Annotated in this window: 100 protein-coding genes and 1 pseudogene (2 of these 101 running past the window's edge); 74 read left to right on the forward strand and 27 right to left on the reverse strand. The window is 57.5% G+C overall.

Features of this window, described 5'->3' with window-relative positions; all coding sequences use genetic code 11:
- On the forward strand, nucleotides 1–2 hold a 2-nt sliver of the coding sequence (gene sixA / locus QZQ97_RS00560; protein WP_065506402.1) for a phosphohistidine phosphatase SixA. It extends 481 nt beyond the left edge of the window; a 2-nt sliver of its 483-nt coding sequence is all that appears in the window; its start codon lies off the left edge, out of view; the stop codon is cut by the window's left edge — 2 of its three bases fall inside, at nucleotides 1–2.
- A 67-nt stretch (nucleotides 3–69) separates the two neighbouring features.
- Here the strand turns inward: sixA and smrB are convergent, their stop codons facing one another.
- A complete protein-coding gene (smrB, locus tag QZQ97_RS00565) occupies nucleotides 70–600 on the reverse strand; it encodes an endonuclease SmrB (protein ID WP_065506401.1) in 531 nt (176 codons plus the stop codon).
- A gap of 183 nt (nucleotides 601–783) precedes the next feature.
- Between smrB and prmB the strand changes: the two genes are divergently transcribed.
- The 6 genes from prmB (at nucleotide 784) to QZQ97_RS00595 (ending at nucleotide 5438) form a co-directional block, all read left to right on the forward strand.
- On the forward strand, nucleotides 784–1716 hold the full coding sequence (gene prmB, locus QZQ97_RS00570) for a 50S ribosomal protein L3 N(5)-glutamine methyltransferase (protein ID WP_311991792.1): 933 nt from the start codon (nucleotides 784–786) through the stop codon (nucleotides 1714–1716).
- A 61-nt stretch (nucleotides 1717–1777) separates the two neighbouring features.
- Nucleotides 1778–2863 carry a chorismate synthase gene (gene aroC, locus QZQ97_RS00575; protein ID WP_013813941.1) on the forward strand — a complete coding sequence of 362 codons (1086 nt, stop codon included), beginning with the start codon at nucleotides 1778–1780 and terminating at the stop codon, nucleotides 2861–2863.
- Nucleotides 2864–2868: 5 nt separating this feature from the next.
- Nucleotides 2869–3696: a penicillin-insensitive murein endopeptidase gene (gene mepA / locus QZQ97_RS00580; protein ID WP_311991793.1), complete on the forward strand. Its 828-nt coding sequence runs from the start codon at nucleotides 2869–2871 to the stop codon at nucleotides 3694–3696.
- 3 nt (nucleotides 3697–3699) lie between these two features.
- Nucleotides 3700–4500 (forward strand): sulfite exporter TauE/SafE family protein, encoded by an 801-nt coding sequence (locus tag QZQ97_RS00585; RefSeq protein ID WP_311991794.1) that lies wholly within the window; start codon nucleotides 3700–3702, stop codon nucleotides 4498–4500.
- 66 nt (nucleotides 4501–4566) lie between these two features.
- Complete coding sequence (locus QZQ97_RS00590; protein WP_311991795.1) at nucleotides 4567–5124, forward strand: elongation factor P hydroxylase; 558 nt, start codon at nucleotides 4567–4569, stop codon at nucleotides 5122–5124.
- Between the two features lie 32 nt (nucleotides 5125–5156).
- Nucleotides 5157–5438 carry a YfcL family protein gene (locus QZQ97_RS00595; RefSeq protein WP_065506397.1) on the forward strand — a complete coding sequence of 94 codons (282 nt, stop codon included), beginning with the start codon at nucleotides 5157–5159 and terminating at the stop codon, nucleotides 5436–5438.
- Nucleotides 5439–5480: 42 nt separating this feature from the next.
- Here the strand turns inward: QZQ97_RS00595 and mnmC are convergent, their stop codons facing one another.
- Nucleotides 5481–7502 carry a bifunctional tRNA (5-methylaminomethyl-2-thiouridine)(34)-methyltransferase MnmD/FAD-dependent 5-carboxymethylaminomethyl-2-thiouridine(34) oxidoreductase MnmC gene (mnmC, locus tag QZQ97_RS00600; RefSeq protein ID WP_311991796.1) on the reverse strand — a complete coding sequence of 674 codons (2022 nt, stop codon included), beginning with the start codon at nucleotides 7500–7502 and terminating at the stop codon, nucleotides 5481–5483.
- A gap of 170 nt (nucleotides 7503–7672) precedes the next feature.
- Here mnmC and fabB point away from each other — a divergent pair, with 170 nt between their 5' ends.
- Both fabB and QZQ97_RS00610 read left to right on the forward strand, forming a co-directional pair.
- A complete protein-coding gene (gene fabB, locus QZQ97_RS00605) occupies nucleotides 7673–8887 on the forward strand; it encodes a beta-ketoacyl-ACP synthase I (RefSeq protein ID WP_062868132.1) in 1215 nt (404 codons plus the stop codon).
- A 205-nt stretch (nucleotides 8888–9092) separates the two neighbouring features.
- A complete protein-coding gene (locus tag QZQ97_RS00610) occupies nucleotides 9093–9314 on the forward strand; it encodes a hypothetical protein (protein ID WP_004947462.1) in 222 nt (73 codons plus the stop codon).
- Nucleotides 9315–9378: 64 nt separating this feature from the next.
- Here QZQ97_RS00610 and apbE read toward each other — a convergent pair whose 3' ends face one another.
- Nucleotides 9379–10410, reverse strand: coding sequence for an FAD:protein FMN transferase ApbE (gene apbE, locus QZQ97_RS00615; protein ID WP_311991797.1), 1032 nt, complete (start codon nucleotides 10408–10410; stop codon nucleotides 9379–9381).
- Between the two features lie 155 nt (nucleotides 10411–10565).
- Here apbE and QZQ97_RS00620 point away from each other — a divergent pair, with 155 nt between their 5' ends.
- Nucleotides 10566–11678, forward strand: a complete 1113-nt coding sequence (locus tag QZQ97_RS00620) for an SLC13 family permease (protein ID WP_311991798.1) — start codon at nucleotides 10566–10568, stop codon at nucleotides 11676–11678.
- Nucleotides 11679–11713: 35 nt separating this feature from the next.
- On the opposite strand, the gene pepT is transcribed toward QZQ97_RS00620, so the two are convergent.
- Complete coding sequence (gene pepT, locus QZQ97_RS00625; RefSeq protein WP_311991799.1) at nucleotides 11714–12946, reverse strand: peptidase T; 1233 nt, start codon at nucleotides 12944–12946, stop codon at nucleotides 11714–11716.
- A 216-nt stretch (nucleotides 12947–13162) separates the two neighbouring features.
- Here pepT and QZQ97_RS00630 point away from each other — a divergent pair, with 216 nt between their 5' ends.
- Both QZQ97_RS00630 and QZQ97_RS00635 read left to right on the forward strand, forming a co-directional pair.
- Nucleotides 13163–14059 carry an endonuclease/exonuclease/phosphatase family protein gene (locus QZQ97_RS00630; protein WP_311991800.1) on the forward strand — a complete coding sequence of 299 codons (897 nt, stop codon included), beginning with the start codon at nucleotides 13163–13165 and terminating at the stop codon, nucleotides 14057–14059.
- A 195-nt stretch (nucleotides 14060–14254) separates the two neighbouring features.
- Nucleotides 14255–15442 carry an MFS transporter gene (locus QZQ97_RS00635; RefSeq protein ID WP_311991801.1) on the forward strand — a complete coding sequence of 396 codons (1188 nt, stop codon included), beginning with the start codon at nucleotides 14255–14257 and terminating at the stop codon, nucleotides 15440–15442.
- On the opposite strand, the gene pdxR (QZQ97_RS00640) is transcribed toward QZQ97_RS00635, so the two are convergent.
- Nucleotides 15429–16862 (reverse strand): MocR-like pyridoxine biosynthesis transcription factor PdxR, encoded by a 1434-nt coding sequence (pdxR, locus tag QZQ97_RS00640; protein WP_442994723.1) that lies wholly within the window; start codon nucleotides 16860–16862, stop codon nucleotides 15429–15431. The two genes, QZQ97_RS00635 and pdxR (QZQ97_RS00640), sit on opposite strands and share 14 nt — an antisense overlap.
- Nucleotides 16863–16954: 92 nt before the next feature.
- Between pdxR (QZQ97_RS00640) and QZQ97_RS00645 the strand changes: the two genes are divergently transcribed.
- The gene (locus tag QZQ97_RS00645) at nucleotides 16955–17410 is read left to right on the forward strand and encodes a rhodanese-like domain-containing protein (RefSeq protein WP_311991803.1); all 456 of its coding nucleotides are present in this window, start codon (nucleotides 16955–16957) and stop codon (nucleotides 17408–17410) included.
- A gap of 4 nt (nucleotides 17411–17414) precedes the next feature.
- On the opposite strand, the gene flk is transcribed toward QZQ97_RS00645, so the two are convergent.
- Entirely contained in the window at nucleotides 17415–18446 is a 1032-nt protein-coding gene (gene flk / locus QZQ97_RS00650) for a flagella biosynthesis regulator Flk (protein ID WP_311991804.1), read from the reverse strand.
- Nucleotides 18447–18751: 305 nt separating this feature from the next.
- Here flk and QZQ97_RS00655 point away from each other — a divergent pair, with 305 nt between their 5' ends.
- Genes QZQ97_RS00655 through QZQ97_RS00670 form a run of 4 tightly spaced genes read left to right on the forward strand, consistent with a single transcriptional unit; the run spans nucleotide 18752 to nucleotide 22409 of the window.
- A complete protein-coding gene (locus QZQ97_RS00655) occupies nucleotides 18752–19117 on the forward strand; it encodes a copper resistance protein (protein WP_311991805.1) in 366 nt (121 codons plus the stop codon).
- Between the two features lie 49 nt (nucleotides 19118–19166).
- Entirely contained in the window at nucleotides 19167–21203 is a 2037-nt protein-coding gene (locus tag QZQ97_RS00660; protein ID WP_311991806.1) for a protein-disulfide reductase DsbD family protein, read from the forward strand.
- Entirely contained in the window at nucleotides 21200–21916 is a 717-nt protein-coding gene (locus tag QZQ97_RS00665) for a DsbA family protein (RefSeq protein ID WP_311991807.1), read from the forward strand. Before QZQ97_RS00660 ends, QZQ97_RS00665 begins: the two co-directional genes overlap by 4 nt.
- Nucleotides 21909–22409, forward strand: a complete 501-nt coding sequence (locus tag QZQ97_RS00670) for a protein disulfide oxidoreductase (protein WP_311991808.1) — start codon at nucleotides 21909–21911, stop codon at nucleotides 22407–22409. The genes QZQ97_RS00665 and QZQ97_RS00670 overlap by 8 nt, the downstream gene beginning before the upstream one ends.
- A gap of 8 nt (nucleotides 22410–22417) precedes the next feature.
- On the opposite strand, the gene pdxR (QZQ97_RS00675) is transcribed toward QZQ97_RS00670, so the two are convergent.
- A complete protein-coding gene (gene pdxR, locus QZQ97_RS00675) occupies nucleotides 22418–23875 on the reverse strand; it encodes a MocR-like pyridoxine biosynthesis transcription factor PdxR (protein WP_311991809.1) in 1458 nt (485 codons plus the stop codon).
- Between the two features lie 171 nt (nucleotides 23876–24046).
- Here pdxR (QZQ97_RS00675) and QZQ97_RS00680 point away from each other — a divergent pair, with 171 nt between their 5' ends.
- Nucleotides 24047–25042, forward strand: coding sequence for a DMT family transporter (locus QZQ97_RS00680; RefSeq protein ID WP_311991810.1), 996 nt, complete (start codon nucleotides 24047–24049; stop codon nucleotides 25040–25042).
- Between the two features lie 155 nt (nucleotides 25043–25197).
- On the forward strand, nucleotides 25198–25827 hold the full coding sequence (locus QZQ97_RS00685; RefSeq protein ID WP_311991811.1) for a CatB-related O-acetyltransferase: 630 nt from the start codon (nucleotides 25198–25200) through the stop codon (nucleotides 25825–25827).
- 36 nt (nucleotides 25828–25863) lie between these two features.
- On the opposite strand, the gene QZQ97_RS00690 is transcribed toward QZQ97_RS00685, so the two are convergent.
- From QZQ97_RS00690 to QZQ97_RS00700, 3 genes are read right to left on the reverse strand one after another with little or no spacing between them, the layout of a single operon-like run.
- Nucleotides 25864–27381: a tripartite tricarboxylate transporter permease gene (locus QZQ97_RS00690; protein WP_311993850.1), complete on the reverse strand. Its 1518-nt coding sequence runs from the start codon at nucleotides 27379–27381 to the stop codon at nucleotides 25864–25866.
- An 11-nt stretch (nucleotides 27382–27392) separates the two neighbouring features.
- Complete coding sequence (locus QZQ97_RS00695; protein ID WP_311991812.1) at nucleotides 27393–27824, reverse strand: tripartite tricarboxylate transporter TctB family protein; 432 nt, start codon at nucleotides 27822–27824, stop codon at nucleotides 27393–27395.
- Between the two features lie 14 nt (nucleotides 27825–27838).
- The gene (locus QZQ97_RS00700) at nucleotides 27839–28819 is read right to left on the reverse strand and encodes a Bug family tripartite tricarboxylate transporter substrate binding protein (RefSeq protein WP_311991813.1); all 981 of its coding nucleotides are present in this window, start codon (nucleotides 28817–28819) and stop codon (nucleotides 27839–27841) included.
- A 273-nt stretch (nucleotides 28820–29092) separates the two neighbouring features.
- Here QZQ97_RS00700 and QZQ97_RS00705 point away from each other — a divergent pair, with 273 nt between their 5' ends.
- The 3 genes from QZQ97_RS00705 (at nucleotide 29093) to QZQ97_RS00715 (ending at nucleotide 31690) form a co-directional block, all read left to right on the forward strand.
- Nucleotides 29093–29407, forward strand: a complete 315-nt coding sequence (locus QZQ97_RS00705; protein ID WP_311991814.1) for a hypothetical protein — start codon at nucleotides 29093–29095, stop codon at nucleotides 29405–29407.
- A gap of 203 nt (nucleotides 29408–29610) precedes the next feature.
- On the forward strand, nucleotides 29611–30285 hold the full coding sequence (gene tctD, locus QZQ97_RS00710) for a transcriptional regulator TctD (protein WP_311991815.1): 675 nt from the start codon (nucleotides 29611–29613) through the stop codon (nucleotides 30283–30285).
- A complete protein-coding gene (locus QZQ97_RS00715; RefSeq protein WP_311991816.1) occupies nucleotides 30272–31690 on the forward strand; it encodes a sensor histidine kinase in 1419 nt (472 codons plus the stop codon). Before tctD ends, QZQ97_RS00715 begins: the two co-directional genes overlap by 14 nt.
- On the opposite strand, the gene QZQ97_RS00720 is transcribed toward QZQ97_RS00715, so the two are convergent.
- The gene (locus tag QZQ97_RS00720; protein WP_311993851.1) at nucleotides 31687–32586 is read right to left on the reverse strand and encodes a DMT family transporter; all 900 of its coding nucleotides are present in this window, start codon (nucleotides 32584–32586) and stop codon (nucleotides 31687–31689) included. The genes QZQ97_RS00715 and QZQ97_RS00720 overlap by 4 nt on opposite strands.
- A 123-nt stretch (nucleotides 32587–32709) precedes the next feature.
- Here QZQ97_RS00720 and QZQ97_RS00725 point away from each other — a divergent pair, with 123 nt between their 5' ends.
- From QZQ97_RS00725 to hisP, 15 genes are all read left to right on the forward strand, one after another.
- Nucleotides 32710–33483, forward strand: coding sequence for an AraC family transcriptional regulator (locus QZQ97_RS00725; RefSeq protein ID WP_311991817.1), 774 nt, complete (start codon nucleotides 32710–32712; stop codon nucleotides 33481–33483).
- A 177-nt stretch (nucleotides 33484–33660) separates the two neighbouring features.
- Nucleotides 33661–34782 carry a 4-phosphoerythronate dehydrogenase PdxB gene (gene pdxB, locus QZQ97_RS00730; RefSeq protein WP_311991818.1) on the forward strand — a complete coding sequence of 374 codons (1122 nt, stop codon included), beginning with the start codon at nucleotides 33661–33663 and terminating at the stop codon, nucleotides 34780–34782.
- A gap of 151 nt (nucleotides 34783–34933) precedes the next feature.
- Nucleotides 34934–35944 carry an aspartate-semialdehyde dehydrogenase gene (locus QZQ97_RS00735; RefSeq protein ID WP_311991819.1) on the forward strand — a complete coding sequence of 337 codons (1011 nt, stop codon included), beginning with the start codon at nucleotides 34934–34936 and terminating at the stop codon, nucleotides 35942–35944.
- The gene (gene truA, locus QZQ97_RS00740; RefSeq protein ID WP_311991820.1) at nucleotides 35944–36765 is read left to right on the forward strand and encodes a tRNA pseudouridine(38-40) synthase TruA; all 822 of its coding nucleotides are present in this window, start codon (nucleotides 35944–35946) and stop codon (nucleotides 36763–36765) included. The genes QZQ97_RS00735 and truA overlap by 1 nt, the downstream gene beginning before the upstream one ends.
- A gap of 93 nt (nucleotides 36766–36858) precedes the next feature.
- On the forward strand, nucleotides 36859–37521 hold the full coding sequence (locus QZQ97_RS00745) for a DedA family protein (RefSeq protein WP_006317062.1): 663 nt from the start codon (nucleotides 36859–36861) through the stop codon (nucleotides 37519–37521).
- Between the two features lie 234 nt (nucleotides 37522–37755).
- Entirely contained in the window at nucleotides 37756–38664 is a 909-nt protein-coding gene (gene accD, locus QZQ97_RS00750) for an acetyl-CoA carboxylase, carboxyltransferase subunit beta (RefSeq protein WP_004947349.1), read from the forward strand.
- A 208-nt stretch (nucleotides 38665–38872) separates the two neighbouring features.
- Nucleotides 38873–40138 (forward strand): bifunctional tetrahydrofolate synthase/dihydrofolate synthase, encoded by a 1266-nt coding sequence (gene folC, locus QZQ97_RS00755; protein ID WP_311991821.1) that lies wholly within the window; start codon nucleotides 38873–38875, stop codon nucleotides 40136–40138.
- A complete protein-coding gene (gene dedD, locus QZQ97_RS00760) occupies nucleotides 40139–40924 on the forward strand; it encodes a cell division protein DedD (RefSeq protein WP_311991822.1) in 786 nt (261 codons plus the stop codon). It abuts the gene before it with no gap.
- 233 nt (nucleotides 40925–41157) lie between these two features.
- On the forward strand, nucleotides 41158–41658 hold the full coding sequence (cvpA, locus tag QZQ97_RS00765) for a colicin V production protein (RefSeq protein WP_006317057.1): 501 nt from the start codon (nucleotides 41158–41160) through the stop codon (nucleotides 41656–41658).
- A gap of 21 nt (nucleotides 41659–41679) precedes the next feature.
- Nucleotides 41680–43197: an amidophosphoribosyltransferase gene (purF, locus tag QZQ97_RS00770; RefSeq protein ID WP_311991823.1), complete on the forward strand. Its 1518-nt coding sequence runs from the start codon at nucleotides 41680–41682 to the stop codon at nucleotides 43195–43197.
- 132 nt (nucleotides 43198–43329) lie between these two features.
- Nucleotides 43330–43902 carry a UbiX family flavin prenyltransferase gene (locus QZQ97_RS00775; protein WP_013813906.1) on the forward strand — a complete coding sequence of 191 codons (573 nt, stop codon included), beginning with the start codon at nucleotides 43330–43332 and terminating at the stop codon, nucleotides 43900–43902.
- A gap of 302 nt (nucleotides 43903–44204) precedes the next feature.
- Entirely contained in the window at nucleotides 44205–44987 is a 783-nt protein-coding gene (hisJ, locus tag QZQ97_RS00780; RefSeq protein WP_006317052.1) for a histidine ABC transporter substrate-binding protein HisJ, read from the forward strand.
- 85 nt (nucleotides 44988–45072) lie between these two features.
- Nucleotides 45073–45759, forward strand: a complete 687-nt coding sequence (locus QZQ97_RS00785) for a histidine ABC transporter permease HisQ (RefSeq protein WP_004947330.1) — start codon at nucleotides 45073–45075, stop codon at nucleotides 45757–45759.
- A complete protein-coding gene (locus QZQ97_RS00790; RefSeq protein WP_311991824.1) occupies nucleotides 45756–46460 on the forward strand; it encodes an ABC transporter permease in 705 nt (234 codons plus the stop codon). Before QZQ97_RS00785 ends, QZQ97_RS00790 begins: the two co-directional genes overlap by 4 nt.
- Before the next feature lie 17 nt (nucleotides 46461–46477).
- Nucleotides 46478–47251 carry a histidine ABC transporter ATP-binding protein HisP gene (gene hisP, locus QZQ97_RS00795; protein ID WP_006317049.1) on the forward strand — a complete coding sequence of 258 codons (774 nt, stop codon included), beginning with the start codon at nucleotides 46478–46480 and terminating at the stop codon, nucleotides 47249–47251.
- A gap of 42 nt (nucleotides 47252–47293) precedes the next feature.
- On the opposite strand, the gene QZQ97_RS00800 is transcribed toward hisP, so the two are convergent.
- From QZQ97_RS00800 to QZQ97_RS00815, 4 genes and pseudogenes are all read right to left on the reverse strand, one after another.
- A complete protein-coding gene (locus tag QZQ97_RS00800) occupies nucleotides 47294–48208 on the reverse strand; it encodes a TIGR01777 family oxidoreductase (protein WP_311991825.1) in 915 nt (304 codons plus the stop codon).
- A gap of 27 nt (nucleotides 48209–48235) precedes the next feature.
- Nucleotides 48236–48607, reverse strand: coding sequence for a dihydroneopterin triphosphate 2'-epimerase (gene folX, locus QZQ97_RS00805; protein WP_006317046.1), 372 nt, complete (start codon nucleotides 48605–48607; stop codon nucleotides 48236–48238).
- 104 nt (nucleotides 48608–48711) lie between these two features.
- Nucleotides 48712–49341, reverse strand: a complete 630-nt coding sequence (yfcG, locus tag QZQ97_RS00810) for a GSH-dependent disulfide bond oxidoreductase (protein WP_311991826.1) — start codon at nucleotides 49339–49341, stop codon at nucleotides 48712–48714.
- A gap of 273 nt (nucleotides 49342–49614) precedes the next feature.
- Nucleotides 49615–49692 (reverse strand): annotated as a pseudogene (locus tag QZQ97_RS00815) (cupin domain-containing protein); the annotation flags it as partial.
- Nucleotides 49693–49765: 73 nt separating this feature from the next.
- On the opposite strand from QZQ97_RS00815, the gene yfcE reads away from it, so the two are divergent.
- Both yfcE and yfcD read left to right on the forward strand, forming a co-directional pair.
- Complete coding sequence (gene yfcE / locus QZQ97_RS00820) at nucleotides 49766–50317, forward strand: phosphodiesterase (RefSeq protein ID WP_311991827.1); 552 nt, start codon at nucleotides 49766–49768, stop codon at nucleotides 50315–50317.
- A 90-nt stretch (nucleotides 50318–50407) separates the two neighbouring features.
- A complete protein-coding gene (gene yfcD / locus QZQ97_RS00825) occupies nucleotides 50408–50965 on the forward strand; it encodes an NUDIX hydrolase YfcD (protein WP_311991828.1) in 558 nt (185 codons plus the stop codon).
- A 77-nt stretch (nucleotides 50966–51042) separates the two neighbouring features.
- Here the strand turns inward: yfcD and pta are convergent, their stop codons facing one another.
- Nucleotides 51043–53199 (reverse strand): phosphate acetyltransferase, encoded by a 2157-nt coding sequence (gene pta, locus QZQ97_RS00830; RefSeq protein ID WP_311991829.1) that lies wholly within the window; start codon nucleotides 53197–53199, stop codon nucleotides 51043–51045.
- 73 nt (nucleotides 53200–53272) lie between these two features.
- Nucleotides 53273–54475 carry an acetate kinase gene (gene ackA / locus QZQ97_RS00835; RefSeq protein ID WP_006317030.1) on the reverse strand — a complete coding sequence of 401 codons (1203 nt, stop codon included), beginning with the start codon at nucleotides 54473–54475 and terminating at the stop codon, nucleotides 53273–53275.
- A 358-nt stretch (nucleotides 54476–54833) separates the two neighbouring features.
- On the opposite strand from ackA, the gene yfbV reads away from it, so the two are divergent.
- The 4 genes from yfbV (at nucleotide 54834) to QZQ97_RS00855 (ending at nucleotide 58534) form a co-directional block, all read left to right on the forward strand.
- The gene (gene yfbV, locus QZQ97_RS00840; RefSeq protein ID WP_311991830.1) at nucleotides 54834–55289 is read left to right on the forward strand and encodes a terminus macrodomain insulation protein YfbV; all 456 of its coding nucleotides are present in this window, start codon (nucleotides 54834–54836) and stop codon (nucleotides 55287–55289) included.
- Between the two features lie 145 nt (nucleotides 55290–55434).
- Nucleotides 55435–55929, forward strand: coding sequence for a YfbU family protein (locus tag QZQ97_RS00845; protein WP_311993852.1), 495 nt, complete (start codon nucleotides 55435–55437; stop codon nucleotides 55927–55929).
- Nucleotides 55930–55945: 16 nt separating this feature from the next.
- The gene (locus QZQ97_RS00850) at nucleotides 55946–56602 is read left to right on the forward strand and encodes a sugar phosphatase (protein ID WP_311991831.1); all 657 of its coding nucleotides are present in this window, start codon (nucleotides 55946–55948) and stop codon (nucleotides 56600–56602) included.
- A 99-nt stretch (nucleotides 56603–56701) separates the two neighbouring features.
- Nucleotides 56702–58534, forward strand: a complete 1833-nt coding sequence (locus tag QZQ97_RS00855) for an SLC13 family permease (protein ID WP_311991832.1) — start codon at nucleotides 56702–56704, stop codon at nucleotides 58532–58534.
- 26 nt (nucleotides 58535–58560) lie between these two features.
- Here the strand turns inward: QZQ97_RS00855 and yfbR are convergent, their stop codons facing one another.
- Complete coding sequence (gene yfbR, locus QZQ97_RS00860; RefSeq protein WP_006317020.1) at nucleotides 58561–59160, reverse strand: 5'-deoxynucleotidase; 600 nt, start codon at nucleotides 59158–59160, stop codon at nucleotides 58561–58563.
- Between the two features lie 111 nt (nucleotides 59161–59271).
- Complete coding sequence (locus tag QZQ97_RS00865) at nucleotides 59272–60486, reverse strand: pyridoxal phosphate-dependent aminotransferase (protein ID WP_311991833.1); 1215 nt, start codon at nucleotides 60484–60486, stop codon at nucleotides 59272–59274.
- A gap of 864 nt (nucleotides 60487–61350) precedes the next feature.
- Between QZQ97_RS00865 and lrhA the strand changes: the two genes are divergently transcribed.
- From lrhA to nuoN, 14 genes are all read left to right on the forward strand, one after another.
- Nucleotides 61351–62286, forward strand: a complete 936-nt coding sequence (lrhA, locus tag QZQ97_RS00870) for a transcriptional regulator LrhA (RefSeq protein WP_311991834.1) — start codon at nucleotides 61351–61353, stop codon at nucleotides 62284–62286.
- A gap of 712 nt (nucleotides 62287–62998) precedes the next feature.
- Complete coding sequence (locus QZQ97_RS00875; RefSeq protein WP_006318006.1) at nucleotides 62999–63436, forward strand: NADH-quinone oxidoreductase subunit A; 438 nt, start codon at nucleotides 62999–63001, stop codon at nucleotides 63434–63436.
- A gap of 29 nt (nucleotides 63437–63465) precedes the next feature.
- The gene (locus QZQ97_RS00880) at nucleotides 63466–64140 is read left to right on the forward strand and encodes a NuoB/complex I 20 kDa subunit family protein (protein ID WP_311991835.1); all 675 of its coding nucleotides are present in this window, start codon (nucleotides 63466–63468) and stop codon (nucleotides 64138–64140) included.
- A gap of 96 nt (nucleotides 64141–64236) precedes the next feature.
- A complete protein-coding gene (gene nuoC / locus QZQ97_RS00885) occupies nucleotides 64237–66033 on the forward strand; it encodes an NADH-quinone oxidoreductase subunit C/D (RefSeq protein WP_006318001.1) in 1797 nt (598 codons plus the stop codon).
- A 2-nt stretch (nucleotides 66034–66035) separates the two neighbouring features.
- Nucleotides 66036–66587 (forward strand): NADH-quinone oxidoreductase subunit NuoE, encoded by a 552-nt coding sequence (nuoE, locus tag QZQ97_RS00890; protein ID WP_004947273.1) that lies wholly within the window; start codon nucleotides 66036–66038, stop codon nucleotides 66585–66587.
- Nucleotides 66584–67936 (forward strand): NADH-quinone oxidoreductase subunit NuoF, encoded by a 1353-nt coding sequence (nuoF, locus tag QZQ97_RS00895; protein WP_006317998.1) that lies wholly within the window; start codon nucleotides 66584–66586, stop codon nucleotides 67934–67936. Before nuoE ends, nuoF begins: the two co-directional genes overlap by 4 nt.
- A gap of 79 nt (nucleotides 67937–68015) precedes the next feature.
- Nucleotides 68016–70754, forward strand: coding sequence for an NADH-quinone oxidoreductase subunit NuoG (gene nuoG, locus QZQ97_RS00900; protein ID WP_311991836.1), 2739 nt, complete (start codon nucleotides 68016–68018; stop codon nucleotides 70752–70754).
- Nucleotides 70751–71728, forward strand: a complete 978-nt coding sequence (gene nuoH / locus QZQ97_RS00905; protein ID WP_311991837.1) for an NADH-quinone oxidoreductase subunit NuoH — start codon at nucleotides 70751–70753, stop codon at nucleotides 71726–71728. The genes nuoG and nuoH overlap by 4 nt, the downstream gene beginning before the upstream one ends.
- Nucleotides 71729–71742: 14 nt before the next feature.
- Nucleotides 71743–72285 carry an NADH-quinone oxidoreductase subunit NuoI gene (nuoI, locus tag QZQ97_RS00910; protein ID WP_006317994.1) on the forward strand — a complete coding sequence of 181 codons (543 nt, stop codon included), beginning with the start codon at nucleotides 71743–71745 and terminating at the stop codon, nucleotides 72283–72285.
- A gap of 13 nt (nucleotides 72286–72298) precedes the next feature.
- Entirely contained in the window at nucleotides 72299–72859 is a 561-nt protein-coding gene (gene nuoJ, locus QZQ97_RS00915) for an NADH-quinone oxidoreductase subunit J (RefSeq protein WP_311991838.1), read from the forward strand.
- Complete coding sequence (nuoK, locus tag QZQ97_RS00920; protein WP_004936014.1) at nucleotides 72856–73158, forward strand: NADH-quinone oxidoreductase subunit NuoK; 303 nt, start codon at nucleotides 72856–72858, stop codon at nucleotides 73156–73158. The genes nuoJ and nuoK overlap by 4 nt, the downstream gene beginning before the upstream one ends.
- Entirely contained in the window at nucleotides 73155–75002 is a 1848-nt protein-coding gene (gene nuoL / locus QZQ97_RS00925) for an NADH-quinone oxidoreductase subunit L (RefSeq protein ID WP_311991839.1), read from the forward strand. Before nuoK ends, nuoL begins: the two co-directional genes overlap by 4 nt.
- A gap of 185 nt (nucleotides 75003–75187) precedes the next feature.
- Entirely contained in the window at nucleotides 75188–76717 is a 1530-nt protein-coding gene (gene nuoM / locus QZQ97_RS00930) for an NADH-quinone oxidoreductase subunit M (protein ID WP_004947242.1), read from the forward strand.
- A gap of 6 nt (nucleotides 76718–76723) precedes the next feature.
- Nucleotides 76724–78181: an NADH-quinone oxidoreductase subunit NuoN gene (gene nuoN / locus QZQ97_RS00935; protein WP_311991840.1), complete on the forward strand. Its 1458-nt coding sequence runs from the start codon at nucleotides 76724–76726 to the stop codon at nucleotides 78179–78181.
- A gap of 188 nt (nucleotides 78182–78369) precedes the next feature.
- On the opposite strand, the gene QZQ97_RS00940 is transcribed toward nuoN, so the two are convergent.
- On the reverse strand, nucleotides 78370–79245 hold the full coding sequence (locus QZQ97_RS00940; RefSeq protein ID WP_311991841.1) for a LysR family transcriptional regulator: 876 nt from the start codon (nucleotides 79243–79245) through the stop codon (nucleotides 78370–78372).
- A 337-nt stretch (nucleotides 79246–79582) separates the two neighbouring features.
- Here QZQ97_RS00940 and QZQ97_RS00945 point away from each other — a divergent pair, with 337 nt between their 5' ends.
- From QZQ97_RS00945 to QZQ97_RS00970, 6 genes are all read left to right on the forward strand, one after another.
- Nucleotides 79583–81412 carry a thiamine pyrophosphate-binding protein gene (locus QZQ97_RS00945; RefSeq protein ID WP_311991842.1) on the forward strand — a complete coding sequence of 610 codons (1830 nt, stop codon included), beginning with the start codon at nucleotides 79583–79585 and terminating at the stop codon, nucleotides 81410–81412.
- A gap of 86 nt (nucleotides 81413–81498) precedes the next feature.
- A complete protein-coding gene (locus QZQ97_RS00950; RefSeq protein ID WP_311991843.1) occupies nucleotides 81499–81924 on the forward strand; it encodes a cupin domain-containing protein in 426 nt (141 codons plus the stop codon).
- 153 nt (nucleotides 81925–82077) lie between these two features.
- Nucleotides 82078–82941: a DMT family transporter gene (locus QZQ97_RS00955; protein ID WP_311991844.1), complete on the forward strand. Its 864-nt coding sequence runs from the start codon at nucleotides 82078–82080 to the stop codon at nucleotides 82939–82941.
- A gap of 18 nt (nucleotides 82942–82959) precedes the next feature.
- Complete coding sequence (locus QZQ97_RS00960) at nucleotides 82960–83475, forward strand: DUF6789 family protein (protein WP_311991845.1); 516 nt, start codon at nucleotides 82960–82962, stop codon at nucleotides 83473–83475.
- Between the two features lie 156 nt (nucleotides 83476–83631).
- Nucleotides 83632–84873 carry an MFS transporter gene (locus tag QZQ97_RS00965; RefSeq protein WP_311991846.1) on the forward strand — a complete coding sequence of 414 codons (1242 nt, stop codon included), beginning with the start codon at nucleotides 83632–83634 and terminating at the stop codon, nucleotides 84871–84873.
- Between the two features lie 272 nt (nucleotides 84874–85145).
- Complete coding sequence (locus tag QZQ97_RS00970; RefSeq protein ID WP_006317966.1) at nucleotides 85146–85649, forward strand: DUF1097 domain-containing protein; 504 nt, start codon at nucleotides 85146–85148, stop codon at nucleotides 85647–85649.
- On the opposite strand, the gene QZQ97_RS00975 is transcribed toward QZQ97_RS00970, so the two are convergent.
- Nucleotides 85629–86612, reverse strand: coding sequence for a substrate-binding domain-containing protein (locus QZQ97_RS00975; protein WP_311991847.1), 984 nt, complete (start codon nucleotides 86610–86612; stop codon nucleotides 85629–85631). The genes QZQ97_RS00970 and QZQ97_RS00975 overlap by 21 nt on opposite strands.
- Before the next feature lie 271 nt (nucleotides 86613–86883).
- Here QZQ97_RS00975 and idnO point away from each other — a divergent pair, with 271 nt between their 5' ends.
- The 3 genes from idnO (at nucleotide 86884) to elaB (ending at nucleotide 89102) form a co-directional block, all read left to right on the forward strand.
- A complete protein-coding gene (idnO, locus tag QZQ97_RS00980) occupies nucleotides 86884–87648 on the forward strand; it encodes a gluconate 5-dehydrogenase (protein ID WP_311991848.1) in 765 nt (254 codons plus the stop codon).
- Between the two features lie 24 nt (nucleotides 87649–87672).
- The gene (gene idnD / locus QZQ97_RS00985) at nucleotides 87673–88704 is read left to right on the forward strand and encodes an L-idonate 5-dehydrogenase (protein ID WP_311993853.1); all 1032 of its coding nucleotides are present in this window, start codon (nucleotides 87673–87675) and stop codon (nucleotides 88702–88704) included.
- 86 nt (nucleotides 88705–88790) lie between these two features.
- Complete coding sequence (elaB, locus tag QZQ97_RS00990; RefSeq protein ID WP_311991849.1) at nucleotides 88791–89102, forward strand: stress response protein ElaB; 312 nt, start codon at nucleotides 88791–88793, stop codon at nucleotides 89100–89102.
- Between the two features lie 43 nt (nucleotides 89103–89145).
- Here elaB and QZQ97_RS00995 read toward each other — a convergent pair whose 3' ends face one another.
- The gene (locus QZQ97_RS00995) at nucleotides 89146–97788 is read right to left on the reverse strand and encodes a GH36-type glycosyl hydrolase domain-containing protein (protein ID WP_311991850.1); all 8643 of its coding nucleotides are present in this window, start codon (nucleotides 97786–97788) and stop codon (nucleotides 89146–89148) included.
- Between the two features lie 287 nt (nucleotides 97789–98075).
- On the opposite strand from QZQ97_RS00995, the gene menF reads away from it, so the two are divergent.
- From menF to menE, 6 genes are all read left to right on the forward strand, one after another.
- Complete coding sequence (gene menF, locus QZQ97_RS01000) at nucleotides 98076–99368, forward strand: isochorismate synthase MenF (RefSeq protein ID WP_311991851.1); 1293 nt, start codon at nucleotides 98076–98078, stop codon at nucleotides 99366–99368.
- Between the two features lie 252 nt (nucleotides 99369–99620).
- Nucleotides 99621–101294 carry a 2-succinyl-5-enolpyruvyl-6-hydroxy-3-cyclohexene-1-carboxylic-acid synthase gene (gene menD, locus QZQ97_RS01005; protein WP_311991852.1) on the forward strand — a complete coding sequence of 558 codons (1674 nt, stop codon included), beginning with the start codon at nucleotides 99621–99623 and terminating at the stop codon, nucleotides 101292–101294.
- Nucleotides 101291–102061, forward strand: a complete 771-nt coding sequence (menH, locus tag QZQ97_RS01010) for a 2-succinyl-6-hydroxy-2,4-cyclohexadiene-1-carboxylate synthase (protein ID WP_311991853.1) — start codon at nucleotides 101291–101293, stop codon at nucleotides 102059–102061. Before menD ends, menH begins: the two co-directional genes overlap by 4 nt.
- 11 nt (nucleotides 102062–102072) lie before the next feature.
- Complete coding sequence (gene menB / locus QZQ97_RS01015) at nucleotides 102073–102930, forward strand: 1,4-dihydroxy-2-naphthoyl-CoA synthase (protein WP_311991854.1); 858 nt, start codon at nucleotides 102073–102075, stop codon at nucleotides 102928–102930.
- Nucleotides 102930–103913, forward strand: a complete 984-nt coding sequence (menC, locus tag QZQ97_RS01020) for an o-succinylbenzoate synthase (protein ID WP_311991855.1) — start codon at nucleotides 102930–102932, stop codon at nucleotides 103911–103913. Before menB ends, menC begins: the two co-directional genes overlap by 1 nt.
- The gene (gene menE / locus QZQ97_RS01025; protein ID WP_311991856.1) at nucleotides 103901–105286 is read left to right on the forward strand and encodes an o-succinylbenzoate--CoA ligase; all 1386 of its coding nucleotides are present in this window, start codon (nucleotides 103901–103903) and stop codon (nucleotides 105284–105286) included. The genes menC and menE overlap by 13 nt, the downstream gene beginning before the upstream one ends.
- A 41-nt stretch (nucleotides 105287–105327) precedes the next feature.
- Here menE and katA read toward each other — a convergent pair whose 3' ends face one another.
- On the reverse strand, nucleotides 105328–106764 hold the full coding sequence (katA, locus tag QZQ97_RS01030) for a catalase KatA (RefSeq protein WP_311991857.1): 1437 nt from the start codon (nucleotides 106762–106764) through the stop codon (nucleotides 105328–105330).
- Between the two features lie 334 nt (nucleotides 106765–107098).
- Between katA and QZQ97_RS01035 the strand changes: the two genes are divergently transcribed.
- On the forward strand, nucleotides 107099–107641 hold the full coding sequence (locus tag QZQ97_RS01035; RefSeq protein ID WP_311993854.1) for a YfaZ family outer membrane protein: 543 nt from the start codon (nucleotides 107099–107101) through the stop codon (nucleotides 107639–107641).
- A 50-nt stretch (nucleotides 107642–107691) separates the two neighbouring features.
- Here the strand turns inward: QZQ97_RS01035 and tyrP are convergent, their stop codons facing one another.
- Nucleotides 107692–108900, reverse strand: coding sequence for a tyrosine transporter TyrP (tyrP, locus tag QZQ97_RS01040; protein WP_442994749.1), 1209 nt, complete (start codon nucleotides 108898–108900; stop codon nucleotides 107692–107694).
- Between the two features lie 241 nt (nucleotides 108901–109141).
- On the opposite strand from tyrP, the gene QZQ97_RS01045 reads away from it, so the two are divergent.
- Nucleotides 109142–110338, forward strand: a complete 1197-nt coding sequence (locus tag QZQ97_RS01045) for a nicotinamide mononucleotide deamidase-related protein YfaY (protein ID WP_311991859.1) — start codon at nucleotides 109142–109144, stop codon at nucleotides 110336–110338.
- Between the two features lie 443 nt (nucleotides 110339–110781).
- Here QZQ97_RS01045 and yfaE read toward each other — a convergent pair whose 3' ends face one another.
- From yfaE to nrdA, 3 genes are all read right to left on the reverse strand, one after another.
- On the reverse strand, nucleotides 110782–111042 hold the full coding sequence (gene yfaE / locus QZQ97_RS01050; RefSeq protein WP_311991860.1) for a class I ribonucleotide reductase maintenance protein YfaE: 261 nt from the start codon (nucleotides 111040–111042) through the stop codon (nucleotides 110782–110784).
- 3 nt (nucleotides 111043–111045) lie between these two features.
- Entirely contained in the window at nucleotides 111046–112176 is a 1131-nt protein-coding gene (nrdB, locus tag QZQ97_RS01055; protein WP_311991861.1) for a class Ia ribonucleoside-diphosphate reductase subunit beta, read from the reverse strand.
- Nucleotides 112177–112244: 68 nt separating this feature from the next.
- Nucleotides 112245–114512: the 3' portion of a class 1a ribonucleoside-diphosphate reductase subunit alpha gene (nrdA, locus tag QZQ97_RS01060; RefSeq protein ID WP_311991862.1), read on the reverse strand. Its footprint extends 21 nt past the window's final position; only the last 2268 of its 2289 coding nucleotides appear in the window; its start codon lies off the right edge, out of view; its stop codon occupies nucleotides 112245–112247.

Below are 114512 nucleotides of genomic sequence, written 5' to 3' on the forward strand. Positions count from 1 at the left end.
AGGGCACCGGATAGCGGAGCCAACCAGGAAAGGGCGATGTTTAACATCGCCCTTTGTCATATCTGCGGTTTACTCGGCCAGTTCGACCAGCAACAGAATTGCCGCGTTGCCGCCCCATTCTTTGGGGGCCTGGTGGAACGCCAGTACGTCGGGGTGTTGCGCCAGCCACAGCGGCGTCTGCTGTTTGAGGATGTGCTTGCCGTGGCCATGCATGACGCAGGCGCAGTGCACGTGTTCACGCTTGCAGGCGGCAATCAGCGCGCCCAACTCTTGTTTAGCCTGCATCTGGGTCAGGCCGTGCAGATCGAGAAACAGGTCCGGTGAATAATCGCCGCGTCGCAGCTTCTTCAACTCATACGCGCTGTAGCCGGGGCGTACATAGCGGGTCGGCCCTTCCTCTTCCAACTGCGGTTGATATTCGTCCGAGAAATAATAGCTGGCGTCCACCTGCTCCTGCAGCAGGCGCTGCGGTGCCATTTGCCGGGTTTTTGGCTTGGGTTTGGGGTGGACAACGGTATCCTGGCGCAGCTTTTTTGCGCCTGCTATCGACTCTCTGAATAGCTGCAATTCATCTTTGCTCAGAGGGTGCTTGTTCTTCATTTTTTATTCACCGGAAATCATTTATCACGACAGTTTACCGTGTCGCGGGTATCTGTCGACGCAAAACTCCCGTCAGAATGAAAATGAGAATGTCTTAACGCGACTATTGCTGCTGATTTGTCGCGGGCTTCATGGCAAACTATGCGGCTAAATCATGAATCACAGTGCCTGCCGGAGGGCAAATTGGACAAAATTTTCGTCGACGAAGCAGTGAATGAACTGCACACCATTCAGGATATGCTGCGCTGGGCGGTGAGCCGCTTCAACGCCGCCAATATCTACTATGGTCACGGAACTGATAATCCGTGGGACGAAGCGGTGCAATTGGTACTGCCAAGCCTGTTCCTGCCGCTGGATATTCCAGAGGACATGCACACCGCACGTTTGACCTCCAGCGAGCGCCATCGCATCGTTGAACGCGTGATTCGCCGCGTCAATGAGCGCATTCCGGTGGCTTATCTGACCAACAAAGCCTGGTTCTGCGGCATGGAGTTTTATGTCGATGAGCGCGTGCTGGTACCGCGTTCGCCGATTGGCGAACTGATCAACGATCGCTTCAGCGCACTGATCCCGCACCCGCCGCGCCACATTCTGGACATGTGCACCGGCAGCGGCTGTATCGCCATCGCCTGCGGCTACGCTTTCCCGGAAGCGGAAGTGGACGCGGTGGATATCTCCAGCGACGTGCTGGCGGTGACCGAGCGCAACATTCAGGCGCATGGCGTCGAGCACCAGGTTATCCCGATCCGCTCCGATCTGTTCCGCGACGTTCCCGCGATCCAGTACGATCTTATCGTCACCAACCCGCCGTATGTGGATGCGGAAGACATGTCCGATCTGCCGCAGGAGTTCCGCTTTGAGCCGGAACTGGGCCTGGCGGCGGGCAGCGACGGCTTGAAGCTGGTGCGCCGCATTCTGGCCTGCGCGCCGGATTACCTGAGCGACGACGGCGTGCTGATTTGTGAAGTGGGCAACAGCATGGTACATCTGATGGAACAATATCCGGATATTCCGTTCACCTGGCTGGAGTTTGAAAACGGCGGTGACGGCGTGTTCATGCTGACCAAACAGCAACTGGTCGATTGCAAAGAGCACTTCAGCCTCTACCGCAGCTAAGCCTTCTTCGGGTCTGCTCCGGCGGGCCCACAAAGATAATCATTAACGGTAAGGAGCCGTGATGGCAGGAAACAGTATTGGGCAGATTTTCCGCGTCACCACATTTGGTGAATCTCACGGTGTGGCGCTGGGATGTATCGTAGACGGTGTACCGCCGGGTATCCCGCTTACCGAAGCCGATTTGCAGCACGATCTGGACCGACGCCGTCCGGGGACTTCGCGCTATACCACTCAACGCCGCGAGCCGGATCAGGTACGGATTCTTTCCGGCGTGTTCGAAGGCGTGACGACCGGCACCAGCATTGGGCTGATGATTGAAAACACCGATCAGCGTTCGCAGGATTACGGTGCCATCAAAGACGTGTTCCGTCCGGGCCACGCAGATTATACCTACGAGCAAAAATACGGCGTACGCGATTACCGTGGCGGCGGCCGTTCTTCGGCGCGTGAAACCGCGATGCGCGTAGCGGCGGGGGCGATAGCCAAGAAATACCTGCAGCAGAAATTCGGCGTACAGGTGCGCGGCTATCTGGCGCAAATCGGCGACGTGGTGTGTGAACTGAAAGATTGGGATCAAGTCGAACAGAACCCGTTCTTCTGCCCGGACCCGGACAAGCTGGAAGCGCTGGACGAACTGATGCGCGCGCTGAAAAAAGAGGGCGACTCGATCGGCGCCAAAGTCAGCGTGATTGCCGAAAATGTGCCGGTGGGCCTCGGTGAGCCGGTGTTTGACCGTCTGGATGCCGATCTGGCGCATGCGTTAATGAGCATCAACGCGGTAAAAGGCGTGGAAATCGGCGACGGTTTTGCCGTGGTGACCAAGCGCGGCAGCGAAAACCGCGACGAAATCACGCCGGAAGGTTTCCAGAGCAACCATGCGGGCGGCATTCTCGGCGGCATCAGCAGCGGCCAACCGGTGGTAGCTCATCTGGCGTTGAAACCGACCTCCAGCATTATGGTGCCGGGCCGCACCATCAATCGCCAGGGCGAAGCGGTAGAAATGGTTACCCGCGGCCGTCACGATCCCTGCGTAGGCATTCGAGCGGTTCCGATCGCCGAAGCGATGATGGCGATTGTGCTGATGGATCACCTGCTGCGCCAGCGTGCGCAAAACGGTGATGTGGTTTCTAACGTTCCGCGCTGGTAATTGCGATGAAAAACTGGATGTTAGGCATCGTTGCCCTGATGGCTTCAGGTTCCGCGATGGCGTTGACGCCGTGGCAGAAAATCGGGAGCCCGGTGGCCGGCGCGCCACAGGCGATTGGCGGTTTTGCCAATGGGTGTATCGTCGGTGCCCAGCCGTTGCCGCTGAACTCAGCGGATTATCAGGTGATGCGCCCCGATCAGCGCCGCTATTTCGGCCACCCCGATCTGCTGGCGTTCATTCAGCGCCTGAGCAGCAAAGCCAACCAAAAAGCGCTGGGTACGGTGCTGATCGGCGATATGGCGATGCCGGCCGGCGGGCGCTTTAGCAGCGGTCACGCCAGCCATCAGTCCGGGCTTGATGTCGACATCTGGCTGCAGCTGCCGCGCCAGCGTTGGAGCGCGCAGCAGCTGCTAAAACCGCAGCCGATCGATCTGGTTTCCGGCGACGGTAAACAGGTAGTGGCGCGTCAATGGCAACCGCAGATTGAATCGCTGATCAAAATGGCGGCGCAGGACGCAGAAGTGACGCGCATCTTCGTCAACCCGGCGATCAAGCAACGCCTGTGTCTGGATGCCGGCGCCGATCGCGATTGGTTGCACAAGGTCCGCCCGTGGTTCGGCCACCGCGCGCACATGCACGTGCGCTTGCGTTGTCCGGCAGGCAGCCTGGAGTGTAAAGAGCAGGATACCCCGCCACCGGGCGATGGCTGTGGGGCGGAGCTGGCGAGCTGGTTCGTGCCGCATCAACCAAGCGCCAAGCCGGGTAAACCGGTACCCCCGCCATTGCCGCCTTCCTGTCAGGCTTTGCTGGATAACCATTTCGCTGCGGAATAATAAATGGATTGGTTCGTCGTAGGCCCCGAGATGCTCGGGGTTTTGTTTGTGGTGGCGTTGCTGGCGGGGTTTATCGATTCCATTGCCGGTGGCGGCGGCCTGCTGACCGTGCCGGCGCTGCTGGCGGTGGGCGTTTCCCCGGCACAGGCGCTGGCAACCAACAAGCTGCAGTCGGTGGGGGGGTCGTTTTCCGCCAGCCTTTACTTTATCCGCCGGCGGGCGGTGGATCTTAACGATCAGAAACTGACGATCCTGTTGGCGCTGATCGGCTCCATCGCCGGGGCGATTCTGGTGCAGCATATGCGCGCCGATCTGCTGCGACAAATGCTGCCGCTGCTGGTGATTGGCATCGGTCTGTACTTTCTGCTGACCCCGCGTCTGGGGGAAAACGATCGGCAGCGTCGCCTGAGCGCTTTGCCGTTCGGGCTGGTGGCCGGCGGCTGCGTCGGTTTTTACGACGGTTTCTTTGGCCCTGGCGCCGGTTCGTTCTATGCGCTGGCCTACGTGACGTTGTGCGGCTTCAATCTGGCCAAATCCACCGCGCACGCCAAGGTGCTGAATTTCACCTCCAACGTTGGCGGCCTGACGTTTTTTATCATCGGCGGCAAAGTGGTGTGGGGCATTGGCCTGGTGATGCTGGTAGGGCAGGTGCTCGGCGCTCGCCTGGGCGCACATATGGTGATGACCCGTGGGCAGAAGCTGATTCGGCCGATGATCGTCATCGTCTCGCTGGTGATGAGCTGCAAGCTGCTGTACGACAACCACGGCGCAGAAATTCAGCAGTGGCTGGCGCTGCATATTTAGCATGCCAGGAGAGCATTAAAGTGGAATAATTGCCACTTTATTTTTGTGGTTATAGAGTTTTTATTTATGTCAGACACACAGACTATCCATCAATACGAGCAGCTGATTGATATATTTAATCAATGCTTTAGCGAAGACTACAATACGCGGTTGGTCAAGGGCGATGATGAGCCGATTTATCTGCCGGCCGACGATGAACTGCCGTATCACCGCATCGTTTTTGCCCATGGCTATTACGCCAGCGGCCTGCATGAGATCTCGCACTGGTGCATTGCCGGCGAAGAACGCCGCAAATTGGTGGATTTCGGTTACTGGTACTGCCCGGACGGGCGCGATGCGCAAACACAAAGCGAATTCGAAGCGGTAGAAATCAAACCGCAGGCGCTGGAGTGGATGTTCTGCGTGGCCGCCGGTTTCCCGTTTAACGTCAGTTGCGACAACCTGAACGGTGATTGCGAGCCGGATCGCATCGCCTTCCAGCGCAAGGTACGCGACCGAGTGTTATCGCTGCTGGAACGGGGAATACCCACAAGGCCCGCACGCTTTATTCAGGCATTACAATCGTTCTACAATACGCCACCGCTGGCAGCCGGGCATTTTCCCTATCCGGAAGATTTCTGTTAACGCCACAGCTTGCTATTTAATGAGGAAATTTGATGATCGCAGAATTCGAAGCGCGCATTTTGGCGCTGATTGATGACATGGTAGAGCACGCCAGCGATGATGAACTGTTTGCCGGTGGCTACCTGCGCGGTCATCTGACGCTGGCGGTGGCCGAAGCGGAAGAGCACGGTGAGCACACCGCCGAAGCGCTGAAAGCACGGGTGGAAAACAGCCTGCACAAAGCCATTACCGCCGGTGAGTTATCGCCGCCGGACCAGGTGCTGGTGCGCGGCATGTGGGAAAACCTGTACCAGACCGCACTGCCGATTACCTGATCGCCATAACGGGGCACTTCAAAGCGCCCCGTTATCTCTGCATTAGACCGCACGCCCCTTCAGCAATTTTCTCACCCACATCCGGTTCGGGTTCAACGCTGCCAGCATCTCTGCGTCGCCCGGCAAGGGTTCGCCAAACAGCTGTGCCGCCAGGATCTCTGCCGCCAGCGGTGCCGAACACAGCCCGCGCGAACCCAGTGCGCCAAGAACAAACAGATTGGGATAAAACGGGGCGTCCGCCACGGTTTCGCCAAGCTGGTGGCGGCGTTGCAAATCCTGATACTGCACCAGCGTGGCCTGATAGTCCGGCACTGAGCCAATCATCGGCAGGTGGTCGCGGGTGGCGCTGCGTACGCCGCAACGGGCATGGTGAGCGCTGACGTTTACCTCCCGCGGCCACGCCTGTTCCGGCAGACAGCGCAACAGTCGTGCACGGTTCTCCTGCTGCTCTTCCTCGCGGTATTCAATGGCGGTATCGCCGCGCTGATAGCTGGCGCCGATGCAGTGCTGTTGATTATGGGCATTGACCGGCGTCAGATAGCCGTCGTAACACAGTACCTGCTTCAATTCACTCAGCGCCGGCGTGGTGGGTATATGGGAGACCTGGCCGCGTACTGCGTACACCGGTAACGCTTCACTTTGCGGCAGCTCGGAAAGGCGATGGCCATTGGCCAGAATCACCGTGGCATGCCGACGGGGTGTTGCATTGCTGAAGCCGAGCTGCCAATTGCCGTCTGTGTGCATGAGGCTGTTTACGTCGCACTCATAATGGCAACTCATTCCCTGGCGCTGCGCCAATGCAATTGCACCCCGCGTCAGCTCTGCCGGGCACAGCCAACCGCCTTGCGGGTAGCTGACGCCGCCAAAACCGCTGTCTACGCCGCACAGTGCGCTGAGCGTGGCGCGATCGGCCGGTGCTGCCAACGACGAAGGCCAATCAGCCGCCACTATTTTGGCAATTTTCCCGGCACTCTTCTCATCAAAGGCCAACTGGCTGACGCCGCACCATTGATGATCGAACGCCACACCCTGTTGCAACAGCGCATCGTACTGGCGGCGGGCAAACGGGAAAGCGGCGCTGAAAAAAGTTTCCAGCGCGTCACCGCGACCGTTCAGCAACGGATAGAGCGCGCCCTGACGGTTGCCTGACGCGCCTTCGGCCGGTTGCGGATCGGCGCAGTACAGCGTGACTTTCGCGCCGCGCCGCAACAGAGCGAGGGCGATAAGCGCGCTGGCGACGCCACCGCCGATGATGGCGATATCGTCAGTATTTTCCGCCGCCGGGCGCAGGAACCAGGGGGCGGGATGCGGGGCCGCCGCTGCATCAGCCGGCAACTCGCCGATCAGCATTTCACGTTTTTGACCGAAACCTTTGCTTTTCGTGACGTCAAAACCGGCCTGCTGCAATCCGCGCCGTACAAAACCTGCGGCGGTAAAGGTGGCGAGGGTGCCTCCGGGCCGGGCGAAGCGCGCCATGGCAGCGAACAGTTGCTCAGTCCACATATCCGGGTTTTTCGCCGGCGCAAAGCCATCGAGGAACCAGGCGTCGACCTGGTTATTCATGCTGGGATCAAAGTGAGGCAGCAGCGCATTGACGTCGCCGAACCACAGATCCAGCGTAATGCGGCCCTGCGCCAGCAGCAGTCGGTGGCAGCCCGGTAACGGCAGCGGCCACTGGGCGCGAAGCTCATCGGCATAGGGGGCCAGTTCCGGCCAGCGTGCATGCGCGGCCGCCAGATCGTCGTGCAACAGCGGGAATTTTTCAAAACTGATGAAATGCAGCCGCTGCAGCGGGGCGTCAGGCATCGCCGTACGAAAACCGGCAAACGCCTGCCACAGGGTTAAAAAGTTGAGGCCGGTACCGAAGCCGGTTTCCGCCACGATAAACAGTGGGTGAGGGTGCTCGCTAAAACGCGGCGGTAGCCGGTTGCCCTTGAGAAACACGTAACGGGTTTCTTCCAGCCCATCCTGATTGGAAAAGTAGACGTCATCAAACTGTTTCGAAACAGGTGTACCCTGTTCGTTCCAGGATAACGCTGCGGTTTGGATCGGGGCGTGGCTCACGGTTAGTTGCTCGTAACTCAAGGGGTGACGGGATTCTAACGGGGCTGGCGAAATGGCGCAAACTGGATAAGAATAAAGCTGAAAAACGCTGATCGGACTTGTTCGGCGTACATCTGTACGCTAAAGTGCGATGCAAAATCCCGAATGTAAAATTGTGGAAGAGGTACTGAATGAAACGTGCAGTGATTACTGGCCTGGGAATCGTCTCCAGCATTGGTAACAACCAGCAGGAGGTCCTGGCGAGCCTGCAGGAAGGACGTTCTGGGATCACTTTCTCCCAGGAGCTGAAAGATTCCGGCATGCGTAGTCACGTATGGGGCGATGTTAAACTGGACACTACCGGTCTGATCGACCGTAAAGTGATGCGCTTTATGAGCGACGCGTCCGTTTATGCCTATCTTTCCATGGAAGAAGCCATCAAGGATTCCGGCCTGGCGGCCGATCAGGTTTCCAACGATCGCACCGGTCTGGTGGTCGGCTCCGGTGGCGGTTCTCCGCGCAACCAGGTTGCAGGTTCCGACGGCATGCGCGCCAAAGGCCTGCGCGGCGTTGGTCCTTACATGGTGACCAAGGCCATGGCTTCGGGCGTTTCCGCATGCCTGGCAACCCCGTTCAAAATTCGCGGCGTTAACTACTCCATCAGCTCTGCCTGCGCAACCTCTGCACACTGCATTGGTCACGCGGTAGAACTGATCCAACTGGGCAAGCAGGACGTGGTATTTGCCGGCGGTGGTGAAGAACTGTGCTGGGAAATGGCCTGCGAGTTCGATGCGATGGGCGCACTGTCCACCAGCTATAATGAAACCCCTGAAAAAGCTTCCCGTACCTATGACTCTGCGCGTGACGGTTTCGTCATCGCCGGTGGCGGCGGCATGGTGGTGGTTGAAGAGCTGGAGCATGCTCTGGCGCGCGGTGCGCACATCTATGCTGAAATCATCGGTTACGGTGCGACCTCCGATGGTGCCGACATGGTGGCTCCTTCGGGCGAAGGCGCAGTGCGTTGCATGAAGATGGCGCTGCAGGGCGTTGATACCCCAATCGACTACATGAACGTGCACGGGACTTCCACGCCGGTTGGCGACGTGAAAGAACTGGGCGCAATCCGTGAAGTGTTTGGCGACAACACCCCGGCGATCTCGTCCACCAAGGCAATGACCGGTCACTCACTGGGTGCCGCCGGCGTACAGGAAGCGATCTACAGCCTGCTGATGGTTGAGCACGGCTTTATCGCGCCGAGCATCAACATCGACAACCTGGATGAGAAAGCCGCAGGCATGAACATCGTGACTCAGCCGACCAAACGCGAACTGACTACCGTGATGTCCAACAGCTTCGGTTTCGGCGGCACCAACGCCACGTTGGTGATGCGCAAGCTGCAAAAGTAATTTAGCCACAATCCGCGCCAGTTGAACAAGCCCGCTTCGCAGCGGGCTTTTTACTGCCTGCCGCTGCCCGTTCAGAGTTATCCCAAATTACATCTTTTGACGGATCATTAACGCCTCGTTCAGCCTTTTACGCATACAATAGCCCGATAACGCGATTATCACTCGGCGTAGCGTTTTCAGAGTGATCGAACCTTGAGGCATGAGTATGAAAAAGTTAATTGCGGTTGGGTTGCTGTCAGTGTTTCTGGCGGGGTGCGCGACTGAGTCACCTTGTGTCCCGGTTTATGACGATCAGGGGCGTTTGGTGCACACCAACACCTGCATGAAGGGCACGACGCAGGATAACTGGGAAACTGCGGGCGCTATCGCCGGTGGGGCGGCTGCGGTTGCCGGTCTGACGCTGGGTATCATCGCACTGACGAAATAACCTTCGCGCCAAATCCGATAGTGATAGAAAAGCCCGGCAATTTGCATTGTCGGGCTTTTTCACATCACTGCACCAGAAAAGCTTTGAACTGAGGTGTCATCACGGCACTGAAACCGTCATCGGTTTTGCTGATCAGGTACACCGCCAATCCTTTCTCTTCGGCCAGTTTCAGCGCTTTTTCCGTTCCGAGCACCATCAGCCCGGTATCCCAGCCGTCGGCTTCCAGCGCCGTTGGCGCGATCACCGTGGCGGAAACCAGCCGGTGGGTAATGGGCCGGCCGGTAACAGGATCGATAACGTGCGAATAGCGCTGGCCATTCTGTTCGAAATAGTTGCGATAACTGCCGGCGGTACTGATGCCGTAACCTTGCAGATCCACCAGCGCCTGCACCGCATTTTCCCTGTCGGTCGGTTTTTGGATCGCTACCCGCCACGGCTTGCCCTGACCGTTGACCCCGCGTGAGGACACCGCACCGCCAACCGACACCAGATAGTTGGTGATGCCGTTACGCGCCATCAGTTTAACCAGCTGGTCAACGCCGTAGCCTTCACCCAGGGTCGAGAGATCGACATACATGTTCGGCAGATCTTTTTGCAGCCACTCGCCGCGGCTATCGCTGAGCAATTTGAGATGCTGCAGGCCACTATTTTTTTGCGCGGCTTCAATCTGCTGCTGATCCGGCACCTTGACGGCGCGTTTGTCCGGGCCGAAACCCCACAGATTCACCAGTGGGCCGACGGTAATATCCATCGCACCCTGCGTATCGCGGCCGATGCGCTGGGCCGTCAGGATAATATCCGCCATCCCGCGCGGGATGGATTGCAGGTCTGTACTGTGCGACTGGTTAAAGCGCGACAGTACCGAACCGGAGCGGTAGGTGGAAATATCATCGTTGGCCTGTTCGAGCAAGGCGTCGACCTGCTGTTGCAGCAACGGTTTGCTGATCCTGACGTCACCGCTGATTTTGACGCTGTAGAAGGTGCCCATGGTTTTGCCTTCGAGGTCGATCTGCGGGCGGGTTTCCCGATCGTTACAGGCGGCAAGCAGACTGAGCGCTGCGCTCAGCAGTAGCCCTTTGGCGATAGCGTTGACCATGAAAAGTCCTTTGAAACGTAGAAAGGCGCTACAAATAAAGTAAAGCGCGGCAAATGAAAAGTGCAGAAAGGTAAAATAGCATTTTGCTGGCGTTGACGTCGCGCTTCGGCTAACGTCTGGCTCCTGATTCCAGATTGATTTTTGAAGCGATGACCATGAGTTCAAACGCTGCTGTCCGGCTGCTCCAGCCGTTCCTGAAAGATCGTTTCCTGCACATCCTGCTGTTGGCCGGTGTGGTGATGGCCGCCCTTAACCCGCAACAATTGCCTGCGCTATCCGGTTTTATCGACTGGCGCACCATTATTACCCTGCTGGGGCTGATGTTGTTGACCAAGGGCGTTGAGGTCAGCGGTTATTTTGATTTTGTTGGCCGTAAAATCATCAACACGTTGCACAGTGAACGGTGGCTGGCGATGTTTTTGGTGTTTTCCGCCGCGCTGTTGTCTTCGTTCCTGACCAATGACGTCGCGCTGTTTATCGTCATTCCGTTGACCATTACGCTAAAAAAACTTTCTTCGCTGCCGATCAGTCGGCTGATTATCTTCCAGGCGCTGGCGGTCAACGCCGGCTCGCTGTTAACGCCGATAGGCAATCCGCAAAACATTCTGCTGTGGAGCAAGTCGTCGCTCTCTTTCCTGGGGTTCATCATTCAGATGGCCCCCTTTGGTGCGGCGATGATGGTCAGTCTGCTGGCCATGACCTGGTTCAGCTTCCCGGCGCGGGATATCGTAAAGGCACCGCATACCGAGGGCTATCCCTATCAGCGGCCGCTGTTGCTGAGCTGCGTGGCGCTGTACGCGATTTTTCTGCTGTGCCTGGATGTCGGTTTGCCGCTGTACGGCCTGTTGGCGGTGTTTGCCGGTTTCTTGTTGCTGGCACGCCGGGTGCTGCTGCAGATCGACTGGAGCCTGATTTTTGTCTTCATCGCCATGTTTATCGACGTCGGCTTGTTTACCCAATTGCAGGCGATTCAGCCCTGGTTCGCCGATATCGCCCGGCTGGGTGACGGCGGCATTTACGCATTGGGGATTGGGTTGTCGCAGATCATCAGCAATGTGCCGGCGACCATTTTGCTGCTCAATTACGTGCCCTCCAGCCAGTTGGTGGCCTATGCGGTGAACGCCGGGGGCTTTGGGCTGGCGATTGGTTCGCTGGCGAACCTGATTGCGCTGCGTATGGCGGGAGAGCGCAAGATCTGGCTGAAGTTTCATTACTACTCTCTGCCATTGCTGGCCTGGGGAGCGCTGCTCGGCTGGATATTGGCCTGACACCGGCCGTGCTGTGCTGCACGGCCGACTGCCCCCTAGCCGCGTGCCGCCAGCAAACAAATGCTGCGGGTCACCTGATAAGATTTCACAAACGAACTGACCGGCAGAAACTCAAAACGCGAATGGAAATTGTGCGCGCCGGTGAAGTAGTTTGGCGTCACCACGCCACGGCTGGAAAGCGCTGCGCCGTCGGTGCCACCGCGCATCGGGATCACCTTCGGCGGAATGCCGTGCGCGGCCAGGGCGCCGAAAATCAGCTCGATGGCGCGCTTGTCTTCACCGATCGAGTTACTGATATTGCTGTAGATATCCGTAACGCTGCAGCTCACCCTGGCGCGCGGGTAGTTCGCCGCCACCTGCCGCACTACCTCCTGAATATGCTCCTTACGCGCATTGAACGCCGCCAGATCGAAATCGCGAATCGACACTTTCAGTGTGGCGAGGTTGGCATTGGCGGTGATGTCGTTGAACCAGAAATAACCTTCGCGCCCCTCGGTATGCTCCGGCGTATCCAGAATATCGAACTGATTGATGATGTCGTTGGCGATGCGAATCGGGTTGATCAGCACATTCTTCGCCGACATTGGATGTGCAGTCACGCCCTCGATACGGATCTCCGCCGCCGCCGCATTGAAGTTTTCATAAACCACTTCGCCCAGTTCGCAGCAGTCGATGGTGTAGGCGAAATCCACGTCAAAGCGCGCCAAATCCAGCGCCTTGGCGCCGCGCAGGCCGATCTCCTCATCCGGCACAAACGCTACCAGGATATCGCCGTGGCGGTCTGCGGCACTGAGGTTTGCCAGCAGGGTCATCACGACCGTAACCGCCGCTTTGTTATCGGCGCCGAGCACGCTGGTACCGTCGCTGAAAATAATGTCTTCGTTCGGATAGGCCCGGATCTCCGGATGTTCGGCGGTGCGCAGCCAAATGTCGTGCTCCGCGTTCAGGCAGAGATCTTCGCCGCTAAAGCGCAGGCGCTGCGGATGAATATGCGCCGACAGGCCGACGTCGACGGTATCTATATGGGTAATGAAACCGATACGCGGCGCACCGGGTTGGGTGCCGGGTTTGCGGGCGGTGACGGTGGCGTGCTCGTCGATTTGCACATCCTTCAGCCCCAGTTGGCGCAACTCGGCTGCCAGCAGCTTTGCCATATCATGTTGGCCAGCCGTGCTGGGCAGGGCGCTGGCGGCGGCATCGCTCTGGCTGGTGACCGCCAGATAACGAAAGAAGCGTTCGGTAAGCTGTTCTGCAATGGCGCTGGTCATGCGGGTTCCTCTCGATAAGCTGTCTATCGGTTTTAATGCTAAATCAGCCGGTTGTCCATCGCTGCAATGCTTTCGCTGTCGGAATGCGAGACGCCGCGCAGAATAAAAAAATAGCGGCGCAACTAGGAAATAGTCGCGGGTATCTGCGGCAAAATCGTTGTTAGCTGTGGGGGAAAGGGTGCCCCAACAAAAAATCTGATCGTTCAAGGAGAACCTATGCGCTCACGTAATGCCTTGCTTATTACTCTGTTATCCCTGGGAATGTCTCACGCCGCCTGGTCATCCACCGCTGCCGGCAATGCCAACAGCAACGCCAACAGCCGCGAAGTGGCCAGCGCACTCGGTGGCCTGAAGAACAAAACCTATGACCTGGAGCAGGCGCCGAAAATCCGCGTCGCCAGCTTCAATATCGCCGCCGGTAAAGTCAGCGACATGACCGCCATCGCCAAGGCGATCAAGGCGATGAACGTTGACGTGGTGGCGCTGCAGGAAGTGGACAAGCTTACCGGCCGCAGCGGGAAACTCGATCAGGCGGCGGAGTTGGCCAAGCTGACCGGCATGTACGTAGCCTTTGGCCGGGCGATAGACTTTGACGGCGGTGAATATGGCCTGGCGTTTCTGTCAAAATACCCATTGCATGACGGCAAGATTTATCCGCTGCCCTCCGGCCAGCGCGAACAGCGCATTGCCTTTAGCGCCCAGACCGACGTGCCCGAGTTCCCGGCGCCGATCACTCTGATCAATACTCATCTGGATACCAAGGAAGATCCGGCCATGCGCCTGGATCAGGTGCGTGAATTAAACGATCGCACCATTGAAATGCGCGGCATCAAGCTGCTGTTCGGCGACATGAACGACGTGCCAGGCAGCGTTACCTGGACCGAACTGAGCCGTTATTGGAACGACATCATGCCCGCGACGCAAGATGGCCGCAGTTGGCCGGCGGAAAATACTGAAATCAAAGTCGATTATATCTTTAGCGGCAATGCCCAACGCTGGCATCTCGACAGCCTGACGGTGCCTAACGCCAGCGGCGACTGGAATGGGATTCACTGGCCGGCGGTCAGCGATCACCTGCCGGTGGTTGCCGAGCTGCGGCTGACCGAGCAGTAAAGGGCCTGAGTAACCACGGGCGATTGACAGCCGCAGAGCCCGCTGGTTACTATCTGGCGATACAACCCAGGGTTCTGGGTTGCGTAAGCGTTCACGTAATCCAACGCGCTCGTTCTTGTTGCCTTTGGCAATGAGAGAAGAGAGCGTTGGAGTCATCTGGCTCTCTCTGTATTTCCCCTTTTGAGTGAGCAATCTATGTCATCTACGATTTCACATGCGGAGCCTTCCGCTAACAAAGCGCTGCTTTCGCTGACCTGCGCGATCTTTCTCACCTATCTGACCGTAGCCTTGCCGTTGCCGGTGATCCCGCTATATGTGCATTTTGAACTGGGCATGAGCAACCTGATGGTGGGGATCGCGGTGGGCATTCAGTTCCTGGCAACGGTCCTGACCCGCGGTTACGCCGGCCGGTTGGCCGACCGCTTTGGCGGCAAACGCTCGGCGCGGCAGGGGATGATTGCCTGCGCGCTGGCCGGCGTCGCCTATCTGGCGTCAGCGTTGCTGCCGGCGGCACCAGAGATCAAATTTGCCCTGCTTATCCTCGGGCGCCTGATTTTAGGTTACGGCGAAAGTCTGCTGCTGACCGGTACCCTGACCTGGGGTTTTGGTTTGGTGGGGGCTGCCCGCTCCGGCAAGGTCATGTCCTGGACCGGCATGGCGATCTATGGCTCGCTGGCGGTCGGCGCGCCGATAGGCCTGATATTGCATCAGCACTGGGGTTTTGCGGCGCTTGGCGTTTCTACCTTGCTGCTGCCGTTGATCGCCATGCTATTGAATATGCGTGTCGCGGCGGTAGCGCCAACGCACGGTGAACGTCCTTCATTGTGGAAAATGGTGGGCAGCATTTGGCAGCCGGGCGTAGCGCTGGCATTACAGGGCGTGGGCTTTGCGGTGATTGGCACTTTTGTTTCTCTGTATTTCACCGCGAATGGCTGGGGGCATGCCGGCCTGGCGTTAACGATGTTCGGTGTGGCATTTGTGGTGATGCGCCTGCTGTTTGGCCATTATCCCGACAAATTCGGCGGCATCCGCGTGGCGCTGATTTCATTGCTGATTGAGGCCTTTGGCCTGCTGCTGCTGTTCTCGGCCGACACGCCACTGATGGCGTTGATTGGGGCGGCTTTCACCGGTTTAGGTTGCTCATTGATCTTCCCCGCGTTGGGCGTGGAGGTGGTGAAACGCGTGCCGCCGCAGGTGCGCGGCACGGCTGTCGGCGGTTACTCGGCGTTTCAGGATGTCTCTTACGCCATTACCGGTCCATTGACCGGGCTGTTGGCCACATCGTTGGGCTATTCGTCGGTGTTTATGGCCGGAGTGGTGTGCGCCTTGACCGGCGTGGGTTTCACGCTGCTGTTTGCGCGCAGCAACGCTAAACGGGAATAATACGCGCCAGCCTTTCGACGCCGGCGCGGATCTCCCCCGGCGTCAGGGCGGCGAAACCCAACAGCCAGCCGTCGCGTCGTGCCTGCGCCCTTTGATACTGTGCCGCCAGCCCGGGCGTGACCACACCCCGCTGCTGCGCCTGGCGGGTGAGGGCCGTTTCCTGGCCCGGCGGCAACCAGACGCTGAGTTGCAACCCGCCTCCTGCCTGCTGTGGGGTGGCATAATGTCCAAGTTTTTCCTGTACTTCCTGCAGCAAGTGGTCACGGCGGCTGCGGTACAGCTGGCGCATGTAGCGGATGTGGGCGGCAAAATGCCCCTGATGGATAAATTCGGCGGTGACCGCCTGCATCAGTTGGGCGCTGTGGCCGTCGTAAACCGTACGTGCGAGGGTAAAAGGCTCCACCAGCGCGGGCGGCACCACCAGATAGGCCAGCCGCAGAGAGGGGAAAAGCGCTTTGGAAAAGGTCCCTGAATACAGCACGTTCCCCTGACGATCCAGCCCCTGCATCGCTGGCATCGGCTGGCCGTCATAATGAAATTCACTGTCGTAGTCGTCTTCAATAATCCATGCCTGCTGCCGCTGGGCCAACGCCAACAGTTCGAGCCGCCGTGCCAGGTTAAGCGCCACGCCGGTGGGGTAGTGGTGTGAGGGTGTCAGATAAATCAGCTGCGGCATGGGTAACTGTTCGTGTGGCCGCATACCGGCTTCGTCCACACCGACGGGTACCAGCTCGGCACCTGCGCTGGTAAAGGCGTTTCTGGCGCCGGCATAACCGGGATCTTCCATCCATACCTTGTCGCCGCTGTTCAATAGCAGGGTGGCGATCAGCTGTAGTGCCTGTTGCGAACTGGTCAGCACAATAACCTGTTGCGCGTCGCAATTGACCCCGCGTGCCTGGCCAATGTAACCGGCAATGGCTTCGCGCAACGGCAAATAGCCTTGGGGGTCGCCATAGCGCATCAGGGTTTCTCCCCGCAGGCGCAATTGTTGAGCGGTGAGCTGTTTCCACAGCTTTAGCGGGAAGGCGCGGAGGTCCGGCGAGCCGGCGGCAAACGGCAGCGGTTGCTGCGGATCGCGGCAGCCTCCGGTTTGCACGATAAGCCTGCCGCGTGATGACAGGCGCGGCTCGCCGGTGGCTTTGGTGCCTGGAGGGGATTTAACGATGCTTATCGCCACAAAGGTGCCCTGACCCACCCGCCGCTGCAGATACCCCTCAGCCTCCAGTTGGCTGTACGCCGCCTCGGCGGTCACCCGCGAGACGCCCAAATCCTCTGCCAGAACCCGGGATGAGGGCAACCGTTGCCCACGGCTCAGCGTCCCGCTATGAATAGCGCGGCGTAGCGTGCCGCAAACGCGTTCACGCAAGGTACCTTCGCCGTGTTCCGGCCGTTGGAAAAGCGAGATGAGCGCACTGTTCATGATGGGTCTTGTCTTATGGCGATAATGGGTCTCAATCATAAGACCAAAATCAGGCAAGATTGTCATCAATCTCATCAACAGGAGTTAATTTTATGGCGGCATCTTCATTGGTTTTGGCATTTCCCCCTGGGCCGGCGGCGCAAAGCCTGGATTATCTGGCGGCGAAATTGAGTTATTACGCGGACGCATGGGACGTGGCGGAAGATCTGCGCAACGGCGTCAGAGAGATCCTGGTGATAGATACTCGCGCGCAGGTTTTGTATGCGGCCGGGCATATTCCCGGCGCTATCAATTTACCGCATCGGCTGATGGATGAGGCCGGCACGGCGCATCTGGCGCACGACAAAGTCTATGTCACCTATTGCGACGGCATCGGCTGCAACGGTTCAACCAAGGGGGCGTACAAGCTGGCGCAACTGGGATTCAGGGTGAAGGAGCTGATTGGCGGGCTGGATTTCTGGAAACGCGATGGCCATCCGTTGGCCAGCGGTGAACAACCGGGTTCGTTGCAGGGCAGTGCGGCAGAGGAAGACTGCGGTTGCGCCTGAAGGTTTAAAACACCAGTGCCAATACCACGGCCAGCACCAGAATCAGCAGGATAAACGCCCCCGCCGGCTTGCTCAGCGCATTTTTCAGCGGTTGGGGCAATGCGGCAATCAGCGGATTAAGCACCGGCTGCGGCTCGGCATAGCTCTCGGTTATGGGCTGAGCAGGGCCGGTTTTTTCCAGACGACGGGCGAACAGTTGGTTGACGGCATCGCTCATCTGCGGGTGGGTCAGCGGCGCGCTGGCATTGCAGTTGAAACGCGACTGGCAGTAGTCATTCAACTGTTGCTGTTCCTGCGGGTCGGCCGGTTGTTTTAGTGCGGCCAACAGGTTGTTCAGCGTCGGTGCGGTCTGCGGACTAAGCGCGACTTTGACCTGCAAAAACTGGTTGAGCAGTTGGAAGTGGCGAGCCGGCAGCGGGTCATTGGTTTTTACCCCGGCCAGATCAAACAGCTTCTGCCAGATCTTGATCGGTGACTCGCCGGTAGCGGCACTGAGCTTGGTCACCTGCTGTTGCAGGCTTTGATGCTCGGCAGGCAGCAGTGGGCGATCGCTGGTGGCGGTTTGCTGCGGATGCGGAATGGCCAGGCCCCCGGTCTGCAACAGGTTCAATACCTGTTGCAATTGCGGGTGACTCAATTGGCTCAGTACCGTGTGACCAAACTGCTGGCGAATAAAATCGCTGACGGCCTGGCGATTATTGCCTTGCGGCAACAGTTCGGTGAGCTGCTGCAGCAACTGGCGGTTGGCATGGCTTTGCTGCACCTGGCTCAGGCGGTTTTGCAACAGCTGTTCGGCCGGCTGGAAATGGCGCGCCTGCAGTTCGCTGCTATTATGGTCTGCCCCGAGATCGTGACGCAGCGTGGCCCAGATTTCTGCGGACTTGGCCGGACTGAGCGCCATGATCTTCACGATCAGCTTCTCCAGCGTAGTGCGCTGCGCCGGAGAGAGCGGGCTGTCGTCGGTGGCTGTGGTTTTGCCCGGGTTCGGAGGGCGATCGCTGGCGATCGGGGTGCCCGGTCCACTCAAAGGTTGCATATCACCAGTCCTTCGCTGTGTATCCCCTTCTTACTTGACGTTGCCGCTGCGTTGACTGTGCAACCTCACCCGAATCACTTACCTGAGTAAGCTCATCGTGATCCACTTGCTTGCCGCCTTGCCGCAACCCCAATTACTTTGGGGAGAGAAAAATCGTCGTACCCGGCGATAAGCGCAGGTGTGCCCCCATGATACCTGTAAATGGCCGCCATCAATACCGCCCTCAGACATTTCTTTACAGGCAAAATGATTGCTAATCACGTCTGCGCCGCTAAGATAAGCCCAGACTTGGCATTGAGGGCAGCATGGTTAAACAGCAGCGGATTGCAAAATGGTTTTTATGCCTGGCTTGCCTGGTCGTGCTGACCTGCATGACTCAACGCATGGCGGGCCTGCATGCGTTGCAGCAGGCGATGGGCCTGCCCGTTGCCGGCGTCGTACTCTCCGCCACCGATGACGACGCTGCACTGCAGCCCAAGCCCTGCGAACTGAGCGCCAAATCTCTGTTGGCTGCGCCGCCGGTGATGTTCGAAACCCTGCTGTTCGGTCTTGGCCTGCTGCTGGTGCTGTTGGCACCCACCGTGGCCGCGCGTCTGCGTATTCCCCCTCCCAGAGTGATTTCTCCCACGACCCTCAGGGTACACCTCCGATTATGCGTATTCCGTGAATGAGTTAATCGCCCGTCTTGTTTGGTGATTGACTCATTTATGGAGAAAAAACATGTTGAATATCATCAGGTCGGCGCTTGCCTGCCTGTTAATGCTGTGGCTGCCCGCTTCGCAGGCGGCAGACAGCGGCTGGCTGCAAAGCCCGGCCAACGATCACGCCAAAGTGCGGCTACGCGCCGACACTTCGCACAGTGGGGAGACCCGGTTGCTGCTGGCAATAGAATTGCAACAAGGCTGGAAAACCTACTGGCGTTCACCCGGCGAAGGCGGTATTGCGCCGTCGATAAGCTGGCAAGGTAACCCGCCGCCGGCTACCTGGTTTTGGCCGACACCGCAGCGTTTTGACGTAGCCGGCATTTCCACCCAGGGATATCACGATCGGGTTGAACTGCCGATAGTGATCAAGGGAGCCGCATCGCCTCGACTGGCGGGCACTCTGACGCTGTCTACCTGCAGTAACGTCTGCATTTTGACCGACTATCCGTTCAATCTCGATCTCGGCGCGCCGCCAGACGCGCAGTTTACTCACGACTTTGCTCAGGCGATGGGGCAGGTGCCGATTGCCGATGGCCTGGTTGATGGCATTAAAGCCGGTTATCAGCGCGGGGAACTGCAGATCAGCGCCGAGCGCACCGCCGGTTGGCGGCAGCCCGAGCTGTTTTTCGATACGCTGGAGGATGCCGATCTCGGCAAACCGCAGGTCAGTGCCGACGGCAACCGGATGTTGGCGCGGGTACCTGTCAGTGACGGCTGGGGGGATACCGCACCGGACTTGCGCGGCAAAACCCTGACGCTGGTCATCAGTGACGGCGGTATTGCACAGCAGGTTCAACTGCCGATTGGCGGGCCGCTGGCTTCACCGGCTGCGGCGGCTTTCCCGCTGTGGCAGGCGGTACTGATGGCGCTGGCCGGTGGCCTGATCCTCAACCTGATGCCCTGCGTGCTGCCGGTGCTCGGCATCAAGCTGGGGTCGATTTTGCAGGTGGAACGGCGGGATCGGCGCAGCATCCGGCTGCAGTTTCTGGCTTCGTCATTGGGCATAGTCGCATCCTTTATGGCATTGGCGTTGCTGATGACGGCGCTGCGGCTGAGCAATCAGGCGCTGGGCTGGGGCATTCAGTTTCAAAACCCGTGGTTTATCGGCTTTATGGTGTTGGTAACGCTGTTGTTCAGCGCCAACCTTTTCGGTCTGTTCCACGTGCAGCTTTCCTCTTCGCTTAATACCAAATTGGCGACCCATAACGGGCACGGTCTGAGCGGACATTTCTGGCAGGGCGCTTTTGCCACTTTGCTGGCGACGCCCTGTTCTGCCCCCTTTCTTGGCACTGCCGTGGCTTTTGCCCTGGCCGCGCCGCTGCCGGTGCTGTGGGGCATGTTTGTCGCCTTGGGTATCGGCATGAGTTCGCCGTGGCTGCTGATCGCCGCCTGGCCGGCGCTGGCGCTGCGTTTGCCGCGTCCGGGACGTTGGATGAACGCGTTACGGTGGGCGATGGGGTTGCTGATGCTGGCCTCTTCGTTGTGGCTGCTGAGCCTGATGGTGAATCATATTGGCGCAACCCCGACGTTGGCCGTGGGTGGTATAGCGCTGCTGGCTCTGCTGTTGGCGGTATGGCGACGGCATGGCGTGCGCCTTGCTGCCGGATGGGTTGCCGGCACGCTGGTGTTGTTCGGCGTGGCGTTGTTGGCCGGTTCGCTCACCGCCGGGTTGTGGCGTCAGCCGCTGCAGGACAATGTGCGCTGGCAACCGCTGAGCGAGCAGGCGATCACCCAGGCGTTGGTCGAGCGAAAACGGGTGTTTATCGACGTCACTGCCGACTGGTGCGTCACCTGTAAGGCCAATAAATTCAACGTACTGCTGCGTGACGATGTGCAGAAAGCGCTGAATGCCGAAGACGTGGTCGCTCTGCGGGGAGACTGGAGCCGTCCTTCTGCCGAGATCGGCGCCTTCCTGCAACGGCGCGGCAGCGTTGCCGTGCCTTTTAACCAGATTTATGGCCCGGGCAGCCCTGAGGGTGTGGTGTTGTCCCCGTTGTTAACCCGCGATGCGGTGTTGCAAACCCTGTCCGCCGCCGAAGGAAAACCGCAATGAAAAAGTTACTGATGTTATTGATGCTGATTGCCGCTCCAGCCTGGGCTGCCGCGCCCTTTACTCCGGAGCAGGAGGTACGCATTAAGGCGCTGATCCGTGAAACCCTGGTGTCGAACCCGGATATTCTGGCGCAGGCGGTCGATGCCTGGCAGCAGCAGACCGCCGGCCAGCAGATTGACCAGGCGATTGAGCAAAACGCCAAAGCCTTGTATGAAGATCCCGCCAGCCCGCGACTGGGTGCCGGCAACGCCAAGCTGACGCTGGTGGTGTTCACGGATTACAACTGCCCGTACTGTAAGCGTTTTGATCCGATCCTGGAAAAAATCGTCAAACAAAATCCGGAGGTAGCGCTGGTGGTGAAACTGCTGCCGTTCAAAGGCGAAAGTTCGGTCAGCTCGGCGCGTGTCGCTTTAACTGCCTGGCAGCAACATCCGAACCAGTTTTGGGCATTGCACCAGCGGCTGATGGCGAAAAAGGGCTTCCACGACAGCGCCAGCATCGCCGCCGCCCAGCAGAAAACCGGGGTGAAGGCGGTGGCGCCGAGCGAGCTGAGCATGACTACGCTGCGTACCAACATGGAACTGGCGGAAAAACTGGGTGTGCAGGGAACGCCTGCGACGCTGATTGGCGACCAGATGCTGCCGGGTGCGGTGTCTTACGAGGAGTTGGAGACGATAGTGAAACAGCAACTCGCGAAGGCCAAAAATGGCTAGGCTGCGGCGCTGGGGGCGCGAACTCTTGATTCTGCTGCTGATTGTGCTGGCGGTGGTGATGGCGATGGACTGGCTGCGCGCACCGCAGGCGCCGGCGGCTTTCGATTCACAGGCGTTGACCACACTGAGCGGCGAGACGATTTCACTCGCGCAGCTCAGCCGGGACAAGCCGCTGCTGGTCTATTTCTGGGCCAGTTGGTGCGGCGTGTGCCGCTTTACCACGCCGTATGTTACCAGGCTGGCGGAGGAGGGCGGCAATGTGCTGACTGTGGCGCTGCGTTCCGGTGACGATCGGCAGGTCGAACAGTGGTTGGCGCGCAAACGGCTGACGCTGCCGGTGATTAACGATCCGCGCGGCGAGCTGTCGGCGCAGTGGCAGGTGGGCGTCACCCCGACGCTGGTGGTCATCTCCCAGGGCAAGGTGGTGCAGAGCACCACCGGCTGGACCAGCTACTGGGGGATGAAGCTGCGCTTGTGGTGGGCCGGGCGGTAAACACCGGTCTATTTGGCGACGATGACCTCATTAATCGCCCGGCAGAGTCGGGCGATACCTTCCTCAATCAGCGGCGGCGCGTTGGCGGCGAAATTCAGTCGCAGGCCATGCGCGCCATATTGTTCCCGAGCATAAAAACACTCTCCGCGTGCAAAGGTGACGCCGTGGCGCCAGGCCACCGGCATCAGCGCCTCGTTGTTAACCGCAGCGGGTAGCGTCAGCCAGATAAATAACCCGCCCTCGGGCGTTTCAAAGTGGCAGCCGTGCGGCAGATGCTGCTGCAATGCCGTGACCATGACGTCACGGTGTTGGCGGTAGATCCGCCCGGCGCGCCGCAGCTGTTTGTCATAGCGGCCGATGGTGACGAAGGCGTCCAGCGCCCGTTGGATCAGATTGGAGCTGGTAAAGCTGTCGACGTGTTTTAACCGTGCTATCTGCTGATATTGCTCACTGTCTGCGACCAGATAGCCGATGCGCATGCTGGGCAGCAGCATTTTGGAAAAGGTGCTGACATATATCACCGCGCCTGGCTGCGCCTGCGCCCGCAGTGACGGCAAGTGTTTGCCGTTGTAGCGCAGATCGCCGACAAAATCGTCTTCCAGTATCAGCACTCCGGCACATTGAGCCAGCGCCAGCAGGCGTCGGCGGCGGGCCTCGCTCATGCAACGCCCGGTGGGATTATGAAAATTGGGGATGGTGTAAATCAGTTTTGGCCGGTGCTTTTCCAACAGCGCCGGCAGGTGTTCAACCAGCATGCCGTGTCGATCGCTGGGGACAGTGACGATATTGATCCTGTGCAGACGCAGCAGCCCCAGCGCTTCGGCGTAGGTGGGTTCTTCGACGATCACCGTATCCCCCGGCTCAAGCAGGCTTTGCACAATCAGGCTGATGGCGTGCTGCGAGCCGTTGGTAATCAGCAACTGTTCTGCGTGGGTGGGGATGCCCTGGGCGGTGAGGATCCGCCCCAGCGTATCGCGCAGCGGGTAGTAGCCGCAGTATTCGCCATAACCGAAAGCCTCTTCCGCATGGCGGCTAAGCACCGACAGCAATATCTTGCGGAATTCCTCCTGGGGGAAAACCCTCGGGCTGCCGACGCCGGCGGCAAAGTTGATGATGTTATCCGGCAGCGGCGTGTCGGGGTAACCGTCCAGCCGCGAGGTCAGCGTGGTGAAACGCTCTGCCGGGAACGACGTATCGGACGTCGGCTGCGGTTGAGCGGGCAGCGCGCCCGGATGCAGAACGTAGGCACCGCTGCCGCGCCGCTGGCGCAGAAATCCTTTGGACGTCAGTTCGGCATAGGCATTGTCGACCGTCAGCCGGCTGACGGCCAGTTCGGCTGCCAATGTGCGGGTGGACGGCAGTTTGTCGCCATCGACAAATACGCCGCTCAGTATCGCCCGCCGCAGCGCCTCTTCAATTTGCAGATACAGCGGGACATCCTGCTGGCGATCTAACGGGATATGCATGGAAAATTGGCTCGGTAAGGGGCGATGATTTTTACTATACCTCATGCCCACCGGCCTTCAAGCGGATAAAAGTGGCCTGCATAACAACGGGTGAAAGTGGCTCTGGCGGCAAAATTTCGCCGCGTTAGAATCCTTGACTGAGTCTATTGCCGCAGTTTTTTTGAGGGTGTCATGTCATTACCGACGGGTATTTCAGCAAGGCCGGTTTTCCCCGGTGCGCGTATTTTGCAGGGCAGCAGTCAGGGGTATGTCATTGCCATCATCAGTGCCATGCTGCTGGCCTTTACCGCCATTATTATTCGCGTGCTGACGGAGCATTATCACCTGCCTACCTTCGTGCTGGCCTTTTGGCGAGCGGCATTGGTTGCCCTGGTGTTATTGCCTTTGCTGTTGCTGATAAAACCCGAATGGGCGCGCTTGCAGCCTGCGCAGGTGCCTTTTTATGCCTGCTATGGCTTGCTGCTGGCGGTGTTCAACAGCCTGTGGACGCTGTCGGTAGCCTTGAACGGCGCGTCGGTGGCAACCATTCTTACTTACTGCTCGGTAGGTTTTACCGTATTTCTTGGCTGGGTGATGTACAGCGAACGGTTGAACCTGCGCCAGATGCTGGTGATTGTGGTTAGTCTGGGCGGCTGCTTCCTGGTCAGTAACGGCGACAGCATGGGCAACACCCATTTCAACCTGCTGGGGCTGTTGATCGGCATGCTGTCCGGTATCGGTTATACCCTGTACACCCTGGGAGGGCGCGTAGCCACGGAACGGCGCTATCCGGTGTGGAATACCATTTTGTATGTGTTTGGTTTTTCGGCGATTTATCAATGGCTGTTCAACACCGCGCTGACGCTGTTTCCTCTGGCAGCATTTCAGGGGATGACCGGTTCTTTGTGGTTCCTGTCCCAGGGGGCGCAAGGTATTGAGTGGAGCGGCTGGTTGTTGCTGGTGGTTCTGGCTGCCGGGCCGACGCTACTGGGATTCGGCCTGTACAATATCAGCCTGAAAACCTTGCCGTTGGCGGTAGCAAACCTGATTTTATCGCTGGAACTGGTGTTCACGGCGGTCATTGCCTATTTCCTGCTGGGAGAAAATATGAACCAGCTGCAACTGCTGGGCAGCGCGCTGGTGATGGGCGGGGTGCTGATGTTGAAGAAGAAGACGGCTCAGGACTGATTTGCTACCATTATGCCTCGCTAGAGAGGCAATCATGACTGACAATCCAAGATTAAAAAAGGCGATCATCGCTTAATCAGGCCGTGTTTGGTGAACGAAAACACGGCCACAGATCTCGTTCCGTGGCTCTTGCAACCAGCAAAAGAGAAAGCGCCATGTCTGAAAAACACTGGTCCAAAACAGAACTGCTCCACCAAACGGTGACCAATCCCAATATTATCGTCAAGGGAACCCACAGCTATTACAGCGATTGCTGGGATAGCGGTTTCGAACGCTCCGTCGTGCGTTATTTACACGGCGACGCGGTTAGCCAACAGTGGCAACCTCTGGGGCCGGTAGACAAATTGCTGATCGGCGATTATGTCTGTATAGCCGCCGAGGCGGTGATCCTGATGGGCGGCAATCATACTCACCGTATCGATTGGTTGAGCCTGTACCCGTTTATGGAGAGCATCCAGGCCGCTTATCAACCCAAGGGCGATACCCGGTTGGGCGACGGTTGCTGGATAGGCATGCGGGCGATGCTGATGCCGGGCATCACTATTGGCGAAGGGGCGGTGGTGGCCGCAGGCAGCATAGTGACCGCGAATGTTGAACCTTACACCATCGTGGGTGGCAACCCGGCACGGCCGATCAAGCTGCGATTTACCCCGGAGACGATCGCAGGGTTACTCGCGTTGCGCATTTATGATTTATCGGCGGAGGATTTTGCCCGCGTGCAGCCTTGGCTGGCCGATAATGATATTGCCGCCCTGGAACGGGCGATAAACGACATTAAGCGTTAACTGAAATGGGCGGGGTAATCTCCCCGCCCGTTTTACTTACTCGGCCTTCGCCGTTTCTTCCACCGTGCGACGTTTTCGCGCTATACGCAGCAACAACGGCAACACCAGCACCGCTACCGCCAATACCAGCAGCGTTTGCGCGATACCGCTGCTCCACAGAATGCCAAAATCCCCGTTGCTGATAGACAGCGCGCGGCGCAGGTTCTGTTCCAGCATTTCACCCAGCACGAAACCCAGGATCAGCGGCGACATCGGGAAGTGCATTTTGCGCAAGATATAACCGAACACGCCCAGCCCGACCATCAACAGCAGGTCAAAGGTGGTGCTGTGCACCGCATAAACGCCCACCGCAGACACGGCGGCAATCGCCGGTACCAGGAACCACAGCGGGATGGTCAGCATGCGGGTAAACAGGCCGACCAGCGGCAGGTTCATGATCAGCAGGATCACGTTGGCAATCAGCAACGCGGCGATCAGGCCCCAGACAATGTCCGGCTGCTCGGTGAACATCGCCGGGCCTGGCGTGATGTTGTACAACGTCAGCGCGCCCATCATCACCGCCGTGGTGCCGGAACCCGGTACGCCCAGCGTCAGCATCGGAATGAACGAGCCGCAGGCCGAAGCATTGTTGGCGGCTTCCGGTGCCGCGACGCCGCGAATATCCCCCTTGCCGAAGGTTTCGCTGTTGCCGCTGATTTTCTTTTCGGTCATATAGGTGAGCGCACTGGCGATGGTGGCACCGGCACCCGGTAGAATACCGACGAAGAAACCGATCACCGAAGAGCGCAGAGTCGGGCCAACGCACTCGGCGGCCTCTTTGCGGTTAAACAACAGGCGACCGGTTTTACGCACCAGTTTTTGTCCGCCGCTGGTGCTTTCCAGCATCAGCAGGATTTCACTGACCGAGAACAACCCGATCACCACCACGATAAACTGCACGCCGTCGGAGAGATGCACGCTGTCGAAGGTGAAGCGGTAAACGCCGGTGTTGGCGTCTACGCCTACCGTCGCCAGCCCCAGGCCAATCAGCGCCGCCAGCAGCGATTTCAGCGGGTTCTGGCTCATCATGCTGCCCAGACAGGCGATAGCGAACACCATCAGGGCAAAGTACTCTGCCGGGCCGAACGCCAGTGACCAGCGCGCCAGCAGCGGGGCGAACAAGATGATGCCGCCGATGGCGATCATGGAACCGACGAAAGAGCTGACCGCCGAGATGGACAGGGCCACGCCGGCGCGGCCCTGTTGCGCCATCGGGTAGCCGTCCAGCGCGGTCATGATGGCCGCCGCATCGCCGGGTACGTTAAGCAAGATGGACGAGATGCGGCCGCCGTATTCACAGCCGATATAGACCGTTGCCAGCAGGATCAGCGCGGACTCGGCCGGCAGCTTGAGAGCAAATGCCAGCGGCAGCAAGATAGCCACGCCGTTGATCGGTCCCAGCCCCGGCAGCAGGCCGACAATGGTGCCGACGAAGCAGCCAATCAGTGCGATAATCAGATTCTGCGGCACCAGCGCCACCTCGAACCCTTGGGTTAAATACATCCAGGTTTCCATCATCGCCCCCGTTAGCTCAGCCAAACGCCGAGCGGCAGTGTTACGTCGAGTAGTTGGTCAAAGGCGTAGTACAGCGCAACGCCCATCACCGCGCCGGAGACCAGTGCCGCCGGCAGGCTGGCCTGGAACAGCAGGCCAATGCTGAAGGTCAGCAGTGCGGTGGCCAGCGGAAAGCCCAGCCATTCGAAGCCCCAGGCGTACAGCACCAGCGTGATCACCAGCACCAGCAGGCGTTGCATCACCTTGTTGTGTGGCCATTCGACGGCCTGCGGTTTGTTCAGCAGCAGCAGTGCCGCGCACAGCGACATCAGGCTGAGGATGGCCAGCGGGAAGGGGCGTGGCCCCAGCGGTTCATAACTGTATTCGCTCTGAATGCCCCAACCGATAAACAGGCCGCCGATGCACAGCAGCAACCAGAAACCGGCAAAAATGCGATCGCTCATGGTATTTCCCCCGATTATTTAGCCAGGCCGAAGACTTTGGCCTGCTCGCGGTACTGATTGACCTGGTTTTTTACATAGGTATCCAGTTCCTTGCCGGCCAGGTTGAATTCAAACAGGCCACGCAGGTCGCGCTGCTTTTTGAATTCGTCGGTCGCCATCATTTTCCGGAAAGTATCGAGCCACCATTGGTATTCCTCTTCACTGACTTTAGGGCCAACGTAGAAACCGCGGATGATCGGCCAGATCAGATTGAAACCCTGCTCTTTGGCGGTCGGCACGTCGGCTAACTGGCCCGGCAGACGTTGTTCGGAGTACACCGCCAGCACGCGGATTTTGTCACCCTGCAGATAGGGCACCATTTCGCTCAAATCGCCGGACACCGCCTGAATATGGTTGCCGAGCAGTGCGGTAACCGGCTCGCCACCGCCTTCGAACGCGACGTAGCGCATCTTGTGAGGATCGATCCCGACCTCGCGTGCCAGCAGGGCGGTTTTCATCCAGTCCTGGCTGCCGATCGAGGCACCGGCACCGAACACCACGCTGTTGGGATCTTTCTGGAAGGCGTTCATCAGGTCTTTGAGGGTTTTGTAGGGTGAGTCGGCGCGCACGGCGATCATGCCGTAGTCGGTGCCGACGGCGGCCAGCCATTTCACGTCATCGACGTTGTAACGGCCGAACTTTCCTTGCGAAAGGTTCAGCAGGGAGCCGCCGGAGAAGGCAACCACTGTGCCGAATTCCGCCGGGCGCTGGGCGACGATGGCGTTATAGGCCACCGCGCCTACGCCGCCAGGCATGTAGGTAACGCGCATCGGTTTTTCGATGGCTTTGGTTTCCTGCAGCGATACCTGAATCAGTTTGCAGGTCAGGTCAAAACCGCCGCCGGGCTTGGCGGGGGCGATGCATTCGGTGCGTTTAGGCGCTTCCACGGCAAATGCCTGATTGGCCGCCAGCAGCAGGGCGGTTACGGTCAGAGTACGGGCGATTATTTTTTTCATTGCTTTCCCCAAGGTATTTTCTGTCGGTGTGACTCCCGCCGATGCGGGTTGCTGAATTGTTAAATCAACAACCTTTCATTTACCTTTCAGTAGGAGAGAAAGTTCAAAGGATGTGATATACATCTCCAGTCTGGGGGCAAAATGCCGGCGCTAACACATACAGTGCGATGGGAATAGCGGGTAAACCTTAGTTAAAACATGTGTAATATCAGTTTTGTTGCCTCAGCCTTGAGGTAAAATAAGAAAAAATAAAACTATTATGGATGCATTGTCATGTTTTTATTAGAGAAATTATTCGGCAACAAGAGCAGCGCCAAGGTGGATGCCATTAAGATGTTGCCGGCGGCCTATGCCGAGATGGTAGGGGACGCGGGCCATTGTCGACTAAAACGCCTTCACCCGGCGCTCGGCGTTTTTGAATTGCATTTCTCTACGGCAAACGGCGAAAAATACGCCTGCCAAATGACCGCCTGTGTTGCTGGCGTGGATATTGTTTTTGCCACCAACAACCGCTCTGTGCTGGTTTCTCCGCCGTTCAGCCTTGCCAAGTTGCGGCCGGTGTTTGATATCGCTTTAGCCGACAGATGAGATAAACCGGGTGCCGGTGGTCCCCCTTTGTTCCGTATCGTAATTGTGTACCAGCTCCCAAAACGGGTTCTGCGCAACCCTTCTATCACACCGCCTTCCGTGCCATCCTGCTGTTATAAACATGTTAATAAGCGATATGCCGTTTCTTGAAGATACGGCATTGTATTAGATCTGTTTCTACAGACAAATCAATGGAATGGAAAATGCGGCTACTATTGGTAGAGGATCATCCCGAGTTATCCCACTGGTTGCAAAAGGCGTTGACCGGCGCCGGTTTTGCCGTGGACGTAGCGCCGGACGGGCTGGCGGCCGATCACCTGTTGTTAAACGAACGCTATGCGCTGGTGGTGCTGGACGTGGCGCTGCCGCGCCTGAATGGGCTGGATCTGCTGGCCCGTCTGCGTAAGCGCGGTCAGGACCTGCCGGTGTTGTTGTTGACCGCCAGAACCGACGTTGCCGATCGGGTCAAAGGGCTGAATCTGGGGGCCGACGACTATCTTACCAAACCCTTTGAGCTCGATGAGCTGGAAGCGCGCATTCGGGCGTTGCTGCGGCGCAGCATCGGTGTCACTAGGCAGGCGCTGGAATATGGCGCGCTGACCTATCACGATGAAGGCTATTTTCAACTGGATGAAAAACCGCTGCAGTTAACGCCGCGCGAACTGGCGGTGCTGACCGCCCTGATCCACCGGCGCGGTCGGCCGGTCGCCAAGCAACAGCTGTTTGAGCAGGTGTTTACCCTGTCCGACGAGGCCAATCCCGAGAGTATTGAGCTGTACGTGCACCGGCTGCGGAAAAAGTTGCAGGGCAGCAACGTGGCGATCGTCACCCTGCGCGGTCTGGGCTATAGCCTGGAGCTCTGCAATGAGGTGGTTTAACGCGCCGCGCTCCCTGTTTTATCAACTGCTGCTGTTTTTCGGTTTACCTTTGCTGGTACTGGGCGGCATCTCTATATACACCCATTACTTCAGCGCCATGAATGCTGCTACGTTGGCTTATGATCGCACGCTGCTGGCATCGGCGCGCACCGTGGCGGAACGGCTGGTGGTGCGCAACGGTCGCCTGGAAGTGGATGTGCCCTATGTGGTGCTCGACAGCTTTGAGCGCAACATGAACGATCAGCTCTATTACGAAGTGATCTCTCCGCAGGGCAAAAGCATTTCCGGTTATGACGATCTGCCTACCATGCCGCCGCATATCCTGCGATCCAGTTTGTACCCGGCACTGGTGCATTTCTATGATGCCGAATATAGCGGCCGGCCGATCCGCGTGGCTGCGCTGTACCAGCCGGTCAATGAGTCCGGCGTCATGGGCATGGCGACGATCCTGGTGGCGGAAACACTGGAGTCGCGCCGTTATCTGGCGCGGCAGATGATGCTTTCCGCCTTGCTCAGCCAGGGGACCGTGGTGGTAGTGACGATGATTCTGGCCTTCGCCTTGCTCAAGCGAGTGCTAAAGCCGATGCGCAAGCTTTCCGGCATCATGCTGCGGCGCGATCCGGGCGAACTGACGCCGTTACCTATGGTGTTGCCCTGGTCGGAAATGCAGCCTCTGCTGCTGGCGTTCAACCGTTATATCGAACGGCTGCGGGTAATGGTGGCGCGTCAGGAGCGCTTCAGCGCCGACGCCTCTCATCAACTGCGCACGCCGCTAACGGTGCTGAAAACTCAAGTGGGGGTGGCGCTGGCGAGCGATAAGCCGGAGCAGTGGCGCGAAAGCCTGGTGGCGATGAGCGTCACGCTGGATAACACCGTGGCGCTGACCGATCGTCTGCTCTATCTCTCGCGGCTTAAAGCCCACGAACATCATGCCGATCGCAAGCTGCAACCGGTGAATCTGGCGCAGGTGTTGCGCGATGCCTGTTTTTCGCGCCTGCCGCAGGCACGCAGCAAGCGCATTGATTTAGGCTATGAAGGGGAGTCGGTATGCTGGGTCGGCGGTGAGGCGCTGTTGCTCACCGAGCTGTGCGCCAATCTGCTGGATAACGCGCTGAAATATGTGCCGAATCAGGGCGTGGTCACCGCACGGCTGACGCTCGATAAACCGGCCGGGGAGTGCGTTCTGGAGATCGAAGACAGCGGCCCGGGTATTGCTCAGCAGGATACCGCGCAGGCGCTGCAACCCTTTCATCGGCTGGATAACGTGGGCGAGCAGCCCGGCGCCGGGCTGGGGCTGGCGCTGGTCAGCGACATTACCCGTTATCACGGCACCCGCCCGGAGCTGTTGACCTCGGCCGCGCTTGGCGGCCTGCTGGTGCGGGTGCGTTTTCAATTGCTGACTTAGGACCCCACCCCGGGCGCTGAAGCTTTTGCCTTGCGCCCTAACGGCGTGCGCAGGCGTTGCGACAAAATCACACCCAGCAACGTGACGCCACCGCCGATCAGATGATAGCTGTGCAGCTGTTCATGCAGGAACAACACGGCGATGACGGCGGTAAATACCGGCGACAGGTTCATAAATATCGATGCGGTATTGGCGCCGAGGCGAATAACACCCTGGATCCACAAGAAAGGCGCGATGATCGAAGCCGGGATGCCGGCGAACAGTACCAGCGGGATATTCTGGCTGTTCAGCCCGACATCCTGCGCCATCAGAAAGTTGGGCAGCAACAGCACGACGCCGAACAGGATTTGCACATACAGAGATTGCCAATTAGGCAGAGCAATCATCCAGCGTTTGGTCAGCACGCCGTACAGCGCATAAGAAGCGGCGGCGGCGAACATCATCAGTTCGCCCTTGCCGATGCCATGTTGCAGCAGCTCGCCTGGATGACCGGCGCTGACCAGCCAGATCAATCCGCCGAATGACAGCACGCTGCCGATCGCCACACCGACGGTCGGCGCAATGCGCAGCAGCACGATGCTGATCAGGATGGTCAGCAGCGGGATCAGCGAAACGATGATACCCATAAACAGCGCGCTGACGCTGTGCGCCGCATAGTAGGCCAGGCTTTGGTACAGCACCATGCCGAGCAGGCCAAGGGTCAGCAATTTCCACCCGTTGGCGCGTACTTCCCGCCAATTGCGGATCACGCCGGGTAATACGAAGGGGGTCAGGACGATCAGCGCCAGCAGCCAACGGTAAAACGAGATGGCGGCCGGATCGATAGCGGTGGCGGAGAGTTTGCTGACGACGGCGTTGACTGACCAGATCAGCACCGCCAACAGCGGGAAGAACATATTCACGATGATTATTCTCAATAACGACGGACATGCTGGCTAGTCTACTCGTGTCCGGTTTATTATATATAGCGATATTCAGACAATATTTTATGTCAACAAGACAAATCACGGTGTGCAACCATGTCAGAAATCCGTCACTTTCCTGAAGCCTTGATCCCGGCACCGCGTCCGGTGCAGTTTCGTTGCGAGGAGTTTAATGCCCGCACGGAATTCCAACCGCACAGCCATCGCTGGGGGCAACTGATGTGGGTGAAAGCCGGGGTGATGGTGATGAAGGTCGGCAATCAACGTTTTCTGGCTCCGCCGGAGTTTGTGCTGTGGGCACCGGCGGGGATCGAGCACTCTTGCTACAATCAACGGCTGGCGCAGTGCCGCATGGTGGATATCATGCAGTCGCTGTGCGTCGGGTTGCCGGCCGAACCCTGTTTGGTGAGCGTGACGCCGATTTTCCGCGCCATCGCCGAAGATTTTTACGCACGCAAGCAATACATCCCGCGCGGCAAGCAGGATTTGCGTCTGTGCCGGGCGCTGATCGATCAATTGCATCTGTCGCCAGTCCAGCAAACTTATTTGCCGTCGTCCGAAGATAAATTTTTGGCACCGGTGCTGGAGGCATTGGAGCATTGTCCGTCGGACAACACCTCGCTCGCCGTCTGGGCCGCCCGGGTCTATACCACCGAACGTACTCTGTCACGCCGCTGCCAGCAAGAGTTGGGCATGTCGTTCAGTGAATGGCGCCAGCGGTTGCGTTTTCTGCATGCCGTTTCGCTGCTTGAACAGGGCAAAACCGTGCAGAACGTCGCGCTGGAGGTGGGATACAGCTCGGCCTCGGCGTTTATCGTCATGTTTCAGCAAATCGCCGGCAGCACCCCCGAACGCTTTCGTCGGGCCTGATTCGGTGGCACACTCTTTCCCAGATAACCTCTTCATACTTGACGCTGCCTCTGTGTTGGCTGCGAGCACTCACCCAGTCACTTACCTGAGTAAGCTCCTGGGGACTCCTGCTCTTGCCGCCCTGATGCAACGCCAATTATTTTGGGTATAAATAGTCGTAAACCGTCGGAGCAACAAGTGAAAATCCTGGTTGATGAAAATATGCCGTACGCGGCTGAGTTGTTCAGTCGTTTGGGGGATGTGCAGGCGGTGCCTGGCCGCCCGATCCCGCGAGATGCGCTGGTGGATGCCGACGCGCTGATGGTGCGCTCGGTGACTAAAGTGAATGAAGATTTGCTGGCCGGTACCCGCATTGGTTTTGTCGGCACCGCCACCGCCGGTACTGACCATGTGGATGATGCCTGGCTGAAACAGCAGGGCATCGGTTTTTCCGCGGCACCAGGCTGTAACGCCATTGCGGTAGTGGAATATGTGTTCTCTGCGCTGATGCTGCTGGCCGAACGCGACGGTTATCAGTTGCGCGATAAAACCGTCGGTATTATCGGCGTGGGCAACGTAGGTTCGCGCCTGGATGCCCGTCTTAAAACCTTGGGCGTACGCACGCTGCTGTGCGATCCGCCGCGCGCCGAACGCGGTGACGCCGGGGAGTTTTGGCCGCTGGAAAAACTGGTGGCGGAAGCCGACGTGCTGACGTTCCATACGCCGCTGAATAAATCCGGCCCCTATCGCTCGCTGCATTTGGTTGATGCCGAGTTGCTGGCGGCGCTGCCCGACAACCGTATCCTGATCAATGCCTGTCGTGGCGAAGTGGTGGATAACGCCGCGCTGCTGCAGGCGCTGGAAAAAGGCAAAAAGTTGAGCACGGTGCTGGACGTTTGGGAGCCGGAACCGGAGCTTTCATTGCCGTTGTTGGCGCGGGTTGATATCGGCACCGCGCATATCGCCGGTTACACGTTGGAAGGCAAGGCGCGTGGCACCACTCAGGTGTTCGAGGCCTTCAGCCGCCATGCGGGGCGTCCACAGCAGATTGAGCTGGCCTCGCTGCTGCCGGTGCCGGAATTCAGCCAGATCCAGCTGAACGGACCGCTGGATGAAGGCAAATTAAAACGATTGATGCACTTGGTGTATGATGTGCGCCGCGATGATGCTCCGCTGCGCAAAGTGGCTGGGCAACCGGGCGAGTTTGATCGCCTGCGCAAGCATTATCAGGAGCGCCGCGAATGGTCCTCATTGCGCGTTCAGTGCAATGACAGCGCCAGCGCGGAGTTGCTGCAAAAACTGGGTTTCAGCGTGCTGTAGAGGCCGGCATGCCTGCTCCTTGCAGGAAAGGCATTGCACCCAATACGTAAGGTTGCCTTAAGCAATCGCCGCTACAATAAGCGGCAAAGGACTATCGGGCGGTGGCAACACTGCCCGTCTGCTTTTTAAATGAATACTCTGGAGAAACCCAATGTCTGACGGCTGGAATATCGCTCTGCTCGGCGCCACTGGCGCGGTAGGTGAAGCGTTGCTGGAATTATTACAGGAACGCCAGTTCCCGGTGGGCGAACTCTATCCTTTGGCGAGTGAACGCGGCGCCGGGGCAACGGTACGCTTCAACGGCAAGTCGGTGCTGGTGCAAAAAGCGGAAGAATTCGACTGGTCGCAGGCACAGCTGGCGTTCTTTGTCGCCGGTACCGAGGCGGCGGCCCGCTATGCGGAAGAAGCCGGCAACATGGGCTGCCTGGTGATCGACACCAGCGGCCTGTTTGCGCTGGAGCCGGACGTCCCCCTGGTGGTGCCTGGCGTGAACCCGCAGGTGCTGGCGGATTATCGCAACCGCAATATCGTCGCCGTGGCCGACAGCATGGTCAGCCAACTGCTGACGGCGATCAAACCTTTGACCGAACAGGCCGGGCTTTCCCGTCTGCACGTCACCACCCTGATGTCGGTATCGGCTCGCGGCAAAGTGGCGGTCGACGATCTGGCCGGCCAAAGCGCGCGCCTGCTGAACGGCATTCCGGCTGAAGCGGGCGTTTTCGCCAAGCAGTTGGCGTTCAATTTGCTGCCGTTGCTGGCCGACGAGCAGGGCAGCGTGCGCGAAGAACGTTTGATTGTCGATCAGGTGCGCAAAGTCCTGCAGGACGAAGGGCTGCCGATTTCCGTGAGCTGCGTGCAGTCGCCGGTATTCTACGGCCATGCGCAAGTGGTTCACCTGGAAGCGCTGCGCCCGATGTCTGCCGAAGAAGCGCGCAGCGAACTGGAGCAGGTGGATGATATCCAACTGAGCGAAGAAGACGACTACCCTACTCAGGTAACGGAAGCGTCCGGCAGCGATGCGTTGAGCGTCGGCTGTTTGCGCAATGACTACGGCATTCCTGAAATCCTGCAGTTCTGGTCGGTGGCTGACAACGTGCGCTTCGGCGGCGCGCTGATGGCGATCGAAACCGCAGAACGTCTGGTGCAGGAGCAGATGTACTGATGTCTGAAGTTGTCTTGCCCATCCAGCCGAAGTTAAAAATCGCGCTGGGGATTGAATATGACGGCAGCCGTTACTACGGTTGGCAGCGTCAGCAGGAAGTCGCCAGCGTTCAGGCCTGTCTGGAACAGGCGCTGAGCAAAGTGGCAAATGCGCCGATCGCGGTATTGTGCGCCGGGCGTACCGACGCCGGTGTGCACGCGACCGGCCAGGTGGTGCATTTTGAAACCACTGCGCAACGCAAGGACGCGGCCTGGACGATGGGGGTAAATACCCATCTGCCGCCGGATATTGCCGTACGTTGGGTGGCCGGCGTGGCCGAGGATTTTCATGCGCGTTTCAGCGCCACCGCGCGTCGCTACCGCTACATCATTTATAACCACCGCTACCGCCCGGCGGTGTTGCAGCAGGGGATGACCCATTTTTATCACCCGCTGGATGCCGAACGGATGGAAAGGGCGGCGCAGGCGCTGCTGGGCGAGAACGATTTTACGTCGTTCCGCGCCGTGCAATGTCAGTCGCGCACGCCATGGCGTAACGTAAAACACGTTAAGGTTACGCGCTACGGCGAGTATATCGTGGTAGATATTAAGGCGAATGCCTTTGTGCACCATATGGTGCGCAATATTGTCGGTAGCCTGATGGAAATCGGCTGCGGCAATCGGGATGAGAACTGGATGGCAGAACTGCTGGCGCTGAAGGACAGGAATCTGGCTGCGGCGACGGCGCGCGCCGAAGGGTTGTATCTGGTTTCCGTCGATTACCCTGAGCATTTTGGTCTGCCCCGGCCGCCGATGGGGCCGCTGTTTTTACCCGACGATTAGTTTTAGCTGACGATTAGACGCCGGCGCGCCTGACGCGTTGCTCCCTTGTACATCTGCCGGGTGGGTGAGACACCCGGTAAAAAGAGAGAACCTATGGACATCATCAAGTTTGTGATTGATTTTATTCTGCATATTGACGTGCATCTGGCCGAGCTGGTCGCGCAATACGGCATGTGGGTCTATGCCATTTTGTTCCTGATCCTGTTTTGCGAAACCGGGCTGGTGGTCACGCCTTTCCTGCCGGGGGATTCTCTGCTGTTCGTCGCCGGTGCGTTGGCGGCGCTGCCGACTAACGATCTGAATGTGCATACCATGGTTGCGCTGATGGTAGGGGCTGCGATCCTCGGGGACGCGGTGAACTATACTATTGGCCGGCTGTTTGGCGATAAGCTGTTCAGTAATCCGAATTCGAAAATTTTCCGCCGCAGCTATCTGGATAAAACCCATCAGTTTTATGAAAAACACGGTGGGAAAACGATTATTCTGGCGCGGTTTGTGCCGATCGTGCGTACATTTGCGCCGTTCGTCGCCGGTATGGGGAAGATGTCCTACCGTCATTTTGCTGCCTACAACGTGATTGGCGCGCTGGTTTGGGTGCTGCTCTTCACTTATGCTGGCTACCTTTTCGGCGATTTGCCGATCGTGCAGGAAAACCTGAAACTGTTGATCGTGGCGATCATCCTGGTTTCAATTTTGCCGGGCATCATTGAAATCTGGCGCCATAAGCGTGCGGCTGCCCGCCAGCAAAAACAGTAAAAACATCGCTTAACCTGTCGGTTCGACCAGTTTTTTATCCACAGTGTCGGGTCGATATGGTTTAATGAGCGACATTTATGGTCTGTTCTCGCGAACAAGCCCTGAAGACAGTGCCTCGGTCACGCGTTTGTCGCGTTTTGCTCGGGCACTTTTTCATTGGGTCTGTCTGCGGGGGGATTGTTAAAGCATGAACAGCGGACGGGTGTCCGTCAGGTTCAAACAGAAAGGTCATCGATGAGCTGGATTGAACGAATTCTTAACAAGAGCAATATTACACAAACCCGTAAGGCGAGCATTCCTGAAGGGGTCTGGACCAAATGTGACAGCTGCGGTCAGGTTCTCTATCGCGCCGAGCTGGAACGTAATCTGGAAGTGTGTCCTAAGTGCGACCACCACATGCGCATGACTGCGCGCATGCGTCTGCATACCCTGCTCGACGAGGGCAGTGAGGTAGAACTGGGCAGCGAACTGGAGCCGAAAGACGTTCTGAAGTTCAAGGATTCCAAAAAGTATAAAGATCGCCTGGTTGCCGCACAGAAAGCGACCGGCGAGAAAGATGCGTTGGTCGTCATGAAAGGCACGCTGTACGGCATGCCGATTGTCGCCGCTTCTTTCGAATTCGCCTTTATCGGCGGTTCCATGTCTTCCGTGGTCGGTGCGCGTTTCGTGCGCGCGGTTGAACAGGCGCTGGAAGACAACTGCCCGCTGGTGTGTTTCTCAGCCAGTGGCGGTGCGCGTATGCAGGAAGCGCTGATGTCGCTGATGCAGATGGCGAAGACCAGCGCAGCGCTGGCGAAACTGCAGGAACGCGGTTTGCCGTACATTTCGGTTCTGACCGACCCGACCATGGGCGGCGTTTCCGCCAGTCTGGCGATGCTGGGCGACATCAATATCGCCGAGCCGAAAGCGTTGATCGGCTTTGCCGGCCCGCGCGTTATCGAGCAGACCGTGCGTGAAAAACTGCCGCCGGGCTTCCAGCGCAGCGAGTTCCTGATTGAAAAAGGCGCCATCGACATGATCGTGCGCCGCCCGGAAATGCGCCGCACTCTGGCGAGTATCCTTTCCAAGCTGACCAACCAGCCGCAGCCGCATTTCGATGAGGCAGAGCCGGTAGTCGCACAGGAAAATCAGGCCGACGCCTGAGGCAAAAAAGTCCCCCGTGCAGGCGCAAGCCCGCGCGGGGTTCAGCCGCCATTTTGTGGCTAAGTGCCGGCTGATATGCCCTATGAATTTCACGTTGCAGTCAACCCGCTGTGGCTTGAAAGGTGACGGGTGTTACGGAGAGCATCGCCTTTACCGCGGTGAGGGGGGTGCCCTGATGGATCAATGAACCCAATCAGTGATGGGACTCATGCAAAACCACCAAATTCCCCAAGCCACGTCGCCATTGAGCTCGTGGCTTTATTATCTTGAACGTCTGCACAGCCAGGCGATCGAGCTTGGCCTGGAACGCGTACAGCGCGTTGCGGCGCATCTTGATTTACTCACTCCCGCACCGACGGTGTTCACCGTTGCCGGCACCAACGGCAAAGGCACGACTTGCCGGACTCTGGAAGCCATTCTGATGGCGGCCGGTCTGCGCGTTGGCGTTTACAGCTCGCCGCACCTGGTACGTTATACCGAGCGCGTCCGCATTCAGGGCGATGAGCTGAGCGAGGCGGAGCATAGCCGCTCGTTCGCCGCCATTGAGGCGGGCCGGGGTGAAACCTCACTGACCTATTTCGAATTCGGCACCCTGTCGGCGCTGCAACTGTTCAAACAGGCTAAGCTTGACGTGGTGATCCTGGAAGTTGGCCTTGGCGGCCGCCTGGATGCGACCAACATCGTCGATCCGAGCGTGGCGGTGGTCACCAGCATCGCGCTGGATCATACCGACTGGCTGGGCAACGATCGCGAAAGCATCGGTCGCGAGAAGGCCGGAATTTTCCGCGGCGGCAAGCCGGCAGTGGTCGGCGAGCCGGATATGCCTGCCAGCATCCGCGAGGTGGCGGAAAAACTGGGCGCGACGTTGTATCGTCGTGGCGAAGCCTGGGCTTTCAGCGAACAGGGCGAACGCTGGCAGTGGGAAGGCGGCGGCACGCTGCTGACCGACCTGCCGATGCCCAACGTCCCGTTAGCCAATGCTGCGACCGCGTTGGCGGCGTTGCACTATTCCGCATTGGAAATCGATGAGCGGGCTATTTTCACCGGCCTGCAGCAAGCGACGCTGCCTGGGCGCTTCCAGATTGTGCGACAGGATCCGATGCTGATCCTCGACGTGGCACATAACCCGCACGCCGCAGGCTATCTGGCCGGGCGTTTGGCGAAGCTGCCGCGCAAGGGCGGCAAAGTGCGCGCCGTAGTGGGTATGCTGTCGGATAAAGACATCGCCGGCACGCTGGCTTGCCTGAGCGAGCAGGTAGATGAATGGTATTGCGCGCCGCTGGAAGGGCCGCGTGGTGCCAGCGTTGAATCGTTGGCGCAACATTTGACGGAACCGCGGCAGTTTGCCGATGTCGAAACTGCCTGGCGTCAGGCTATGCAGGACGCTGATATTCAGGATATTGTGATCGTCTGTGGATCGTTCCACACCGTTGCGCATGTGATGGCGGCGTTAGACGAGATGCGGGGAGTGTGAGTGGCAAGCAAATTTCAAAACCGATTGGTAGGAACCGTCATTCTGGTCGCACTGGGGGTCATTATCCTGCCAGGGCTGCTGGATGGAAAAAAGAAACATTACGAGGATGAGTTCGCGGCCATTCCCCTGGTGCCAAAACCGGGAGACGTAGAGGAAAACGACGCGGTGCCGCCGGTAACCCAGTCTTTGCCGGCGCAGCCGCCGGAAGGGGCGGGCGCGTTGGTTGAGCAACAGGCGGCGAACGAAGCGGCCTCGCAGCAGGCCGTACGCCAGACGGCGCAACAGCCGGTTCAGGTTGCGCCGCCGGTCGAAACTCGCCCGGTACAGCAACCGAAGCCGAAGCCGGTTGAAACCAAACCGGTCGAAACCAAACCGGTCGAAACCAAGCCGGTGGAAGTGAAGCCAAAACCGGTGCAGCAACCGAAACCGGTTGTTCAGCCGAAGCCTGAGGTTATCCCGGAAGTTAAACAGGAACCCAAACCTGAGCCGAAGCCAGAACCTAAACCGGAGCCGAAACCGGCTGCGGAAGAGAAAGCGCCGGCAGGGCAGGCTTATGTGGTGCAACTGGGTGCGCTGAAGAATGCCGCCAAGGTGAATGAGGTCGTGGCGTCGCTCAGGCTGTCCGGCTATCGTGCCTTCACCGTGCCGTCAACGCCGGTACAGGGGCAAATCACCCGGATCTACGTTGGCCCGGACGCTTCCAAACAGAAGCTGCAGTCTTCGTTGTCTGCGCTGAACTCCATCAGCGGTTTGAGCGGGCAGGTGAAGCCCTACGGCGCACGTTGACAGGAGTGGGGCACAGCATGCTGTGCCCCCGAATCGATGAGTGCTGGTGTAATCACTATTAAAAATGTGCCTTTCACAGGCAAAATGGCCTATGTCGGCGCGGCGATTGAGAATTTTTTTATCGCCGTTTTTTATTTGTTGCGCGCTGGGAAATCCCCTACGCAAACGTTTTCTTTTTCTGTTAGAATTCGCCGCGAATTGGATGCAGGGGCGATTCATCATTGGAATAGTTCATGGTCTGGATTGATTACGTCATTATAGCGGTGATTGGATTTTCGGCTCTGGTGAGCCTGATCCGAGGGTTTGTTCGCGAAGCATTGTCACTTGTGACATGGGGATGTGCGTTTTTTGTTGCCAGCCATTTCTACTCTTACCTTGCGGTCTACTTCACTCGTTTTGAAGATGAACTGGTGCGAAACGGCATCGCGATTGCCATCTTGTTTATCGCGACCCTGATCGTAGGAGCTATTGTTAACTATGTGATTAGCTCACTGGTAGAGAAAACCGGGTTATCAGGCACCGACCGGGTGCTGGGCGTCTGTTTCGGCGCACTGCGCGGCGTGTTGATCGTTTCGGCGATACTGTTTTTCCTGGATACCTTTACCGGCTTCTCGCAAAGTGACGACTGGAAACAGTCACAGCTCATTCCCCAGTTCAGTTATATCATCAGGTGGTTCTTTGACTACCTGCAGAGCACGTCGAGTTTCTTACCGACCCATTTACCGGGGCGGTAGCGCTGATGAGGAAAAGACAACATGTGCGGTATTGTCGGTATCGCCGGTTTTATGCCGGTAAACCAGTCGATTTATGATGCGTTGATGGTGCTTCAGCACCGTGGCCAGGATGCCGCAGGCATCGTCACCATAGATGCCCATAACGGGTTCCGTCTGCGTAAAGCGAACGGTCTGGTGAAGGATGTGTTCGAGGCACGCCATATGCAGCGCTTGCAGGGCAACATGGGTATTGGCCATGTGCGCTACCCGACGGCTGGCAGCTCCAGTGCCTCAGAGGCTCAACCATTTTATGTAAACTCGCCGTTCGGCCTTACGCTGGCCCACAACGGCAACCTGACCAACGCCCATGAGCTGCGCCAAAAGCTGTTTGAAAGCGGCCGTCGCCATGTCAACACCACCTCCGATTCCGAGATCCTGCTGAACGTACTGGCCAGTGAGCTGGACCGCTTCCAGGACTACCCGCTGGAATCAGACAACATCTTTACCGCCGTTGCCGCCATGCATCAGCAGTTGCGCGGTGCCTACGCCTGCGTGGCGATGATCATCGGCCACGGTCTGCTGGCGTTCCGCGACCCGAACGGCATTCGCCCGCTGGTGATCGGCAAACGCCAGCTTGAAGACGGTCGCTGCGAGTATATGGTGGCTTCCGAGAGCGTGGCGCTGGATACCCTGGGCTTTGAATTCTTGCGCGACGTGGCGCCGGGCGAAGCGGTGTACATCACCGAGAAGGGCCAACTGTTCACCCGCCAGTGCGCAGAGAACCCGAAAACCAACCCGTGCCTGTTCGAATACGTCTACTTCGCCCGTCCAGACTCCTTTATGGACAAGATTTCGGTCTACAGCGCCCGTGTACGCATGGGGCAGAAGCTGGGCGAGAAGATTGCCCGCGAGTGGGAAGACTTGGACATCGACGTGGTGATCCCGATCCCGGAAACCTCCTGCGATATCGCATTGGAAATCGCGCGTATCCTGGATAAGCCGTATCGCCAGGGCTTTGTGAAGAACCGCTATGTTGGCCGTACCTTCATCATGCCAGGCCAGCAGGCGCGCCGTAAGTCGGTACGCCGCAAGCTGAACGCCAACCGCGCCGAGTTCCGCGACAAGAACGTGCTGCTGGTGGATGATTCCATCGTGCGCGGCACCACGTCCGAACAAATCGTTGAGATGGCGCGTGACGCCGGGGCGAAACGCGTTTATTTGGCTTCCGCTGCGCCGGAAATTCGTTTCCCAAACGTGTACGGCATTGATATGCCAAGCGCCAACGAACTGATTGCCCACGGCCGTGAAGTGGATGAAATCCGCCAGATCATCGGTGCCGACGGTCTGATCTTCCAGGATTTGGACGATCTGATCGAAGCGGTACGTGAAGAGAACCCGGACATCAGCCAGTTCGAATGCTCGGTGTTTAACGGCATCTATGTCACCAAAGACGTAGACCAGAGCTATCTCGAGTATCTGGAATCGCTGCGTAACGACGACGCCAAGGCGATGCGTGGCCAGACCGAAGCAGAAAATCTGGAAATGCATAACGAAGGTTAAGCCCCAGCGCTAGCCAAAAAGGTGCACCGCGGCGTTTGTCGCGGTGCATTATCCTCCCCCTGACTTGCTTATGTTCCGCCATTCCGGCAAAGTCTGCCTGATCCTACTTTCTCTTCGGCAGAGGCCCGCTTTATGAAACGACTCATCATCGGTATTTCCGGCGCCAGCGGCGCAATCTACGGCGTGCGCCTGTTGCAGGCATTGCGCGACGTCGCAGAGGTGGAAACCCATTTGGTGATGAGCAACGCGGCGCGGCAGACGCTGTCGCTGGAAACCGAACTCGGCCTGCGAGAAGTGCAGGCGCTGGCCGACGTGGTACATGACGCGCGCGACATCGGTGCCAGCATCTCTTCCGGTTCGTTCAAAACCCTGGGTATGGTGATATTACCTTGCTCAATCAAGACCTTATCCGGCATCGCCAATAGTTATAGCGACGGCCTGCTGACGCGCGCCGCCGATGTGGTACTGAAGGAACGCCGTCGGCTGGTGCTGTGCGTGCGTGAAACCCCGTTGCATATAGGCCATTTGCGCCTGATGACGCAGGCGGCGGAAATGGGCGCGGTGATCATGCCACCGGTACCGGCGTTTTATCACCAACCGAAAAGCGTCGATGACATCATCGATCAAACCGTGAATCGGGTGGTCGATCAGTTCGACATTGAATTACCGAAAGATTTGTTCACCCGTTGGCAAGGCTCCAATTAACAAATTTATCCCCAATTTGGCACATTTGTGCAACACCGCACTGAATTAGGGCGGCACATGCACCATAATGATCCCACTCCATCACGCTCACTGTTTCAAGGCTCTGGCATTTTGCCATTGCCCGTGACGCGGCCCCGACTGGCCGATTTATTTTTGCGGTTATCGTCCCAGGAAACAGTTTTGTGAAGGCCGGAGCCGTTCCCTCCGCCTACCGCAACAAATGTGGCACGATTACTGCAAATTGATTTGGTGGGAAAGTAATGCCCGCAGTGGCATCAAAAAAATCAATTTGAGGGTAATTTATGAAAAAGCTGGTTAAGGTTCTTCCTTTAGTCTTGGCTTTGAGCGCAGTAAGCAGCGCATTTGCCGCAGTGCCATCAACGCTGAAGATAGGTACCGATCCGACCTATGCACCATTTGAATCCAAAAATGCCAAAGGTGAGTTGGTCGGCTTTGATATCGATCTGGCCAAAGAGCTGTGCAAACGCATAAATACCCAATGTACCTTTGTGGAAAGCGATTTTGACGCGCTGATCCCCTCTCTGAAGGCGAAGAAAATTGACGCCATCATCTCTTCATTGTCGATCACCGAAAAACGCCAGCAGGAAATTGCCTTTACCGACAAGCTGTACGCCGCTAACGCCCGCCTGATCGCGCCGAAAGGCTCGAAGCTGCTGCCAACCGTAGACGCGCTGAAAGGCAAGAGCGTGGGCGTGCTGCAGGGCACCACCCAGGAAGCCTATGCGAACGCCATGTGGCAGCCTAAGGGCATCACCGTGGTGCCTTACCAGAACCAGGATCTGGTGTATGCCGACCTGGCATCCGGCCGCATTGATGCCGCCTTCCAGGATGAAGTGGCGGGCAGCGACGGTTTCCTGAAGCAGCCTCCGGGCAAGGATTACGCTTTCGCCGGTGAATCGGTGAAAGATGACAAGTTCTTTGGCGTGGGCACCGGCATGGGGCTGCGCAAGACCGATACCGAGCTGAAGGCGGCGCTGGATAAAGCCTTTGCCGACATGCGCAAAGACGGCACTTACGACAAGTTTGCGAAAAAATACTTCGATTTTGACGTCTACGGCGGTTAATCCCACGTACCGTTCCATGGTGTGACTACGGGGTCAGTTCGCTGGCCCCGATGGTTCGGGCTCCAATGACGACAGGGTGAAGTAGATGCTGCAAGGCTATTCCCAACTGATATTTGAGGGTGCTCTGGTGACACTGGAACTGGCCCTCAGTTCCGTACTGCTGGCGCTGGTGATTGGTTTGATCGGCGCCGGCGGCAAGCTTTCCCATAACCGCCTGCTTTCTACGCTGTTTGGCGCCTATACCACGCTGATCCGCGGCGTGCCTGATTTGGTGCTGATGCTGCTGATTTTCTACGGCCTGCAGATTGCGCTGAACAACCTCACAGAACTGCTCGGTTTCTCGCAAATTGATATCGATCCGCTCAGCGCGGGGATTATCACCCTCGGCTTTATCTATGGTGCCTATTTCACGGAAACCTTTCGCGGCGCTTATATGGCGGTGCCGAAGGGGCAAATCGAGGCGGCCACCGCCTACGGTTTCTCCGGCTCGCAGATTTTCCGCCGCATTTTGTTCCCTGCAATGATGCGTTTTGCCCTGCCGGGCATCGGCAACAACTGGCAGGTGATCCTCAAGGCGACGGCGCTGGTGTCGATTCTGGGTTTGAACGACGTGGTGAAAGCCACTCAACTGGCCGGCAAAGGTACTTATCAACCCTTCTTCTTTGCGATAGTGGCCGGTGTGGTTTATCTGATTTTCACCACCGTTTCCAATGGCGTGTTGTTGTGGCTTGAACGGCGTTATTCATTGGGCGTCAAGAGGGCCGAATTATGATCGAGATTTTGCAACAGTATTGGGAATCGCTGCTGTGGAGCGACGGTTACCGTTTCACCGGCGTGGCGGTCACGCTGTGGCTGCTGATCTCATCGGTGGTGATGGGGGGCCTGCTGGCGATACCGATGGCGGTAGCGCGCGTTTCCTCAATCTCCTGGGTGCGTTTTCCGGTGTGGCTCTACACCTACATATTCCGCGGCACGCCGCTGTATGTGCAGCTGTTGGTGTTTTATTCGGGGATGTACAGCCTGGAGATCGTGCGGGGTACCGATTTCCTCAATGCGTTCTTCCGCAGTGGGCTTAACTGCACCATTTTGGCGCTGACGCTGAACACCTGCGCCTACACCACCGAGATCTTCGCCGGGGCGATCCGCGCGGTGCCGCACGGTGAAATTGAGGCGGGCAGTGCCTATGGTTTCTCTCGCTTCAAAATGTACCGCTGTATCATTCTGCCTTCGGCGTTGCGTACCGCACTGCCGGCTTACAGCAACGAAGTGATCCTGATGCTCCACTCCACGGCGCTGGCATTTACCGCCACCGTGCCGGATTTGTTGAAGATAGCGCGAGATATCAACGCGGCGACCTATCAGCCGTTCTATGCCTTCGGCATCGCGGCGGTGCTGTATCTGGTGATCTCCTACGGGTTGATCAGCCTGTTCCGCAAGGCCGAAAAACGCTGGATGGCGCACGTTAATCACTGATAATGACGGGGAAAACCATGTCTGAAAATAAATTAGCCGTCACTGAACTGCATAAGCGTTATGGCGAACACGAAGTACTGAAAGGCGTGTCACTGGCGGCGAACGCAGGGGATGTGATTAGCATCATTGGATCTTCGGGGTCCGGTAAAAGCACCTTTTTGCGCTGCATTAACTTCCTGGAGAAACCCAGCGAAGGCTCCATCAGCCTGAACAATGAAGATATCCGCATGGTGCGCGACAAAGACGGCCAACTGAAGGTGTTTGACAAGAAACAGCTGCAATTGCTGCGTACACGTCTGACCATGGTGTTCCAGCACTTTAACCTGTGGAGCCACATGACGGTGCTGGAGAACGTGATGGAAGCGCCGGTGCAGGTGCTGGGGTTGAGCAAGGCCGAAGCGCGCGAGCGCGCGGTGCGTTATCTGGATAAGGTGGGCATCGACGAACGCGCGCGCGGCAAATACCCGGTGCATCTGTCGGGTGGCCAGCAGCAGCGCGTATCCATTGCCCGTGCGTTGGCGATGGAGCCGGAGGTGCTGTTGTTTGATGAACCGACGTCGGCACTGGATCCGGAGCTGGTGGGAGAAGTGCTGCGCATCATGCAGAAGCTGGCGGAAGAGGGGAAAACCATGGTGGTGGTGACGCACGAGATGGAGTTTGCGCGCCATGTTTCAAGCCACGTGATTTTCCTGCATAAGGGGCTTATTGAAGAGCAGGGGCCACCGGCTGAGCTGTTCGGCAATCCAAAAAGCCCGCGCCTGCAGCAGTTCCTTTCCGGCGCTTTAAAATAACCCCTTGCCTGGGGCCGGTTCTGCCTGGCCCCGGCATTCTCCTCAGCGCTTGTCGCTCCGTTGATTGATAACGTCATCCAGCGCCTGTTCCAGTTCCAGAAAACGGAAACTGAAACCTGCCTCTTCCAGCCGTCTCGGCACCGCCCGTTGACCGCCCAGGACCAACACCGCCGCTTCCCCCATCAGTAAACGCATGGCGAATGCCGGCATGCGCAAAAATGCCGGACGATCGAGCACGTTGGCGAGTTGGGCTGCGAATTGTTCGTTATGTACCGGGTAGGGAGCGACCATATTGAAAGGTCCCTGCAGGGTAGCGTGCTCCAGCAAATAGAGAATGCCGTTGACCATGTCGTCCAGATGTATCCAGGGCAGATATTGGCGACCGTTGCCTATCGGCCCGCCCAACCCCAGACGGAAAGGCGGCAGCATTTTCGCCAGCGCTCCGCCTTTGCTTGCCAGCACCACGCCGGTGCGCAGCAGGCAGACACGGGTCGCCTCGCTTTGCGCTTGCAGCGCCAGGGATTCCCATCGTTGGCAGAGTTGATGGGTGAATTCGTCATGTGGAGCTTCATCTTCGGTGACCACCGCCTGGCCCTGATCGCCATAGTAGCCGGCGGCGGAACCGGAAATCAGCACGCCAGGGGGTGAACTGCCGGCGTTAATCAACGCCGCTAACCGTTCGGTCAGATCCCAACGGCTGTGACACAGGCGCTCTTTCTGCGCCTTGCTCCAGCGTTTATCGGCGATAGGCTCACCGGCCAGGTTGATCACGGCGTCAATGCCATCCAGAGACGTTTGGTCCTGCAATGTTGACCAGTAGCTGACTTGTTCGCCAAACCGTTCACGCGCACGTTGTACGTCACGGGTCAGTACCGTGATTGAGTGAGACAGACTCAGCAGCCGCTGCGTCAGGCTACTCCCTATCAATCCCGTGGCGCCGGTGATCAGGATCCGCATGGTCAACCTCCCTGATACTCTATTGTGTCAGCCCCGGCGATAACTCATGGTCATGGAAACCGAGTCGGCATAACGCAGGGCCAGTAGTTTATCGATCTCTACTTCAGCATAGGTTACCCAGGCATGTTCTTTCACGATATCGAGCACATCCTGAGTTAATTTTTCCAGCAGGGCGAAGCGGTTATCTTCAACATGGCGGATGATCGCTTTGGTGATGGTGCGGTAGTTGAGCGCGTCGTCGATGTTTTCGCTATTGCGCGCCTTATCCGCCGGGTAGTGGATAGCCACGTTAATCAGGATGTCCTGGCGATTGTTGATTTCTTCTTCCTTGATACCGATGAAAGTACGCAACCGCAGATTTTTGATACGAATAATGGCGTCGGGTTGACTGAATGACATCAGAGAGTCTCCACAGGTCTGATTATTGGCGCTCAGGATACACGGAAAGTAGGGAAAAGATAATGAACCGGGAGAAACTCCCCGGAGGCCGGGGAGTCGGGTGGTTAACCCTGCTCGGCCAGCTTATAGGCGCGCTCGGTCGCCGGGCGGTTGCTGATGCGTTCGAACCAGTTGCGCACCGCCGGATAATCCGCCAGATCGATACGCTGGCGCGGATGCGAAACCACCCAGGGATAGGTGGCGATATCGGCGATGCTGTAGTTGTCGCCGCCCAGATACGGGTGTTTTTGCAGCTCGGCTTCCAGCACGCCATACAAGCGTTTGGTTTCCAGGTGGTAACGCTCGATGGCGTAAGGCACCGGCTGCGGCGCGTAATGGTTGAAATGGTGATTCTGCCCGAGCATGGGCCCAAAACCCGCCACCTGCCAGAACAGCCACTGTAGCGTGGCGGCGCGCTCGCGCAGCCCTTTGCTCAGCAACTTGCCGGTTTTCTCCGCCAGATACAGCAGGATTTCGCCGGATTCGAACAGGCTGATGGGCGCACCGCCATCAACCGGTTGTTGATCGACAATCGCCGGGATTTTGTTGTTGGGTGAAATGCTCAGAAAGTCCGGCTTGAATTGGTCGCCGGCGCTGATATTTACGCGGTGGATACGGTAAGGTAAGCCTACCTCCTCCAGGAACAGGGTAATTTTGTGACCGTTGGGAGTGGGCGCGTAATACAGGTCAATCATGGTGCCTCCTGCGGTAAAGTGATCTGTAAGTCATTACACGTTGCCGCGGTCTTCGCCGCGCACAAAGGTATATCGGAGATCTTGCTATAGCGTTACCAACAATAGCAGCTAAGAATAGCAGGCTATGTGAGATTCGTCTGATGCTATATCCACAAGTCAGATCACGATTCGCGGCCGGCGGGGAAGCGGGGAACGGGGTTGCGGGCATTGTCAGGCGGCGGTAAAGGCTTTCCCGATGTCGGCACACCGGGAATCGCCGTTCAGACCGGGGGCTTAACTCAGAAAATCCTCACGTTGGGGCGTAAAGGTGTCCAGCAGCGTACCGGCTTCCAGACAGACGCAGCCGTGTACCCGGAACGTCATCATTACCCCTGCGCCGTCGTTGCGGTAGAATAACGCTTATTTCCTTGTTAAAGGCATGGTTATGAAGCTGATATTCGCCTCTGATTTACACGGTTCACTCCCCGCCACCGAAAGCGTATTGGATCGATTTGAACAAAGCGGTGCCGACTGGCTGATTCTTCTGGGCGATTTGCTGAATCATGGGCCGCGAAATGCGCTGCCGGCGGGTTATCAGCCCGCTCAGGTTGCTGAACAATTGAATCGCTATAGCGACAAGATCATCGCCGTTCGCGGCAACTGTGACAGCGAAGTTGATCAGATGTTGCTGTCGTTTCCCATCACCGCGCCCTGGCAGCAGGTGCTGTTGCAAAAAAGACGATTGTTTTTAACCCACGGTCACCTTTATCATCCCTCGGCACTGCCGCCGTTATCTTCCGGCGATGTCCTGGTCTATGGCCACAGTCATGTACCGCAGGCGGAGCGGCAGGGAGAGATTTACTGCTTTAATCCAGGCTCGGTCAGCATTCCGAAAGGGGGCTTTCCCGCCAGTTATGGCATACTGGAAGACGGCATTTTAAGTGTGGTCGCACTGCAGAGCGGCAAGGCTGTTGCAGAGGTGGCGTTAACGCACTAATTTATACACACACAATAAAAATCTTTGAAAAACACTCATTGATTAACCAGTGCGCGGGATGCAACGCGCCAAAATAGAAGGTTTTAGAGGATGGCGGAACAGGGTCAGGCTGCAGATACCGAGTGGGTTGATATCGTCAACGAGCAAAACGAAGTGATTGCTCAATCAAGTCGCCAACAGATGCGTGCTCAACGGCTGCGTCATCGTGCTACCTATATTGTGGTGCATGATGGAATGGGTAAAATTCTGGTGCAGCGTCGCACCGACATTAAAGATTTCTATCCGGGCTGGCTGGACGCCACCGCGGGCGGAGTAGTGCAAAGCGGCGAGAATGTGCTGGATTCAGCACGCCGCGAGGCGGAAGAGGAACTGGGTATTGCCGGCGTGCCTTTCGCCGAACATGGCCTGTTCTATTTTGAAGAGGAGCAATGTCGGGTATGGGGCGCACTGTTTAGCTGCGTGTCCCACGGGCCGTTCGCTCTGCAGGAAGAAGAAGTGGTTGAGGTGAGCTGGCTGACGCCGGAAGAGATCACCGCCCGCTGCGACGAGTTCACCCCGGATTCGCTGAAGGCGCTGTCGCTGTGGCTGACGCGCAACAACGAGCAGGCTTACGGTAAACCGCTACGTGACGCCGACGAAAATGCCTGATTAGTCGGCAGGTTGCCAAAATGAAAAAGCCGGTCAATTTATTGACCGGCTTTTTTTATCCGATAACGCGGGGGTTATCAGGCTTTGGCAGCCGCATCAGCCTGTGCAGACTGAATGGCGGTCAGCGCCACGGTGTAAACGATATCGTCTACCAAAGCGCCGCGTGACAGGTCGTTCACCGGCTTGCGCATGCCTTGCAGCATTGGCCCGATGGATACCAGGTCAGCAGAACGCTGTACCGCTTTATAGGTGGTGTTACCGGTGTTCAGATCCGGGAAGATGAACACGGTAGCCTGGCCGGCAACCGGCGAGTTCGGCGCTTTGGATTTCGCTACGTCAGCCATGATGGCGGCGTCGTACTGCAGTGGGCCGTCAATGATCAAGTCAGGGCGTTTTTCCTGAGCCAGGCGGGTCGCTTCACGCACTTTCTCGACGTCGCTGCCCGCACCGGAGTTGCCGGTAGAGTAGGAGATCATCGCCACGCGCGGCTCGATACCGAAGGCAGCGGCGGAGTCTGCCGACTGAATCGCGATTTCTGACAACTGCTCGGCGGTCGGATCCGGGTTGATCGCGCAGTCGCCGTACACCAGAACCTGGTCAGGCAGCAGCATGAAGAACACGGAGGACACCAACGAGCTGCCCGGTGCGGTTTTGATCAGCTGCAGCGGTGGGCGGATGGTGTTGGCAGTGGTGTGAACCGCGCCGGAAACCAGGCCGTCGACTTCGCCTTTCTCCAGCATCAAGGTGCCGAGAACCACGTTATCTTCCAACTGCTCGCGCGCAACCACTTCGGTCATGCCCTTGCTCTTGCGCAGCTCAACCAGACGCGGCACGTATTGCTCGCGCACGACGACCGGATCAACGATTTCGATGCCTTTGCCCAGTTCAACGCCCTGAGCCGCAGCTACGCGCTGGATCTCTTCCGGGTTACCCAGCAGGACGCATTCTGCGATACCGCGTTCGGCACAGATGGCTGCCGCTTTCACGGTACGTGGCTCGTCGCCTTCCGGCAGGACGATACGTTTGCCGGCTTTACGCGCCAGCTCGGTCAGCTCGTAGCGGAATGCCGGAGGAGACAGGCGGCGTGAACGCTCGGAAGTGGCGGTCAGCGACTCGATCCACTCTGCGTTAATGTGGCTGGCCACGTAGTTCTGCACTTTCTCGATGCGCTGATGGTCGTCCGCCGGCACTTCGAGGTTGAAGCTTTGCAGGCTGAGCGAAGTCTGCCAGGTGTTGGTGTCGACCATAAATACCGGCAGGCCGGTCTGGAAGGCGCGTTCACACAGTTTTTTGATCGGCGCATCGATGGCATAACCGCCGGTCAACAGAATGGCACCGATTTCCACGCCGTTCATCGCCGCCAGACAGGCGGAAACCAGCACGTCAGGACGGTCTGCGGAGGTGACCAGCAGTGAGCCTGGGCGGAAGTGTTCCAGCATGTGCGGAATGCTGCGCGCACAGAAGGTCACGGACTTCACGCGGCGAGTCATGATATCGCCTTCGTTGATCACAGTGGCCTTCAGGTGGCGGGCCATGTCGATGGCGCGAGTGGCGATCAGATCAAAGCTCCAGGGCACGCAGCCCAGCACCGGCAGCGGGCTGTTGGCAAACAGCTGCGCAGGATCAACGTTAGTCACGCTGGCCTTGGTGGAGTCGTCGAAGATCTCTGACAGGTCAGGACGGGTGCGGCCCTGCTCGTCAACCGGTGCGTTCAGTTTGTTGATGATGACGCCGGTGATGTTTTTGTTTTTGCTGCCGCCGAAGCTGCTGCGAGCCAGCTCGATGCGTTCTTTCAGCTGCGCCGGGGAATCGTTGCCCAGGGCCAGCACGAAGACGATTTCCGCATTCAGGGTTTTGGCGATCTCATAGTTCAGCGCGTTGGCGAACTGGTGTTTACGGGTCGGCACCAGGCCTTCGATCAGCACCACTTCCGCGTCTTTGGTGTTCTCATGGTAGCGAGCCACGATCTCTTCCATCAGCACGTCTTGCTGGTTGGAGCTCAGCAGGCCCTCAACGTAGCTCATGCGCAGCGGTTCGGCCGCCGGAATGGTGGAGTTGCTGCGGATGATGGTGGTGGTCTGGTCGAGAGAGTCGCCGCCGGTGCGTGGTTGGGCGATAGGTTTGAACACGCTCAGACGAACGCCTTGCTGCTCCATGGAGCGGATGACACCCAGGCTGACGCTGGTCAGACCGACGCTGGTGCCAGTGGGGATCAACATAATTGTACGTGACACAGAATAGTCCTCTTCACGATTAACATGAGGCTAAAACAGCACCGTCAGCCTGGGCTGACGGTGTCGGAGAGCGTTACGCGGTCAGACGGGATGCGTCTTGCGCGATGACCAATTCTTCGTTGGTCGGGATAACCAGCGCCAGGCGGCTGCCGTCTTTGGTGATGGCGCCGGATTTACCGAAACGGGCGGCCATATTGCGTTCGTGGTCGATCTCGAAGCCCAGCAGGCCCAGTTTATCCAGGGTCAGCTCACGCACCATTCCGGCGTTCTCGCCGATGCCGCCGGTGAAGATCACCGCGTCCAGACGGCCGTCCATCAGTGCGCTGTAAGCACCGATGTATTTGGCCAGACGATGGCAGAATACGTCCATTGCGCGCTTGGCGTCAGCTTTGCTGGCGTAGTTGTCTTCAACATAACGGCAGTCGCTGGTGACTTCGGTCAGGCCCAGCAGGCCGGATTCTTTGGTCAGCATTTTGTTGATTTGATCAACGCTCATGCCCAGGGAGTCATGCAGGTGGAAGATGATCGCCGGATCGATGTCACCGCTGCGGGTGCCCATCACCAGGCCTTCCAGCGGGGTCAGACCCATGGAGGTGTCAACGCATTTGCCGTTGCGCACTGCGGTAACTGAACCGCCGTTGCCCAGGTGACAGGTGATCACGTTCACTTCTTCAACCGGCTTGTTCAGCATCTTCGCGGCTTCTTGGGTCACGTAGAAGTGGCTGGTACCGTGTGCGCCATAGCGGCGAACGCCGTGATCGCGATACAGGCTGTACGGCAGGGCGTACAGGTAAGATTCTTCCGGCATGGTCTGGTGGAATGCGGTGTCGAACACGGCAACGTTTTTATCCGCCAGGTTAGGGAAGGATTTCAGTGCCTCAGCAATACCGATCAGATGCGCCGGGTTATGCAGTGGTGCAAATGGCACCGAATCTTTGATACCCTGCAAGACTTCGTCATTGATCACGGCAGAAGCGGTAAACTTCTCGCCGCCGTGTACAATGCGGTGGCCGATAGCGGTCAGCTGTGCGGAAAGCTCCGGTTTCTGTGCCAGAATAGTATTAACAATGTAGTTCAGTGCTTCGCTGTGCGCAGCGCCGGCACCCAGGGCCGCTTCGTGTTTGGCGCCGTCCATCTTCCACTTGAGGCGAGCCTCAGGCAGGTGGAAACATTCGGCCAGGCCGGAGAGGTGTTCTTCACCGTTGACAGCATCGATGATAGCGAATTTCAGGGAAGAACTGCCGCAGTTAAGAACCAGTACTAGCTTACTCGACATGGAAGTACCTACTTAAATAGTTCGTGTTGTTGTTAAAGGAAAACCCAAACACGTGGTGAATTAATCGTCAATCAGACAACAAGCGTAGCGCATAATGCCGTTGACATTTATGATTAACATCATGTGAAGTGCATAAATCACATGACGATGAAAAAACCGATGATTTCTCTGCGGTTTAAATAATCTTCATTTTTATAGGGCTAAAAGTTGACAGAATTATTGTCATCTTCTACCGGCCAAAAGGCCGGCCTAGGATACCGATAGCCTGCAGCAAACACAAAATAAATTTAAAGCTTCAAATTTTTTAGTATTGTGTTTGCAGTACCCCCATTTTTACTACGTGACGTAGAGGTACGCGATGACGAGCAAACCGTCCGGTTCCGTAAGCTGGTTTCAGGTCTTCCAGCGCGGGCAGCATTATATGAAAACCTGGCCGTCAGACAAACGTCTGGCTCCGGTCTTTCCGGAGAATCGCGTTGCGAGCGTCACCCGCTTTGCCGTCCGCTTTATGCCGCCGCTGGCGGTGTTTACCTTGACCTGGCAGATTGCGCTGGGTGGCCAACTCGGTCCGGCGATCGCCACTGCGTTGTTCGCCTGCAGCATGCCGATGCAAGGCCTGTGGTGGTTGGGCCGTCGTTCTGTCACGCCATTGCCGCCAACGCTGTTGCAGTGGTTCCATGAGGTGCGCAACAGGCTGGCGGAATCCGGCCAGGCGGTCGCGCCGGTGGAAGGCACTCCGACCTATCAAACGCTGGCGGATTTGCTGAAACGCGCCTTCAAGCAGCTGGATAAAACCTTCCTGGACGATCTTTAACAGCGAAATGGCCGCATTGATTGCGGCCTTTTTACCCTTTGGGCCAATAACCCCGGTTTAAATCAAAGAACCTGCGAGTTGTGATTTCCTGCGATATTGCGCTGTGCGATGCTTTCGCCATAAGCAATTTACCGAGGAAATCATGATGGAAATGACCCACGCCCAACGACTGATCCTGTCGAACCAGTACAAGATGATGACGCTGCTCGACCCGGATAACACCGAACGTTACCGCCGTTTGCAGACGATCATCGAGCGTGGCTTTGGTTTGCAGATGCGCGAACTGGATCGCGATTTCGGCGAAATGAGCGAAGAGGTGTGCCGCACTATCATCAACGTGATGGAGATGCATCACGCGTTGCAGGTATCCTGGGATAATCTGAAAGAAAAACAGGGGATTGAGGTGCGTCGCCTGGCATTTCTCGGTTTTGATGCCGCTACTGAAGCGCGCTATCTGAGTTATGTGCGTTTCCTTGTTACCACCGAGGGACGCTATACTCATTTCGATTCCGGCAGCCACGGCTTTAACGCCCAAACCAAAATGTGGGAAAAATACCAGCGTATGCTGGCTATCTGGCTGTCATGCCCACGTCAGTATCACCTGAGCGCCGTTGAGATTGCGCAAATTATCAATGCCTGATTAAAAGAGGTTTCCTGTGGAGTGTAAGGGTTTTCTGTTCGATCTTGATGGGACGTTGGTTGATTCTCTGCCGGCGGTAGAACGTGCCTGGATTAACTGGGCCAAACGCCGCGGTATTAATCCGCAGGACGTACTGGATTTTATTCACGGTAAACAGGCCATTACCTCGTTGCGTCACTTTATGCCCGGTGAAAGTGAGGCTGCCATTCAGCAGGAGTTTTTGCTGCTGGAGCAGGTAGAAGCGCAGGATACCGACGGCGTCACCGCACTGCCGGGGGCCGCGGCCTTGCTGGCGCGGTTGAATGCGCTCGACATTCCGTGGGCGATTGTCACCTCCGGCTCTATTCCGGTCGCCACCGCTCGCCGCAACGCCGGAGGCTTGCCGCAGCCGGAAGTGTTTATCACCGCCGAGCAGGTAAAACATGGCAAGCCTCAGCCGGACGCCTATCTGCTGGGTGCCGAGCGCCTGGGGCTGGCACCGCAAGATTGCGTGGTGGTTGAGGACGCGGCCGCCGGGATCCTTTCCGGATTGGCTGCGGGCTGCCAGGTGATTGCGGTGAATGCGCCGGCCGATGCGCCCAAGCTGGATCAAGTCGATCTGCTGTTGTCGTCCCTGGAGCAAATCGCGGTCAGGAAGACAATGCAGGGTGCTGCGATTGATCGGGTCGCCTGACAAGCCCTATCTTCACTCAAGTTGATTAGACCCCGCATCCGCGGGGTTTTTTTATGCTAGTTTTTAAGACCTTGACTATGTCTGCCGGATGAGGCCGTTTTGAACAGCGAATTACTGTGGGTGCTGAGTTTACTGTTAATTGCCATCGTACTGTTTACCACCAACAAACTGCGCATGGACGTGGTGGCGCTGCTGGTGATCATCGCTTTTGTTTTGAGCGGCACGCTGACCCTGCAGGAAGCGACGGTGGGTTTCAGCGATCCCAATGTGATCCTGATTGCCGCGCTGTTCGTGATTGGCGAGGGGTTGGTGCGAACCGGTGTCGCCTATCAGGTGGGTGACTGGCTGGTGAAGGTCGCCGGCAGCAGCGAAACCAAAATGTTGATGTTGCTGATGGTAACCGTGGCCGGGTTGGGGGCGTTTATGAGCTCTACCGGGGTGGTGGCGATCTTTATCCCGGTGGTGCTCAGCGTGGCGGCACGGATGAAAATCACGCCGGGCAGGCTGATGATGCCACTGAGTTTTGCCGGCCTTATCAGCGGCATGATGACGCTGGTGGCAACACCGCCGAACATGGTGGTGAACAGCGAGTTGGTGCGCGAGGGTATCGGCGGCTTCGGTTTCTTTGGCGTGACGCCGGTTGGCCTGGCGGTATTGGTGCTGGGCGTGGGATACATGCTGGTGGCGCGGCGTTGGCTGGGCAATCACGACGGCGATAAAAACCGGGAAACCTGGCAGCGCCGCACTTTCCGCGATCTGATCCGCGACTATAAACTGACCGGAAGGGCGCGTCGGCTGGCGATCCGCAGCGGGTCATCGCTAGTAGGCCGTTCGCTGGATGAGTTGCATCTGCGCGCCCGCTACGGTGCCAACGTGGTGGGGATAGAACGCTGGAAGCGCTTCCGGCGGGTGATGGTCAGCGCATCCGGCAGCACTGAACTGCGAGAAGGAGATGTACTGCTGATCGACATGTCGGACAGCCAGATCGACTTGCGCGAGTTTTGCAGCGAGCAGCAACTGGAGCCGATGGTGCTGCGGGGCGACTATTTCTCCGAACAGGCGCGTAACGTCGGCATGGCGGAGGTGTCGTTGATTCCGGACTCGACGCTACTGGGCAAGAGCCTGCGCGAATCGACGTTCCGCAGTCGCTACGATTTGAACGTGGTCGGCATTCGCCGCAATGGCGAAACTCTGGCTGGCAAGTTGGTGGATGAGCCGCTGGCGTTGGGCGATATCCTGTTGGTTATCGGCGACTGGAAGGCGATCCGCCAATTGCAGGCAAAAACCCATGATTTTATCGTGCTCAATTTGCCGGCAGAGGTGGACGAGGTAGCGCCGGCCATCACCCAGGCACCGCACGCGCTGTTTTGCCTGGCGTTGATGGTGGCGATGATGCTGACCGATGAAATCCCCAATCCGATCGCCGCGCTGATTGCCTGTTTGCTGATGGGTAAATTCCGCTGCATTGATATGGCAAGCGCCTATAAGTCTATTCACTGGCCGAGCATCATTTTGATTGTCGGCATGATGCCGTTTGCCCAGGCTCTGCAGAAAACCGGTGGGGTTGACTTGATCGTGCGCGGGCTGATGGACGTTGCCGGTGGGGCGGGGCCGCGCGTGATGCTGGTGTGCCTGTTTGCGCTGTGTGCCACGATAGGCCTGTTTATCTCCAACACCGCCACCGCTGTGCTGATGGCACCGATCGCCATTGCCGCTGCGCGCGAGATGGGTGTTTCGCCATACCCGTTCGCCATGATTATCGCCGTTGCCGCTTCCGCAGCGTTTATGACGCCGGTTTCTTCGCCGGTGAACACGCTGGTGCTGGGACCGGGGAACTATAAGTTCGGGGATTTCGTACGGATTGGCGTCCCGTTCACGCTGTTGGTGATGCTGGTCAGCGTGATTATTGTGCCGTGGCTGTATGCATTTTAACGGCGCAACGGGCTGCGCCGTTAACATTACAGGGAAGAGTCCAGGCTGATTTCATCCAGCGAGAGGCTGAAGCTGGGGATAAACACGTTCATGAAATAATCCATTTCCGGGCTGCTGCGCTGCTGCAGGGTCTTTTCAAGCCGGGCTTTCGCCAACTTGAATTCGTTGTTGCCGGCAGACAACTCTTCCAGGCATTTCAGGTAGGCGCACAGGGCATCGGCCTGTTTTACCACCAGTTTTTCGTCTTCGGTGTAGTAATGCTCATCGAGAATCGACCGGAAATCGTTACGTAATTCTGCCGGGATCATATCCAGCAGCTTCTGTTGGGCGATTTTTTCGATTTTCTTGTATTCGTGAGCGATCTGCGGATTGTAGTACTTGATTGGCGTTGGCATATCACCGGTAATCACTTCGCTGGCATCGTGGTACATCGCCAATAGGGCGACGCGCTCGGCGCTCAGGTTGCCATTGAATTTTCGGTTTTTGATCACCGCCAACGCATGGGCGACAAACGCCACTTGCAGGCTGTGTTCGGAAACGTTCTCGGTACGCACGTTGCGCATCAGCGGCCAGCGGTTGATCAGTTTCAAGCGGGACAGGTGGGCAAAGAAATGGCTCTGGCTCATGGTGCTCTCTTCTACAACGGCAAGTGAGGGTTCCATTGTGAGCAGTGACGGCGGGTTATGCAACCGGGGCGTGCAGGGAAGGGGCGCAGCAGGTTGCTGCGCCCGCTGAGATTACTGACGATAACCTTCAAGGAAGCGGCCCAGCTTGCCCACAGCCATTTCAAGTTCATCAACGCGCGGCAGGGTAACGATGCGCACGTGGTCGGGATACGGCCAGTTGAATGCGCTGCCTTGCACCAGCAGCACTTTTTCCTGCAGCAGCAGATCCAGCACCATTTTCTGATCATCGTGAATGTTAAAGCGTTTGGCGTCGATGCGCGGGAACATATACAACGCACCCTGAGGCTTCACGCAGGAAACGCCGGGAATATCGTTCAGCAGTTCCCAGGTACGGTTGCGCTGTTCATACAGACGACCGCCAGGTTGAATAAACTCGCTGATGCTTTGGTAGCCGCCCAGTGCCGTTTGGATCGCGTGCTGCATCGGTACGTTGGCGCACAGGCGCATGGAGGCCAGCATTTCCAACCCTTCGATATAGCCCTTGGCATGTTTTTTCGGCCCGTTCAGCACCATCCAGCCCTGACGGAAACCCGCAACTCGATAGGTTTTGGACAGCCCGTTGAAAGTGACGGTCAGCAGATCCGGTGCCAGCGCGGCGATCGAATGGTGTTCGGCTTCGTCATACAGAATTTTGTCGTAAATCTCGTCCGAGAAGATGATCAGGTTGTGCTGGCGGGCGATCTCGACAATCTGCTCCAGCAGCGCTTTGCTGTACACCGCACCGGTCGGGTTGTTCGGATTGATGATCACAATGCCGCGGGTGCGCGGAGTGATTTTGCTGATTATGTCGTCCAGATCCGGGAACCAGCCTGCCTGTTCATCGCACAGGTAATGCACGGCCTTGCCGCCGGACAGTGATACAGCGGCGGTCCACAGCGGGTAATCCGGCGCAGGCACCAGCATTTCGTCACCGCTGTTAAGCAGCGCCTGCATGGATTGCACGATCAGCTCGGAAACCCCATTGCCGATGTAGATATCCTCAACGGTCACGTCACGGATGTTACGCGCCTGGTAGTGCTGCATGATCGCCTTACGCGCCGAGAAGAGCCCTTTGGAGTCGGAATAGCCTTGCGCCGTGGGCAGATTGCGGATCACGTCGACCAGGATTTCATCAGGGGCGTCGAAACCAAACGGGGCGGGGTTGCCGATGTTCAGTTTGAGGACTTTGTTGCCTTCTTCTTCAAGACGTTTAGCTTCTTTGAGCACCGGGCCGCGAATGTCATAACAGACGTTGTCCAGTTTGTGGGATTTCTCAATGGGGGACATAAAAAGTTGAGCCTTTTGCTGGAATGGGGGCGTTCCTACCGTGGAACACCGCAACCTGCTCAATGTACTCCTGGCGCTGGCGCTTTTGAAGGGTTATGCACGCCTTTGGTGCAAACGAAGGGTCCCAAGGCTAATATCAGTGATGATGAGCAGGTTTTGATTGTTTATTTGGGTTATTATATCCAATTGGTTTCGTTTAGTGGTTTTTTATGCTGATTTTATGGCGTTGTGTTAACATGATTGACCCGTAATAAGAAAGGTTGCTGCTGTGGCCCGTCGCGCACTGATAAGCCGGAGGGGAGGATTGCACCGGATAAACTGTAAAGAAATGATAATACCGGAGTAGTCTGATAGCGGGGCGCCAATCGGCAACCCAAACTGAGTATTATGGGTATATTACATTAGTAATATTTCAGTCTCTTTCTTAAGAAAAATTTAAGTTGTTATTCCCATATTATTCACGGGGTAAATGTTACTAATTGAATTCATTAAAATCATTAAGAGATGAATCCTGCATAACGCAGTAAATAACTTACTTTTTCTCGAGAGTAGGGAAGCTGAAGCCTGTCAGGACGCGGAAATTACGCAGCACGATTGGTGTGGCAATCCTGCATTGTGAATGAGTAAAATCTTTGGTTCGGTAAAAATTAAACACTTTCACTAGTAATAGAGCACAGCGTTCTATAAGCATCTGCGATAGATCACATTTTAAAAGGCGATAGAGGTAACGAAATATAAGTAATTTTTTTGCCCTCCACTAATGAGTGGGGTACTGTCATGTCAGGCATCGTCCCTTTAAAACGATGTCTTAGAAACACACCAGGGTAGTTTGTAAATTAGAATTCAAAAAGTGAAGAAAACACTATGACAACTGCAAATCGTCCGATACTTAATCTCGACCTCGATCTGCTAAGAACTTTTGTGGCTGTTGCTGATTTGAACACCTTTGCGGCTGCGGCAGTTGCCGTTTGCCGTACCCAATCAGCCGTCAGTCAACAAATGCAGCGGTTAGAGCAACTGGTTGACAAAGAGTTGTTTGCTCGTCACGGGCGCAACAAATTATTGACCGAACACGGTATCCAGCTTCTCGGCTACGCCAGGAAAATCCTGCGCTTCAACGACGAAGCCTGTACCTCTCTGATGTACAACAATATAAACGGTGTTCTGACTATCGGTGCTTCTGATGATACCGCCGATACCATACTGCCTTTCCTGCTTAATCGCGTCACGTCGGTTTACCCTAAGTTGGCGATTGATGTGCGGGTGAAACGCAGCCCGTTCATGCTCGACATGCTGGAAAACGGCGAAGTCGATCTGGCGATTACAACGGTGGAAACCGAGGGACATCCGCACATTGTGCTGCGTACTTCGCCGACGCTGTGGTATTGCTCCGCGGATTACCGGTATCAGGCCGGTGAGCCGATCCCATTGGTGGTGATGGACGAACCCAGCCCGTTCCGTTCGATGGCGATCAAACATCTGGATGAGGCCGGGATCCCATGGCGTATCGCTTATGTAGCCTCGACGCTTTCGGCCGTTCGTGCCGCCTGCAAGGCCGGTTTGGGGATCACGGTCCGGCCGATCGAGATGATGAGTCCTGACTTGCGGGTGCTGGGCGCGGCGGAAGGTCTGCCGCCATTGCCAGACACCCAATATGCCCTGTGCAAGGACACGCAGTGCGGCAACGAGCTGGCGATGGCGATTTTCAGCGCGGTGCAAAATGGCAACGACAGTTACAGCTTCAGCGGCGCGGGTTCATCCCAGCAGGATGATACTTGCCTGGCCGACGGTGAGGAATAACCTTCTGGCGCGCTAAAAGCTGCATGCAAAAACCTCTGCTTCGGCGGAGGTTTTTTTTGGCCATAATTTGGCTAAAAGCCTGTTTATGGCGGTTAGCGATTTTTTTGGTTGCGAAGTAGCTATTTGTCTAACCATTCTCGGTAATGAGAACCGTTATCAGATGGTAAAGAAAGGGTTTTGCTTGTTTTTTGAACGTGGAGAAATGCGCGTAAAGACCTGGAATTAATATGGTTATTTTGGTAATTTATTCCGGGTGTTTTTACGTCTGAATTTGACAAAATTTGTTAAAGGCCCACACTTTTTTTGAGGAATTATGCTGAAAACGTGTCCTGGATCAAAAAAATACCCCTAGGTAGTGAGTGGAAGAACAGGAGATTCCTGAGACAATGGTATAGTAAAACTGAAATAAGCATGTTGGTTTATATCTATCTGTTTCTACACGGCAAATGACTGACACGATTTAGCCTAAGCCAGTCGCATCAAATGTTAATAAAATGATGGGTATGTAAACTAGTGTGTAGATACTTTTGTCAAAGTTGACAAAAGGTTATAGAAAGGAGTAAAAAGCCCACAGTAAAACGCTGCCTAACTCTCTGTAAAAGCAGTTTGTTTGTGTGGTTAATTTATCCTTCCCTTAAATCGATGTGGTGCACTAACTGCCAGTTACAAGAGCAGTGCGATCGACGCCACTTTTGATGAGTAAGCATAGAGTATGTCAACAACCACTGAAGTTATCGCTCATCACTGGGCGTTCGCCGTATTTCTTGTCGTGGCTATCGGGCTTTGCGGTCTTATGCTGCTGGGCGCGTTCTTCCTGGGCGGGAGAGCCCGTGCGCGCGCCAAACACACCCCGTTTGAATCCGGGATCGACTCGGTCGGTTCGGCGCGCATGCGCCTGTCCGCCAAGTTCTACCTGGTCGCCATGTTCTTCGTCATTTTCGATGTTGAAGCCTTGTACCTGTATGCCTGGTCGGTCTCCGTTCGCGAGAGTGGTTGGGTAGGCTTTATCGAAGCCGCCATTTTCATTTTGGTGTTATTGGCCGGTTTGGTTTATCTGGTGCGTATCGGCGCATTGGACTGGACGCCGTCGCGTTCCAAACGTCTCAGTAAACCAGGCACAATCACTAACACCAACCGTCATCCGCAGTAGTCATTTGTGGTTAAAAACGAGGCATTAAGATGGACTATACGCTCACCCGCATAGACCCGAACGGTGAGAATGACCGTTACCCCCTGCAAAAACAGGAGATCGTCGGCGATCCCCTGGACCAACAGGTTCACCGCACGGTTTACATGGGTAAACTCGAGCACGCACTGCATGACATGGTGAACTGGGGGCGTAAGAACTCTATTTGGCCATACAACTTCGGCCTTTCGTGCTGTTACGTGGAGATGGTGACGTCGTTTACCGCCGTTCACGACGTGGCGCGTTTCGGTGCCGAAGTGTTGCGTGCATCGCCACGCCAGGCTGACCTGATGGTCGTAGCCGGTACCTGCTTTACCAAGATGGCCCCGGTTATTCAGCGCCTGTATGAACAGATGCTGGAGCCGAAATGGGTTATTTCGATGGGAGCCTGCGCCAACTCCGGCGGCATGTACGATATCTATTCCGTGGTTCAGGGCGTGGATAAATTCCTGCCGGTCGACGTGTACATTCCTGGCTGCCCGCCACGCCCGGAAGCCTATATGCAAGCGCTGATGCTGTTACAGGAATCTATCGGTAAGGAGCGCCGCCCGCTGTCGTGGGTTGTCGGCGATCAGGGCGTGTACCGCGCCAACATGCAGTCTGAAAGAGAGCGTAAACACGGCGAGCGTATCGCGGTGACCAACCTTCGGACGCCTGACGAGATTTAAGACGTTCATTTAACGTCCATCTTAGTGCGCTATTGGTTAACACAGCGAAAAGTGAACTTGCGGCGAAATAACCCTTTAGTGTGGTGAAAAAAAATTATGACAGATTCAACGACGCACGACGCCCTGCCATCATGGCAAACCAGGGATCACCAAGACGATCCGGTGATTGGCGAACTGCGCAACCGCTTTGGGCCGGAAGCCTTTACTGTTCAGCCCACCCGTACCGGAATGCCCGTGGTATGGGTCAAACCTGACCAGTTACTGGAAGTAATGACGTTCCTGAGAAAACAGCCGAAGCCTTATGTCATGCTGTTCGATCTGCATGGCGTCGACGAGCGTCTTCGTACTCACCGCGACGGTTTGCCGGCCGCGGATTTTTCTGTTTTCTACCATCTGATTTCCATCGAACGTAACCGCGACATCATGCTGAAAGTGGCGCTGTCTGAAAAAGACCTGCACGTGCCCACAGCGACCAGGGTATTCCCGAATGCCAACTGGTATGAGCGTGAAACCTGGGAAATGTTCGGTATTACCTTCGACGGCCACCCGCACCTGACGCGCATCATGATGCCGCAGACCTGGGAAGGCCACCCGCTGCGTAAAGATTATCCGGCACGCGCCACCGAGTTCGATCCCTTTGTGTTGACCAAACAGAAAGAAGATCTGGAAATGGAGTCGCTGACCTTCAAACCGGAAGAGTGGGGCATGAAGCGCGGCACCGAAAACGAGGACTTCATGTTCCTCAACCTCGGCCCGAACCACCCCTCTGCGCACGGCGCATTCCGCATTATTCTGCAGTTGGACGGCGAAGAGATCGTCGATTGCGTGCCGGACATCGGTTATCACCATCGCGGCGCCGAGAAGATGGGCGAACGTCAGTCCTGGCACAGCTACATTCCGTACACCGACCGTATCGAATACCTCGGCGGCTGCGTGAACGAAATGCCTTACGTACTGGCGGTTGAAAAACTGGCCGGGATCAAGGTGCCGGACCGCGTCGATACTATCCGCGTGATGCTGTCTGAACTGTTCCGCATCAACAGCCATCTGCTGTACATCAGTACCTTCATTCAGGACGTCGGCGCAATGACCCCGGTGTTCTTCGCCTTTACCGATCGTCAGAAAATCTACGATCTGGTTGAAGCGATCACCGGTTTCCGTATGCACCCAGCCTGGTTCCGCATCGGCGGCGTCGCGCATGATTTGCCGCGCGGCTGGGATCGCCTGCTGCGTGAGTTCCTCGAGTGGATGCCGAAACGTCTGGATTCCTACGTCAAGGCCGCACTGAAGAACAGCATCCTGAAAGGCCGTTCCGTCGGCGTAGCATCTTACAATGCCAAAGAAGCGCTGGAGTGGGGCGTGACTGGCGCCGGCCTGCGTGCCACCGGCATCGAGTTCGACGTGCGCAAATGGCGCCCGTACTCCGGTTATGAGAATTTCGACTTCGAAATCCCGGTCGGCGACGGCAACAGCGACTGCTACACCCGCGTAATGTTGAAGGTGGAAGAGCTGCGCCAGAGCCTGCGCATCCTCGAACAGTGCCTGAACAACATGCCGGAAGGTCCGTTCAAGGCCGATCACCCGCTGACCACACCGCCGCCGAAAGAGCGCACGTTGCAGCATATTGAAACGCTGATCACCCACTTCCTGCAGGTTTCCTGGGGCCCGGTGATGCCAGCCAACGAATCATTCCAGATGATTGAAGCCACTAAAGGGATCAACAGCTACTACCTGACCAGCGACGGCAGCACCATGAGCTATCGCACCCGGGTACGTACGCCAAGTTTTGCTCACCTGCAGCAAATCCCTGCGGTAATCCGTGGCAGCCTGGTCTCCGACCTGATCGTCTATCTGGGTAGTATCGATTTTGTAATGTCAGATGTGGACCGCTAACTATGCATGATCAAAAAGACAATCACGCAGTCAACGATGCGCTTGAGCCAATCAATGCAGCCGCTCCCCAGAGCGGCGCTGATGCATTTGTACTGAGCGCGGAAGAACGTGATGCGATCGAGCACGAAAAGCACCATTACGAGGATCCGCGCGCCGCTTCCATCGAAGCACTGAAAATTGTGCAGAAGCAGCGTGGCTGGGTTCCGGACGGTGCGATTTACGCCATCGCGGAAGTGCTGGGCATTCCTGCCAGCGACGTAGAAGGCGTGGCCACGTTCTACAGCCAGATTTTCCGTCAGCCAGTAGGGCGTCACGTGATCCGTTATTGTGACAGCGTTGTCTGTCACATCACCGGTTACCAGGGCATTCAGGCCGCTATCGAGAAGAAGTTGAGCATCAAGCCGGGTCAAACCACCTTTGATGGTCGTTTCACTCTGCTGCCGACCTGCTGCCTGGGCAACTGCGATAAAGGGCCAACCATGATGATTGATGAGGATACTCACAGTCAGCTGAAGCCTGAAGATATCGAGACGCTACTGGAGCAGTATCAATGATTAAAGACATTGTACGCACTCCCGAGATGCACCCGCTGACCTGGCGGTTGCGCGATGACAAACAGCCGGTCTGGCTGGATGAATACCGCAGCAAAAACGGTTATGCAGGCGCAGAGAAAGCCATCAAGGGCCTGGCCCCGGACGAGATCGTCAACCTGGTGAAAGACGCCGGGCTGAAAGGCCGCGGCGGCGCAGGTTTCTCCACCGGTTTGAAGTGGAGCCTGATGCCGAAAGACGAATCCATGAACATCCGTTACCTGCTGTGTAACGCCGATGAAATGGAACCGGGCACCTATAAAGACCGCCTGCTGATGGAGCAACTGCCGCACCTGTTGGTGGAAGGCATGTTGATCTCCGCGTTCGCGTTGAAAGCCTATCGCGGCTACATCTTCCTGCGCGGCGAGTATATCGAGGCGGCAGTGCATCTGCGCCGCGCCATCGCTGAAGCTACCGAAGCGGGCCTGCTGGGCAAAAACATCATGGGCAGCGGCTTCGATTTCGAGCTGATCGTCCATACCGGCGCCGGCCGTTACATCTGTGGCGAAGAAACCGCGCTGATCAACTCGCTGGAAGGCCGCCGCGCCAACCCGCGTTCCAAACCGCCTTTCCCGGCTTCTTCCGGCGTTTGGGGCAAGCCAACCTGCGTAAACAACGTAGAAACCCTGTGCAACGTTCCCGCAATCCTGGCGAACGGCATTGAGTGGTACCAGGGGATCAACGGCGGTAAAAGCAAGGATGCCGGCACCAAGCTGATGGGCTTCTCAGGCCGGGTGAAAAACCCGGGCGTTTGGGAACTGCCGTTTGGCATCACCGCGCGTGAAATTCTGGAAGATTACGCCGGCGGCATGCGTGACGGTCTGCGCTTCAAAGCCTGGCAGCCAGGCGGTGCAGGCACCGACTTTCTGACCGCCGATCACCTCGATCTGCCGATGGATTTCGAGAGCATCGGCAAAGCCGGTAGCCGTCTCGGCACCGCGCTGGCGATGGCGGTGGATCACGAAATCGGCATGGTTCCGCTGGTGCGCAACCTGGAAGAGTTCTTCTCACGCGAGTCTTGCGGCTGGTGTACGCCGTGCCGCGACGGCCTGCCGTGGAGCGTGAAGATCCTGCGCGCGCTGGAGAATGGCGAAGGGCAGCCGGGGGATATCGAAACCCTCGAGCAGCTGTGCCGTTCCCTTGGCCCAGGTAAAACCTTCTGCGCACATGCGCCAGGTGCCGTAGAGCCACTGCAAAGCGCGATTAAATATTTCCGTGAAGAGTTTGAAGCGGGCATAGCCGTTAAGCACTTCAGCAACGCGCATGCGATTGGCGGCATCCAGCCGAACAATCTGCTGAAGCAACGCTGGTAAGCCGGCTCGTTCCGACAACACGGCCAGAATTTTTGATTAACGCCTGCCGAAAGGCAGGCCACTTGGAAGCATGCTGACTATGGCTACGATTCATGTAGACGGCAAAGAATACGACGTAGATGGCGCTGACAACCTGCTGCAGGCTTGTCTCTCCCTCGGGCTCGATATTCCTTACTTTTGCTGGCATCCGGCGCTGGGAAGCGTCGGCGCTTGCCGCCAATGTGCGGTAAAGCAATACCAAAACGCGGAAGATACGCGTGGCCGTTTGGTGATGTCTTGTATGACACCGGCATCGGATGGAACCTTTATTTCCATCGACGATTCCGAAGCCAAGCAGTTCCGCGAAAGCGTGGTCGAGTGGTTGATGACCAACCACCCGCACGACTGTCCGGTATGTGAAGAAGGCGGTAACTGTCACCTGCAGGATATGACAGTAATGACCGGCCACAGCTTCCGTAAATACCGTTTCAGTAAGCGTACCCACAACAATCAGGAGCTGGGGCCGTTTATCTCGCATGAGATGAACCGCTGTATCGCCTGTTACCGTTGCGTGCGTTACTACAAAGATTACGCGGATGGCACCGATTTCGGCGTGTACGGCGCGCATGACAACGTCTACTTCGGGCGCACCGAAAGCGGCACGCTGGAAAGCGAGTTCTCCGGTAACCTGGTGGAAGTGTGTCCGACCGGCGTATTCACCGATAAAACTCACTCCGAGCGTTATAACCGTAAGTGGGATATGCAGTTTGCGCCAAGCATCTGTCAGCAGTGCAGCATCGGCTGTAACACCAGCCCGGGCGAGCGCTATGGCGAACTGCGCCGTATCGAAAACCGCTACAACGGCAGCGTGAACCACTATTTCCTGTGTGACCGCGGTCGCTTTGGTTATGGCTACGTGAACCAGAAAGATCGTCCGCGTCAGCCGCAGCAACTGCGCGGCAATGACTGGATCACCCTGAACGCCGAACAGGCGATGCAGGGCGCGGCGGACATTCTGCGTCAGGCAAAGAAAACCATCGGTATCGGCTCGCCGCGCGCCAGCCTGGAAAGCAACTTTGCGCTGCGTGAATTGGTTGGCGCCGAGAACTTCTATACCGGTATTGCGCAGTCTGAACAGGCGCGTATGAACCTGATGCTGAACGTGCTGCAAAACAGCGGCGTTTACACCCCTGCGCTGCGCGAAATCGAAGGCTACGACGCCGTACTGGTTCTGGGTGAAGACTTGACCCAGACCGGCGCACGCATCGCGCTGTCGGTTCGCCAGGCCGTGAAGGGCAAGGCACGCGCGATGGCTGCGGCCCAACGCGTTGCCGACTGGCAGATTGCGGCGATACAGAACATCGGCCAACGCGCCAAACACCCGCTGTTCGTCACCAACGTGGATGACACCCGTCTGGACGACATCGCTGCGTGGAACTACCGCGCACCGGTAGACGATCAGGCGCGCTTTGGCTTTGCCATTGCCCATGCGCTGGATAACGCGGCACCGGCGGTCAACGATTTGGCTGCCGACCTGAGCAAGAAAGTCGACATCATCGTGCAGGCACTGACCGATGCGCGCAAACCGCTGATCGTTACCGGCAGCAACGCCGGCAGCGAAGCCATCATCGAAGCGGCGGCCAACATCGCCAAAGCGTTGAAGGCTCGTGGTTCTGACGTTGGCATTACCTTCGTCGCCAGCGCCGCCAACAGCGTCGGTTTGTCGATGATCGGCGGTGGCTCGCTCGATGAAGCCTTGGCACAGCTGGAAAGCGGCGAAGCCGACACCGCTATCGTGATGGAAAACGATCTCTACCGTCACGCGCCGGCGGCGAAAGTGGACGCTGCACTGGCGAAGATCAGCAACCTGATCGTGGCCGATCACCAGCGCACCGCGATCATGGATAAAGCCAACCTTATCCTGTCTGCGGCCAGCTTCGCTGAAAGCGACGGCACGTTGGTCAACCAGGAAGGCCGCGCGCAGCGCTTCTTCCAGGTTTACGATCCGGCTTATTACGATGATGCGAAGAAAGACGTTTACACCGTGATGCTGGAAAGCTGGCGTTGGATGCACTCGCTGCACTCCACCTATACCAGCCGTCATGTGGACTGGACGCAGCTCGACGACGTGATCGAAGCCTGCGTCACTGCGCTGCCGCAGTTGCAGGGTATTGTCGAGGCTGCGCCGGATGCAAGTTTCCGCATTCGTGGCCAGAAACTGGCGCGTTCTCCGCATCGCTCCAGCGGCCGTACCGCCATGCGCGCCAACATCAGCGTGCATGAACCGCGTCAGCCGCAGGATAAAGACACCATGTTCTCCTTCTCGATGGAAGGGAACAACAGCCCGCTGGCCGATCGTCAGCAGATCCCGTTCGCTTGGGCACCAGGCTGGAACTCACCGCAGGCATGGAACAAATTCCAGGCCGAAGTGGGCGGCAAGCTACGCCATGGCGATCCGGGCATCCGCCTGATCGAAGCAGGGGAGGGTAACCTGGATTACTTCACCAACGTGCCTGCCGCCTTTAATAATGCGGAAGGCTGGCGTGTCGCGCCGTATTACCACCTGTTCGGCAGTGATGAAATGTCACAGCGTTCCGGCGTGATCCAGCAGCGTATGCCAGAAGCCTACGTGATGGTGAATCCGGCCGATGCCGCTGCGCTTGGCGTCAATGCCGGTGCGCTGGTGGAGTTCAGCTGTGCGGGCCAGCAGCTTCGTTTGCCGGTGCGTTTGAGTGAAACTCTGACCCAGGGCCAGGTCGGTTTGCCGCTGGGCTTGCCAGGGATCCCGCCAGTGCTGGTGGGCGCAACGGTTGAAAATCTGCGGGAGGCGACACGATGAGCTGGTTTACCCCAGAGGTGATCGAAATTCTGATCTCCATTCTTAAAGCGGTAGTGATCCTGCTGGTCGTAGTGAGCTGTGGGGCATTCATGAGCTTCGGCGAACGCCGTCTGCTCGGTCTGTTCCAGAACCGTTATGGACCAAACCGTGTCGGCTGGGGCGGCTCGCTGCAGCTGGTTGCCGACATGATAAAAATGTTCTTCAAGGAAGACTGGGTACCGAAATTCTCCGACCGGGTGATCTTCACCCTGGCGCCGATGATCGCCTTTACTTCCCTGTTGCTGGCATTTGCCATCGTCCCGGTCAGCCCGACCTGGGCGGTGTCCGACCTCAACATCGGTATTTTGTTCTTCCTGATGATGGCCGGCCTGGCGGTTTACGCCGTGCTGTTCGCCGGCTGGTCGAGCAACAACAAATACTCGCTGTTGGGGGCGATGCGTGCTTCCGCGCAAACCCTGAGCTACGAAGTGTTTATCGGTCTGTCGCTGATGGGCGTTGTGATGCAGGCTGATTCGTTCAACATGCAGGCCATCGTTGAATCGCAGGCTCACGTCTGGAACGTCATTCCGCAATTCTTTGGTTTTGTAACCTTTGCGATTGCCGGGGTAGCGGTGTGTCACCGCCATCCGTTTGACCAACCGGAAGCCGAGCAGGAACTGGCCGACGGTTACCACATTGAATATTCCGGTATGAAATTCGGTCTGTTCTTCGTGGGTGAATACATAGGTATCGTCACCGTTTCCGCCCTGATTGTGACGTTGTTCTTCGGCGGCTGGCAGGGTCCGTTCCTGCCGCCATTTATCTGGTTCGCGCTGAAAACGGCTTTCTTCATGATGATGTTCATTCTGATTCGTGCTGCTCTGCCGCGTCCGCGCTATGACCAGGTGATGTCTTTCGGCTGGAAAGTGTGCCTGCCGCTGACGCTGCTGAACCTGCTGGCGACCGCCGCCGTCATTTTGTACAACGCTCAATAAGGGGTGAATAAACCATGACATTGAAAGAGTTATTGGTTGGTTTCGGCACCCAGGTGCGCAGCATTTGGATGATAGGCATGCACGCCTTCGCCAAGCGCGAAACCCAGATGTATCCGGAAGAACCGGTTTACCTGCCGCCGCGCTACCGTGGCCGCATCGTGCTGACGCGCGATCCGGACGGCGAAGAGCGCTGCGTGGCCTGTAACCTGTGTGCGGTTGCCTGCCCGGTTGGCTGTATCTCGCTGCAAAAAGCAGAACAGAAAGACGGCCGTTGGTATCCGGAGTTCTTCCGCATCAACTTCTCGCGCTGCATTTTCTGCGGCCTGTGCGAAGAAGCTTGCCCGACCACCGCAATCCAGCTGACGCCGGATTTCGAAATGGGTGAGTTCAAGCGCCAGGATCTGGTGTACGAAAAAGAAGATCTTTTGATCTCGGGGCCGGGTAAATATCCGGAATATAACTTCTACCGGATGGCCGGTATGGCGATTGACGGCAAAGCCAAGGGCGAAGCCGAAAACGAAGCCAAACCGATCGACGTCAAAGGTCTGTTGCCTTAAGGAGCCAGCAAGCATGGAAATTGCCTTTTATCTGGCAGGTTTGATTGCGATTGTCGCGACGATTCGCGTGATATCGCATACCAACCCTGTGCATGCGTTGCTGTATCTGATCGTCTCGTTGCTGGCGATCTCTGCAGTCTTTTTCTCACTCGGTGCGTACTTCGCCGCCGCGCTGGAAATCATCGTGTACGCCGGTGCCATCATGGTGCTGTTCGTGTTCGTGGTGATGATGCTGAACCTCGGCAATGCGGTGCAGCAGCAGGAGCGCGAATGGATGAAGCCGTCGGTGTGGATTGGGCCTGGCCTGATGTCACTGGCATTGCTGGCGGTGCTGATCTTCGCTATCCGCAGCCTGTCCGATCAGGGCATCAGCGGCGAGATGGTTGACGCGAAAGCGGTGGGGATCAGCCTGTTCGGTCCTTACGTTCTGGCGGTTGAGCTGGCTTCAATGCTGCTGTTGGCAGGCCTGGTTGTTGCCTTCCACATTGGCCGCGAGCACAAACCGGGCGAAGTGATGAGCAGTGCCCCGGCCGGTAACGAAATGGCGAGAAGAAAATCGGAGGAGCAAGCATGATCCCTCTTCAACACGGCCTGATCCTGGCGGCAATCCTGTTCGTGCTCGGGCTGACCGGATTGCTGGTGCGTCGCAACCTGCTGTTTATGCTGATCAGTCTGGAAGTGATGATCAACGCCGCGGCGTTGGCGTTTATCGTGGCGGGAAGCTACTGGGGCCAGGCGGATGGGCAGGTGATGTATATCCTGGCGATCAGCCTGGCGGCAGCCGAGGCCAGTATCGGTCTGGCATTGCTGCTGCAGCTCTACCGTCGTCGTCATACCCTGAATATTGATACTGTCAGTGAGATGCGCGGATGAACCTATTATATTTAACTATTCTGCTACCGCTGATCGGGTTCCTGCTGTTGGCATTTTCCCGTGGCCGTTGGTCTGAAAACACTTCGGCGACCGTCGGGGTAGGCTCTATCGGCCTGGCTGCGCTGGTTACGGTGTATGTGGCGATGGATTTCTTCGCCCAGAAAGCCACCGGTGTGCAGCTGTTTGAGCAAAGCCTGTGGAACTGGATGACCGTCGGCAACTTCAATATCGGCGTGACGCTGACGCTGGACGGCCTGTCGCTGACCATGCTGTCGGTGGTCACCGGTGTCGGTTTCTTCATCCACATGTTCGCTTCCTGGTACATGCGCGGTGAAGAGGGTTACTCGCGCTTCTTCGCTTACACCAACCTGTTTATCGCCAGCATGGTGATATTGGTACTGGCAGACAACCTGTTGCTGATGTACCTGGGCTGGGAAGGCGTGGGCTTGTGCAGCTACCTGTTGATCGGTTTCTACTACAAGGATCCGGCCAACGGTGCGGCGGCGATGAAAGCCTTTATCGTGACCCGCGTCGGCGACGTGTTCCTGGCGTTTGCGCTGTTCATTCTCTACAACGAGCTGGGCACGCTGAACATCCGCGAGCTGATGATCCTGGCACCGCAGAAGCTGGCCGTCGGCGATACCGCTATCACCTGGGCTACCCTGATGTTGCTGGGCGGCGCGGTCGGTAAATCGGCGCAGCTGCCGTTGCAGACCTGGCTGGCTGACGCAATGGCGGGCCCAACCCCGGTTTCAGCGCTGATCCACGCCGCGACCATGGTGACCGCCGGCGTCTACCTGATTGCCCGTACTCACGGCCTGTTCCTGATGGCGCCGGAAGTGCTGCATCTGGTGGGGATCGTCGGGGCCGTGACCCTGGTGCTGGCCGGCTTTGCCGCGCTGGTGCAGACCGACATCAAACGCGTGCTTGCCTACTCCACCATGAGCCAGATTGGCTACATGTTCCTGGCGTTGGGCGTGCAGGCATGGGATGCGGCGATCTTCCACCTGATGACCCATGCGTTCTTCAAGGCGCTGCTGTTCCTGTCTTCCGGTTCGGTGATTCTGGCCTGCCATCACGAGCAGAACATCTTCAAGATGGGTGGCCTGCGCAAGAGCATTCCGCTGGTTTACGTCTGCTTCCTGGTGGGGGGCGCCGCGCTGTCGGCGTTGCCGCTGATCACCGCAGGCTTCTTCAGTAAGGATGAGATCCTGGCGGGCGCGATGGCGAACGGCCACATCAATCTGATGATTGCCGGTCTGGTCGGTGCGTTCATGACCTCGCTGTACACCTTCCGTATGATTTTCATCGTGTTCCATGGCGAAGAGAAAATCAAAGCTCATGCCGGTAAAGGCATCACTCACCACCTGCCGCTGTTGGTTCTGCTGGTGCTGTCCACCTTCGTTGGCGCGATGATCGTTCCGCCATTGCAGGGCGTACTGCCGGATACCACTGAGCTGGCGCACGGCAGCGTGCTGCAACTGGAGATTACCTCCGGCGTGGTGGCTATCGCCGGCATCTTGCTGGCGGCAGCGCTGTGGCTGGGCAAACGCAGCCTGGTCACCCGCATAGCTAAAAGCGCACCGGGGCGTTTCTTCTCGACCTGGTGGTTCCATGCCTGGGGCTTTGACTGGCTGTATGACAAAGTCTTCGTCAAGCCGTACCTGGGCATTGCGAAGCTGCTGCAGCGCGATCCGCTGGACTCGATGATGAACCTGCCGGCCATCTTCTCCCGCTGGGGGAACCGTGGCCTGACGGTGAGCGAGAACGGACAGGTGCGTTGGTATATAGCGTCTATGGGTGTGGGTGCAGTGGTCGTATTGGCGCTGTTGATAATAATTTAAAGCATTTATCGGGCATAGCGCTGTGCTATGTACAATGTTTTATACCGTATGGATTTCGCGTTGTAGCTAGGCGGCAAGTGCGAGCATCCCCTGGAGCTTACTTAGGTAAGTGACCGGGGTAAACGCCCGCAGCCAACAACGCTACAGCGTGAAAGACAACGGTAGAATAAGGGACACAAAACGCCATGCTATTACCTTGGCTAATTCTTATCCCCTTTATTGGCGGTCTGCTGTGCTGGCAGTTTGAGCGCTTCGGTACTAAGGTGCCGCGCTGGATTGCGTTGATCGCAATGGGGCTGACATTGGCGCTTTCTCTGCATCTGTGGATGCAGGGTGGCTACACGTTGACTACGCCGAAAGGCATCCCACAATGGCAGTCTGAATTCCTGCTGCCGTGGATCCCGCGCTTTGGCATTTCCATCCACCTGGCGCTGGACGGCCTTTCACTGCTGATGGTGGTGCTGACCGGCCTGCTGGGCGTGTTGGCGATCCTCTGTTCCTGGCGTGAAATCCAGAAATACCAGGGCTTCTTCCATCTGAACCTGCTGTGGATCCTGGGTGGGGTAATCGGCGTGTTCCTCGCCATCGACATGTTCCTGTTCTTCTTCTTCTGGGAAATGATGTTGGTGCCGATGTACTTCCTGATTGCGTTGTGGGGTCACAAGGCGTCGGACGGTAAAACCCGTATCACCGCAGCCACCAAATTCTTCATCTATACCCAGGCCAGCGGTCTGGTGATGCTGATTGCGATTATGGGCCTGGTGTTCGTGCACTACAATGCGACCGGCGTGTGGACTTTCGATTACGAAGATCTGCTGCAAACGCCAATGTCGCACAACGTGCAATATCTGTTGATGTTGGGCTTCTTCATCGCCTTCGCGGTGAAAATGCCGGTGGTGCCGTTGCACGGCTGGCTGCCTGATGCGCATAGCCAGGCGCCAACCGCAGGTTCCGTTGACCTGGCGGGGATCTTGCTGAAGACTGCGGCCTACGGCATGCTGCGTTTCAGCCTGCCGCTGTTCCCTGAAGCGTCACACGAGTTTGCGCCGATTGCCATGTGGTTGGGTGTGGTCGGTATCTTCTACGGTGCCTGGATGGCGTTCGCACAGACCGACATTAAACGTCTGATCGCCTACACCTCGGTATCGCACATGGGCTTCGTGCTGATCGCCATCTACACCGGCAGCCAACTGGCTTACCAGGGCGCGGTGATTCAGATGATAGCGCACGGCCTGTCTGCGGCCGGTATGTTCATCATTTGCGGCCAGTTGTACGAACGTCTGCATACCCGTGACATGCGTGAGATGGGCGGCCTGTGGGGGCGTATCAAGTACATCCCTGCGCTGTCGCTGTTCTTCGCGGTAGCCACCTTGGGGATGCCGGGTACCGGTAACTTCGTCGGCGAATTCATGATCCTGTTCGGCAGCTTCCAGGTGGTGCCGGTGATCACCGTGATTTCTACCTTCGGTCTGGTGTTTGCTTCGGTTTATTCGTTGATCATGATGCAGCGCGCGTACTACGGCAAAGCTAAATCAGAGCAACCGTTGCCGGGCATGACCGCGCGCGAACTGTTCATCATTCTGCTGTTGGTGGTGTTGCTGGTTCTGCTGGGGGTTTACCCGCAGCCGATTCTGGACACTTCTAATGCGGCGATGAGCAACGTGCAACACTGGTTTGGTTCGTCAGTTTCAGCAATTTCAACAACAAGGCCGTAATTCGCCATGACAATAACTCCTCAACAACTGATCGCACTGTTACCGCTGTTGATCGTCGGATTGACGGTGGTGGTTGTGATGCTAGGCATTGCGTGGCGACGCGACCACTTTATCAACGCCACACTGACCGTGATCGGTCTAAACCTGGCGTTGCTTTCGCTGTATTTTGTCGGCCAGGCAGGCCCAATGGACGTCACCCCGCTGCTGCGGGTTGACGGTTACTCGATGTTCTATACCGGGCTGGTGATACTGGCGAGTCTGGCGACCTGTACCTTCGCCTATCCATGGCTGGTGGGTTACCCGGACAACCGCGAAGAGTTCTACCTGCTGGTGCTGATTGCCACGCTGGGCGGCATTGTGCTGGCGAGCGCCAATCACCTGGCATCGCTGTTCATCGGTATTGAACTGATCTCGCTGCCGCTGTTCGGTCTGGTGGGCTATGCCTACCGCCAAAAGCGTCCACTGGAAGCCGCTATCAAGTACATGCTGTTGTCCGCTGCGGCTTCGTCATTCCTGCTGTTCGGTATGGCGTTGCTGTACGCCGAGTCCGGCGATCTGTCGCTGGCCGGTCTGGGCAAGAGCCTGCACGAAAACATGATGCACCAGCCGCTGATCCTGGCCGGTATGGGCATGATGATTGTTGGCCTGGGCTTCAAACTGTCTCTGGTGCCGTTCCAGCTGTGGACGCCGGATGTGTATCAGGGGGCGCCTGCGCCGGTCTCTACCTTCCTGGCCACCGCCAGCAAGATTGCGATCTTCGCCGTAGTGATGCGTCTGTTCCTGTATGCGCCGGCCGCCGACAGTGAAGCGCTGCGTATGGTGCTGTCGATCATTGCCGTCTGTTCAATCCTGTTCGGCAACCTGATGGCGATCAGCCAGACCAACATCAAGCGTCTGCTGGGTTACTCGTCGATCGCCCACCTGGGTTATCTGCTGGTGGCGTTGATTGCGGTGCAAACCCATCAACTGTCGCTGGAAACCGCCGGTGTTTACCTGGCCGGTTACCTGTTCAGCAGCCTGGGCGCGTTCGGCGTGGTCAGCCTGATGTCCAGCCCGTACCGTGGTCCGGACGCCGATTCTCTGTTCTCTTACCGTGGTCTGTTCTGGCATAAGCCGATTCTGTCTGCGGTCATGACGGTGATGATGCTGTCTCTGGCCGGTATCCCGATGACGCTGGGCTTTATCGGTAAGTTCTTCGTTATCGCGATGGGCGTCAGCGCTCACCTGTGGTGGCTGACCGGTGCTGTGGTACTCGGCAGCGCCATCGGTTTGTACTACTACCTGCGTGTGACCGTCAGCCTGTTCCTCAACGCGCCGGAAGCTCTGCAACGCGATACCCCGAACAACTGGGCGTTGACCGCCGGCGGTGTGGTAGTACTGATTTCTGCCGCGTTGGTGCTGCTGTTGGGCGTCTACCCGCAGCCACTGATTACGTTGGTGCAGATGGCGCAGCCGATGTTCTGATGGCCTTCGGGCAGTTAAAAAGCTCGTTTCGGCGTAATGGCGCTCACTTAAGGTGAGCGCCATTTTTTTATGGGGTGGGGGGAGATTAGCGCGACATTTTGGTTACCTGGCAGCCGTAAAATAGCTGCCGGTTTTCCTGAGTTTTCTTCTGCGGTTTCAAATCGGCTGGGGGATTGCGAGTTAAGTATTCAGCCGGGGTTGTTTTTAAAAGACGCTTCCAGCGCCTGTACGACGGCGCGCACCCGCGCAGCACGCTGCAGGTCGGGGTGCAGCACCAGCCAGATATCTACCCAGTCCTTATTTTCCGGGAAGATGCGCACCAGGTCCGGATCCTTATCCGCCAGGAAGGAGGATAACAGGCCGATACCCAAACCGCTCCGCGTCGCAGAGCGCAGCAGCAACTGCGAGTTGCACTGCAAAACGACGTTGGGATCGATCAGCGCCTCGCCACAGAAATCATTCCAGTGGCGCGGTACCAGTTCGCGCGGAAACATCAGCAAATCGTGGCCGCGCAGATGGTCGCCTTTGGTCGGCAGACCCTGTTTATCAAGATAGTCTTGCGTAGCGTACAATCCCATTTCGATGGTCGCCATGCGTTTGATAATCAGCTCATCGGAATCGGGCCGCGCGCCACGGATCGCCAGATCCGCGCCGCGATAAGAAATATCGGAGATATTAATCGCCGTCAGCAGCGTAACGGTGATTAATGGGTGCTGTTCTCGCAGATCCTTTAGCGCCGGAATGACAAAAGCTTCGGCCATGGTGTCGGTGGTGGCGATGCGCACGTTGCCGCACAGGCTGTCGTCGCCGCTGGTGGCTTTGCGGCCAATCGCCTGCACCGAGTTTTCCATATTCATCACGTCCGCCAGCATTTCCTCACCCAGCGGGCTGAGGGAAAATGATTTCGGCGTGCGGATAAACAGCTTTGACCCCAGGCTCTCTTCAAAAGCGGTAATGCGCCGGCCCACGGTGGCCTGGTCGACGTGTAGTTCATTGGCGGCTTTTCGTAAAGTGCCGCAGCGTGCTACTGCCAGGAAGAAACGTGCATCATCCCAATTCATCATGCCATTTCCTTTGTACAGGCTTATCGGTCTTATCCGTGCTCATTCTTGCGCAGCCGCTTTGGCTCTGGCTTTGGCTGCAAATGAAGCCCACGTATCATAATTATTTATTATGTTTCAGGATATGAATAAATGCATCAACGTGAAGCAGTTTTGCATCTTTATTTTTACTAAACAATCTTTATGCTTATCAACGTTTATGCTGTGATCTGGCGCACATTTTTGTATCGATGTTACCCGAACGCGTAAGCAGATGCGCATGAGAGCCTGTCTCTGTGGGCTAACCGCCTGGTGGGATTGACTCTGAATCAGGTTGGCCCACCACGACTGGACATGAAAAATGGAGTCTCACGCAGAGAAGTTATACACCCCCGTAGCGCTGGCAACGGCGGACGGTATCAGAGTTATTGCAACGCCTGGCGCGAAAGCGGCAGATAAAAGTAACGCTGATGTGATTATCCAGGGTCTTGAAGCACGCGGCATTCAACACATATTCCTGGTACCCGGCAAGCTCGTGTATCCACTGATTAAATCCATTGAACATTCTGGCATTACCGGCATCGTTGGCGCTCATGAGACCGCCTGCGGTTTTATGGCCGATGGCTACGCCCGTGCCAGCCGCAAGTTCGGCGTTTGCCTCGGTATCTCCGGCCCGGGTACCATGAATTTCCTGCCGGCGATGGCTGCGGCGCAGGCCGATAAAATCCCGGTGCTGTATCTGGCCGGTGGCATCGCCACCTATCATGAAGCGCAGGGCGCTTTTCAGGACGGCAGCAACAGCGGCATCGATGAGCTGACCATCGTCAAACCTCTACTTTCTGCCGCCATCGAAGTGAAAAATAATCTGACGTTGCAGCACGAGCTGCGGCGCAGTTTGTCTTGCCTGAACACCCAACGCAAAGGCCGTGCGTATTTGAGCGTGCCGGTCGACATGCAAAAGAAAGTGGTGGCCGGCAATCATGCTGCAGATCCGCAGCGCACGCCGCAGTGCCGCGAGGCGGCTATCGATCAGCAGGGACTGGATCAGGTGCTGAACGATTACCTGCTGCGCGGTTTGAACGTGGCCTGTCTGGTGGGCAACCGCATGAATAACCCGCAGGACGCCGCACTGCTGCTGCGCCTGGCGGAGAAATATCGTCTGCCGGTCGCCACCACGTTGTCCGGTAAGGGGGCGTTTCCCGAAGGGCACGAGTTGGCGCTTGGCCTGTATGGGTTCGCCGGCCACACCCGTGCGGTAGAAACCATCAACGGCGATGAAGTGGACGTGCTGCTGGTGCTGGGATGTGATCTTAGCCAGCGAGACAGCCTGAACTGGAACCCGCGGCTGCATGGCACCAAAACGCTGGTGGTGATTGACGAAGATTTTGACAAGGTCAGCTCGCACTATCAACCGGACATGCAGATTTTCTCCAGCCTTACCGGCGGCTTGCAACACCTGCTGGATGCGGTTGGCGACGGTGACATCCACCTGGCAGGCATCAAAACGCTGCGGAATGGCTGGCTTGAGCAGGTGCGACAACTGCCGCTTGAACAGCAACAGCCCGATCTGCAGGCGCGGCAGGCGGCGGGCGAAGCCAACATGTACCCCGGCGATGTCATCAAACGTATCCGCAGTCGTATGGACGAGGACACCAACGTAGTGGTCGACTCCGGCGCGCACCGTATCTTTATGGCCCACCACTGGCTGGCCAGCGGGCGGGGTGACTATCACACCTCAAGCTCCCTGGCACCGATGGGGTGGGCGATATGCGCCGGTATTGGCATCAAGCTGGCGGCACCGCAGCGTGACTGCGTAGTGGTCACCGGCGACGGCTGCATGCTGATGCACGGCATCGAGATCCAGACCGCCGCTCGCTATCAGGTTAAAATGACCTTTGTCGTAATGAACAACAGCGCCCATGGCGCCATGCATATCGACACGCTTCAGAACCGTGGCGTATCGGCCGATTACACAGCCCTGCCGAATCACGACTGGAAGGCTTTCGCCAACAGCCTGGGCGTCGCCTCAGCGAAGGTGGCGACGCTGGAGGAACTGGATGAGGCGCTGGCCGCTGCGGCCGAGTACGATGGCCCGTTCCTGATAGAAGTGATAGTAGGAAATCATGTGGCGCCTAATCGATACTATGCCGAGAGCATCGTAGAATACGAACAGCGTATCAAAGGGTTGTAAGGGGGGCGGTGTCTGGAGGCCGTCGTTAATTATCCTTTGTATCACGCCATTTCTGTTCTTATTCACAGGGTCATGGAGCGATAACAATGTATAAATTGATACTTCTGGCATTAACGATGGCATTTCAGGGGAGCGCGCAGGCTGCTGAAGATCACGGCGAAGGGATCAGTAAAGAAACCTTGCTGAAAACCGAAACCTCGTGGGAGGGCACGCCGTACGGGCAGTATCCGGCCGGTGCGCCTCAGATCACCATGTTGAAAGTGACGGTGGAGCCGAATAAGGTGCTTTCCTGGCATACCCACCCGTGCATCAGTGCGGTGTACATGACCGGCGGCAGCGTTTCTCTCACGGTAAAAAAAACCGGCGTGAAGCACACCTTTAAGCAAGGGGATTCCTTTACCGATACGGTAGATATCGTTCATCAGGGCGTCTCTGGCGATAAAGGGGCGGAGATGCTGGTGTTTTTCGCTTGTGCCGACAACAAACCACTGACGGTGAAAACCGCCGAATAATAGTGTCTTTCAAGCTGCGGCGTTGTTGACTGCACTGCCCGTAGGGGGCGAATATGTTCGCCCCGTTTGACAGGGGGCAGCCTGGCTGCAACTTGCCCCCATAGGGTATGGATTATTTTTTACAGCCCGTTTGGGGTGTATTCCGAGGAAATCATGGTTGCTTTGTGGATGGTCGTCGCCAGCGGGTTCTTTGCGCTGATGGGGGCAAGTGTCAAATTGGCTTCGGCCAAAGTTGGCTTTTTCGATATCATTTTTTATCGATCCTTTATTAACGTACTGATCGTCGCCGCGCTGATTAAAGTTAAAAATCTCGGTTTCCGCACGCAGCACCTCGGTTTGCATATGAAACGCGCCGCCATCGGCAATGCGGCGATGTACTGCGGCTTTTATTCGCTGATCCATCTGCCGATCGCCACTGCCACTACGCTGGGTTACACCAACCCGATATTTCAGTCGGCGATTGCTTTCGTAACTTCCAAAGGCCAGTTGACCGGCAAACTGCTGTTTTCGGTATTGCTGGGGTTTATCGGCATCCTGGTGTTGCTGCGCCCGGATACGCCGAATGGCGAGTATGTCGCCACCCTGATTGGTCTGTTATCCGGGTTGTTGACCGCGCTGGCTTATTTCAATGTCGGTAAGCTGGTGCGCAGCGGTGAGCCGGAGTTGCGGGTGGTGTTTTATTTCTCGCTGGTGGGCACGGTGATTGGCTGCGTGATGACGGCGGCGATGGGCTTTACGGCCCTGGACAGCGCCATGATGCTGTGCGTAGGCGCCATTGGCGTATTCGGCAGCCTGGGGCAAATCACCATGACCCGCGCTTATGGCAGCGGCAATGCGGTGATTGTCAGCATCTTGTCCTACAGCACCATCATTTTTTCCACGCTGCTCGGTTATCTGCTGTTTGGCGAAAAACTGTCTTATATTGCTGCGGCCGGCATGGCGTTGATTATTCTTTCCGGCGCATTGGCCATTTTGAAACGCAATCCGGCGAAGGCCTCGAAGGCTGCGGCGGTATAACAACAAAGGAGAGGGCGAATGGACTTGTGCCCAGCCAGGGAACTGGCGCGCTATGGACTGTTTGGCATTGTGGCGACCCTCTGCATGGACCTGGTAAATTTTATTGCCTCGTCCGTCGGGGTTATCGGTAAGCTGAATCTGGTTTTTATCGGCAATTTGGTTAATCAGTGGGGGCAGGGGCAATTTCTGTTCTTGCGGCCCGATGATATTCCTCAGGTGCCGCACGCTTTATTATTGGGTTACGGTGCGCATTATTTTGCAGGCATCGTCCTGGCGCTCCTTTTTTATTATTTTATCTTTTCCGTTTATCACCCACGCCGCGGTGCCTTGTGCCGGGGCGTTATTTATGGCCTGGTTTGTTCGCTTATATCGTTATGTTTAATTTATCCCTCGGTTGGATTAGGTTTTTTCGGCAGCGCCGCCAGCGGTGCCGATCTGCTGGTGGCCAGCCTGGTCAACCATGCCGTATATGGTTTGGTATTAGGCATTTGCGGTATTTGGCCATGCCGGCAGGCGGTTTGCGTGCTGCGTTAAAACGGTCATATTTGCTCCGCTCATGCATTAATGAATCACTGTGATGCATTCTTGGCTATTTTTGCCGTTATACCCAAACGGTATGATGAACGCGTTTCCTGATTGAGTTTGGTTTTCAGGACAGAATGTTTATCCAGCTTGTTTCGGGAGAGAAAAATGTCTGAAGGTGTCGCTGTTGATGAAGCAGCTAAAGCGAATTCGGGCACGTCGCATTTTGCCATTCTGCTGTTTTTAGCGCTGGCATTAATGTCTGCATTGCTCAATAGCAGTGCGCCGACGCCGCTTTATCCGCTTTATCAACATGAATTGGGTTTAAGCTCGGTCAGCCTGACAATTATTTATGGCGCTTATGCTGCAGGCGTGCTGATTTCACTGTTTGGCGTCGGCAACATGGCCGGCAAGGTGAAAGACTTGCGCAGCATGATTGTGCCGGCGCTGCTGGTGGTTTTGGCCGGTGCGCTGTTGTTTTCGATGGCCGATTCGTTTTTGATGATGTTTATGGCGCGGCTGCTGGCCGGGATTGGGACCGGAGCTCTGACCGGGGCGGCCAATATTGCGCTGGTGCGTTTTGGGCCGAAAGATGGCGGTAAGAATGCGGCGCTGATCGCTACGCTGTCATTTACCCTTGGCCTGGCGTTGGGGCCGATTTTCAGCGGCGTGGCGCTGCAAACCGGATTCCATACCACTTCATTGCCCTTCATTATCATCATGGCGGTGGCAGCGGTAGCGGCACTGGGCGTGATGCTGAAATGGCCGAGTGAAGTGGTGGTGCTGCCGGTAAGCGGAGCGCCGGTGGCTGCCGCACCAGAAAAGAGTTCGTTGGGTGACGGCCTGCGTGCCACAGGCGGCAAGTTCTTCCTGTGTGCGGGTGCGCTGTTTATCTGTTGGGCAGTCGCCGCCAGTATTCTGGCGATTGGCCCGAGCGTATCGGAAAAGCTGCTGGGCATGCACAGCCGTGGCGTTTACGGTTACGTGATTGCCGTTTACCTGGTGATTGCCGGCATCAGCCAGATCCTCAGTCGTCGCATTAATGCGCGGCACTCGCTGATGTTCGGTTGCCTGGCGCAGGCGCTGTCGGTGGTGGTGTTCGCCGAGGCGATCCAGATCCACTCGCTGGGTCTGGCAGCGGCAGGGATGGTGATTGCCGGTTATGCCTACGGTGCGATTTTTGTCGGCAGCGCCACGCTGGTGAACCTGATTTCACCGAAGGCCAGCCATGCAAGACTGATTTCGCTGTTTTACGTTATTGCTTATATCGCCAACTGGGTGCCTATCCTGTTGGGGGTAGTGATCGACCATGCCAGTCTGCATCTGGCGGTCAATCTGTTATTTGTGGTCAGTGCCGTGGTGTGCTTGATTTTGAGCTTCATGGTGACCCGCGCGGGTTTCCCGCGCTGATACCCGCCGTTTATCAAGCCGTAGCGCGGTTGGCTGCAGCTTGATATTCATAGGGTATAAAAAGAATACTTTAGCCACGCAATGTGGCGAACGATTTCCCTGGTGTTGTTGTGTGTCATTTCCAGCGTGCTTGCCACGCTGGTTTTTTTTGTGACAAATTCCGCAAATCTGTAATTTCAATTTCTCTTATTACATAATTTTTGTGACTTGATTCACATAAATTTGCCGGTTTTCGAGTACACTGCGCGCTTTCTTTTCTGCCGGGTCGATTTATGAACGTTATTTTCGCCATTGCCGTCACTACCGGAATTTTGTCCGGCGTCTGGGGATGGGTCGCCGTCAGCCTGGGGTTGATCGGCTGGGCCGGCTTTCTCGGTTGCACCGCTTATTTCGCCTGTCCACAGGGCGGTCTTAAAGGGTTGTTGATTAGTACTCTGACCAGCTGTAGCGGAGTTTTTTGGGCGATGGCGATCATTCATGGCAGCGAGCTGGCGCCGGGTTGGAGCATGCTTGGCTACCTGCTGACCGGCATAGTGGCCTTCCTGATGTGTATTCAGGCAAAACAGCAGTGGCTGGGATTTGTGCCCGGCACCTTTATCGGTGCTTGCGCTACCTTTGCCGGCGGGGGCGACTGGCCGCTGGTGACGGCGTCTTTATTGGTGGGGCTGGTGTTTGGTTACGCGATGAAAAACAGCGGGTTGTGGCTGGCGGCGCGCAGCGAGAAAGCGAAAATGCCGGATGCGGCTACCGGGCATTCAAATAGTGCCACCGAGTGAGATACGGTAGTGCAGGTCAACGCGCTCGATGCACTGCACCCCTTTTATACGCTTCAGCAGGATCTCGGTGGCTACCTTGCCGATATCAAATCGTGGGGTAATCACGCTGGCGATGCCCGGCGTGGTAGCTTTACCGATATCCAGGCCGTGAAAACCTGACAGAGCGATGTCCTGCGGGATAGTTAACCCGAGCTGCAGGCACTCCTGCAACACGCCCACCGCCAGATCGTCGTTAGTGCACAGTATGCCATCCAGCTCAGGATAAAGGCGACGCGCCATCGCCAGCATATCGGAGCCTACCGAGACCGATGAAACCTTATGCGGTGTGATCTGGCGCGGGGTCAGCCCCTGATTTTCCATCGCCCGGCAATAGCCCTGAAAACGTTTCAAGTCGCGCGCATCGGACATGGCGCCGAAATAGACCACCTGGCGTTTGCCGCTGGCAAGCAGCGCTTCGGTCATGTCATAACCCGCCTGATAGTTATCGAACCCCACGGCAATTCGCCCCGCCGGGCCTTCCAGATCCATCACCTGCGCCACCGGGATTTTTGCCGCCGCCAGATACTTTTCCGCCCGCAGAGTGTGCTGCGAATCGGTCAGGATCAGCCCGGCGATCGGGTAGGCCAGCAACTGGACGATGTGCTCTTCCTCCCGCTCGCGGCTGTAGTCATAGTTCACCACCAGCGTTTGATAACCCTGCTCCAAAGTGACGGATTCTATGCCTGCCAACAGATCGGCAAAGATCTGGTTGTTGAAGGAGGGGACCAACACGCCGATGCGCGGTTTTTGGTTCGCACGCACTTCATCAGTGTCGGTGAAGTTAACCTCTTTCATCACTTCGGCAATGCGCGCGGCGGTGTCGGCCGCCACCTTTTCCGGCGTACGCAGATAGCGGCTGACGGTCATTTTGGTCACGCCGGCGAGCAGCGCGATATCTTGCAGCGTAACGCGTTGGTTCTTCATTCTGGGGCCTTAACAGGGTGGGGCGGAGAAATCGCGGATAAGTCCATGTTAGCAAATCGATTTGGCGATAACAATCGATGTAAAAAAGTATAAAAACCCTATTTTTCAATTAAATATATTAATTTTTTGGCCTGTGCGGATGCGCGGCTTCACGTTAAAGGTAACAGCTTTTAGTAACATGATTTTAAGTGATGCAGCTCACGTTTTTGCCGGCGGCAATCCGGTGAGATAGGCGCCTGTTCTAACTGAATGACAGGGATCGGGGAACCTTATGAACAACTTATTTTCGCTGGATAATAAAAAAATACTGATTACCGGCGCTTCACGAGGCATTGGTTTTCTGCTGGCGCGTGGGCTGGCCCAGTACGGTGCCCATATTTTGGTCAATGCCACCAGCCGGGAAAACGCGCAACGCGCGGTGGATGTTCTGCGGCGTGAAGGCTTCAGCGCCGATGCTGTCCCTTTCGACGTGACCGATTCGCAGGCCATTCACGCTGCCATTGAGCAGATTGAGGCGGAAATGGGCGGGATTGATGTGCTGATTAACAACGCCGGTATCCAGCGCCGCCATCCCTTTACCGAATTCCCGGAAAAAGACTGGGACGACATTATTGCCGTCAATCAGAAAGCGGTGTTTATGGTGTCGCAAACCGTGGCGCGCCATATGGTGCAGCGCCAAAGCGGCAAAATCATCAACATCGGTTCGATGCAGAGCGAACTGGGGCGCGACACCATTACGCCGTATGCCGCCTCCAAGGGAGCGGTAAAAATGCTGACGCGCGGCATGTGCGTGGAGCTGGCGCGTTACAACATTCAGGTGAATGGTATCGCACCGGGCTATTTCAAAACCGAAATGACCCAGGCGCTGGCGGATAACCCGGAGTTTACCGCCTGGCTGACCAAACGCACCCCGGCCGCCCGCTGGGGCGATCCGCAGGAGCTGATTGGCGCGGCGGTGTTTCTGTCGTCCAAAGCTTCGGACTTTGTTAATGGTCATTTGCTGTTTGTCGATGGCGGCATGTCCGCTGCGGTATAACGACCTGTTCAACGGAAAATCATGATGAAAATTCAAACGCGGTCCTGTGTGGTCAACGGCAAATATGACGTGGCGGTGGTGGAGCAGGAAGTGGAATATCAGGGAAACGGCACGCTGGTGAAAATCACCCGTGGCGGTATTTGCGGTTCAGATCTGCATTATTACCAGGAAGGTAAGGTCGGCAGCTTTCAGGTGCGTCAGCCGATGGTGCTTGGCCATGAGGTGATCGGCGAAGTGGTGGCCAGCGATTCGGCTCTGCTGACACCGGGCCAGAAGGTGGCGCTAAACCCCAGCAAGCCATGCGGGCAGTGCAAGTATTGTCTGGCGAACCAGCAAAACCAATGTACCCAAATGCGTTTTTTCGGCAGCGCAATGTATTTCCCGCATGTTGACGGTGCTTTCACCCAATACAAGGTGGTCGATAGCGTGCAGTGCGTTGCGTTCGCCGCCGATCGCGATGAAAAGGTGATGGTGTTTGCCGAACCCTTGGCGGTGGCGATCCACGCCGCGAAGCAACCTGGTGAGGTCGAAGGGAAAAAGGTGTTCGTGTCCGGTGTCGGCCCGATAGGCTGCTTATTGGTTGCGGCGCTGAAGGCGCTGGGGGCCGCTGAAGTTGTCTGCGCCGATCTCAGCGCGCGCTGCCTGGATATTGCCGGGGAAATGGGGGCCGACGTACGTTTGCATGCCGCCGACGACGATTTCAGCGGTTATCTGCAGGACAAAGGTTATTTTGATATAGCCTTTGAGGTTTCCGGCCATCCGTCGTCTTTACAGCGTTGTCTGGAAATTACTCGCGCCAAAGGGACAGTGGTACAGGTGGGTATGGGCGGCAGTTTCCCTGATTTCCCGCTGATGCTGTTGATTGCCAAAGAGTTGAACCTGCTGGGATCGTTTCGTTTTGTTGAGGAGTTCTCGTTGGCGGTGGCCTGGCTGGCCGAAGGGACCGTCGATCCTCTACCGCTGCTTTCCGCCGAGTTCGATAACCGGCAACTGGCGCAGGCGCTGGAGTTTGCCGGTGACAAGAGCCAGGCTGCCAAGGTGCAATTGGTGTTCTGATTTTAGCCAATAGTCTGATGGCGTGGACCGGCGATCCTTGTCTATAGTTAAGAACCGTTTAATTTTTTAACCACGGAGAATTTAACATGGCGAGAAATACGGATGCGGATCAAACCACGCTGGATGACGATCTGAGAATGCTGAGCGACACGCTGGAAGAAGTGTTGAAATACTCCGGCGATCGCGCCGATCAGGCCTATATCGATATCAAGGCCAATGCGGAACAAGCCTTGAGCGAGGTTAAGTCGCGGCTGGCCGACACTACCGAGTCCTACTATGCACGGGCCAAGGATGTCGTTTGTCGCACCGACGGCTACGTGCGCGAAAAACCTTGGCACAGCGTAGGCATTGGCGCCACGGTCGGTTTGGTGCTGGGCTTGTTGCTGGCGCGCAAATAACGGCCTGTTGAGATTGGGCGCGGCAACCGCCGCGCCCCGATATTTACTGCCCCAGCATGACTTCCACCTGATGGATCTTCCCATCGTCAACCAGCGTTATCGCCGTCTCCGGCTGTTGTTCACCGTCCACAGTGACCCGCGCCTCGCCCTGACCCTGACGGATCGTCAACCGATACTCGCTGCCGCCTTCGCGGTAGTTAAGCGTCACCTGCGGCCAGTCTGCCGGCAGCCGGGTGTTGATGGTCAGCCGATCGCCGTGGCGTTTCAGCCCCAGCAAGGATTCGACGATTAACCGGTACATCCAGCCGGCGGAGCCGGTATACCAACTCCAGCCGCCACGGCCAACATGCGGCGCCACCGCGTAGATATCGGCGGTGACGACGTAAGGCTCGACCTTGTAACGTTCGGCGGCGGTGCTGTCCAGGCTGTGGTTGATTGGATTAATCAGCGCCATCAGTTCCCAGGCACGTTCGATATTGCCCATTTCGGCGAAGGCCATCACCGCCCAGACCGCTCCGTGGGTATATTGGCCCCCGTTCTCGCGCACGCCAGGCAGATAGCCGCGAATATAGCCCGGGTTAGGGCCGTTGCCGTCGAACGGCGGCGTCAGCAGTTTGATCAGGCCGGCCTGATTGTCGACCAGGTGTTTATCCAGCGATTGCATCGCCTGCAGGCTGCGCGGTTTATCCCCGGCACCGGACAGCACCGACCAGCTTTGGGCGATGGCATCGATGCGACACTCCGCCGACTCATGGGAGCCCAGTGGCTCCCCGCTGTCAAAGTAACCCCGGCGATACCATTCGCCGTCCCAGGCGTGGTCACGCAGATTGTCGCGCAGGGTGGCGGCCTGTTGGCGGCATAGCGTCGCCAGTTCCGTGTCGCCGCGAGCGGTCGCCAACTTGCCATAACGCTGCAGAATGTGGAACAGGAAGAAACCCAACCACACGCTTTCGCCGCGCCCCTCCAGGCCGACCATGTTCATGCCGTCGTTCCAGTCTCCGGCGCCCATCAGCGGCAGTCCATGCTCGCCGAAGTTCAGCCCGTGTTTCAACGCGCGCACGCCGTGCTGATACAAGGTTTCTTGCGTCGCGCTCTGCGCCGGCTGTTCGTAGGACGATTCCTCGCCCGGCGCCAGCTTGCGCGCCTCCAGATAACCTACCTGTTCTTCCAGAATGGTTTTATCGTCGGTGGCGTCCAGGTAGTGGCAAATCGCCAACGGTAACCACAGATAATCATCCGAACAGAGCGTGCGAACGCCATTTCCCTGCGGCGGATGCCACCAGTGCTGCACATCGCCTTCGACAAACTGGCGCGATGCGCACAGCAGGATCTGTTGGCGCAGCCGTTCAGGCGCGGCGTGGGTCAGCGCCAGCGTATCCTGCAGTTGATCGCGGAAGCCAAAGGCGCCACCGGATTGGTAGTAGCCGCTGCGTGCCTGAATGCGGCAGGAGAGGGTCTGGTACAGCAGCCAGCCATTGGCCAGCAGATCGACCGCCGGTTGCGGGGTACTTATCTGCACTTTGTTGAGAATACCGTCCCAATGCGCCGCCACCTGTTGCAACTCCTCCTGCAGGTTCTTTTCTTGCAGGTATTTTTGCAGCAACGCTTCGGCCTCATCGGCATTTTGCCCCAGGCCGAGGGCGAACACGAAGCTGCGCTGATCGCCATCGATCAGGCTGATCGCCGACTGTACCGCGCCGCAAGGGTCCATGCCGGCACCCACCTTGTCGGACAGTCGCCGCAGCTTCAGCACTGCCGGGCTGGCCAGCGAGCCGTTGCGGCCAATGAATTCGCGCCGGTCGCCGCTGACTGAACAATGCGCGCCGGAGACGCCGAAGAAGGCGGTGCGTTCCGAGCCGCTGCCACCGTAGTGGTTGGTGGCCAGGACGCCGCACCCGCTTTCGGGCGCTGCCGCCTGCGTGACGATGTGCATGGCCGTTTTTTGCCGCAGATCGCCGAGGATAAACTCCACATAACCGGTAGCCGACAGTTTGCGCGTGCGTCCGGAGGTATTGGTCAACGTCAACAGGAACAGTTTCACCGGCGCCTCTTTGGCGACCAATACGGTGAACTGGCTGTCGATGCCGCTTTCGCGATGATCGAACACGCTGTAACCGAAGCCGTGGCGCGTCAGATAGTGGCCGCGTCCCCGGGCGGGCAGCGGCGTCGGCGACCAGAAGTGGCCGCTTTCTTCGTCACGCAAATAGAAGGCTTCGCCGCTGCGGTCGCAGATGGGATCGTTTTCCCAAGGCGTAAGGCGGTATTCGTGGGCGTTTTCGTACCAGGTGTACGCCTGGCCGCTTTCCGAAACGACCGAGCCGAACATCGGGTTGGCAATGACGTTTGACCAGGGCGCAGGGGTGATTTTGCTTTCGTTCATGGCGATCACATATTCACGGCCATCCTCCGAGAAGCCGCCGAGGCCGTTATAGAACTGCAATGCGTCGATGGCGGGCAACTGCGGCGAATGCAGGTTACGCGGCAGATTGTCTATCGTCGCCAGTTTCGACGAGGCGGTAACCGGCGACAGCGGCTGCTGCAGGATCTGCGGCAGTTGCAGGCGTTGGTTCAGCTGTTCATTTAATCCGCCGCGTCGGTCATCGAGGTAGATACGCGCCACGCTGAGCAGCAGACGGTGATCTTCCGGTGACATATGCTCGCTGGTGCGCACAAAAATGCCGCCCGGTTTATCGGTTTGGGTTGACTCCATACCGGCGGCGATCAGGCCCATTATCTGGTTTTGCAACTCCTGGCGGTAGCCTCCAGCGTCCTCGTTAAGGATCACCAGATCCACCTGCAGCCCTTTCAGCCGCCAGTAGTTGTGCGCCTGAATCAACTGCTGCACCAGCCCGATGTTCTCGCCATCGGTCACCGTCAACAGCACGATCGGCAGATCGCCGGAGATTGAATGTCCCCATAGCCCCGACTGTCCGCGGCGATTCTGGATGATTTCGCTGCTGGCGGCGCGCATTTCCTGTGCAGGGAACACGACTGCACTCGCCAGGCGGTTGAATAGATTGGCATCTTCCTCATTGGCGTTCAACTGGCGCAACACCACCTGGCTGTGCGACCAGGCCAGTTCAAACACGCGGTCCGCCAGATGGCGATCGCGGTATTTTTCCAGCATGGCCAGGCTGCTGACGCGGTCTTCGCAAACACCGTAGAAAATATCCAGCGTCAATGGCACGTTGGGCTCCAGCACCACACGCTGGCGGATAGAGATAATCGGATCGATGACCGGCCCGGCGCTGTTGGACAACGGCGTATTTTGATACAACGCCTGCGGGTTGGCCGGGGTCCGGCCACGGCCGATAAATTTGGCGCGGTCGGTTTCGAACGAGGTCTGGCTGGATCGGCCCTGTACCGTCATCATATGCAACAGCCACGGGCATTTCTCTTTTGGTTCGCGCGGGCGGCGGTGACACAAAATGGCGTCCTGATCCGGCAACAGTTCGGTCTGAACGAACAAATTGCTGAACGCCGGGTGAGCCAGATCGTTGCCGGCCGGCGCCAGCACCACTTCCGCATAGCTGGTGATTTCAATGGTGCGCGGTTGTTTACTGCGGTTCAGCAGGGTGATGCGCCGCAGTTCGATATCGTCCTCCGGTGACACTACAACCTGCGTTTTGACCGACAGCGAGCCCTGGCGGCGCTGATATTCTGCGCCTGCATCGTTGAACACCGCACTATACCCCTTGGCGGCGCCGCCGATCGGTTGCCAGGTGTTGCTCCATACCTCACCGGTTTGCGGATCGCGCAGGTAACAGAAGGCGCCCCAATTGTCGCAGGTGGCGTCTTCGCGCCAGCGGGTCAGGGCCAGGTTTTGCCAGCGGCTGTAGCTGCCGCCGGCCTGGGTTAGCATCAGGTGGTAGTTGGCGTTCGACAGTAACTGCACTTCCGGGATCGGCGAATCCACCCGGTTGAACTCACGCGCAATGAAGCTGGCCGGGGTAATGGTGCCCTCATGGGTTTCGAAGTGACGACGGGTGCTGTACAGCTCAACCGCATCCGGTACCCGTTCTTGCAGCAGCAAGCGCGTCGACTGGAACGCAGGATAATCGGCGAAGCGCGACACCATGGGGGCATCCAGCAGCAGATGGGACAGGGCAAGGAAGCTCATGCCCTGATGGTGCGCCATATAGGAGCGGATAATCACGTACAGCTGACCACGGCTGAGGCGTGCGGTGGTGTAATCCAGCGCCTCGTAAAAACCGTAACGGCCTTTGGCGCCATTCTTTTCCAGGGCGACGAGGTTGCTGCAAGCGGCATCCGGATCGACAATCAATGCCATCACCGTAGCGTAAGGCGCGACCACCATATCGTCACCCAGCCCGCGACGCAGGCCCAGCCCCGGTACGCCAAAGGCGTGATACTGGTAGTTTTGATCGGCATCGAAGCCGAAATAGCCGGATTCGGATATGCCCCAGGGCACGCCGCGCTCCTTGCCCCAGGCGATTTGCCGTTCCACCGCTGCGCGGCACATTTGCACCAGCAGGGAGTCGGGGTAGGCCGGCATCACCAACTGCGGCATCAGGTATTCAAACATCGAGCCGCTCCACGACATCAGTGCCGGCTCATTTTCGATCACGGTAAACAGTCTGCCGAGCGCAAACCAACTGCGCTGAGGCACCTGATTGGTGGCGATGGCAACGTAGTTGGTCAGGCGGATTTCCGATGCCAGCAGATCGTATTTGCTGCTGTCCATTCGATTCTGATCGCAGTTAAAACCGACGGCCAGGAAATGGGTCGACTCGTCATACAGGAAGTTGAAGTCCATCTGCGCCATTTTTTCCAGGCGCTGTTGCAGACTGTACAACTGCGCCAGCCGTTCCTGCGCCAATGCGCTGGCGGCGTCAAGCTGGCTTTGCTGCTCTGCGGGCAGCGTCAACCGGGACGGTGGATTGGCCAGCCAGTGCAGGCTGGGCACTTGTGTCAACTCGGGTACATCGTCGCTCAGCCAGCCGAACCACAGCGCCCATTCCGCGCAGAGTTCGTTGAGCTGCTGATGCAGCGCGCCAGCCCAGCGTTTGGCTTCTTCGTCGTGATTCAGCGCCGGTTCCTGCAACCCGTTGCTGTAGTTGCGCATGGCGTTCAGCTCGGCCTGCAAAGCGGCGGGGTGACTGTTTAACGCCTGTTCAAAATGATTTCGCAGCTTCGGCAGATTTTTGTGGGCGGCGTCTCCCCAGTGCTGTTCCAGCAGTTGCAGGCTGTCCCCAAGCCCGGCCAGCACTAATTGCGGGCTGATGACCGGTTGATGGGCCAGCGCGGGCAGACCGGCGCTGAGCGTCAGCAGGTGGCCGGCCAGGTTACCGCTGTCCACGCTGGAGATATAGCGCGGGTTCAGCGGCTCCAAAGTACGGGTGTCGTACCAGTTGTACAGGTGCCCGCGATAGTGTTCCATGCGGTCCAGCGTGTTAAGCGTCAGTTCAATACGCCGCAGCGCCTCACTGAGCGTCAGGTAGCCGAAATCATAGGCGGTGAGGTTAGCCAGCAACGACAGCCCGATATTGGTCGGTGAAGTGCGGTGCGCCACTACCGGCTCCGGTATCTCCTGATAGTTATCCGGCGGTAGCCAGTTTTCCTGCTGATTAACGAAGGTATTGAAGAAGTCCCAGGTTTGGCGGCTGGTGTGGCGCAGGAAGCGGCGCTGTTCATCGTCGAGCGCGGTTTTACTGCGCTGCGGTTGGTGGCTGAGATAACACAGCAGGAACGGGGCCAGGCACCACAGGGTGGCGAAGGGCAGCGTGATAAACAGCGCCATCGGGTTGTGCAGGAAGCTAAACAGCAGCAACGCCAAGCCGGCTACCGGGTTGATCCACATCGCCCGATAAAAGTTTTTCAGAGTAACCTGCTGACGGGCGCTGGATTGCGCGTAGCTGGTCCACTCTTGCAGGTTGCGTTTGCTGATCAGCAGTCGCCAAAGGGTAATGGCGATCGCTTTGAGGCTATACAGCGCTTCATGCGGCAGCGTCGCCAGCCGCAGGCCGACCTGAGCCAGCCGATGCAGCGAACCGTTCATCGCCAGTCGCAGATGCTGCAGGAAGGGCCTGCGCGGCGGTTTGCGCACAACGTCCTGCAACAGCGCCAGCAGGGTAGGCAATAGCAGAATGATGGTGAAGACCGCCAGCCAGTAACGGGTGTTCGGCAGCCAGACGAAACCGCAAAACAGCAGCAACAGCAGGCTGGGCGACGTCAGACTGCGGCGCAGGTTATCGAACAGCTTCCAGCGCGACAGGGTGCTCAACGGGTTGGCGGTGCGGGTGCCGTCTTCGGTTTTTACTCGTGGCAACAACCAATTGAGCAGTTGCCAGTCGCCGCGGATCCAGCGCGTACGGCGCGCCACGTCCACCAGATAATTGCTGGGATACTGTTCGTACAACAACACGTCGCTCAGCAGGCCGGAGCGGGCGTAGCAGCCTTCCAGCAGATCGTGGCTCAGCACCAGATTCGGCGGGCAGGTGCCCTTGAGGCTGTGCGAGAACACGTCGACATCGTAGATGCCTTTGCCGATAAAGGATCCTTCGCCAAACAGATCCTGGTAAATGTCCGAGGCCATCAACGTGTAGGGATCGTTGCCCGGCGTGCTACTGCACAGTGCCGCGTAGCGGCCCTGTCCGTAAGTCGGTATTTCCTCCGCCATGCGCGGTTGCAAGATGGCGTAGCCTTCCACCACCCGCTGTTGACGTGCGTCGTACTGCGGTTGGTTAAGCGGGTGCGCCATCGCGGCGATCAACTGGTGGGCGCTTTCGCGCGGCAATACGGTATCGCTGTCGAGGGTGATAACGTATTTCACGTTTTTCAGCACTTCCAGGCCGGCGCCAACCTGGGTGCAGAAGGCGTTGCCACGGTTACGCAGCCAGTCGTTCAGCGCATTCAGCTTGCCGCGCTTGCGCTCCAGCCCCATCCAGACGCCCTGTTTTTCATTCCACTCGCGATCGCGGTGAAACAGGAAAAAGTGGCTGGGGCCTTCGCAGGGATAGCGGCCGTTAAGCGCTTCCATCTGCTGGCAGGCATAGGCCAGCAGATGGGCATCGTCCGCTTGCTGCTTTTGCGGTGCATCGTCGAAGTCGGTGAGCAGGGCAAAGTGCAGATGTTTCATCGCGTTGCCCAGATAACAGACCTCAAGCGCGTTGATCAGCTTATCGACGCCACTTTTGCTGCCGATCAACGTCGGTATCACCACCAGGGTACGGAACTCGGCGGGAATGCCGCAGGAGAAATCGAGCCTCGGCAGGGGTTGCGGCGTGCGGCTGCGGGTGGTGACCTCGCTAAGCAGGTTGAGCACGAACTGGCTGACTACCGCCGCCATCGGGAAGAACAGCAGCGCCAGCCCCCAACTGATGCCGGTGCTGTAGGCATGGCGCAGCAATTCCGCACAGATGGCGGTGGTGATCAGGCTCAGGCTGCCTAGCCAGGAAAGTAGCGGTGCCTGATTTAACGCATGGCGCAACCGGGTAATGCGGCCGAGCCGAACCTCCAGCTGCTGTTCCAGCTCCGGCCGACCATCGTCAATCAGATAGTAGCCAACGTGGTTGCGGCGCGGATCGCTGGACGGATCTTCGGCTGCCACCCGTGCCATATTCAGCACGTGCTGGGCGACCTGAACCTCATTGCGCGAGCAGTGACGCGCCAGCATTTCGATCACATGGCGGTAGTTGTCGCGTGTGTCGAAGTGCATCAACGGATAAACCCCGGCCGGATCGTCGCGCAGGGTCTGATCGACCTGGCTCATGGTTTCGACAAACTCGGCCCAGTCCATTTCACTGAGCTGGCGCAGGCCGGAAATACTGTTGCTGACCGACAGTTGGCTGACGGCCAGCTGCTGGTTAAAACGGTGGATCAGCTCATCCGACGTCAGGCTGACTTCCGCCAGCCGCTGCTCTACCCAGGTCAGCGGTAGCGCCAGCATGGTGCCGTGGCCTTGCAGGCGACGGACCAACTCGGCGACAAAAGCGCTGGAGCGAGGAGGATTGGAGCGCGCCATGTCGGCAATGACCACGATCAGGTTGGCCGGATCGTTTTCTGCCGATTCCAGCATTTTGGTCACCCAACTGTCGGCCAGATTACGCTCGCTTTGCGCCTGCGCGACCTCAACGCTGACGCGCCGCAGATTTTCGATCAGTGCCAGACGCAGCATGCCGGGCAACGCCCAGAGTTCGCCCAGCGTCAGATTGGCTTCTTTTTGATAGGCGGCGATATACCGCGTGAGGCTTTCGGCGTCCCAGTGGCCGTCGCCGTGCGCAATGGCCTCGGCGGCCACGTCATAGATTCGCGGGCAATTATGCGGCGCTGCCAGCTGCGGCAGGCCGCGGCCGAAGGTTTTTGGCAGATGATGGCGCACGACGCGGATTTGTTCTTCGATCAGATAGTAGTTATCGAGCAACCATTCGCCGGCCGGGGTCATGCTGGATTTTTTGCCGTTGCTCAACTGGTGGCAGCTTTCCGCCAGAATGCGTTCGTTTTCGTCCAGCCGCTTCAGCAAAAAGTAGGGGGTCTTGCGCGTCGCCAATTTGTGCGAGCGTGCCAGGCGCTGGCCATAGCGTTCCATTTGGTCGACAGAAAACAGTTCTGCCTTGATGGCGTTGCCGTTGGTCTCAGGGGCGTTTTTATTACGCCGTAACGGCAACGTCCTTATTTTTGCAGTTTTACGTTGTTTTTTTAACCAATTGATTAGTATTTCTTTCACACAAAAGCTCCTTACATCTGACCCAAAGGACAGCCGGTGAAACCGCTGGGAGATCGTGAACATCCTGTTTTTAACGCCGGGCAGATCTGACGTGGGTTCGCTGCAGGCAGGAACATGCTTTCTCAGTATAGTCGCATAATGCCCGGTCGGACGTTTTTTGAACTAATTGTTTAGATTTAATAAACATTTTTTGAGCGTGAACCTTGACTTCACACCGCTATTTTTCCGCCGTTCAACCTTGATTTGCCGTATAATTCCCTACATTACGTTTGGTTATTGAGGTGGCTGTGCAACAACTTTCGGGATTGCTGAGGCGATTGCGCCGGCAGCTTGAATCCCCTATTTCGGTTGGGGGCGGTTTCCGCCAGTTTTCACTTCCCGTGCCTGCATCGCTGGCCGCCACCTTACTGGAGTGGCTGGCGGCGCAGCCGGTATTCCCGCAGTTTTACTGGCACCATCGCGACGGTCACGAAGAGGCGGCGGCCTGTGGCGCGCTGCGCCTGTTTACGCAGCCTGAACAGGCTCAGGCGTTTATCAGGGCGCATCAGAGCGCGCGCATATGGGGGTTGAACGCCTTTGACGGCATCGCGTATTTATTCTTGCCACGTCTGGAAATTCTGAGCCGCGAAGGTGAAGCTCAGTTAACGCTTAATCTGTTTTCCGAAAGCTCGCTGCGCGACGATGCGGACGCAGCTGACCGCTGGTTGGAAAAGGTGGTGGCTGCGCGGCCAATCGCGCCCATAAAGGCTGAAGTGAACAAGGTGCAGCATCAACCGGCACGTGCCGGATGGGAAATCATGCTGCACGAGGCGCTGAAAGCGATCGATCGGCAACAGATGGAGAAGGTGGTGTTGGCGCGCAGCACGTTGCTGACGCTGGATGGCCCGCTGTCCGCACCGGCGATGATGGACGCCAGCCGTAGGGTGAATCACCGATGCTACCACTTTATGCTGAGATTTGATGCACATTCCGCATTTCTCGGTTCCAGTCCGGAAAGGCTGTACCGGCGAAATGGCCTGCAACTGCTGACCGAAGCGCTGGCGGGCACCGTGGCCAATCATCCCGATCAACAGCGCGCGCAGGCGTTGGCGCAGTGGTTGCAGGGCGACGCTAAAAACCAGCATGAGAACCTGCTGGTGGTGGACGATATCTGCCAGCGTCTGCAAGGGGGCGCCGGTTCGCTGGACGTGCTGCCGCCGGAAGTGGTGCGTTTACGTAAGGTGCAGCATTTGCGGCGCCGTATTGAAGGGCAGCTCAATCGCAGCGACGACGCCGATTGCTTGCAGCGGCTGCAACCGACGGCGGCGGTTGCCGGGTTGCCTCGTCAGGCGGCGCGCGAGTTTATCCTGCAACATGAACCTTTCTCCCGCGGCTGGTACGCGGGTTCGGCCGGCTATCTTTCCTCTTCCCTCAGTGAGTTTTGCGTTGCGCTACGTTGCGCGCAGTTAGAAGGGGAAGGGGTAAGGCTCTACGCCGGTGCCGGTATCGTGGCCGGTTCCGATGTCGCTGAAGAGTGGCAGGAAGTCGAAAACAAGGCCGCCGGGCTGTTGACCTTGTTGCAGTCCGGCCACCTGAGCTGAATGTCCCTGTTCATTGCATGGTGTTGTTGGGCGACAAACGCGGAGAATGTAAAGCGCTTGTGATCCGCATGTTTGTTTTGTGCGCTAAATCAAGGAATTGTCCGCCATAAAGTTACAGGGATATGCGGCGTTTTTGCGCTGGCGCAAAAGTCGTGGAGATAACTACTCATATAATACAGAACATAATTTTTGGCATGCCGCTAAATAGCCGGTGCCGAAGGATGATTCTGTTAACCGACTTGTGAGCGAATTATGTCGACAAGTGTTTTTAATCGCCGATGGGCGGCGTTGTTGTTGGAAGCGCTGGCTCGCCACGGAGTGCGGCATGTTTGTATCGCTCCGGGATCGCGCTCTACGCCGTTGACACTGGCTGCGGCGGCTAACAGGTCTTTTGTCTGCCATACCCATTTTGATGAACGCGGGCTGGGCCATCTGGCGCTTGGCCTGGCGAAGGCGTCGCGGGAGCCGGTGGCGGTGATCGTCACCTCCGGCACCGCCGCCGCCAATCTCTATCCCTCGCTGATTGAAGCCGGGCTGACCGGTGAACGGTTGGTGTTCCTTACCGCCGATCGGCCGCCAGAGCTGATCGACTGCGGTGCCAATCAGGCGATCCGCCAAACTGGCCTTTATTCCAGCCATCCGACGATGAGCATCGAACTGCCGCGCCCGACGCCGGATATTCCCGCCAGTTGGCTGGCATCCACCGTCGACAGCGCCATGGCGCGCTTGCAGCACGGCGCTTTACACATCAACTGCCCGTTTGCCGAACCGTTGTACGGTGGCGATGAACAACACTATGACGACTGGTCGGCGGCGCTCGGCGACTGGTGGCAAGACAGCCAGCCCTGGCTGCGGGAAATGGATCCCCATGCGGTGCTGAAACAACCGGATTGGTTCTCCTGGCGGCAAAAACGCGGCGTGGTGGTGGCAGGGCGCATGAGCGCGCAAGAGGGTGAGCAGTTGGCGCAATGGGCCGCTACGCTTGGCTGGCCACTGATTGGCGACGTGCTGTCTCAGACCGGCCAACCACTGCCCTGTGCCGATTTATGGCTGGCTCAGCCTCAGGCGCAGCGCATCCTGCAAGACGCGCAACTGGTGGTGCAATTTGGCAGCAGCCTGACCGGCAAACGCCTGTTGCAATGGCAGGAGCAGTGCCGGCCGCAGGAATATTGGCTCATCGATGAGTTGTCGGGCCGGCTCGACCCGGCGCATCACCGTGGCCGCCGCATCCGCTCCGGCGTGGCGCAATGGCTCGAACTGCATCCTGCGCAGCCCCGCTCCCCCTGGACCGAAGAGCTGGCGCCACTGGCGGATCAGGCTCTGGACAGCGTCTCCGGCTATCTGGTGAACCGCTTTGGCGAGGCGCAACTGGCGCACCGCCTGCCGGAGCTGCTGGCGGAAAATGGTCAACTGTTCCTCGGCAATAGCCTGGTCGTGCGGTTGATTGACGCCTTGACCCGATTGCCGGCCGGTTATCCGGTCTTCAGCAATCGCGGCGCCAGCGGTATCGACGGCCTTATCTCTACCGCAGCAGGCGTACAACGGGCAACGGCCAAACCGACGCTGGCGGTGGTGGGGGATCTCTCCGCGCTCTACGATCTGAATGCGCTGGCGCTGCTGCGGCAGTGTTCTGCGCCCACGGTGCTGATTGTGGTGAATAACAACGGCGGCCAGATTTTTTCGCTGTTGCCGACGCCGCAAGAAGATCGTCAGCGTTTCTACTGCATGCCGCAGGACGTGGATTTCAGCCATGCCGCAGCGATGTTCCAACTGAACTATGCGCGGCCGGAAAACTGGGGGCAACTGAGGCAGGCGGTCGAACAAGGCTGGCGTCAGGGTGGCGCTACCTTGATTGAGCTGCAGGTGCCGCCGAGCGACGGTGCCGAGACGTTACGGCACCTGGTGCAACAAATGGCGGTGCAATGATGCTGGCGACACGTATTTTACAACGAGGCGAACCGGATCGCCCTTGGCTGATTTGGTTGCACGGCCTGCTGGGTAACAATAATGAGTGGCGAGTCATCGCCGCGCACTGTCCGCAATGGCCGTCTCTGGCCATTGATCTGCCCGGCCACGGCGATTCGGTTGCCGTGGCGTGCCGCGGTTTTGACGATATCAGCGCGCAAATCAGCGCCACTTTGCAGATGCATAACATCGAACGCTATTGGCTGGTGGGCTATTCGCTGGGCGGGCGCATCGCCATGTATCACGCCTGTCATGGTCAAACCGACGGCTTGCTGGGAGTGATTGTCGAGGGCGGCAATCCGGGGCTGGACAGCGAAGAGCTGCGCAGCCATCGCCGTGCGCAGGATGCCGCCTGGGCGGAACGGTTCCGCCATCAGCCGATTGCCGAGGTGCTGGCGGACTGGTATCAACAGCCGGTATTTACCGAACTCAGCGGCGTACATCGCGATGCGCTGATCACCGCCCGGTCCGACAACAGCGGCCCGGCGGTGGCTGACATGCTGCAAGCCACTTCATTGGGGCAACAGCCTTATCTGGCACCGCAGTTGCAGCAATTGACCGTGCCGCTGATGGTGCTGTGCGGCGAAAATGACCCCAAGTTTCAACGACTGGCGCGCGACGCCGGGTTGCCGTTACGCACCGTGCCGCAGGCCGGACACAATGCGCACCTGGCTAACCCGCAGGATTTCGTCGCCGAGCTGCAGTCCTTTCTCGTTAACCCTGGTTAAAGGAACCGATCATGCTTTATCCGAATGAAGAACAACTGTATGCCGCCATCGAGTGGCAGGATTGCTCCGGTGATTTCGAGGATATCCTGTATCACAAATCCGCCGACGGCATCGCGAAAATCACCATCAACCGCCCGCAAGTGCGCAACGCGTTCCGTCCGCATACGGTGAAAGAGATGCTGGAAGCGCTGGCCAATGCCCGTTACGACGACGGTATCGGCACCATTATTCTCACCGGTGCCGGCGACAAGGCGTTCTGTTCAGGCGGCGATCAGAAAGTGCGCGGTGACTACGGCGGCTATCAGGACGACAGCGGCGTGCATCACCTGAACGTACTCGACTTCCAGCGCCAGATCCGTACCTGTCCTAAGCCAGTGGTGGCGATGGTGGCCGGTTATTCGATCGGCGGTGGCCATGTGCTGCATATGATGTGCGATCTGACCATCGCGGCGGACAACGCCATCTTTGGCCAGACCGGCCCGAAAGTCGGTTCGTTCGACGGTGGTTGGGGTGCCTCTTACATGGCGCGCATCGTTGGCCAGAAGAAAGCGCGTGAGATTTGGTTCCTGTGCCGCCAGTATGACGCCGCCGCCGCGCTGGATATGGGCCTGGTCAACACCGTAGTGCCGCTGGCGGACCTGGAAAAAGAAACCGTACGCTGGTGCCGCGAAATGCTTCAGAACAGCCCGATGGCGCTGCGTTGCCTGAAAGCGGCGTTGAATGCCGACTGTGACGGCCAGGCGGGCCTGCAAGAGTTGGCGGGCAACGCCACCATGCTGTTCTACATGACCGACGAAGGCCAGGAAGGGCGCAATGCGTTTAACGAAAAGCGTCAGCCGGACTTCAGCAAATTCAAGCGTAACCCGTAATGAACGCGCCGATCCGCAACGTCGGGGTTTACCGTTACCGCTTGCCGATGGAGGCGGGAGTGGTGCTGCGTAACCAGCGGCTGAAAACCCGCGATGGTCTGCTGATTCATCTGCAGCAGGGGGAGCGGGAAGGCTGGGGCGAGATTGCGCCGCTGCCTGAGTTCAGCCAAGAAACGCTGGCCGAAGCCGAGCAGGCCACGCTGGCCTGGCTGCAGGGCTGGCAGGCAGGCCAATTGCCGGCAGACAGTCCGCTGCCTTCGGTAGCGTTCGGCACCAGTTGCGCACTGGCGGAGTTGGAACACCGGCTCCCGTTGCAGGCCGACTACCGCAAAGCGCCGCTGTGCACCGGCGATCCCGATGAACTGTTCGACGTACTGAGCGCGCTGCCGGGCGAGAAGGTCGCCAAGGTGAAGGTTGGGCTGTATGAGGCGGTGCGCGACGGCATGATCGTTAACTTGCTGCTGGAGGCGCTGCCGGATTTGCGCTTGCGGCTGGATGCCAACCGCAGTTGGACCCGTGCCAAAGCCGAGGGTTTCGCCAAATACGTAAACCCGGCGCTGCGCGATCGCATCGTCTTTCTCGAAGAACCCTGCAAAACCCGTGATGAATCGCGGGATTTCGCCCTGGCGACCGGCATTGCCATCGCCTGGGACGAGAGCGTGCGCGAGGCGGATTTTGTGGTGCAGGCCGAACCGGGCGTAGCGGCGATCGTGATCAAGCCCACTCTGGTCGGCAGCCTGAACCGCTGTCAGGCTCTGGTGGAGCAGGCCCATGCGGCAGGGTTGACGGCGGTGATCAGTTCCAGCATCGAATCCAGTCTGGGGCTGACCCAACTGGCGCGCATCGCGCACTGGCTGACGCCGGCCACCGTTCCCGGGCTGGATACGCTCGATTTGATGCAGGCACAGTTGCTGCGGCGTTGGCCGGGCAGCAGCCTGCCGTTGCGGGATCTGCAAGCGATGGAATGCCTATGGCGCAGTTGAGCGATTGGCCGTGGCGACATTGGGCGCAGCGGCAACCGCAGGCGACGGCGGTGATTGTCGGCCGGCAGCCGGTCAACTGGTTGGAACTGCAACGCCAGGTGGATGAACTGGCGGCCGATTTTCAGTATCAGGGTGTTGAACCCGGCAGTGGTGTTGCGCTGTGCGGCAAGAACAGCTATCCGCTGCTGCTGGCCTATCTGGCGCTGCTGCAGTGCGGTGCGCGGTTGTTGCCGTTGAATCCGGCCTTGCCCGTTTCTCTGCTGGATACGCTATTGCCCGACCTGGATATGGCTTTTGTCTTCAGCCCGGATCCCTTGCCGGCGTTGTCGGCCGCTCTGATTCCGTTGACCCCACCCTCTACCGAACCACGCTGGCTGACTTTGCCCGTCTGGGATCCGCAGCGGCTGGCGACGCTGACGCTGACCTCCGGCTCCAGCGGTATGCCAAAGGCCGCCGGGCATAACGGCGCCGGGCATTTAGCCAGCGCAGAAGGGGTGTTGCGGTTGATGGATTTTCAGTCGCAGGATCGTTGGTTGCTTTCCCTGCCGCTGTTCCACGTATCCGGCCAGGGCATTGTCTGGCGCTGGCTGGCTGCGGGGGCCACGCTGGTGGTGCGTGATATGTCCCCTTTGGCCGACGCATTGGCGGGCTGCACTCATGCCTCGCTGGTGCCGACGCAGCTGTGGCGGCTGTTGGCGCAGCCGCTGGAAGGTCTGACGCTAAAAGAGGTGCTGCTGGGCGGGGCGATGATCCCGGTTTCGCTGACCGAACAGGCGGAGGCGGCGGGTATTCGCTGCTGGTGCGGCTACGGTCTGACAGAACTGGCTTCGACGGTGTGTGCCAAGCGCGCCGATACGCGGCCGGGCGTCGGGTTACCGTTGGCCGGCCGTGAAATCCGGCTGGTGGATGAGGAAGTGTGGATCCGCGCGCAGAGCCTGGCGTTGGGGTACTGGCATCGCGGCGCTTTGCAACCGCTGGTCGACGGGCAAGGCTGGTTTCATACCCGCGATCGCGGCGTGATGGACGAGGGGGAACTGCGGATTATCGGACGGATGGATAACCTGTTTTTCAGCGGGGGAGAAGGTGTGCAACCGGAGGATATTGAGCGTGTGCTGACGACGCATCCGCAGATTGCGCAGGCGTTTGTGGTGCCGGTGGAAGATGCGGAATTTGGACAGCGGCCGGTGGCGGTGATCGACAGCGAATCGCCCTTGGTGTTGGACGCACTGTTGACGTGGTCACAGGGCAAGCTGGCCAACTTCCAGCGCCCGACGGCGCTGTTCGCTTTACCCGACGAGCTGAAAAACGGTGGCATCAAGATTTCGCGCCGTGTGCTGCAGCAATGGGTGGCGGAGCAACTTTCAACGGCATGAAAAAGCCGCCCGAAGGCGGCCGTGGCGGTAAACAGGGCCGGTTATTTCAGCCCCAGCGCCCTGGCGACACCGGCGCCGTAGTCCGGGTGCACCTGGGTAAACAGATCGACCTGACGCCGCTGGATCTGTTCCGGCACCTGCGACAACTCACCGGCGATACGGGTGAACATGCGCTGGTGTTCTTCGGCGCTTAGCAGGTTGAACAGCGCGCGCGGCTGACTGAAATAATCCTTATCCTCGCGGTGATTCCAGTGATCGGCGGCACCTTCGATGCTCAACGGCGGTTCGCTGAAATCCGGTTGTTCCTGGAACAGGCCGAAGCTGTTCGGCTCGTAGGTCGCTCCGTTGCCGCTGTTGCCGTCCACGCGCATCGCGCCGTCGCGGTGATAGTTGTGGAACGGGCATTTGGCGCCGTTAACCGGGATTTGGTGATGGTTAACGCCCAGGCGGTAACGGTGCGCATCCCCGTAAGAGAACAGGCGACCCTGCAGCATTTTGTCCGGCGAGAAGCTGACGCCCGGAACCACGTTGGCCGGGTTCATCGCCACCTGTTCAACTTCCGAGAAATAGTTGTCCGGGTTGCGGTTCAGTTCGAAGAAGCCCACGTCGATCAGCGGGTAGTCCCCATGCGGCCATACCTTGGTCAGATCGAATGGGTTGTAGGGCGTTTGCGAGGCTTCGTGTTCGGGCATGATTTGAATTTGCAGCTTCCAGCGAGGAAAATCACCGCGCTTGATCGCGTCGAACAGGTCGCGCTGCGAGCTTTCGCGATCCTTGGCGATGATCGCTTCCGCTTCGTCATCCATCAGGTTTTCAATGCCCTGTTCGCAGCGGAAGTGGAATTTCACCCAGAAACGCTCGTTATTGGCATTGATAAAGCTGAAGGTGTGGCTACCGAAGCCGTGCATGTGGCGATAGGATTTCGGGATGCCGCGATCGCTGAAATCGATGGTCAATTGGTGCAAAGATTCCGGCAGATGGGAGAAGAAATCCCATTTGTACACCGGGTTGCGCAGGTTGGTGTGCGGATCGCGTTTTACCACGTGGTTAAGATCGGGGAACTTCAGCGGATCGCGCAGATAGAATACCGGCGTGTCGTTGCCTACCAGATCCCAGTTGCCTTCATCGGTGTAAAACTTCATGGCAAAGCCGCGAATGTCGCGTTCGGCATCTGCTGCGCCGCGCTCACCGGCTACGGTGGAGAAGCGGATGAACATGTCGGTTTGCTTGCCGATTTCAGCGAAGATTTTTGCGCGGGTGTATTGGGTAATGTCATGGGTGACGGTGAAAGTGCCATAGGCGCCGGACCCCTTGGCGTGCATGCGGCGCTCGGGGATCACCTCGCGGTCGAAGTGGGCCAGTTTCTCCAGGAACCAGACGTCTTGCAGCAGCATCGGCCCGCGTTTTCCTGCGGTGATCACATTATTGTTATCGACAACCGGGGCGCCGGCTGCGGTGGTCAATCCTTTCTTGCTCATCACTTGCTCCTTATCGTATTGCCATTGAGTTAATGCTCGGGTGGCTTAAACGTTCATCATGATAGTTTTGCTGGGATCCTCTCCGGATTTTGATTAATGCCACTATCATTTGTAGATCTATTAGGCGACGACGGCAAATAGGTCTGAGTTATCGTTGACGTCGTCAGCGTGAATTTGCCTTTTACTTGCAAAACTTTACAATTATCTGATATCAGAAGGATTTTTAAGCCGTTATCCCTAAAAGACTCGTTGTACTTTGGTATAAACTCGGGGACGTATTATTACGGGTTGGTTCACATCATTCTGAACGGATGAAAAACGAGAGGGAAACATGATGAAAAAAACTTTGGTCGCGTGCGCAGCGGGTATGCTGTTTGTGACCGGTACGGCGAGCGCTATCAGCCTGTCGGGCGAAGCCGGGCAGCATTACACTAACCTCGGCTTCGGCCAGGACACCGGTAGCACCGGATTGGGGTTGTCGGGCAACTGGGCGCGCAGCGATCATAACGGCAACGTCGGCAGCCTGGGGCTGAATTTCGGTCTGCCGCTTGGACCGTTGACCGCTACGGTGGGCGGCAAGGCACTGTATCTGAGCCCGAAAGACGGCGATAACGGTGGCGCACTGGCGTTGGGCGGTGGCCTGGACTGGGCCATCAGCCGTTACTTCAGCCTGCATGGCGAGGGTTATTTTGCACCGGATTCGCTGACCAGCGGTGTGAAGGCGTATAACGAGGCCAGCGGTGGCCTGCGTTGGAATGTTTTCCGCCCGCTCAGCGTAGATGTGGGTTATCGCTACATAAAGATGGAAGGGAAAGACGGGCATCGTGACAACACGCTTGCCGATGGCCCGTATGTTGGAGTGGGTCTTAGCTTCTGATAGCAATAAAAAGGGGGCCAACCGGCCCCCTGATGTTACTGATAAATCTATTACCCAACTGCCGGCAAGATGCCGCTGGCAATGCCCAACTGAATGGCAATCACCGTAATCCCGCAGACAAACACCAGCGCCAGCGCCGGCGTGCCGCCCCAGACGCGGTATTGCGCCTGATGTCGTTGACGCGTCTTCCATACCAGCAATGACGGCAGCAACAGCGCCAGCACCGCCAACGCAATGGCGGCGAATCCCAGTGCCAGCACAAAGCCGCGCGGATAGAACAGAGCGAACGCCAGCGGCGGCAGGAAAGTGATGGCCCCGGTTTGCAGACGGCCGCGGACGTTGTTCTGACGTTTGCATAAATCGGCCAGGAAATCGAACAGCCCGAGCGCCACGCCGAGGAACGAAGTGGCCAGCGCCAGATCGGCAAACAGATGTACCGCCAACTCTACGTGCGGTGACGCCACCACGTCGCGTACCGCCTGCAACAGGCCGTTCAGTCCCGCTTGTTGCGCCAGAATGCCGACGAAAGTGGTAGAACTGATGCTCCCCAGCGTGGCCAATTGCCAGAAGATATAGGCCACTAGCGGAATGGCGCTGCCGATGATGAACACCCAGCGCAGCTTGCGGATGTTGCCGCCCATGTAGTTAACGATGCTGGGTACGCTGCCGTGGAAGCCAAAAGAGGTAAAGATGACCGGAATGGCCGACAGCGCCAGCCCCTGTTCCAGCGGCAACGTCATCAGATTGGTGCGGTGAATATTCGGTAGCATCAGGCCCAGCATGACGATCAGAAACACCACTTTAGCGGTAAACAAAATGCGGTTAAACAGATCGACAGAATGGGTGCCGATGCAGACTACGCCACCAGCCACCAGAGTAAACAGCAATACGCCGAGCGTGGTGGGGAAATCCTGTGAAGTCCATTGGCTGATGCTGGCCGCCAGCAGTTCACCCGCACCGCTGATATAGGCGGCGGTCAGGGCGTACATCAGAAACATCATGCTGAAGCTGGTCAGCCATTGGCCGCCACCGCCAAGGTAGCGTTTCGCCAGGGTACCCAGGCCGGTATCCGCCTGTTCATGCTGATAAACTTCCACCAGCAACAGCGCGGTGTAACACATCAAGAGCCACAGCCCGACCAGCAAAGCCAGCGTGACGCCGAAACCTACGCCGGCCGCCGCCAGTGGCATCGCCAGCATTCCGGCACCAATGGTGGTGCCTGCCACGATAAAAACACTGCCCAGAGTGCGATTCTTCACTTTTTTCTCTACCCGTCAAAGATTTGGGGAAATTATAGGTAACTCATTCCGAGGGCGGCAGGATAGTTGATTGGCCATTTCGTGTCAAATATGCGTTACGGGTTGTGTAATAAAATGTTTACAGCAATTAAGGCCGCAGGAACGCGCAAAATGCCCTCAGCAGAAATTAACCTGTGATGCATAGTGAAAACTTATTTACGGGCTTCTATAGTGGAATGATCGGAAAATAAGGGAGAGATCAATGTTAAGAGTGGAGATGCTCAGCACCGGCGATGAGGTGCTGCACGGGCAAATTATAGATACCAACGCCGCCTGGCTGGCAGATTATCTGTTCCAGCAGGGCATGCCGATGAGCGGCCGTGAAACGGTGGGGGACAGTATCTCCTCTCTGATCGAAACGTTGCAGGAACGCAGCCATATCGCTGATGTTCTGATCGTTAACGGTGGCCTGGGGCCGACCAGCGATGACCTCAGTGCGCTGGCGGCGGCTACCGCTTGCGGCGTTGAGTTGGTTGAGCACGCCGAATGGATGGCGCGTATCGAGGCCTATTTTGCCGAGCGCGGCCGGCCGATGGCGGTTTCAAACCGCAAACAGGCGCAGATCCCGGCCAACGCCGAAATGCTCGATAACCCGGTTGGCACCGCCTGCGGTTTTGCGCTCAAGCTGAACAAGTGCACGATGTTTTTCACTCCCGGCGTACCTTCCGAATTCAAAGTGATGGTCGAGCAGCAAATCGTTCCGCGCCTGCGCCAACGTTTTCCCCTGCCGGCGCCGCCGCTGTGTCTGCGTTTAACCACCTTTGGCACCTCGGAGAGCGATCTGGCTACCGAGCTGGACGGCATGCCGCTGCCGCCGGAAGTGGTGCTCGGCTACCGTTCTTCCAGCCCGATCATTGAACTGAAACTGACCGGCCCGGAGAGCCAGCGCGTTGCGATGGAACAGGCATGGGAGCGAGTGCGCCAGGTGGCGGGTGAAAACACCATTTTTGAAGGCACGACAGGTTTGCCGGCGGCGCTGGCGCAGCGGTTAACCCAACAAGGGTTGAAGCTGGCGCTGAGCGAACAGTTCAGCGCCGGGTTGATCAATCTGCAATTGCAGAGCGAAGGCGCACCGTTGGCCGGTGGCGAGCTGTTGCCGTCGCACTGTGTGGAAACCCTGGAAACCACGTTGGCCCGCGCCCGTTCGTTGGCAGAGCTGGCAGGGGCGCAGTTGGCACTGGCGGTCAGTGCGATGAGTGAGGATCGGGTAAGCGTTGCGTTGCACACGCCGAAGGGGGGGATCGGCCAAAGGGTACGCTACCGGGCGGCGCGCCATGGCTTGCGTCTGCGGCAGGAATCGGTGGCGATGCTGGCGCTCGACATGCTGCGGCGCTGGCTGAACGGCGAACAGGTGTGCGGCAAAAACGGCTGGCTGGAGATCGTGGAAATCATCGAGTAAGGAATCGTTGGATTTAATGATATATCCCTTATTAATCATAATATTATAAGGGGTTATCTTGGTTGGGACAGGCTGTTACAATCGCTGCGGGTGCTTGAGACTGTTCGTCTTGAGCATAGTATGGCAAGGCGGATAAGTGAAAGCCCCAAACTGACTCTCAATCAGAATGGGGCTGCCCTAACGCCTAGACACCGTTATGGTAGCCCCTTCACAGCAAGGAGGCAAGCATGCGGTTAAAGCATGTGTTTCACTCGTTACCTGTTGTATGTATTACTATTTTTATATTCATGCCCGTCGCCTTTCAAGCTGCAGCGTTGTTGGCTGCAGGTGCGCACCCCAGTCACTTACCTAAGTAAGCTCCTGGGGATTTACACCCTTGCCGCCTAGCTGCAACTCGAAAGTCATAGGGTATATTCGGGGGGACTGAAGAATATTTTTGTAAATTATATTTCCAGCTCGATGTCCGTCAGCGGCATGCAGCAGCAGGGCAGGATCTCGCCGTCATTGATAAACGCCAGCGGCTGTTGGTGATAGGTCACTTCGCCTTTTACCAATTTCAGGCGGCAGGCGCCGCAATAGCCGGAGCGGCATTGGTATTCTACCTGCACGTCGTGCAGTTCCAGTACGTCGAGCAGGCAGCTTTCACTTTTCGGGCAGGATAACTGCGTACCTGTGGCACGCAGTGTGATGAGCGGTGATGCCATCGCTTACAGTTCGAAGTCGCTCAGGTCGTCGGCATGCACTTCCGAGTCGATCTGACCAACCAGATAAGAGCTGACTTCCACTTCCTGCGGCGCAACCTGAACGTTGTCGGACACCAGCCAGGCGTTGATCCACGGGATCGGGTTAGAGCGAGTTTCGAACGGCAGCCCAAGGCCAACCGCCTGCATGCGGATGTTGGTGATGTATTCCACATACTGGCACAGAATGTCTTTGTTCAGGCCGATCATCGAGCCGTCGCGGAACAGGTATTCCGCCCACTCTTTTTCCTGCTGGGCGGCCAGCACGAACAGATCGTAGCACTGCTGCTGACACTCAACGGCGATTTCCGCCATCTCAGGGTCATCGGCGCCGGAACGCATCAGATTCAGTATGTGCTGGGTACCGGTCAGGTGCAGCGCTTCGTCACGGGCGATCAGCTTGATGATTTTGGCGTTGCCTTCCATCAGCTCGCGCTCGGCAAAGGCGAACGAACAGGCGAAGCTGACGTAGAAGCGGATGGCTTCCAGCGCGTTAACGCTCATCAGGCAGATATACAGCTGTTTTTTCAGCGCCCGCAGGTTAACGGTGACGGTTTTGCCGTTGATCTGATGAGTGCCTTCACCCAACAGGTGATAGTAGCCAGTCATCTCGATCAGATCGTCGTAATAGCCGGAAATGTCTTTCGCGCGCTTGAGGATCTCTTCGTTGGTGACGATGTCATCAAACACCAGCGCCGGATCGTTGACGATGTTACGGATGATGTGGGTATAAGAACGCGAGTGGATGGTTTCAGAGAATGACCAGGTTTCCACCCAGGTTTCCAGCTCCGGGATTGAAATCAGCGGCAGCAGGGCCACATTCGGGCTACGACCCTGGATGGAGTCCAGCAGCGTTTGATATTTCAGGTTGCTGATGAAAATGTGTTTTTCATGTTCCGGCAGCGCCTGATAGTCGATACGGTCGCGGGACACGTCGACTTCTTCCGGGCGCCAGAAGAAGGACAGCTGCTTCTCAATCAGTTTTTCGAAGATTTCATGTTTTTGCTGATCGAAACGCGCAACGTTAACCGACTGGCCGAAGAACATCGGCTCCAGCAACTGGTTGTTTTTTTTCTGAGAAAATGTGGTGTAAGCCATAAGCCTGAATCCATCGTAACGTGGCTAAATGAAGGGGCCGGAAGAGTTCCGGCCCGCTGTGTCAAACATTAGATCTTGCAGGCGCCGCTTTCGCAGTCGTCATCGCCGCCCTTGGCCGGCAACAAATCTTCCTGCACATCGTCTGCACCGTCACGGGTGTTCTGATAGTACAGCGTCTTGACGCCAAACTTGTAGGTGGTGAGCAGGTCTTTCAACAACTGCTTCATCGGCACCTTACCGGCCGGGAAACGGCTTGGGTCGTAGTTGGTGTTGGCAGAGATCGACTGGTCGATAAACTTCTGCATCAGACCGACCAGTTGCAGGTAACCGTCGTTGTTCGGCATTTCCCACAGCAGCTCGTACTCGTTTTTCAAACGCTCATACTCCGGAACCACCTGGCGCAAAATGCCGTCTTTCGACGCTTTGATGCTGATGTGGCCGCGCGGCGGCTCAATGCCGTTGGTGGCGTTGGAAATCTGCGACGAGGTTTCCGAAGGCATCAGCGCAGACAGGGTAGAGTTGCGCAGACCGGTTTCCTTGATCTCTTTACGCAGGGTTTCCCAGTCGTAATGCAGAGGTTCGTCGCAGATCACATCCAGATCTTTCTTGTAGGTGTCGATCGGCAAGATACCCTGCGAATAGGTGGTTTCATTGAACCACGGGCAGGCACCCTGTTCCTGAGCCAGACGGTTCGACGCTTTCAGCAGGTAATACTGAATGGCTTCGAAGGTTTTATGGGTCAGGCTGTTGGCGCTGCCGTCGGAGTAGCGCACGCCGTTCTTCGCCAGATAGTAGGCGTAGTTGATCACGCCGATACCCAGAGTACGGCGGCCCATGGCACCACGGTAAGCGGCTTTGATCGGATAGTCCTGGTAGTCCAGCAGGGCGTCAAGCGCGCGCACCGCCAGGGTAGCCAGCTCTTCCAGATCGTCGAGGCTTTCGATCGCACCCAGGTTAAAGGCAGACAGCGTACACAGCGCGATTTCGCCGTTTTCGTCGTTGACGTCGTCCAGCGGTTTGGTCGGCAGGGCGATTTCCAGGCACAGGTTTGACTGGCGTACTGGGGCGATCTGCGGATCAAACGGGCTGTGGGTGTTGCAGTGGTCAACGTTCTGGATGTAGATACGGCCGGTAGAAGCGCGCTCCTGCATCATCAGTGAGAACAGTTCAACCGCTTTTACGCGTTTCTGGCGGATGCTGTCGTCTTTTTCATACTGAGTGTACAGACGTTCGAATTCGTCCTGATTGGCGAAGAACGCGTCATACAGGCCCGGCACGTCAGACGGGCTGAACAGGGTGATGTCTTCGCCCTTGATCAGGCGCTGGTACATCAGGCGGTTCAACTGTACGCCGTAGTCCATGTGACGCACGCGGTTGCCTTCAACGCCACGGTTGTTCTTCAGCACCAACAGGCTTTCCACTTCCAGATGCCACATCGGGTAGAACAAGGTGGCTGCACCGCCACGCACGCCGCCCTGAGAGCAGGATTTCACCGCGGTCTGGAAGTGTTTGTAGAACGGGATACAGCCGGTATGGAAAGCTTCCCCGCCACGGATCGGGCTGCCCAGCGCACGGATGCGGCCGGCATTGATGCCGATACCGGCACGTTGCGAAACGTATTTCACAATGGCGCTGGAGGTGGCGTTGATGGAATCCAGGCTATCGCCGCACTCGATCAGCACGCAAGAGCTGAACTGGCGGGTTGGGGTGCGCACGCCGGACATGATTGGCGTAGGCAGCGAAATCTTGAAGGTGGAAATGGCGTCGTAGAAACGTTTAACGTAGTCCAGACGGGTTTCACGCGGATAGTTGGAGAACAGGCACGCGGCGACCAGGATATACAGGAACTGAGCGCTCTCGTAGATCTCGCCGCTGACGCGGTTCTGTACCAGATACTTCCCTTCCAGCTGCTTGACGGCGGCGTAGGAGAAGTTCATATCACGCCAGTGATCGATAAAGGAGTCCATCTGCTCGAACTCTTCAGAGCTGTAGTCTTCCAGCAGATGCTTATCGTACTTGCCCATTTCTACCATGCGCGTCACGTGAGCGAGCAGCTTTGGCGGCTCGAATTGGCCGTAAGCTTTTTTGCGCAGGTGGAAGATGGCCAGGCGTGCTGCCAGGTACTGATAGTCCGGCGCGTCGCGCGAAATCAGATCGGCTGCAGCTTTGATAATGGTTTCATGAATATCGGCGGTTTTGATGCCGTCATAAAACTGAATATGGGAACGCAACTCTACTTGAGATACCGAGACGTTATGTAAACCTTCCGCGGCCCAGTCGATGACCCGGTGGATTTTGTCGAGGTTGATGCGCTCTTTACGGCCATCGCGTTTAGT

This window comes from Serratia sp. root2, assembly GCF_031931805.1.
GTDB classification, from domain to species: domain Bacteria; phylum Pseudomonadota; class Gammaproteobacteria; order Enterobacterales; family Enterobacteriaceae; genus Serratia; species Serratia inhibens.

Excerpts from the sequence above, each read along its gene's own strand:
- smrB (WP_065506401.1), bottom strand. The coding sequence starts at position 600 with ATGAAGAACAAGCACCCTCTGAGCAAAGATGAATTGCAGCTATTCAGA.
- aroC (WP_013813941.1), top strand. The coding sequence starts at position 1,778 with ATGGCAGGAAACAGTATTGGGCAGATTTTCCGCGTCACCACATTTGGT.
- mepA (WP_311991793.1), top strand. The coding sequence starts at position 2,869 with ATGAAAAACTGGATGTTAGGCATCGTTGCCCTGATGGCTTCAGGTTCC.
- QZQ97_RS00585 (WP_311991794.1), top strand. The coding sequence starts at position 3,700 with ATGGATTGGTTCGTCGTAGGCCCCGAGATGCTCGGGGTTTTGTTTGTG.
- QZQ97_RS00590 (WP_311991795.1), top strand. The coding sequence starts at position 4,567 with ATGTCAGACACACAGACTATCCATCAATACGAGCAGCTGATTGATATA.
- QZQ97_RS00595 (WP_065506397.1), top strand. The coding sequence starts at position 5,157 with ATGATCGCAGAATTCGAAGCGCGCATTTTGGCGCTGATTGATGACATG.
- fabB (WP_062868132.1), top strand. The coding sequence starts at position 7,673 with ATGAAACGTGCAGTGATTACTGGCCTGGGAATCGTCTCCAGCATTGGT.
- QZQ97_RS00610 (WP_004947462.1), top strand. The coding sequence starts at position 9,093 with ATGAAAAAGTTAATTGCGGTTGGGTTGCTGTCAGTGTTTCTGGCGGGG.
- apbE (WP_311991797.1), bottom strand. The coding sequence starts at position 10,410 with ATGGTCAACGCTATCGCCAAAGGGCTACTGCTGAGCGCAGCGCTCAGT.
- QZQ97_RS00620 (WP_311991798.1), top strand. The coding sequence starts at position 10,566 with ATGAGTTCAAACGCTGCTGTCCGGCTGCTCCAGCCGTTCCTGAAAGAT.
- pepT (WP_311991799.1), bottom strand. The coding sequence starts at position 12,946 with ATGACCAGCGCCATTGCAGAACAGCTTACCGAACGCTTCTTTCGTTAT.
- QZQ97_RS00630 (WP_311991800.1), top strand. The coding sequence starts at position 13,163 with ATGCGCTCACGTAATGCCTTGCTTATTACTCTGTTATCCCTGGGAATG.
- QZQ97_RS00635 (WP_311991801.1), top strand. The coding sequence starts at position 14,255 with ATGTCATCTACGATTTCACATGCGGAGCCTTCCGCTAACAAAGCGCTG.
- pdxR (WP_442994723.1), bottom strand. The coding sequence starts at position 16,862 with ATGAACAGTGCGCTCATCTCGCTTTTCCAACGGCCGGAACACGGCGAA.
- QZQ97_RS00645 (WP_311991803.1), top strand. The coding sequence starts at position 16,955 with ATGGCGGCATCTTCATTGGTTTTGGCATTTCCCCCTGGGCCGGCGGCG.
- flk (WP_311991804.1), bottom strand. The coding sequence starts at position 18,446 with ATGCAACCTTTGAGTGGACCGGGCACCCCGATCGCCAGCGATCGCCCT.
- QZQ97_RS00655 (WP_311991805.1), top strand. The coding sequence starts at position 18,752 with ATGGTTAAACAGCAGCGGATTGCAAAATGGTTTTTATGCCTGGCTTGC.
- QZQ97_RS00660 (WP_311991806.1), top strand. The coding sequence starts at position 19,167 with ATGTTGAATATCATCAGGTCGGCGCTTGCCTGCCTGTTAATGCTGTGG.
- QZQ97_RS00665 (WP_311991807.1), top strand. The coding sequence starts at position 21,200 with ATGAAAAAGTTACTGATGTTATTGATGCTGATTGCCGCTCCAGCCTGG.
- QZQ97_RS00670 (WP_311991808.1), top strand. The coding sequence starts at position 21,909 with ATGGCTAGGCTGCGGCGCTGGGGGCGCGAACTCTTGATTCTGCTGCTG.
- pdxR (WP_311991809.1), bottom strand. The coding sequence starts at position 23,875 with ATGCATATCCCGTTAGATCGCCAGCAGGATGTCCCGCTGTATCTGCAA.
- QZQ97_RS00680 (WP_311991810.1), top strand. The coding sequence starts at position 24,047 with ATGTCATTACCGACGGGTATTTCAGCAAGGCCGGTTTTCCCCGGTGCG.
- QZQ97_RS00685 (WP_311991811.1), top strand. The coding sequence starts at position 25,198 with ATGTCTGAAAAACACTGGTCCAAAACAGAACTGCTCCACCAAACGGTG.
- QZQ97_RS00690 (WP_311993850.1), bottom strand. The coding sequence starts at position 27,381 with ATGGAAACCTGGATGTATTTAACCCAAGGGTTCGAGGTGGCGCTGGTG.
- QZQ97_RS00695 (WP_311991812.1), bottom strand. The coding sequence starts at position 27,824 with ATGAGCGATCGCATTTTTGCCGGTTTCTGGTTGCTGCTGTGCATCGGC.
- QZQ97_RS00700 (WP_311991813.1), bottom strand. The coding sequence starts at position 28,819 with ATGAAAAAAATAATCGCCCGTACTCTGACCGTAACCGCCCTGCTGCTG.
- QZQ97_RS00705 (WP_311991814.1), top strand. The coding sequence starts at position 29,093 with ATGTTTTTATTAGAGAAATTATTCGGCAACAAGAGCAGCGCCAAGGTG.
- tctD (WP_311991815.1), top strand. The coding sequence starts at position 29,611 with ATGCGGCTACTATTGGTAGAGGATCATCCCGAGTTATCCCACTGGTTG.
- QZQ97_RS00715 (WP_311991816.1), top strand. The coding sequence starts at position 30,272 with ATGAGGTGGTTTAACGCGCCGCGCTCCCTGTTTTATCAACTGCTGCTG.
- QZQ97_RS00720 (WP_311993851.1), bottom strand. The coding sequence starts at position 32,586 with ATGTTCTTCCCGCTGTTGGCGGTGCTGATCTGGTCAGTCAACGCCGTC.
- QZQ97_RS00725 (WP_311991817.1), top strand. The coding sequence starts at position 32,710 with ATGTCAGAAATCCGTCACTTTCCTGAAGCCTTGATCCCGGCACCGCGT.
- QZQ97_RS00735 (WP_311991819.1), top strand. The coding sequence starts at position 34,934 with ATGTCTGACGGCTGGAATATCGCTCTGCTCGGCGCCACTGGCGCGGTA.
- truA (WP_311991820.1), top strand. The coding sequence starts at position 35,944 with ATGTCTGAAGTTGTCTTGCCCATCCAGCCGAAGTTAAAAATCGCGCTG.
- QZQ97_RS00745 (WP_006317062.1), top strand. The coding sequence starts at position 36,859 with ATGGACATCATCAAGTTTGTGATTGATTTTATTCTGCATATTGACGTG.
- accD (WP_004947349.1), top strand. The coding sequence starts at position 37,756 with ATGAGCTGGATTGAACGAATTCTTAACAAGAGCAATATTACACAAACC.
- folC (WP_311991821.1), top strand. The coding sequence starts at position 38,873 with ATGCAAAACCACCAAATTCCCCAAGCCACGTCGCCATTGAGCTCGTGG.
- cvpA (WP_006317057.1), top strand. The coding sequence starts at position 41,158 with ATGGTCTGGATTGATTACGTCATTATAGCGGTGATTGGATTTTCGGCT.
- purF (WP_311991823.1), top strand. The coding sequence starts at position 41,680 with ATGTGCGGTATTGTCGGTATCGCCGGTTTTATGCCGGTAAACCAGTCG.
- QZQ97_RS00775 (WP_013813906.1), top strand. The coding sequence starts at position 43,330 with ATGAAACGACTCATCATCGGTATTTCCGGCGCCAGCGGCGCAATCTAC.
- hisJ (WP_006317052.1), top strand. The coding sequence starts at position 44,205 with ATGAAAAAGCTGGTTAAGGTTCTTCCTTTAGTCTTGGCTTTGAGCGCA.
- QZQ97_RS00785 (WP_004947330.1), top strand. The coding sequence starts at position 45,073 with ATGCTGCAAGGCTATTCCCAACTGATATTTGAGGGTGCTCTGGTGACA.
- QZQ97_RS00790 (WP_311991824.1), top strand. The coding sequence starts at position 45,756 with ATGATCGAGATTTTGCAACAGTATTGGGAATCGCTGCTGTGGAGCGAC.
- hisP (WP_006317049.1), top strand. The coding sequence starts at position 46,478 with ATGTCTGAAAATAAATTAGCCGTCACTGAACTGCATAAGCGTTATGGC.
- QZQ97_RS00800 (WP_311991825.1), bottom strand. The coding sequence starts at position 48,208 with ATGCGGATCCTGATCACCGGCGCCACGGGATTGATAGGGAGTAGCCTG.
- folX (WP_006317046.1), bottom strand. The coding sequence starts at position 48,607 with ATGTCATTCAGTCAACCCGACGCCATTATTCGTATCAAAAATCTGCGG.
- yfcG (WP_311991826.1), bottom strand. The coding sequence starts at position 49,341 with ATGATTGACCTGTATTACGCGCCCACTCCCAACGGTCACAAAATTACC.
- yfcE (WP_311991827.1), top strand. The coding sequence starts at position 49,766 with ATGAAGCTGATATTCGCCTCTGATTTACACGGTTCACTCCCCGCCACC.
- yfcD (WP_311991828.1), top strand. The coding sequence starts at position 50,408 with ATGGCGGAACAGGGTCAGGCTGCAGATACCGAGTGGGTTGATATCGTC.
- ackA (WP_006317030.1), bottom strand. The coding sequence starts at position 54,475 with ATGTCGAGTAAGCTAGTACTGGTTCTTAACTGCGGCAGTTCTTCCCTG.
- yfbV (WP_311991830.1), top strand. The coding sequence starts at position 54,834 with ATGACGAGCAAACCGTCCGGTTCCGTAAGCTGGTTTCAGGTCTTCCAG.
- QZQ97_RS00845 (WP_311993852.1), top strand. The coding sequence starts at position 55,435 with ATGGAAATGACCCACGCCCAACGACTGATCCTGTCGAACCAGTACAAG.
- yfbR (WP_006317020.1), bottom strand. The coding sequence starts at position 59,160 with ATGAGCCAGAGCCATTTCTTTGCCCACCTGTCCCGCTTGAAACTGATC.
- QZQ97_RS00865 (WP_311991833.1), bottom strand. The coding sequence starts at position 60,486 with ATGTCCCCCATTGAGAAATCCCACAAACTGGACAACGTCTGTTATGAC.
- lrhA (WP_311991834.1), top strand. The coding sequence starts at position 61,351 with ATGACAACTGCAAATCGTCCGATACTTAATCTCGACCTCGATCTGCTA.
- QZQ97_RS00875 (WP_006318006.1), top strand. The coding sequence starts at position 62,999 with ATGTCAACAACCACTGAAGTTATCGCTCATCACTGGGCGTTCGCCGTA.
- QZQ97_RS00880 (WP_311991835.1), top strand. The coding sequence starts at position 63,466 with ATGGACTATACGCTCACCCGCATAGACCCGAACGGTGAGAATGACCGT.
- nuoC (WP_006318001.1), top strand. The coding sequence starts at position 64,237 with ATGACAGATTCAACGACGCACGACGCCCTGCCATCATGGCAAACCAGG.
- nuoE (WP_004947273.1), top strand. The coding sequence starts at position 66,036 with ATGCATGATCAAAAAGACAATCACGCAGTCAACGATGCGCTTGAGCCA.
- nuoF (WP_006317998.1), top strand. The coding sequence starts at position 66,584 with ATGATTAAAGACATTGTACGCACTCCCGAGATGCACCCGCTGACCTGG.
- nuoG (WP_311991836.1), top strand. The coding sequence starts at position 68,016 with ATGGCTACGATTCATGTAGACGGCAAAGAATACGACGTAGATGGCGCT.
- nuoH (WP_311991837.1), top strand. The coding sequence starts at position 70,751 with ATGAGCTGGTTTACCCCAGAGGTGATCGAAATTCTGATCTCCATTCTT.
- nuoI (WP_006317994.1), top strand. The coding sequence starts at position 71,743 with ATGACATTGAAAGAGTTATTGGTTGGTTTCGGCACCCAGGTGCGCAGC.
- nuoJ (WP_311991838.1), top strand. The coding sequence starts at position 72,299 with ATGGAAATTGCCTTTTATCTGGCAGGTTTGATTGCGATTGTCGCGACG.
- nuoK (WP_004936014.1), top strand. The coding sequence starts at position 72,856 with ATGATCCCTCTTCAACACGGCCTGATCCTGGCGGCAATCCTGTTCGTG.
- nuoL (WP_311991839.1), top strand. The coding sequence starts at position 73,155 with ATGAACCTATTATATTTAACTATTCTGCTACCGCTGATCGGGTTCCTG.
- nuoM (WP_004947242.1), top strand. The coding sequence starts at position 75,188 with ATGCTATTACCTTGGCTAATTCTTATCCCCTTTATTGGCGGTCTGCTG.
- nuoN (WP_311991840.1), top strand. The coding sequence starts at position 76,724 with ATGACAATAACTCCTCAACAACTGATCGCACTGTTACCGCTGTTGATC.
- QZQ97_RS00940 (WP_311991841.1), bottom strand. The coding sequence starts at position 79,245 with ATGATGAATTGGGATGATGCACGTTTCTTCCTGGCAGTAGCACGCTGC.
- QZQ97_RS00945 (WP_311991842.1), top strand. The coding sequence starts at position 79,583 with ATGGAGTCTCACGCAGAGAAGTTATACACCCCCGTAGCGCTGGCAACG.
- QZQ97_RS00950 (WP_311991843.1), top strand. The coding sequence starts at position 81,499 with ATGTATAAATTGATACTTCTGGCATTAACGATGGCATTTCAGGGGAGC.
- QZQ97_RS00955 (WP_311991844.1), top strand. The coding sequence starts at position 82,078 with ATGGTTGCTTTGTGGATGGTCGTCGCCAGCGGGTTCTTTGCGCTGATG.
- QZQ97_RS00960 (WP_311991845.1), top strand. The coding sequence starts at position 82,960 with ATGGACTTGTGCCCAGCCAGGGAACTGGCGCGCTATGGACTGTTTGGC.
- QZQ97_RS00965 (WP_311991846.1), top strand. The coding sequence starts at position 83,632 with ATGTCTGAAGGTGTCGCTGTTGATGAAGCAGCTAAAGCGAATTCGGGC.
- QZQ97_RS00970 (WP_006317966.1), top strand. The coding sequence starts at position 85,146 with ATGAACGTTATTTTCGCCATTGCCGTCACTACCGGAATTTTGTCCGGC.
- QZQ97_RS00975 (WP_311991847.1), bottom strand. The coding sequence starts at position 86,612 with ATGAAGAACCAACGCGTTACGCTGCAAGATATCGCGCTGCTCGCCGGC.
- idnO (WP_311991848.1), top strand. The coding sequence starts at position 86,884 with ATGAACAACTTATTTTCGCTGGATAATAAAAAAATACTGATTACCGGC.
- idnD (WP_311993853.1), top strand. The coding sequence starts at position 87,673 with ATGAAAATTCAAACGCGGTCCTGTGTGGTCAACGGCAAATATGACGTG.
- elaB (WP_311991849.1), top strand. The coding sequence starts at position 88,791 with ATGGCGAGAAATACGGATGCGGATCAAACCACGCTGGATGACGATCTG.
- menD (WP_311991852.1), top strand. The coding sequence starts at position 99,621 with ATGTCGACAAGTGTTTTTAATCGCCGATGGGCGGCGTTGTTGTTGGAA.
- menH (WP_311991853.1), top strand. The coding sequence starts at position 101,291 with ATGATGCTGGCGACACGTATTTTACAACGAGGCGAACCGGATCGCCCT.
- menB (WP_311991854.1), top strand. The coding sequence starts at position 102,073 with ATGCTTTATCCGAATGAAGAACAACTGTATGCCGCCATCGAGTGGCAG.
- menC (WP_311991855.1), top strand. The coding sequence starts at position 102,930 with ATGAACGCGCCGATCCGCAACGTCGGGGTTTACCGTTACCGCTTGCCG.
- menE (WP_311991856.1), top strand. The coding sequence starts at position 103,901 with ATGGCGCAGTTGAGCGATTGGCCGTGGCGACATTGGGCGCAGCGGCAA.
- katA (WP_311991857.1), bottom strand. The coding sequence starts at position 106,764 with ATGAGCAAGAAAGGATTGACCACCGCAGCCGGCGCCCCGGTTGTCGAT.
- QZQ97_RS01035 (WP_311993854.1), top strand. The coding sequence starts at position 107,099 with ATGAAAAAAACTTTGGTCGCGTGCGCAGCGGGTATGCTGTTTGTGACC.
- QZQ97_RS01045 (WP_311991859.1), top strand. The coding sequence starts at position 109,142 with ATGTTAAGAGTGGAGATGCTCAGCACCGGCGATGAGGTGCTGCACGGG.
- yfaE (WP_311991860.1), bottom strand. The coding sequence starts at position 111,042 with ATGGCATCACCGCTCATCACACTGCGTGCCACAGGTACGCAGTTATCC.
- nrdB (WP_311991861.1), bottom strand. The coding sequence starts at position 112,176 with ATGGCTTACACCACATTTTCTCAGAAAAAAAACAACCAGTTGCTGGAG.